This window comes from Terriglobales bacterium (genome assembly GCA_035487355.1).
Taxonomy (GTDB): Bacteria; Acidobacteriota; Terriglobia; order Terriglobales; family Acidobacteriaceae; genus QIAW01.
In genome coordinates, this window is record DATHMF010000016.1 from 1 (window position 1) to 90426 (window position 90426).

The 90426-nt window shown below is 54.2% G+C and carries 71 protein-coding genes and 2 tRNA genes; 21 read left to right on the forward strand and 52 right to left on the reverse strand.

Features of this window, described 5'->3' with window-relative positions; translation table 11 throughout:
- The 5 genes from VK738_02595 to VK738_02615 all read right to left on the reverse strand — a co-directional run.
- A partial coding sequence (locus VK738_02595; protein ID HTD21512.1) for a hypothetical protein occupies positions 1-311 on the reverse strand: 311 nt, incomplete at its 3' end.
- A 107-nt stretch (positions 312-418) separates the two neighbouring features.
- The gene (locus VK738_02600) at positions 419-1084 is read right to left on the reverse strand and encodes an acyloxyacyl hydrolase (protein ID HTD21513.1); all 666 of its coding nucleotides are present in this window, start codon (positions 1082-1084) and stop codon (positions 419-421) included.
- 162 nt (positions 1085-1246) lie between these two features.
- The gene (locus VK738_02605) at positions 1247-1993 is read right to left on the reverse strand and encodes a YebC/PmpR family DNA-binding transcriptional regulator (GenBank protein ID HTD21514.1); all 747 of its coding nucleotides are present in this window, start codon (positions 1991-1993) and stop codon (positions 1247-1249) included.
- A gap of 144 nt (positions 1994-2137) precedes the next feature.
- The gene (locus VK738_02610) at positions 2138-2344 is read right to left on the reverse strand and encodes a hypothetical protein (protein ID HTD21515.1); all 207 of its coding nucleotides are present in this window, start codon (positions 2342-2344) and stop codon (positions 2138-2140) included.
- 98 nt (positions 2345-2442) lie between these two features.
- On the reverse strand, positions 2443-2976 hold the full coding sequence (locus VK738_02615; protein ID HTD21516.1) for an AI-2E family transporter: 534 nt from the start codon (positions 2974-2976) through the stop codon (positions 2443-2445).
- A gap of 125 nt (positions 2977-3101) precedes the next feature.
- Here VK738_02615 and purQ point away from each other — a divergent pair, with 125 nt between their 5' ends.
- Entirely contained in the window at positions 3102-3797 is a 696-nt protein-coding gene (purQ, locus tag VK738_02620) for a phosphoribosylformylglycinamidine synthase subunit PurQ (protein HTD21517.1), read from the forward strand.
- Positions 3798-3821: 24 nt separating this feature from the next.
- Here purQ and VK738_02625 read toward each other — a convergent pair whose 3' ends face one another.
- Together VK738_02625 and VK738_02630 are read right to left on the reverse strand one after the other, a co-directional pair.
- Positions 3822-4934, reverse strand: coding sequence for a D-glycerate dehydrogenase (locus VK738_02625; protein HTD21518.1), 1113 nt, complete (start codon positions 4932-4934; stop codon positions 3822-3824).
- 367 nt (positions 4935-5301) lie between these two features.
- Positions 5302-6492, reverse strand: a complete 1191-nt coding sequence (locus VK738_02630; protein ID HTD21519.1) for a pyridoxal phosphate-dependent aminotransferase — start codon at positions 6490-6492, stop codon at positions 5302-5304.
- 123 nt (positions 6493-6615) lie between these two features.
- Here VK738_02630 and VK738_02635 point away from each other — a divergent pair, with 123 nt between their 5' ends.
- Positions 6616-7569, forward strand: a complete 954-nt coding sequence (locus tag VK738_02635; protein ID HTD21520.1) for an SDR family oxidoreductase — start codon at positions 6616-6618, stop codon at positions 7567-7569.
- A 52-nt stretch (positions 7570-7621) separates the two neighbouring features.
- Here the strand turns inward: VK738_02635 and VK738_02640 are convergent, their stop codons facing one another.
- The gene (locus VK738_02640) at positions 7622-8602 is read right to left on the reverse strand and encodes a glycosyltransferase family 2 protein (protein ID HTD21521.1); all 981 of its coding nucleotides are present in this window, start codon (positions 8600-8602) and stop codon (positions 7622-7624) included.
- Positions 8603-8745: 143 nt separating this feature from the next.
- Between VK738_02640 and VK738_02645 the strand changes: the two genes are divergently transcribed.
- From VK738_02645 to VK738_02655, 3 genes are all read left to right on the forward strand, one after another.
- Positions 8746-9381: a hypothetical protein gene (locus tag VK738_02645; GenBank protein HTD21522.1), complete on the forward strand. Its 636-nt coding sequence runs from the start codon at positions 8746-8748 to the stop codon at positions 9379-9381.
- Entirely contained in the window at positions 9374-9754 is a 381-nt protein-coding gene (locus VK738_02650; protein ID HTD21523.1) for a transcriptional regulator, read from the forward strand. The genes VK738_02645 and VK738_02650 overlap by 8 nt, the downstream gene beginning before the upstream one ends.
- 79 nt (positions 9755-9833) lie before the next feature.
- Complete coding sequence (locus VK738_02655) at positions 9834-11084, forward strand: inner membrane CreD family protein (protein ID HTD21524.1); 1251 nt, start codon at positions 9834-9836, stop codon at positions 11082-11084.
- Here the strand turns inward: VK738_02655 and VK738_02660 are convergent.
- The 10 genes from VK738_02660 to VK738_02705 form a co-directional block, all read right to left on the reverse strand.
- Positions 11081-12736, reverse strand: coding sequence for a SpoIIE family protein phosphatase (locus tag VK738_02660; GenBank protein HTD21525.1), 1656 nt, complete (start codon positions 12734-12736; stop codon positions 11081-11083). The genes VK738_02655 and VK738_02660 overlap by 4 nt on opposite strands.
- A gap of 183 nt (positions 12737-12919) precedes the next feature.
- Complete coding sequence (locus tag VK738_02665) at positions 12920-13381, reverse strand: Fur family transcriptional regulator (GenBank protein HTD21526.1); 462 nt, start codon at positions 13379-13381, stop codon at positions 12920-12922.
- Between the two features lie 48 nt (positions 13382-13429).
- Positions 13430-14824, reverse strand: coding sequence for an NAD(P)(+) transhydrogenase (Re/Si-specific) subunit beta (locus tag VK738_02670; GenBank protein HTD21527.1), 1395 nt, complete (start codon positions 14822-14824; stop codon positions 13430-13432).
- Positions 14821-15117 (reverse strand): NAD(P) transhydrogenase subunit alpha, encoded by a 297-nt coding sequence (locus tag VK738_02675; protein ID HTD21528.1) that lies wholly within the window; start codon positions 15115-15117, stop codon positions 14821-14823. Before VK738_02675 ends, VK738_02670 begins: the two co-directional genes overlap by 4 nt.
- Positions 15118-15130: 13 nt before the next feature.
- A complete protein-coding gene (locus VK738_02680; protein HTD21529.1) occupies positions 15131-16303 on the reverse strand; it encodes a Re/Si-specific NAD(P)(+) transhydrogenase subunit alpha in 1173 nt (390 codons plus the stop codon).
- A 251-nt stretch (positions 16304-16554) separates the two neighbouring features.
- Positions 16555-17976: a type I glutamate--ammonia ligase gene (gene glnA / locus VK738_02685; GenBank protein ID HTD21530.1), complete on the reverse strand. Its 1422-nt coding sequence runs from the start codon at positions 17974-17976 to the stop codon at positions 16555-16557.
- Between the two features lie 144 nt (positions 17977-18120).
- Entirely contained in the window at positions 18121-19641 is a 1521-nt protein-coding gene (locus VK738_02690) for an outer membrane beta-barrel protein (protein HTD21531.1), read from the reverse strand.
- Positions 19642-19989: 348 nt separating this feature from the next.
- Positions 19990-20958, reverse strand: coding sequence for a serine/threonine-protein kinase (locus tag VK738_02695; protein HTD21532.1), 969 nt, complete (start codon positions 20956-20958; stop codon positions 19990-19992).
- 134 nt (positions 20959-21092) lie between these two features.
- Positions 21093-21893, reverse strand: coding sequence for a protein phosphatase 2C domain-containing protein (locus tag VK738_02700; GenBank protein HTD21533.1), 801 nt, complete (start codon positions 21891-21893; stop codon positions 21093-21095).
- 159 nt (positions 21894-22052) lie between these two features.
- Positions 22053-23873, reverse strand: a complete 1821-nt coding sequence (locus tag VK738_02705; GenBank protein HTD21534.1) for an APC family permease — start codon at positions 23871-23873, stop codon at positions 22053-22055.
- 392 nt (positions 23874-24265) lie between these two features.
- Between VK738_02705 and VK738_02710 the strand changes: the two genes are divergently transcribed.
- Positions 24266-24445 (forward strand): hypothetical protein, encoded by a 180-nt coding sequence (locus VK738_02710; protein HTD21535.1) that lies wholly within the window; start codon positions 24266-24268, stop codon positions 24443-24445.
- A gap of 4 nt (positions 24446-24449) precedes the next feature.
- On the forward strand, positions 24450-25793 hold the full coding sequence (locus tag VK738_02715; protein ID HTD21536.1) for a hypothetical protein: 1344 nt from the start codon (positions 24450-24452) through the stop codon (positions 25791-25793).
- A 129-nt stretch (positions 25794-25922) separates the two neighbouring features.
- On the opposite strand, the gene VK738_02720 is transcribed toward VK738_02715, so the two are convergent.
- On the reverse strand, positions 25923-28157 hold the full coding sequence (locus VK738_02720) for a family 20 glycosylhydrolase (GenBank protein ID HTD21537.1): 2235 nt from the start codon (positions 28155-28157) through the stop codon (positions 25923-25925).
- On the opposite strand from VK738_02720, the gene VK738_02725 reads away from it, so the two are divergent.
- Positions 28086-28460, forward strand: a complete 375-nt coding sequence (locus VK738_02725) for a lysozyme inhibitor LprI family protein (GenBank protein HTD21538.1) — start codon at positions 28086-28088, stop codon at positions 28458-28460. The two genes, VK738_02720 and VK738_02725, sit on opposite strands and share 72 nt — an antisense overlap.
- Positions 28461-28463: 3 nt before the next feature.
- On the opposite strand, the gene VK738_02730 is transcribed toward VK738_02725, so the two are convergent.
- From VK738_02730 to VK738_02740, 3 genes are all read right to left on the reverse strand, one after another.
- A complete protein-coding gene (locus tag VK738_02730) occupies positions 28464-31316 on the reverse strand; it encodes a PAS domain S-box protein (GenBank protein ID HTD21539.1) in 2853 nt (950 codons plus the stop codon).
- A gap of 480 nt (positions 31317-31796) precedes the next feature.
- Positions 31797-31873: transfer RNA gene (locus VK738_02735), tRNA-Arg, on the reverse strand.
- A 667-nt stretch (positions 31874-32540) separates the two neighbouring features.
- Positions 32541-38261, reverse strand: coding sequence for an RHS repeat-associated core domain-containing protein (locus VK738_02740; protein HTD21540.1), 5721 nt, complete (start codon positions 38259-38261; stop codon positions 32541-32543).
- Between the two features lie 158 nt (positions 38262-38419).
- On the opposite strand from VK738_02740, the gene VK738_02745 reads away from it, so the two are divergent.
- Positions 38420-38638 (forward strand): hypothetical protein, encoded by a 219-nt coding sequence (locus VK738_02745; GenBank protein ID HTD21541.1) that lies wholly within the window; start codon positions 38420-38422, stop codon positions 38636-38638.
- 1 nt (position 38639) lies between these two features.
- Here the strand turns inward: VK738_02745 and VK738_02750 are convergent, their stop codons facing one another.
- From VK738_02750 to VK738_02770, 5 genes are all read right to left on the reverse strand, one after another.
- On the reverse strand, positions 38640-39566 hold the full coding sequence (locus VK738_02750) for a hypothetical protein (GenBank protein HTD21542.1): 927 nt from the start codon (positions 39564-39566) through the stop codon (positions 38640-38642).
- Entirely contained in the window at positions 39563-40240 is a 678-nt protein-coding gene (locus VK738_02755; protein ID HTD21543.1) for a sigma-70 family RNA polymerase sigma factor, read from the reverse strand. The genes VK738_02750 and VK738_02755 overlap by 4 nt, the downstream gene beginning before the upstream one ends.
- 66 nt (positions 40241-40306) lie before the next feature.
- Positions 40307-43957 (reverse strand): CHAT domain-containing protein, encoded by a 3651-nt coding sequence (locus VK738_02760; GenBank protein HTD21544.1) that lies wholly within the window; start codon positions 43955-43957, stop codon positions 40307-40309.
- Between the two features lie 346 nt (positions 43958-44303).
- Positions 44304-45944 carry an aspartyl protease family protein gene (locus VK738_02765; protein HTD21545.1) on the reverse strand — a complete coding sequence of 547 codons (1641 nt, stop codon included), beginning with the start codon at positions 45942-45944 and terminating at the stop codon, positions 44304-44306.
- A gap of 58 nt (positions 45945-46002) precedes the next feature.
- The gene (locus VK738_02770) at positions 46003-46620 is read right to left on the reverse strand and encodes a DinB family protein (protein HTD21546.1); all 618 of its coding nucleotides are present in this window, start codon (positions 46618-46620) and stop codon (positions 46003-46005) included.
- Positions 46621-46678: 58 nt separating this feature from the next.
- Here VK738_02770 and VK738_02775 point away from each other — a divergent pair, with 58 nt between their 5' ends.
- Positions 46679-47125: a hypothetical protein gene (locus VK738_02775; GenBank protein HTD21547.1), complete on the forward strand. Its 447-nt coding sequence runs from the start codon at positions 46679-46681 to the stop codon at positions 47123-47125.
- Position 47126: 1 nt separating this feature from the next.
- Here the strand turns inward: VK738_02775 and VK738_02780 are convergent, their stop codons facing one another.
- From VK738_02780 to VK738_02820, 9 genes are all read right to left on the reverse strand, one after another.
- On the reverse strand, positions 47127-47831 hold the full coding sequence (locus VK738_02780) for a lysophospholipid acyltransferase family protein (protein ID HTD21548.1): 705 nt from the start codon (positions 47829-47831) through the stop codon (positions 47127-47129).
- Positions 47828-49633: a PDZ domain-containing protein gene (locus VK738_02785; protein HTD21549.1), complete on the reverse strand. Its 1806-nt coding sequence runs from the start codon at positions 49631-49633 to the stop codon at positions 47828-47830. The genes VK738_02780 and VK738_02785 overlap by 4 nt, the downstream gene beginning before the upstream one ends.
- Before the next feature lie 8 nt (positions 49634-49641).
- Entirely contained in the window at positions 49642-51060 is a 1419-nt protein-coding gene (gene mpl, locus VK738_02790; protein HTD21550.1) for a UDP-N-acetylmuramate:L-alanyl-gamma-D-glutamyl-meso-diaminopimelate ligase, read from the reverse strand.
- A gap of 189 nt (positions 51061-51249) precedes the next feature.
- Positions 51250-52215 carry an LD-carboxypeptidase gene (locus VK738_02795; GenBank protein HTD21551.1) on the reverse strand — a complete coding sequence of 322 codons (966 nt, stop codon included), beginning with the start codon at positions 52213-52215 and terminating at the stop codon, positions 51250-51252.
- A gap of 10 nt (positions 52216-52225) precedes the next feature.
- Positions 52226-53038, reverse strand: a complete 813-nt coding sequence (gene dapF, locus VK738_02800) for a diaminopimelate epimerase (GenBank protein ID HTD21552.1) — start codon at positions 53036-53038, stop codon at positions 52226-52228.
- A 5-nt stretch (positions 53039-53043) separates the two neighbouring features.
- Complete coding sequence (locus VK738_02805) at positions 53044-53733, reverse strand: MgtC/SapB family protein (GenBank protein ID HTD21553.1); 690 nt, start codon at positions 53731-53733, stop codon at positions 53044-53046.
- 43 nt (positions 53734-53776) lie between these two features.
- Positions 53777-55483, reverse strand: a complete 1707-nt coding sequence (locus VK738_02810) for a hypothetical protein (protein HTD21554.1) — start codon at positions 55481-55483, stop codon at positions 53777-53779.
- Positions 55484-55492: 9 nt separating this feature from the next.
- Positions 55493-56416, reverse strand: a complete 924-nt coding sequence (locus tag VK738_02815) for a PfkB family carbohydrate kinase (GenBank protein HTD21555.1) — start codon at positions 56414-56416, stop codon at positions 55493-55495.
- 3 nt (positions 56417-56419) lie between these two features.
- Positions 56420-57301: an S-methyl-5'-thioadenosine phosphorylase gene (locus VK738_02820; GenBank protein HTD21556.1), complete on the reverse strand. Its 882-nt coding sequence runs from the start codon at positions 57299-57301 to the stop codon at positions 56420-56422.
- Positions 57302-57364: 63 nt separating this feature from the next.
- Between VK738_02820 and VK738_02825 the strand changes: the two genes are divergently transcribed.
- Positions 57365-57739 (forward strand): VOC family protein, encoded by a 375-nt coding sequence (locus tag VK738_02825; protein ID HTD21557.1) that lies wholly within the window; start codon positions 57365-57367, stop codon positions 57737-57739.
- A 522-nt stretch (positions 57740-58261) separates the two neighbouring features.
- Here VK738_02825 and VK738_02830 read toward each other — a convergent pair.
- The 3 genes from VK738_02830 to VK738_02840 all read right to left on the reverse strand — a co-directional run bounded on the left by VK738_02830 (position 58262) and on the right by VK738_02840 (position 62832).
- On the reverse strand, positions 58262-59095 hold the full coding sequence (locus tag VK738_02830) for a hypothetical protein (GenBank protein ID HTD21558.1): 834 nt from the start codon (positions 59093-59095) through the stop codon (positions 58262-58264).
- A 720-nt stretch (positions 59096-59815) separates the two neighbouring features.
- A complete protein-coding gene (locus VK738_02835) occupies positions 59816-60991 on the reverse strand; it encodes a hypothetical protein (GenBank protein HTD21559.1) in 1176 nt (391 codons plus the stop codon).
- A gap of 248 nt (positions 60992-61239) precedes the next feature.
- On the reverse strand, positions 61240-62832 hold the full coding sequence (locus tag VK738_02840) for a hypothetical protein (GenBank protein HTD21560.1): 1593 nt from the start codon (positions 62830-62832) through the stop codon (positions 61240-61242).
- A 61-nt stretch (positions 62833-62893) separates the two neighbouring features.
- On the opposite strand from VK738_02840, the gene VK738_02845 reads away from it, so the two are divergent.
- Positions 62894-63385, forward strand: coding sequence for a tetratricopeptide repeat protein (locus tag VK738_02845; GenBank protein ID HTD21561.1), 492 nt, complete (start codon positions 62894-62896; stop codon positions 63383-63385).
- A 180-nt stretch (positions 63386-63565) separates the two neighbouring features.
- Here VK738_02845 and VK738_02850 read toward each other — a convergent pair whose 3' ends face one another.
- Together VK738_02850 and VK738_02855 are read right to left on the reverse strand one after the other, a co-directional pair.
- Positions 63566-65212 (reverse strand): hypothetical protein, encoded by a 1647-nt coding sequence (locus tag VK738_02850; protein HTD21562.1) that lies wholly within the window; start codon positions 65210-65212, stop codon positions 63566-63568.
- Between the two features lie 69 nt (positions 65213-65281).
- Positions 65282-66331, reverse strand: coding sequence for a 3-isopropylmalate dehydrogenase (locus tag VK738_02855; protein HTD21563.1), 1050 nt, complete (start codon positions 66329-66331; stop codon positions 65282-65284).
- Positions 66332-66428: 97 nt separating this feature from the next.
- Between VK738_02855 and VK738_02860 the strand changes: the two genes are divergently transcribed.
- The 5 genes from VK738_02860 to VK738_02880 are packed head-to-tail and all read left to right on the forward strand — an operon-like array spanning position 66429 to position 71137.
- A complete protein-coding gene (locus VK738_02860) occupies positions 66429-67496 on the forward strand; it encodes a glycine cleavage T C-terminal barrel domain-containing protein (GenBank protein HTD21564.1) in 1068 nt (355 codons plus the stop codon).
- Entirely contained in the window at positions 67493-68119 is a 627-nt protein-coding gene (locus VK738_02865; GenBank protein HTD21565.1) for a DUF1844 domain-containing protein, read from the forward strand. Before VK738_02860 ends, VK738_02865 begins: the two co-directional genes overlap by 4 nt.
- Positions 68116-68889 carry an MBL fold metallo-hydrolase gene (locus VK738_02870; GenBank protein HTD21566.1) on the forward strand — a complete coding sequence of 258 codons (774 nt, stop codon included), beginning with the start codon at positions 68116-68118 and terminating at the stop codon, positions 68887-68889. Before VK738_02865 ends, VK738_02870 begins: the two co-directional genes overlap by 4 nt.
- Positions 68876-69859, forward strand: coding sequence for a bifunctional riboflavin kinase/FAD synthetase (locus tag VK738_02875; protein HTD21567.1), 984 nt, complete (start codon positions 68876-68878; stop codon positions 69857-69859). The genes VK738_02870 and VK738_02875 overlap by 14 nt, the downstream gene beginning before the upstream one ends.
- Before the next feature lie 39 nt (positions 69860-69898).
- Complete coding sequence (locus VK738_02880; GenBank protein HTD21568.1) at positions 69899-71137, forward strand: MFS transporter; 1239 nt, start codon at positions 69899-69901, stop codon at positions 71135-71137.
- A 23-nt stretch (positions 71138-71160) separates the two neighbouring features.
- Here VK738_02880 and VK738_02885 read toward each other — a convergent pair whose 3' ends face one another.
- The 4 genes from VK738_02885 to VK738_02900 are packed head-to-tail and all read right to left on the reverse strand — an operon-like array spanning position 71161 to position 74229.
- Positions 71161-72186: a DMT family transporter gene (locus VK738_02885; protein ID HTD21569.1), complete on the reverse strand. Its 1026-nt coding sequence runs from the start codon at positions 72184-72186 to the stop codon at positions 71161-71163.
- Positions 72143-72382, reverse strand: a complete 240-nt coding sequence (locus VK738_02890; GenBank protein ID HTD21570.1) for a glutaredoxin domain-containing protein — start codon at positions 72380-72382, stop codon at positions 72143-72145. The genes VK738_02885 and VK738_02890 overlap by 44 nt, the downstream gene beginning before the upstream one ends.
- 40 nt (positions 72383-72422) lie before the next feature.
- Positions 72423-72830, reverse strand: coding sequence for an OsmC family protein (locus VK738_02895; GenBank protein ID HTD21571.1), 408 nt, complete (start codon positions 72828-72830; stop codon positions 72423-72425).
- 4 nt (positions 72831-72834) lie between these two features.
- Positions 72835-74229 (reverse strand): cation diffusion facilitator family transporter, encoded by a 1395-nt coding sequence (locus VK738_02900; GenBank protein ID HTD21572.1) that lies wholly within the window; start codon positions 74227-74229, stop codon positions 72835-72837.
- Positions 74230-74410: 181 nt separating this feature from the next.
- Here VK738_02900 and VK738_02905 point away from each other — a divergent pair, with 181 nt between their 5' ends.
- On the forward strand, positions 74411-75724 hold the full coding sequence (locus tag VK738_02905; protein ID HTD21573.1) for a peptidylprolyl isomerase: 1314 nt from the start codon (positions 74411-74413) through the stop codon (positions 75722-75724).
- Positions 75725-75737: 13 nt separating this feature from the next.
- On the opposite strand, the gene ubiE is transcribed toward VK738_02905, so the two are convergent.
- Both ubiE and aroB read right to left on the reverse strand, forming a co-directional pair.
- Positions 75738-76502 (reverse strand): bifunctional demethylmenaquinone methyltransferase/2-methoxy-6-polyprenyl-1,4-benzoquinol methylase UbiE, encoded by a 765-nt coding sequence (ubiE, locus tag VK738_02910; GenBank protein ID HTD21574.1) that lies wholly within the window; start codon positions 76500-76502, stop codon positions 75738-75740.
- Complete coding sequence (aroB, locus tag VK738_02915) at positions 76499-77635, reverse strand: 3-dehydroquinate synthase (protein ID HTD21575.1); 1137 nt, start codon at positions 77633-77635, stop codon at positions 76499-76501. The genes ubiE and aroB overlap by 4 nt, the downstream gene beginning before the upstream one ends.
- A 244-nt stretch (positions 77636-77879) precedes the next feature.
- On the opposite strand from aroB, the gene nadB reads away from it, so the two are divergent.
- Positions 77880-79469 carry an L-aspartate oxidase gene (gene nadB, locus VK738_02920; protein HTD21576.1) on the forward strand — a complete coding sequence of 530 codons (1590 nt, stop codon included), beginning with the start codon at positions 77880-77882 and terminating at the stop codon, positions 79467-79469.
- On the opposite strand, the gene VK738_02925 is transcribed toward nadB, so the two are convergent.
- The 3 genes from VK738_02925 to VK738_02935 all read right to left on the reverse strand — a co-directional run bounded on the left by VK738_02925 (position 79466) and on the right by VK738_02935 (position 84060).
- Positions 79466-80398 (reverse strand): TerC family protein, encoded by a 933-nt coding sequence (locus tag VK738_02925; protein ID HTD21577.1) that lies wholly within the window; start codon positions 80396-80398, stop codon positions 79466-79468. The two genes, nadB and VK738_02925, sit on opposite strands and share 4 nt — an antisense overlap.
- Positions 80399-80636: 238 nt before the next feature.
- Positions 80637-82439: an MFS transporter gene (locus VK738_02930; protein HTD21578.1), complete on the reverse strand. Its 1803-nt coding sequence runs from the start codon at positions 82437-82439 to the stop codon at positions 80637-80639.
- Between the two features lie 97 nt (positions 82440-82536).
- Positions 82537-84060, reverse strand: coding sequence for a M20/M25/M40 family metallo-hydrolase (locus VK738_02935; GenBank protein HTD21579.1), 1524 nt, complete (start codon positions 84058-84060; stop codon positions 82537-82539).
- 87 nt (positions 84061-84147) lie between these two features.
- Here VK738_02935 and VK738_02940 point away from each other — a divergent pair.
- A tRNA-Ala gene (locus tag VK738_02940) sits at positions 84148-84223 on the forward strand.
- Positions 84224-84409: 186 nt separating this feature from the next.
- Here the strand turns inward: VK738_02940 and VK738_02945 are convergent.
- Complete coding sequence (locus VK738_02945) at positions 84410-85132, reverse strand: GntR family transcriptional regulator (GenBank protein ID HTD21580.1); 723 nt, start codon at positions 85130-85132, stop codon at positions 84410-84412.
- A gap of 348 nt (positions 85133-85480) precedes the next feature.
- On the opposite strand from VK738_02945, the gene VK738_02950 reads away from it, so the two are divergent.
- Entirely contained in the window at positions 85481-88855 is a 3375-nt protein-coding gene (locus VK738_02950; protein ID HTD21581.1) for a TonB-dependent receptor, read from the forward strand.
- Between the two features lie 590 nt (positions 88856-89445).
- On the opposite strand, the gene VK738_02955 is transcribed toward VK738_02950, so the two are convergent.
- The coding region (locus VK738_02955; protein HTD21582.1) for a hypothetical protein at positions 89446-90426 on the reverse strand (981 nt) is incomplete at its 5' end.

Below are 90426 nucleotides of genomic sequence, written 5' to 3' on the forward strand. Positions count from 1 at the left end.
ACGCAATCTTCAATGGTAACGCCTTCAATCGGGATAAACGGAATCACATCGGCCGCACCGAGACGAGGATGCGCGCCCTGATGCTGGGTCAGATCAATCAGCTCGGCAGCTTTGCCCACGCCGCGAATGGCCGCTTCAGCAATGGCTTCGCGATTGCCGACCAGTGTAATCACACAGCGATTGTGGTCGGGATCCATCTCGCGGTCGAGCAGATAGACGCCCTCAACCTTCATGGCCTCGACGATAGCATCAACTTTGGATTTATCACGTCCCTCGGAAAAATTCGGGACGCACTCGACCAGCATGGACATGTAACAAGCATAGCGGGGAGCGAATCAGCGATGCAAGGAAGATGTGCGGAGACGTATATAGAAATGCATGTAGAGACGCAGCCATGGCTGCGTCTCTAAAGCAAAGATTACTTCATCCAGTGATAACCGATCCCAAACTGAATCGTGTTGATGCCCGGATTAGGAACGGTCATGCCGGCGTTGGAAATATGCACGTATCTGACATCCAGTGTGATCGAGCGGTTCTCGCGGGTAAAGATATGGGTCCCCAGGGCGAACTGCGAGGTGAAATTGATGTTCGATGTGCGGAATGGGACCTCGGTATTGGTAAAGAGCACGCCCCCGGCCAGCTCCGCGTAAGGAGCAAAGCGTTTGCCACCCGTGAAATTCCACTTCGCCACAAAAGGATTGAAGGAACCTCCGTAGGCTGTATTCACCGGGCCTGAGAGCACGTAAATGGGAATAAGATCAACGGCATATTCAATATTTCCTCGGAGTGGACCGCTGCCGTGCTGGCCCGTGAGCACTTTTCCCAGACGAAACCCGGCGTCGAAAACCCCTGTGTGGGTCACACCGCCGCTCACCGAATGACCGCCCTGCCCCCACACGCCAAAATCCCATGCACCTTTGTGTAGTGAGCTTGCAGGCAACGAGTCGGTTAATGTGTCGCGGGCTTTTTCCTTGTCTTTCTTCTGGGTTTTTTCCGAAGTTGGGGTTTGCGAGGCATTCGGGTCTGTTCCCTGGGCGAAGGCAAAGGCCGAGCACAGTACAAGCACAAAAGCGGCGAATTTCATTCGTTGGTGTCTCCTGTAAATTTAGGCTTGCTTGAAAATCTAACAGGTAGAGAGGAATTTTGGCGAGCGAAAAATGCGGGTTGGAACTGAGTCGACTTTGTTCGCAGAAGAGCAAGAAAAGCCGCCACATTGGGCGGCTTTTCACGAAAACTCTTGCCGGTTCTAGCTGGCGGCTTCCTGCAACTGTTTTACATCTACATCAAAGTTGGAGTAAACGTGCTGCACGTCATCATGATCTTCCAAAGCTTCGATCAGGCGGATCATGGTGTTGGCCTGCGCGCCTTCCAGCTTGATGTAGTTTTGCGGAATCATGGAGATTTCTGACATGGTAATCGGGATGTTGGCCTTCTTTAAGGCTTCGACTACGGCTTCAAAGTTGGCGGGGTCGGTCATGATCTCCCAGTCGTCGCCGTCATCGCGGATATCTTCGCCACCGGCCTCCAGCACAATGTTCATGAGCTGATCTTCTGTGGCCGCTGACTTAGGGACCACGATGTCGCCCTTTTTGTGGAACATCCAGGCGACCGAACCAGCTTCACCCATGTTGCCGCCGTTCTTGCCAAACGCATGGCGGATTTCGCTCACGGTGCGGTTGCGGTTGTCAGTTGAGACCTCAACCAGCATGGCCACGCCACCCGGGCCGTAACCCTCAAAGGTGATCTCTTCGTAGGTCACGCCCGGCAGTTCGCCCGTACCGCGCTGAATGGCGCGCTTGATATTGTCGGCCGGCATGTTCTCGGCTTTGGCCGCAGCCACTGCTCCACGCAGGCGCGGGTTCTTTTCCGGATCGCCGCCCGACTTGGCTGCCATGGTGATTTCTTTAATCAGGCGGGTAAAAATTTTTCCGCGTTTGGCGTCGAGCGCGCCCTTTTTATGTTTGATTGTCGCCCATTTGGAATGGCCGGACATGATGCAACCTCTTCGTTCTCAATTTGAAATTTACTTCACCGCGCGGCGGAAGCCGCTAACAGGAGTAGACATTGTGACAAACGGAAATTATAGCATGTGTCTAAGCTTTCATTGATAGGGCTCGGCAACCGATAGCAGGCGGAATTAGTCAACAATAAAACCTTTTGTCCAACTGTCACGGTCCAACTGGTATGGATGAATTTGGAACCCTTCGAGAAATTCGACAAATCCAGGCTGGTCTTTTACACGTTCTATCGCTGCCTTTGCCTCCGACTCGCTGGAGTACACGCCAATGAGCAACTCGCAGTCGTCCCGCTCCTGTACGAACCAAAGTAAATACACATTTGTCACGATGCCACTCCCACCATTCTCTGCTCAATACTCCCATAATTTCTTTAGAGTCGAAACGTGATTCGCGAGATCAGTCTCATTGCGGAGCATCCGATACATCACGGCCCGCCTTCGTTCGCATTTGGCGCCGCATCCGGCGGCTTTGGGTTGAGCCGCGCATTGCGATAGCGCTCGCGATAGGCGAAGACTATCGCCAGTAATGGAGGAGAAAGCAACACTCCCAAAAATGAGGATAAGGGCCCCGCCAATGAAAACAGAAGCCCCATGAAAATCGGTACAAAGATCGAAGCCCAAATCGGCACCTTGGCTGTGCGCTTCATAATGTAGGGTTGCAGAACAAGTCCGTCCACCACCACGATGACTGCATAGACAATGAGCACGTACAGCATTTTCATGCCCGAGCCGGTAAACAGCGCGCCCAACTCCGCCAATATGACTGTCAGCACCGGACCAAAGTTAGGAATGTATTGCAGGACCGCGCCCAAAAATGCCCACAACGGCGCCCAGGGTACTCCGACGATGAGAAGTCCGATGAGCCAGAGAGCGCCTACGGCGAGCGCATCATAGGTCTGCGCAATGAACCAGTTCTTTAAGGCGGTCCCAGTGGTGCGCAGATGGGAGAGGATTTCCATATAGACTTAGATGCTTTGAATACTTACTGCCATCGTACTCCCATTGTTTTCTTTTCAGTTTCAGTTATAGACGTTATAGAAAATGACAATTGTTATTCTCGCCTCTTCCACGCTAAAGTAGTCTTATGAAATTCGGTGTCATCATCTTTCCCGGCTCGAACTGCGATCACGATGCCCACAACGTCATTGCCGAGGTGGCCAGGGAGCCGGTCACGTTCCTGTGGCACGACTCCAGTGATCTGCAGAATTGCGACGCGGTCATCGTCCCTGGCGGATTTGCCTATGGCGACTACCTTCGCACCGGAGCTATTGCTGCCTTCGCGCCGATGATGAAGTCGGTCGCCGGTTTCGCGAACAAAGGCGGCTTGGTGCTGGGCATCTGTAACGGATTCCAGATTCTGTGCGAAGCCGGCCTGCTGCCCGGGGTTTTGATGCGCAACGTAGGACTGAAGTACATCTGCAAGCATGTGTATCTGCGCACGGAGAACGCCGATACTCCTTTTACCGGCGCCTGCAAGGAAGGCGAAGTACTTAAAATTCCCATTGGCCACATGGAAGGCAATTATTTTTGCGATGGGCCAATACTCGAAACGCTGAAGCGCGAGCGCCGGATCGTGTTCCGCTACTGCACTCCCGATGGAGAAGTTACTGCTGCAGCCAATCCTAACGGCTCTCTCGATAGTATTGCCGGCATCTGCAATGAAGGCCGCAACGTCTGCGGCATGATGCCGCATCCGGACCGCTCGAGCGAAGCCATGCTTGGCTCGGCAGACGGGTTTAAGATCTTCGATTCCATGATTAATGCGCTGGTCCATAAATAGAATAAACAAGAAATAAACAGGCAATTAGCTTGAAAAAGCCTCCTTGTTGACCACATACGGCATCTTGGTGATATCTCCACCGTAGTTTTGCTCCAGAACGTCGATTAATCCCTGTACGCAGCGGCCCGCCATTCCCTTATTGGGATCGGCAGAAAGGCGTGTGATCCTGGCGCCGCTGGCAAAGTGATGGAAGAGCCCGCAGCGATCGGCAATCGCCGGATCGCGCAAAGGTGAATCCGCAGGCAAGGGCTCTTTTTCATAGACATCGAGAGCAGCGCCAGCAATCCAGTTCTCGCACAGGGCGCGTGCAAGCGCGGCTTCATCTACAACCGGGCCGCGTGAGGTATTGATAAAGTATGCCGTGGGCTTCATGATGTGAAAGGTGCGCTCGTTAAAGAGATGCAAGGTCGGAGACGAGCCTTCTCCCGGACGAATCAGGGGAACATGCACACTGACGTAATCAGCTTGCGACAGGGCCTCTTCCAAAGCAACGTATTTGATTTCCGTCTTATTTTTCTGCAATCCGCGCTCATGGCGAAAATTCATGAGCTCCTGGATTTTTTTCACGAACTGCTCATCGTGGTAATCCGGGTCGTAGCACACGATATTCATATCGAAGCCGGTGCACTTTTTGATCATGGCCTGGCCGATGCGGCCGGTGCCGATAATCGCGATGGTCTTGCCGGTCACTTCGTCGCCCAGAAACGGCAAAAAGGGATGCCAGGCCCCCCAGCGGTTTTCGCGAACCAATAATTCACTGGGCCAGAGTTTGCGGGCGAGAGCTCCCATGATGAAAAACGCGAATTCGGCGGTGGCATCGGTAAGAACATCGGCGGTGTTGGTAAAAGGTACCTTGTAGCGGTTTGCATCGGCGCGGTTAATATTGTCAAAGCCAACGGCAAGCTGAGAGACAACTTTCAAATGACCGCGGCCTGCCTCGAAGACCTCGGCGTCAATTGGGTCACGCAGGGTTGTAATCAGTCCATCAATTCCCTGCTTAACTTTTTCGAGAATGAGTTTCTTGGGCGGAGCGTCCGGGCCGGGATAGACTTCAAGTTCATAACCGCGACGGCGAAGAACGTCGAGCGCTTCGTCTCCGATGTGGCAGGTAGCGAATATGCGAAATGGTTTAGCCATAAGTTAACTCGTTGCTCTCGGCTCCACCGCCTTTACCGCCCGCATGTCACGGGGGGTGGAGTACCAGCTCAGCAAGTCTATTTTTAGCGTAAGTCATTGAAATTAAAGCACATACAACACAATACAACACCACTTGCTCAGCTACTGTATTGAGTCGGTCATGATACATATCTCCTTTATCTCGCACTGTAAAAACCACACCGCCCCGACCTCTTATTCATGCAATCCAGCGCTTACGTCCCACTTATTGTTGAGCGCCAGACACACCTCAAGAGCCAATGATGAACGACAATTGCTCAAAAACCAAGAGTTTGATACCAGTTTGATATCAAAAAGCAGTTCTCGGTTCTCAGAAATGCTAAAACAGCTAAAGGTTTTTTCGGGCCCAGCTTTCAACACGCTCCAGGGCCTTCTGGATGTTCTCCACCGAGTTGGCCACGCTAAACCGCAAATAGCCTTCGCCAAAACTGCCAAAGGCAGTACCGGAGAGACACGCTACGCCGACCTGCTCCAGCAACGCATCTGCCAGCTTTCCCGAAGACCAGCCAGTCCTGGTGATATTGGGGAAGGTATAAAACGCGCCTTTGGGCGAACGGCAGGAAAACCCGGGAATACGGTTAACGCCCTCAACAAAGACATCACGGCGGCGTTTGAACTCAGCGCACATCTCGTCTACAGAACTTTGGTCGCCGTGAAGAGCTTCTACACCTGCGATCTGGGTGAAGCTGGCGGTGCAGGAGTTAGAGTTGGTCATCAGGCGCGCAACGTGAGTGGCTAGGTCTGCCCGCATGATGCCGTAACCCATGCGCCATCCGGTCATAGCGTAGCTTTTGGAAAAGCCGTCCAGAAGGATAGTCCGCTCTTTCCAGCCGTCCATTGACGCAATCGAAAAATGCTTCCCTTCGAACAGCAGACGGCTGTAAATTTCATCGCTCAAAACCATGATGTCACGGTCACCGATGGCAGAGGCGATCTGGCGAACGTCGCGTTCAGTGAGCACCCCGCCGGTTGGGTTTTGGGGTGAGTTCAGGATGATCAGCCGGGTCTTATCGGTAACGAGGTCGGTTAATTCATTGGGATCAAGGGCAAAATCCATTTCTTCGCGAAGGCGGATGGGCACGGCTTTGGCCCCCAGGAAATGAATGAGGGACTCATAAATAGGAAAGCCCGGATTGGGATATATGACTTCATCTCCTTCTTCAATTAATGCCAGCATCGAGAAGAAAATAATGGGTTTGCCACCAGGAACAACAACAACCTCTGCAGGATCAATCTTGATTCCGCGGCGGCCGCCGGCATCTTCCGCAATGGCCTGGCGCAATTGGGGAAGACCTGCGGAGGGGCCGTAATGTGTCCATTTATTATTCAGAGCCTGGACCGCCGCGCCGATGATATTCGCTGGGGTATCAAAGTCGGGCTCGCCGATCTCGAGATGGATAATGTCTTTGCCTTGTGCCTCCAGGGCTCTTGCCTTGACCAGGACATCAAAGGCGGTTTCGGTTCCCAGGCGTGACATCCGCCGGGCCAGGCGCAACTCATGCTGTATGGCTTTGCTCATGACAGAAAAGGGGGTTGGTTGTCCCTATTTTTTGACTTTCCGCAGGATCGTGCTCAAAGAACAGCATACCGCAGCCACCACCAGTAGAACAAAAAGTAAAATCTCTTGTAATATTTTAGATGCTTGGCTCTTTATCTAATCACCGGAGTTGCAGGATTTATCGGCTCTTCGCTGGCGCATGCTTTGGTCCAGCGCGGCGAACAGGTGCGCGGCATTGATAATTTTTCCACTGGAAAACGCGCCAACCTCAACGGGATCGAAGGCCGAATTGATGTGCACGAGTTGGACTTGAGAGAACCTTCACCTGCACTCAAAGCTGCCTGCAGCGGAGTAGATTACATTCTTCATCAAGCCGCTCTGCCTTCTGTGCCACGCTCGGTGCTTGATCCTATCAGCAGCAACCAATCGAACATTGACGGTACGTTGCATCTGTTGGTGGCTGCCCGCGAGGCAGCGCAAAGCGACGGAAGATTGAAGCGCATTGTTTATGCCGCCTCTTCCTCTGCCTATGGTGATACGCCCACACTGCCCAAACATGAAGCCATGCTGCCCTTGCCGATCTCGCCTTATGCGGTCACGAAGCTGACAGGCGAGCTTTATATGCAGAGCTTCCACCGCGTTTACGGATTGCCCACGGTCTCATTGCGCTACTTCAATGTGTTTGGACCCCGCCAGGACCCGACTTCGCAATATTCTGGAGTCATGGCCAAGTTCATTACTGCGATGCTTCGCGGCGAGCAGCCAACGATTCACGGCGATGGCAAGCAAAGCCGCGATTTCACTTCCATAGCTGATGTGGTTTCCGCCAATCTGCTGGCGTGTGCCGCCCCTGCCGAACAGGTGGCAGGCAGAGTTTTCAACATCGCCTGCGGCCAGCGCACTACATTGAACCAGACCTTTCAAACTCTGAAGAACATCATTGGTTTCACTGGAGATGTCATATACGGCCCTGAACGCACCGGTGATATCAAGCATTCGCTGGCGGATATCTCGCTTGCACAAAAACTGTTAGGGTACCAACCACGGGTTTCTTTTGAAGAAGGGCTTCGGCGCACGGTAGATTGGTACCGGCAGTAGAAAGAGGCCGACAGCCTGGAGAAAGTTTCTGCCCGATAACTCAAGTCACGCGTTATTCAGAGACTGTAGATTGCTCGTTCTTCTCTGTCCGCAACACTAAATCCACCGAATAGGGCGTACGGCGAGGCGGATCATAATAGTGACGGACTTGAAGTTCAGCCAACAGTCCCAGCGCCAGCAGTTGAACACCTGCCAGAATCAGTACCGCGGAAAAGACCAGCAAGGGCCCATGCTGTTGCATGTCAGCGGTGCTATGGAAGAATTTATCCACCGCAAGGTAAATTGCCACGGCTGCCCCGGTCAGAATGCCCAGCATGCCCATGGTGCCGAAGAAATGCAGCGGGCGGGAAAGATAGCGCAGCAAGAATCTGATGGTCAGCAGGTCGAAGAAGACGCGGAATGTGCGAGAGATTCCGTAGTGCGAGACTCCACGTTCACGGTTCACGTTCTTGATAGGAATTTCGCAGATGGTGGCGCCGTGCCACGAAGCCAGTGCTGGAATGAAGCGGTGTAGCTCGCCGTACAAGGTGACGCGATCAATCAGATCACGCCGGTAAGCTTTGAAGGTAGTACCAAAATCATGGATATCAACCCCGCTGAGCTTGGCCATCAGCCAATTGGCACAGCGGGAAGGAATGCGGCGCAGCCAGAAGTTATCCACGCGGGTTTTGCGCCATCCGCTTACGATGTCGTACCCTTCGGCCAGCTTCTCAAGAAACAGAGGAATGTCGGCGGGATCGTGCTGCAGATCGCCATCCATGGCAATCACGTACTCTCCGGTTGCATGATCGAAGCCGGCGGCCAGCGCGGAGGTCTGCCCGAAGTTGCGGCGCAGCTTCACCACCACCACGCGGCTATCCACAGAAGCGATATCCTGCAGTGCCCTGAAGGTGCGGTCGCGGCTGCCGTCATCCACGAAGACCATTTCAAAGTCTTCGCCGGTGGTTTCCATGACGGCCTTCAGCCGGTCATAGAGTTCGGTGCAGTTCTCTTCTTCGTTGTGAAACGGTACGACAATTGAATATTTAATCACGACCTTTGATTATACCTTGCGCCTGTTTTTCCTCTCCCCTGAATTTCTGGATTTAAAGAATAAGGTACGCTGATTGTTAACAATACTTTGCTGTATAAAGTACTTGACATTTTCGTCAATGCGCGGCATGATGCCATTATCGTATGGCCAGACTGAACAACGATTTGGATGAGAACCTGATTCACAGCGGCAACCCGCAAGACAGCCTGCTGTATATCCGCCGCACGTTGGATGCGGCTGGGCGACTCAGCACGGTCTCTGGCAGCGGGATCTTTTTTGTAGGCGTACTGGCGCTGGCCGCGGTGCTTGTAAATGTCCGAATCACTGGAACCCCCTGGGGAGCCGGCGCGCAACCCTACCACAGCTATGCATTGGTGGTTTGGGCGGCCCTGCTGGTGCTCTCTGCCGCAATCGCTGCCTTCAGCATGGCCAGCAAATCGCGACACACCGGCCTTGTTTTCTGGTCGCCGGTCCTGCGCAAAGCCCTCTGGCCGTTTTCAGCCCCTATGGCACTGGGGGCAATCTTGAGTGCCGCTGTTATTCGCGCCCAGAATCCCGAATTCTTACCTGTGATCTGGCTGGGATGTTACGGCGCCGCCCTTACGGCTGCGGGTGTGATGTCGGTCTCTCCCGTCCGGTGGATGGGTATTTCATTTCTTGTGCTGGCGTTATCCGCGGTTTTTCTGCCGGCCTCGGCAGGCCTGGCACTGCTGGCAGCAGGTTTTGGCATGCTGCACATCATCTTTGGCGCTTATATTCATTGGAGGCACGATGGCTAAACACCGACGCTCTTCCCCGCCGGCTCCATCCGATCTGGACCAGCTTATTCACGAGCGCCTCCGCCTGGGAATTGTGTGCACTCTGGCCATGCATGACTCGCTGACCTTCACCGAGCTGCGTGACCTGCTGCAGACCACCGACGGCAACCTCAGCGTGCAAGCGCGCCGGTTGGAAGAGGCGGGATATATCACCTGCGTCAAGCGCTTTGAGGGCCGCAAACCCAAGACCACCTATAAGCTCACGGCACGCGGTCGCGCGGCGCTCGAAGACTATCTGGAAGTCTTGTCAGAGATGCTGCCGCATTCTTCGCAGCACAGCAAATCTGCGGCAAACGCGCGGCTTTCCCTGCGTACTTTAACGGCTGAAAGTTAGACTGCAATTGCAATGCGATAAAACGGCGCGGTAGTTTGGCTATCATACTTTACCGTGTAAAGTACTTCTGAGAAAACTTATGATAATACGACGCATACTGGCTTTGATCTTAATCTTCGTCTGCGCCACGATTGCATGGATGATTTTGGGCGCCACAATTTTTTACCGCACCGATGATGTGGATAAGCGGCTGCAAGAGCAGGTAGCCTCCACCTGGGGCAGTCCTCAGGAGCAGACGCCGCCAACGGCCGTATACACAGTCCTGACGACGAAAAAGGTACAAAACACATTGCCCGATGGCAAAATCGCGGAGCATACCGAGACCGTGCCCTCAGAGATCTCCCTTCCCCTCAATGGCACCGACGCTGACGTCAACCTAAATCTTGAATATCGCCAGAAAGGGCTGCTCTGGTACAGCCTCTACAAGGTCACCTTTGGCGGAACGTTTGACTTTCACAACCCCAGCAGCCAGACAGAAACTGTACTCTTCCGCGTCAAATTTCCCGCGCAACAGGCCATCTATGACGATTTTGTGATGTCCATCAATGACGTCCCCGCGTCTGTAACCAACGAGGAAGGCGTAGCCACGGCAACCGCTTCCGTCCCTGCTGGGAGCGATGCCCGCCTGCGTGTGAGTTATCGCTCGCAGGGCCTGACGAGCTGGTACTACAGCTTTGGCGGCAGTGTGGCGCAGGTGCGAAAATTTCGCCTGCACATGACCACCGACTTCAAAGAGATAGATTTCCCGGAGAACACGCTTTCCCCCACCGAGAAGCAGGCAACGGACAAAGGCTGGAACCTGACCTGGGCCTACAACAACCTGGTTTCCGGATTCAACATCGGCATGCCCATGCCGCAAAAGCTGCAGCCCGGACCGCTGGCCGGACAAATCAGCTTGTTTGCTCCCGTGTCGCTGTTCTTCTTCTTTTTTCTGATGTTCATCATTACCACAATGCGCGGGATTGACCTGCATCCCATGAATTATTTCTTCCTCGCAGGCGCTTTCTTTGCCTTTCATCTGCTGCTGGCCTACACGGCAGACCTGATTTCATTGCACCTGGCGTTCATTATCTGTTCGCTGGTCTCCATGTTTCTGGTCATCAGCTATCTGCGGCTGGCAGTTGGAATTCGTTTTGCCGCGGTGGAAGCCGGACTGGCGCAGTTTGTCTATCTCATCCTGTTTTCCTATGCCTTCTTCTTCAAGGGACTTACAGGATTGACCATCACCATCGGCGCTATCGTGACGCTCTTTGTTGTGATGCAGATGACGGGAAGAATTCGCTGGTCGGAGAAGTTTGCGGAGCAGAAGCCGGTGGCGAGAACGCTTTAGCCCTTGTAAACCAGATCCACCACGGTGCAATCGTCTTCAAAGGCCGACTCCGCACAGAACTGGATGACGCTTTGCAAAAGATTTTCCACCGGAGAATGCGAAGTAGCGGCGGCCTGCAGGCGTTCATCGCCGTAGAATTCGCCCTTAGCATTCTGCGCTTCGGTGATGCCATCGCTGAAGAGCACAATGCGGTCGCCGGGTTGAAGCTTCAACGTAGCGCTGGCATAGACCGCATCGGGCATCAGACCAACCGGCACCGAAGCATCTTCCAGCCGCGAAGCGCCATTGCTTCTTACCAGGATCGGCGCGACGTGCCCGCAGTTCATGTATTCCAAACTGCCCTCGCGGGTAAGGCGGGTCAGGATCACGGTTGCGAACTTGCCATCCAGGTTTTTCTGGCACAAGTAGCTGTTGGTCGCCTTCATAATTTCGGGAAGCGTGACGTTATTGGTGAGCTGGGAGTAGATCATGCCCTGCAAGATCGAGGCCAGCAAGGCGGCGGAAATTCCCTTTCCGCAAACATCCGCCACGATCACCGCCAGGCCGTCGCGGGTCATAACCACATCAAAAAAGTCTCCGCCGATCTCTTTGCAGGGAATGCTGCGCGCGCGCACCGTAGCAAAACCCAGTTCAGGAATGTTGACGGCCATCAGGCGCTGCTGGATGGAAGACGCAATGTTCAGCTCCTGCTGCACCTTACGCGTCTCTTCTTCCGCCTGCACCAGCTTGGCGTTTTCCAATAATGAAGCCGCTTCCGTAGCGATGGCGCGCAGAACATCGCCGTTCGTAGCGGAGAAATCGGTACCGATCGTGCGGCTGTCGAGATAAAGCACTCCCGCACACTCTTCGGGTACGTTGGCCTGAGAAGCTTTCTTTTCACGAAGCTTGGATTTGCGCAACGGAATGCAGATGATGGTACGCAGCTCGTTGGCCACAATGCTGCTGCGCTGCGTCAACTGGCTGGATTTGAGCGCATCCTGCACCAGAAATTCGGAGGTCGTGTTTGCCGCCTCTTCCAGCAATGAACGCGAGATGGTACCGTCGTCCGTTAAGGGAACGCCCTGCGCATTCTGCCCTACCGCCAGCTTGAGCTGGCCTTCTTCATCCAATAGAAATACGTATCCACGCTCGGCGCGCGTCAGCTTGAGCGTGGTGTCAATCAAGGTTAAAAGCACGTCTTTCAATACGCCGGCGGTATTGAGCTTGCGGGCGGCTTCCAGGAAGAACGTCAACATCTCCAGGTCGGATTTCGGGGCGTGTCCGGGAAGCGCCGTCACCTGGTTGAGGAATTCGCGGGTGGTAGACGTGGGTTTATCGGGGCTGAAGATCAGGAAGCCGGCAGCAGGCACTCCGAACTCCAGACGGTCGTTCGGTTCCAGACGCCTGCGCTGAATGCGCTCCCCATTGATGTAAGTCCCATGCTTGCTGTCGTGGTCTATGAGGTAGTAGTCATTCAGCTCCTGCACGATGGTGGCGTGATCGCGCGAGACGTGGGGGTTCTTCAACACAATATGGTTGTTCGCCCTTCTGCCGATGGAGAGGGGCGTGCCCTCAATGGGAACGGTCTGCTGTTTGCCATCCCTGATCAACAGCAGATAGGGCCGTGCACCCGCAGACGATGTAGGTTGTGAAACAGCGCCACTGGAGGACATCTTGCTTATTCTCTGGAAAAAGGCCTTTGGCCAGAGCTTATCACAACCGCCTGCAGGATTTTGTTGCTTTATTCTTTTTTGGGCCTAGTAGATGCCAATAAGGGTAACTAGCGGAGATAAGAACGCAGTTCGGGCAGATGAATAATTTTTAATCATTGCTTCGTATGATCTGTATTGCGATGACTAATCCGCGCCTGGACGTTCTTTCTGGCGGCATTTGGAACACACCCCGCCAAATTCCAGCCGGCCGGTCTTGATGCCGAAATCGCACTCCTGTTCCACCTGCTCGCAGAGTTTTGTGAAAAGTGGGGTCTGAAATTCCTGGATTTCCCCGCAACGAAAGCAGGCCAGATGAATATGGCTGCGCAGGCGCGTAACCTCGTAGTAATGCTTCTCTCCCTCGATGTGCATCAGGTCAAGCTCATCCACCAGGCCAAAGCGCTTGAGTAACGTAAGCGTACGGTAAATCGTCGCCAGGTTAATGCGTGGGTCTTTGCGCACGGCCAGCTTCCACAACGATTCCGCGTCGAGATGGCGTGAGGATGCCTGGATCAACTCCAGCACAATCTCGCGCTGGTGCGTCATACGCACGCCCCGGTCGGTCAACTCATCGCGCAGGTTCTTCCTGGGAGCCAGTTGTTCCATGGCAAGCACCTAAAAATACAATTTTGACTGCAACGCTTTGGGGTTAGCTTACGCGTGCACTGCCGACAGCTCTTTCACAATACTGGTGAGGAACGCCTTGGCGTCGCCGAAGAGCATTAGCGTCTTATCCAGGTAATAGAGCTCGTTATCAATACCGGCGAAGCCTGGGTTCATGCTGCGCTTGATGACCATCACGGTGCGCGCCTGATCGGTATTGAGAATCGGCATTCCGTAAATGGGACTGCCCTTGTCGTGGCGCGCGGCGGGGTTGGTGACATCGTTGGCGCCGATTACCAAAGCGACGTCTGCCTGTGGGAACTCTCCGTTAATGTCATCCATTTCGAACAGCTTCTCGTAAGGAATGTCGGCCTCGGCCAAGAGAACATTCATGTGGCCGGGCATGCGTCCGGCGACCGGATGGATGGCAAAGCGCACGTCCACGCCCCGCTTAGTGAGTAAATCGTATAGTTCGCGCAGCTTGTGCTGCGCCTGCGCCACCGCCAATCCATATCCGGGAACTACAATCACCAACTGGGAAGAATTGAGCATCTCCGCAGCTTCCTCCGGACTAGCCGAGCGCACCGGCTTCTGCTCGACCTTGGCGGCGGAAACCTGCAGTTGCCCGAAGGCGCCGAACAACACATTCGTAAACGACCGGTTCATGGCCTTGCACATGATGACCGACAGAATGAAACCGGAGGCGCCATCGAGAGCGCCGGCCACGACCAGCACCTTGCTGTTGAGCACGAGGCCCAGCAGGGCAGCCGAGAAGCCCGCGTACGAGTTCAAAAGCGAAATGACCGTGGGCATGTCGGCACCGCCAATGGGAGTGACCAGCATGACCCCGAAGACCAGAGCAACGACCACCATGGCGTTAAAGACGTGCGTGTATTCCGGATGGATTACGAGAATCAGCATCAGGATAATCGCCGTGCCGAGCACAGAGAGGCTGACGAAGTTCTGTCCTTTATATGTAATGGGGCGCTGCGGCAGAATTTCCTGCAATTTGCCTGCGGCGATCAAGCTGCCGGTGACTGTGAGCGAACCGATGATGACTTCCAGGCCGATCTCCACCATCTGAAACCGGCTGAGGTTGTGAGCACCGATACCCACGTAATACTCAGCGATGCCAATAATCGCGGCGGACAAGGCGCCGAAGGCGTGGCTTAAGGCTGTCCGTTGCGGCACAGCGGTGGTTTTCACCATGCCGAGAGGCACACCAACAGCCGCGCCGATGATCAAAGCGATGATGATCCATTTGTAGTGGGAGACTTGGGGATCGAAGAGCGTGGCTACGACAGCCAGGCCGGAGGCAATCTCGCCAATGAGAACGCCGCGCATGGCGGAGGCAGGGGAACTCAGCCATTTGAGCGCGAGAATAAACCCCACGACCGCGACGATGTAGGTGATATCAATGAGCTGCTGCGTCGCCACAGGATTCATTGCTTCTTCGCCTTTCCGGTCTTGAACATGTGCAGCATGCGGTCGGTGATAATGAACCCGCCGACCATGTTGCTGAAGGAAGCCGCTATAGCAATCAATCCAAGCGTGGTCGAGAGACTGGTTTCATGCCGGCCGGCAATGATGATGGCGGCAACCACAACGATAGCGTCGAGCGCATTGGTCAGCGACATCAGCGGAGTATGCAGGAGCGGAGACACCCGCTTGATCAGCTCAAAGCCGAGAAACCCTGACAAGATGAAAACAATGATTAACGATAGATCAAGATGTTCCACCGGATGACTCCTCCTATGACGATTGTTTTGCCTGTCCCAGCAACTCGCGCACGCGTGGATTGACCACTTCCCCACCGTGCGTCACCAGCGTCTCGCGTGTGATCTCATCCTGCTGGTCAATGTTCACGGCGCCGTCTTTAATAAGGTGGCGCAGGAATGTGGCGACGTTGCGGGCATACATCTGACTGGCATGAAACGGTATGGAAGAAGGAACATTGAGCGGACCCATGATGCTCACTCCACCTTCGACGATGGTGCGGCCGGGCTGCGTAAGCTCGCAATTCCCGCCACGCTCCGCAGCCAGGTCCACGATGACCGACCCCGGGGTCATGCCGGCCACCATGTCGCGCGTAATGAGAATCGGCGCCTTCTTGCCGGGAACCGCGGCGGTGGAGATGACCACATCCTGCTGACGCACGACCTCGGTAAGAAGCTCGCGCTGCTTGCGATAGAACTCTTCGCCCAGCTCCTTGGCGTAACCGCCTTTGTCTTCTGCCTGGGCGGCATCCAGTTCGACGGCGACAAACTTCGCCCCTAAGCTTTCAATCTGCTCCCGCACAGCGCTACGCACATCGTAGGCATGTACGACTGCTCCCAGCCGCCGGGCCGTAGCAATGGCCTGCAATCCGGCGACCCCTGCGCCGAGCACAAAAGCGCGCGCCGAAGTGATAGTGCCGGCAGCGGTCATCAGCATGGGAAACATGCGCGGGAGAGCATCAGCGGCCATGATGACTGCCTTATAGCCGGCAATGGTAGCCATGGATGAAAGCACGTCCATGCTTTGCGCACGGGTGATGCGCGGGATAAGCTCCATGGCAAAGCTGGTAACGCCCCGCGTGGCCAGCTCGGCATATGCCGTTCCAGCGCTAAGCGGCTCTCCAAAGCCAATCAGCACCTGGCCAGAGCGCAATAGAGGCAGGTCAGCACGGCCGGCTTCAGGACTGGCTCCCGGAGTGCGTACTTGCAAGACCACGGCGGCGGAAGCGAACACCTCGGCGCGGTCCTTGGCTATACGTGCGCCCTTCTGTTGGTACTCCGAATCGGGAAAACCGGCAGGAACGCCGGCGCCTGGCTGAATGAGGAATTCGACACTGCTCTTGGCCAGAGTTTCCATGGCGCGTGGTGTCATTGCCACCCGACGCTCACCCGGAAAAGTCTCGGCAGGCACACCAATCGTTAGCGCCACCGGAAGTGTTCCTCCTTTACTTGCAGCAAACTATTCATCATACCTGAGTCGTACACCGCCGACGTGACACGAATCACAAAGTATAAAGGGAGGTCTCATTACCCCGCTGTTAAATTTTATCGGAATGGATTGTACCAGAAGGCCTATTGTATAAAGCCTGCCGCCGGGAACATGCTTGGGAAAGCGGGCATAAAAAGAATCCAGGGTTCGTGCGAGGCATAGACTCGAACCCTGGATTCCCGAAAAGCGGTTTAAATATCGAAATACAGGGCAAACTCCCACGGGTGAGGACGCAACCGCACCGGATCAAGCTCTTTCTTGCGCTTGTACTCGATCCAGGTTTCGATCAGGTCTTTGGTAAATACACCACCTTCGAGCAGGAATTCGTGGTCTGCTTCCAGGGCATCCAGCACCTCGCCCAGAGATCCCGGTACAGCCTTGACTTTGGCCTTCTCAGCTGGCTCAAGTTCGTACAGGTCTTTGTCAATGGGCGTCGGCGGCACGATCTTTTTCTTGATGCCGTCCAATCCAGCCATGAGCAAAGCGGACAGTGCCAGATACGGATTCGCTGAAGGATCGGGCGAGCGGAACTCAAGACGCTTTGCCTTCTCACTCTTCGAGTACACCGGAATGCGGACGCAGGCGCTGCGGTTGCGCTGCGAGTACATCAGGTTGATAGGAGCCTCGTAGCCGGGCACCAGGCGACGATACGAGTTCGTCGTCGGTGCGCAGAAGGCCAACAACGCCGGGGCATGCGCTAACAGGCCGCCGATGTAGTGGATGGCCATCTCGCTCAAGTCTGCGTAGCCTCCTTTGCCGTAGAACAGGTTCTTGCCCGCCTTCCACAAGCTCTGGTGGACGTGCATGCCGGAACCGTTGTCCTGGAACAGTGGCTTGGGCATGAAGGTAACGGTCTTACCATGCTTGTGAGCAACGTTCTTGGCGACGTACTTATACTTCAGCACGTTGTCCGCCATCTTGGTCAAGGTATCGAACTTCATGTCAATTTCTGTCTGGCCTGCGGTGCCGACTTCATGGTGGTGCACTTCAACCGTAATGCCGATTTTCTCCATGGTCAGCATCATGTCGGAACGGACGTCCTGCAATTTGTCCATAGGCGGAACCGGGAAGTAGCCTTCCTTGTAGCGCACCTTGTATCCCAGATTTTTGCCGTCCGCGCCTTCCTTGCCGCTGTTCCAGAATCCTTCTTCGGAATCAATGTGGTAGTAACCGAAGTTGTAAGACTGGTCGAAGCGCACGCTGTCGAGAATGTAGAACTCCGCTTCGGGCCCGAAATAGCATGTATCGGCAAGGCCGATGGCCTTGAGATGTGCTTCGGCTTTCAGCGCAACGTGGCGAGGATCACGGGTATAAGGTTTATTGTGGATTGGTTCGGCGACGTTACAGATGATGCTCAGCGTCGGCGCGGCCGTGAATGGATCTATGAAGATTGTGTCCGGGTCCGGGTACAGGAGCATGTCGCTTTCATGGATCTCCTGGAAACCACGAATGCTGGATCCGTCAAAGCCAACGCCATCCGTAAAGGCGCTTTCGTCAAACTCTTTTGCTGAGACTGAGAAGTGCTGCCAGAGACCGGGAAGATCTATAAACTTCAGGTCAATGACCTGGATACCTTTGTCTTTAATGAATTTTATGACCTCACTAGGTGTCATTCCATTCGCCCCCGTATCAATAGTTTTGAATTTTGGAATTCAGACGCTTGCGCGCCGGGATAAGACTATTATTTCAAGACTTCGAAATCAAATGCTGCGCATCAGCCCGGCAAGAGATATTTGCCGGGCTGATACGTCACATTACTATTTCAAATCCTTGAAATCCCATGTGTAAATCAGGCCGCCAACCACCTGGCTCTGGTGCTTTTCTGGTGTAAAGCTCTCAGCAAACACAGCGTTGTTGGAGAGATCGTAACGATACTCCCACCGCGTAATCAGGTTGCCGGCGATCTTGCGTTCCAGAGTTGCTGTGAATTCATGGTAGTGTCCCGCCACCCCGGTGGTGAAACCGGCATGATCGTCATAGTACTCGTAACGGCCGGCAACTGCCCATTTCGGGTCCAATTGATATTTGAGGTAGCCTGCTACACCTGCCCACCAGCTCTCCTTCACCGCCGTCAACGGATGGTCGTCACCAAAATCGCCGTTGAACATCAACGACAATTTGCTGGTTGGATTGAAGGTGACAACCGTATCGCTCAGCTGACGCCAGTGGCTGTTGGCGCTGTGACTGATGCCGGGCTGCTCGGGTCCGGCAAAATAATTCTCTATGAAACCCCACTGCTTGGTTGGGTTCACTGCCAAGCTCAGGCCCCAAGTCTTGCCAGTGTTGTTTTCAACAATATTGTTCCACCCGTTCACTGCGTACCCGGTCAAATTGACCTTGTCGTTGAAGGTGTATTTGGCGCGAGCACCATAGTGATAGAAGGGGATGGCGTAGGTAAACAGGATGCTGTGAGTATAGTTCCAGTTCGTCATGGTCTCGATGACCTCGGCGCCGGCCGGCGTCACGAACTTTCCGAAATCAATTTGCAGCCCCTTGCCAATCGGGGCGTTGTAAGACAGATAGCCTTCCTTCAGGTATTGCGAGAATGCCAAAGTTCCGGGTTCAGTGGTATTGACTACGTTCATGGCATTGCCAAAACCGAAGGTCAAATTGAACCCAAGGCGGTTATCGGCATCGGGCGCTTTGGTGATGGCCAGTTCGGCCAAGTTGAACCCAAACTGTCTGTCAGGACTTGTGAAGGCTCTAAAGCCGGAAACCAGGGGTGCCGGGGCTCCAGAGAAACCTGTGGTTGCTAAAGGGAAAGTGGTCGGGTTGCCGAAGGTTGTGTTGGGTGCGTTGACGGTTGGATGACCGAAGGTATAAGCGTAATAGCCATCAAAAAATCCGGTCACGCTGATTGCACCCAGCGCGGTTGCCATCGCTGAAGGCGGCGGCGTTGCCGGGGCTGCAGCCGCAGCAGCGGCTGGGGTCCCAGTTTGTGGTGCAGCAGCATCCTGTACCAATGCGGCTGAGGTCAGTGGCTGCGGCGTGGCGCTTAGTTGCTGGCGAAGCTGAATCACCTCACTCTTCAAACGCTCAATTTCGCTCACCTCGTTCCTTAAGCGTTCAATCTCACTCTGCATGTCGTCCACCCGCTCTGAAACCTCGGCGGTCGTGGGGCTGGCGGCAGGTGCTGCCGGTGCGGCAGCAGGGGTAGCACTTGCGGGGGCGGCGGCTGGCTCACCGCTCCCTCCCGCGCCAAACGCCAGAAGCGTACAGCACGACAGAAGAAAGCACAGTGCCATAACCATCAAAACCGTCCTCTTTTGAGTCCTCATTGAATGACTCTCCCTTCTTAATTTTTATTTAAATTTGAGTTCTTGTTGACCCTTTCCCCGTTTCCCTCGAGGTCAGGCACTCCCCCTGCTTGCTGAGGAGTGCTGACCTCAAAGATTGACCAGGGTCTTGTCAAAATAGTGGAGCTACAAAATTTCGTCAAAGAGATAATTTTTCTGGGCCGCATAAGTTATTCATATAGGGAAAATCCCGATACAGGAATTCACCCTGAAATCACCGAATTCTTCAAAAGGATCATCCAACGGTAAGGCTCAAGGCCTAAGCCATGCATAAACAATTCGTGAACAAGTTATAAAGGGCAGGAAGGATATGGGCACAATGAAGAGGGGTTATACGTGCCGCGCGACGTAAAACATCAGTGCGAAAATGACGATGGGGATCAGCGCCAGCATGATGTAAAACAGGATTCTTTTCAGCCAGGGCGAGCGCCGCTGCTTCCAGTCACGCAATTCGGGGCGCTCGGCGACTCCTACCTGGTCTTGATGCTCGAGGTCCCAGGCAAATTCATGGGCGCTGACGTAACGCTTCTTGGGATCGCGCTCCAGGGCGCGATAAATAATTTCCTGCAATTGCGGAGAGATTTCTGGGTTGACCTCACGCGGCGGCACAGGATTGTTCAGTAGCCGGTCATTCATGATGGCAAACGGATTAGGCCCCTGAAACGGCACCCTGCCTGTCAGCATTTCGTAGAGCATGACGCCCAAGGCGTATAAATCGCTGCGCGCATCGCCGCGCTTGCCTTTCACCTGTTCGGGGGAGATGTAGTCGGGTGTTCCCATCGTTGCCGAGAGCTTGGCAAAGGTCAGCCGCCGCGCGCCGGCGTTGGCGGCAATGCCGAAGTCAATAAGTTTGATGTTATCGTTGGCGTCAATCATGACGTTTTCCGGCTTCAGATCGCGGTGCACCACGCCATTGCGATGGATATAGTCCAGTGCACGCGCAATTCCCAGCGTGATCTTGACTGCCCGCTCGGGTGGAAGCTTCTTTTGCTCATTGAGGAGCTGGCGCAGCAACCTTCCCTCCACCCACTCCATGACCATGTAGATCTGGCTGCGGTCATCATCGGCGATCACTTTCATTACACCTGGATGGTCGAGTTTTGTGCCGATATCCTGTTCGCGGTGAAAACGTTCGTAGAACACCGGGTCGCTTTCCATTTCGGGATGTGGAATTTTGATCGCAACCGGCTTACCCGTGCGCAGGTCCGTACCACGAAAGATGGAGGCCATGCCGCTGCGCGCAACGACATTTTCAATGCGATAGTGGTCGAGTTGGTCGCCAGTATGAAGTGAAATCATTAAAGTCTTGTTATGCCGGAACATCCATCAATCAAGCATACGATCTCCATAAGAACTATTTAGTCTCAAAATGGAATCTTGATGAGGGATGCAGTGGAGTCATCGCAGCGCAAATCCGCGGTTGTACACTCCCTTTAGAGCAGTTTGTAGGGCCGCCCGCGGTACATGCCTATGCGCTCGACGCTGCGAACGCGGATGAGCTGCACGCTGATATTATCGCTGCCATCCTTCTGGTTGGCAACTTCCACCAGCTTTTTCGCTGCGCTCTGCAAGTCGTCGGTGTGGCTGATGATGTGCGCCATCTCGGAGGGCGTCACTGCGCCGTGCAGTCCGTCTGAGCAAAGCACCAGAACATCCCCGGCCAGGACCTGGTGCTCGCTGGTCTCGGGGTTGACGAACAGGTCGTTTCCCAGTGAGCGGCTGAGTACGTGGCGGGTACGCACAGTGGCTGCTTCCCGTGCGGAAAGCAGCCCCATACTGAACTGCTCGTTGGCCACGGTATGATCTCGGGTAAGCGCGTTGGCCCCGCCGCGCCGTATGAGATAACAACGCGAATCGCCCACGTGGGCCACCACCGCGCGATCAAAACGCAGGGCGCAGGCCACCAGCGTGGTGGCGATGGTCACAATATTTTTCCCAGGCTCCATTGCGGCCTCCTGCACATGCGTATTGGCCGCCTGCACCAAGCGCGGCAATAGTGACGTGTGCAGCTCGCCAGGATCGGCATCGAGAAATCCCGCCAGCAGGCTTTCTACGGCCGTACGCGAGGCCACCTCGCCCCGGTCCTGCCCGCCTACTCCATCAGCCAGCGCAAACAGCCAGCCACGGCTACGCGCCAGCTCTGGCGTCTCAGGCACAACGTGGCCAATATAATCCTCGTTGTGCTCGCGTCTGCGTCCGGTATCGGAAAGTTGAGAGAATTCCACTTGCAGCATAGAACTTTGCGGTGAACGGCCCCGACGGGCGAAAACTCCCGTGGGGCCGCCAGGATACGATCCTCGATGACCAGCGTACATTATGCCTCATACCCCGTAAAAACGGGCGGACATGAGTCCGCCCGTGGTTCTATGGTTTTTATTTTCAGGCGAGCTTAATCATGCCGTACCGGCATTGGCACGTTCTCGCACCAGTGTCGTCCGCCCTGAGGCCTTGCTGGAGCGGACAAAGTAAATCCACCCATAGACGGCCCAGATCAACGCGATAGCCAATGCTGTAAACGGCTCCAGTTTCGTGCCATAGCCCATGAACGGCAAGACCAGATAAGCAGCCATGCAGAGCAAATTCGCCACCAATCCAAACACGGGGATAACGAAGTGGCGTATCGGCTTAAAGTTCGGATGCTTATGGTAAGCGACCAGGCAAATGACGCAGCTCAAACCGTAGAGCAAGAAGGTGCCGAAGTTTGAAGCCAGAGCCACCGCAATCAAAGAATTGGGCAGCTTCGCCATGGTGTCATGCGATGGATACCCAAAGCTCGACCAGAAGCCGTGTGGCAGAGCCTGAATGGTCGCGTCAGAAAGAGCAGAGGTATCGCCAAATGGCATGGCTACAACGACGCAGCCGATCACGGCAGAGATTGCAGCCAAGACCCAGATGGCGCGATGTGGCGTCAGGTTCTTGCCGTGCAACATGCCAAAGTGCTCGGGCACTTCATCGTCTTTGCCCATGGCGTAGGTGACTCGCGCCCCGGTATTGATGCACGAGAGGGTGGTGCCAATCAGAGCCAGGAAGACGGTGAACGCCTGAATGAGCATGAACGTTCGTCCGCGGCCTGGACCTAAAATGGCATCGCCCACCATGATCATCATGTCTCCGATGGGAGCGCCCGAGCCTTGGGCAGTTGCCATAGGATAGCCGCTGTTCAAGAAATAGTTGGCGGCAAAATACTCGAACAGGTAACAGAAGGCCCCCTGCACCAGTAATGACGTAATGACGGCGATGGGCACATCGCGTTTTGGATTCTTGGCTTCACCGCCCATAGCTGTTACCGATTCAAATCCCACCAGAATCAGAATAGCGACCGTAGCCTGTACAAAGACCCACCCCCACTTATGAGGAGCGATAACAGATTTGGCATCCGGATGGGCGACGAAATTACCGCTGCCATCATCCGAAGGATAGGTGACTTGATAGGGCACCGACTTGCCTTGAGCATCCAACAGAGGCTGCGGGATGCCGTTGGAATCACGGACAATGGTGTCCGTGGTTTGGCCGTTGGCGGTCGTCTTTTCTGTTTTGAACTGATAGCTGTAACTCGCGCCCGAGGTAGCATCCCACTGCAGGCCAGTGCTGCCAGGGGCGTGGTTCAAACGGTAGCCCAAAGCCATCACAGAGAACACGATCAGTGCAGAGATCTGAATGATGTTGATGGCAATGCTGACTCCTGTTGAACCGACCACGCCTCGATAGGCAATATAGGCGACAGCAAACGAAGCGATAATGGCGCACAGCCCCATAAACATCGGTCCGGGATTGGAGGCACTCATGAAGTTCGGCCACAGTGTGCCCACAATGTAACCGCAGAAAATTCCGATAACGCCGACCATCACTCCGGGATAAATCCAGTAATACAGATGCGAGGCCCAACCGACGATGAATTTCGAAAGCCGGGCAAAACGCCATGCCTTATCGTGGTTGAGAAAAGATTGTTCTGCGAAATAATACGAGCTGCCGGTGCCCGGATACAGCTTCGCCATTTCCGCATAGCATACGGCTGTGGCCAGACAAAGCAACAAGGCGACAAAAATGCCCAACCACATCGCTGGTGCGGTCGCGCCTTCTGCTGCCTGGGGTTGGAAAGTTAGCCAGAGAAAGGCTCCGGGGGCGATGAGTGCCATTGCATTCATCGTCAACCCGGTCAATCCCAGGGTTGGTTTCATTTCACTTGCGCTGGTTGCGCTGGTGTTCTCCTCCATGTACATTCTCCTTTGCAAAACAATCGTTGTTTTTTGCCGAACAAAGTCGTCGTTCGTGCCAAAGCGTGCTCCGAGAGTTCTGTATGATGCCGTGTGACCAACCGAAAGTAAAATGTAAATTTTCTATAAAGGGAATAAGTCTTTTATATAAGAGGTCTAGGTGAGGGTTCTAAGCGCGATAAAAAAAATCAATTGGACAAAAATCGTTTTTGCCAATAACCTTCCAAGCCGCAATCCACAAAAACTGCCGCTGGGCTGTTGAAGATCAACGTTTCCTCGTAGTTTGGGAGTGCCCATCCTGGGTTCCAGCGGCGATGTTGTATTATTAATTCCCAATTTATGATCAAGTTGGAAAAGATCACAGACACCATGCTCGATGTGGAGTTCATGGCATGAGGCTCGCAGGATTTTTGTTATTACTCACCGGATGGATTATCGTTCTGGCCGCGATTGTGCTCTTCCCTTCGGCCGCGCCACGCAGTTGGTTTGTGTCTGCGGGCGTAGCTGTAGAACTGCTGGGATTGACGCTCGTATTCCGCTCGCACCTGGAGCTGCGAAAGGAACGAGGATAATCGTATGCCCGCTCCTTCCCTCTCCGAAACTACGATGATCGTCTGTATTTTTTCTATTCTTCTCGTGCCCTTTGCCGGCGCGGGACTTGCACTCATTAACACCGGTTTAGGCCGTTCCCGCAGCGCGGCCCACGCGATGATGGCTGCTCTGTGCGTGATTGCCGTCGCAGCCGGCGTGTACTTTATATGTGGATTCGCCTGGCAGGGTTTTATCGGACGGCCTGCACATATCCTTATTATGGGCGGCAAGCCGTGGAACTGGATTGCAGCCGAACCCTTCTTTTTCCGTGGATTGCAATTTGATGGCTCGGCCGCTCCGCTCGCTGCATGGCTGCAAATACTGTGCGTTGGATTGGCGGCGCTGATCCCCTTAGGCAGCGGTGCAGACCGCTGGCGATTGGGCGCGATCTGCATCTCGACGGCCCTGCTGGCTGGCTTTGTCTATCCTTTATTTACCCATTGGGTTTGGGGTGGGGGCTGGCTGGCGCAACTCGGTGTCAACTATGGCCTGGGCCACGGTTTTGTGGATGTAGGAGGCGCCAGCTCCATTCAAGTGCTGGGCGGCCTGACCGCTTTAGCTATTGCCTGGATCTTAGGCCCCCGGCGCGGCAAATATTCTCTGGAAGGAATGCCCACCGCAGTGCCCGGTCATAACATAGTCTTCGTTCTGTTTGGCTGCCTGCTCGGCTTGTTGGGATGGATAGGTTTGAACTCAGCCGGAGCTATTTTATTTACCGGTGCAGAACCCAGCCGCGTAGTCCTGATTGGGATCAATACCACACTGGCTGCGGCCTCTGCCACTCTGACCGCAGCACTGATTACACGCGTGCGTTTCGGTAAACCCGACGCCTCACTCAGCGCCAATGGCTGGATTAGCGGATTGGTTGCCAGCAGTGCTGCCTGCGCTTTTATCTCTCCTGCGGCTGCGGTCATGATTGGTCTGATGGCAGGCGCCTTGGTTACCTTCACCGTTGAAATATTCGAATTGAGGTTGGCCGTGGATGATCCCGGCGGCGCGATTTCCGTACACGCCATCGGTGGCATATGGGGGATCCTCGCTGTTGGCATCTTCGCCCACTTCCCTGCCAACGTGTTGAATGCAGTCAGCGACCCATCACACCCTTCACCAAGCGGCGGTTCAGGCCAGTGGCTCGCACAACTTATAGGCGTCGCGACATTGCTTGGATTTGTGCTGCCGCTGGCCTACGGCCTGAACTGGCTGCTCAACCGGTTTTATCCGCAACGCGTGGCCATGGAAGGCGAACGGCAAGGAATGGATTTACACGAATTGGGCGCAGGTGCTTATCCCGAATTCATTACCCACACCGAAGAATTCATGCAGCGCTAGCTCGGTTTGAGTTACTATTTGCGCCGCTCGCGGCGCACGGTGGGAGCCCCGGCCTTTAGGCCGGGGTGAAGGTTCTTAAAACATTTGGGCTTTAGCCCCGGCATTCTGTAGACCCGCGACAGATTGTCCTCATTCAGGATCCGAACTCTCCCGCTCACTTGCCACAGGCGTTTGACCCGCGCTCTTCTCAATCAACTTCTGCACCGAGGGCACGATCATAAGCAACAGTTGAGCATTCGGCTTCTTTGCCTGTTCGACCAGCGCGAACTCTGTCTTCCAGGATTCCGGAGCGCGTTCGCCACGATCAAGATAATCCAGTGCTTGCAATCCCGCCGTGCTCAGCGCAGAAAGATTTTGGGAAACAGGTGCAACTTCCTTCAGCAAAAAAGATTTCTCCAGAAGCGGCTGCAGAGTTGCCTGGTTATCACGCCAGCGCGTAAGCATGGCACGAATTTGGGTTTTGGTTTCCGGGGTGTTGGATTTGCCCGAAACCAATGCATCCACCAGATTTGCAAACTGCCGCGCTGTGTCACTCTCTGGGCGGGCAGCGTCAATCAGGCGATTAAGCGGAGCAGCACTCGTCGGCTCAACCGTTGCGGTTTTTTCACGGCTGTAATTTTTGACAGGCTCAACCACGTCAGCGAGCAAGCGCAGCGCTGCGATGTCATCACTTCCGGCAAGACGACGCAGCATCGAGCTGTAACTGGAGTTATGCGTGAGACCGAGCCAGTCCAGGTTGCGGCTGAATTTATCCAAACGCTGATACATCGAGTTCACATCCTGCACATCGGCGGGTGACCACAGGCGTTCGGCAATCGCCCCGGTGCGCGGCCAGATGCGTGAGTCAATATTTTCCGCGGAAACATACTCCGACCACATGCATGCTTCCCCGCCAAGGATATGCTTCTTCTCTTCCGGGCTCAGGGCCGCGGCTGCATCCGCCATGGGATCAACGGCGTAGTGCCGTGAGGCCGGCCATATCAAATCAATGTAATAGCCATTGGAAAGAAGACCGCTGTAGCCTTGCCGAGCCGCTTCGGCGAGCGACTTCTGTCCGCGCCAGGATTGTATGACGATACTCTTGGGTAGATGTGGATTCAGGATCTCATCCCAGCCCATCATGATCTTCCCATGCCGGTTCACGATCGGTTGCACACGTTTATTGAAGTACGCCTGTAGCTCCTGATTATTTTTAAGTCCATGGACGTGCATGAACTCCTGGATTCTGGGGTTGGCATTCCACTGCTTTCCATTGACCTCGTCGCCCCCGATATGAAAATAAGCATCGGGGAAAAGCCCAGCCATCTCGCCGATGAATGCGTCGAGAAATTTATAGGTCTTCTCCTGCGTGGGGTCCATTGCCGGATTAAAGACGCCCCATCTGCGTTCGATCTCATAAGGACCGGGTGCGCTGGCGAGTTCCGGGTAACCAACAAACCAAGCGGTGCTGTGTCCGGGCATATCGAACTCGGGGACCACTCGAATGCCCCGGTCGTGCGCGTACGCAATCAACTCGCGAACCTCGGCCTGCGTGTAGTAAAGCCCGTCGGAGCCCATCAGGTGAAGTTTGGGGAATATCTTGCTCTCAACCCGAAAGCCCTGATTGTCGGAGAGGTGCCAGTGCAGAACATTCAACTTTGCCGCTGCCATGCCGTCGAGGTTGCGCTTGAGCACATCGAGTGGGATAAAATGGCGGCTGACGTCAATCATCAGGCCACGCCATGCGAAGCGGGGCTTATCATCCACGGTAATTACAGGTACGGCGAAGCCATCGGGCGTCATCTCCACCAACTGAAGAAATGTCTGTAGCCCGTGCAGTATGCCCAGCGGAGTCGGCGCCGCAAGCTGTGCGTTGGCAGAGCTCACGATGAGGCCATAGGACTCATCTTCTCCAACCTGCTGCACTGGGTTGCTTCCATGCTCAGCGCGGATGACCAATGTGGCCTCTGCAGAGTCGCCTATTTTCGTGTTCAGGGGCATTCCGGTTTGCCGCGAAAGCTCGCTCAGGAATCTTTGGACACCACGTTCAAGCCGCCGGTCTTTATATCCAGTAAGCGCAACTGTGAACGATTGGTTGACGAGAAGCCGTCCGCTGCCAGGCTGAAAAGAAGATGGCATGGGCATTACATTCAATTGCGGTTGCGGTTGGGCTAGTGTCAGAGGGGCGAACAGTAAACACATAAACAAGGTTAGACCACGCATTAAAAGTTTTCTCCTCGGGATCGCGTTGGGTTCTTTGGGCTTCGGCAAACGGCACTTGATATTAATCCCACCCATGTTAATATACCGGCCATGCGAAAACTTATTGTGCTTCTTCTTGTAGGTTTTTCTCTGCCTGCTCTCGCCGACTCTGCCTGCGATCATCCTAAAAATGACTTCGATGGCCTTTACTGCCTGAATAAGGTTTGGATTGAGGCTGATAAAAACCTCAACCAGGCTTACCAGAAGTTGAGCGCAAAGTTGGATGCCTCGGGCAAAGCTGCATTGAAAAGGGGCCAGCTCGCCTGGATCAAGTCGCGCAATTCATCCTGCTCAGAGACCAAAGGCGAACAGTTTTTCGTAGATCTGGATTGCGCCTCCAAGACCACCATTGAGCGCGCCAAATTTCTTGAAGACCGTTACCGCGAGTGCGTGAGCGCCGGCTGCATGAACAGCAAGCTGGAATAGCCGCTAGCTGTGCGCTGCACGGCCATCCAGCACTTCGCGCACCTTAACCGTGAGTGAGGCCGGCGTAAACGGTTTTTGCAAAAAGAAAACGTCGGCATCAAGCACTCTCTGCTGGAAGAGCGCGCTGTTCGTATATCCCGACATATACAACACCTTAATTTGTGGCCTGCGGGCAACAACTTGCGTAGCCAGTTCCGGACCGCTCAGACCAGGCATGACCATATCGGTCAAAAGCAGGTGAATGGGGCCGGTGTAGCGCTCACATAAAGAAGCCACGGCTAACGCATCATCTCCAATCAGGACGGAGTAGCCGGAAGCAGTCAAAACCGCGCGCGTCAACTCTCGAACTCCCTGGTCGTCTTCCACCAGAAGAATCGTCTCATTGCCTTTCACTGCGGCTGCCGGGAGACGCTCGGCCCGCGTCACAACCGTAGGCTCATCCACCCGCGGCAGATAGATTTTAAAAGTGGTTCCCCGCCCTGGCTCGCTATAGACCCAAATGTAGCCGCCGCTTTGCTTCACGATGCCATACACCATGGAAAGGCCCAGGCCAGTTCCCTTGCCTGGTTCTTTGGTCGTGAAAAAAGGCTCGAAGATGTGCGCTTGTACTTCGGAATCCATGCCAACGCCCGTATCGCTGACTGCCAGCATCACATAATGTCCGGGAACAGCGCCTACGTGCTCGCGTGCCCAACTTTCATCCAGGTTCTTGTTGCTTGTTTCGAGCGTGAGCTGGCCACCGTTGGGCATGACGTCACGCGCGTTGACCACCAGGTTCATGATTACCTGCTCGATCTGGCTGCGATCAGCTTTTACCAGGCTCAGCTCCGGCCCCGTGACGGTTGTCATTTCAATATGTTCACCAATCAAACGGCGCAACATCTTTTCCATGTCGATCACCAGCACGTTGAGATCGAACACCTTCGGCTGCAACACCTGCCTGCGGCTGAAAGCCAGCAACTGGCGCGTGAGCGCTGCCGCCTGCTCTGCAGCTCCGTCAATTTGTTCGACCTGGGTACGAAGCTCATGGTCGAGACGCGAGCGGCTCAGGACCAGGTCGGCATAACCTTTCACCACCGTCAATATGTTGTTGAAATCATGAGCGATGCCTCCTGAAAGCGTGCCGATGGCCTCCATTCTTTGGGCCAGGCGAAGTTGCTCCTCCAGCCGCTTGCGCTCGCTGATATCTATGGCCATGGCCATAACATATTGCGGCTTGCCCTGAAAATCTTTCAGTACTGAGAGATTCAAATCTGCCCAGACCGTGCGGCCGTCGCGCAGCACATACCGTTTTTCTCGCCGGTCCTGGTCGCGTCTTCCGCTGATGAGCTCTGCATAGCGCGCCGCATCTGCCTGACGATTTGCAGGGTAGGTAAGTTCGTCGAACAACGCATTGCTGACCGGCTCCTGGGGGCTGAGTGCCAGCATTTTGCGATAAGCAGGGTTCGTGTCTACTGCATTGCCTTCCATGTCAATCAAGCTGATACCGATCGTCGATCCCTGAAAGAGAGTCCGGAACCGTTTTTCACTTTCCTGCACTGCCTGTTCGGCCTGTTTGCGCTCTGTGATATCAAGAGAAATACCAATCAGACCCATTACATTACCTTGCGCATCGCGATACGGGCTTTTGGTGGCAAGAAATATACGTGGAGCGCCTGCTATTGTGCGCACGCTCTCGTAAGTGTGTGTCTTAGCTGATTCAATGACTGAACGATCTTCCTGCACTATTTGTTGCACCATATCGGCAGAGAAAAAATCACGATCATCTTTGCCAATGACTTCATACGCCGGCCGGCCCAACAATCCGGCGCCCGCCGTGTTGATCATGATGTAGCGCCCTTGCAGACCTTTTATGAAGATGGCTTCACTCGTACCTTCGATGATCGCCTGCAAAAGATTGTGGTTCAGCCGGAGCGCCTCCGCGCTGTGTTGCTGCTCACGTTGCGCCAGCAGCAGACGCGCGTAAGAAATAACCAGGGAAAGCAGAACCGCCATTCCAGCTATCTCGAGTTGCACCCTCGCGACCTCCGCTGCCATCAATAAAACCAGGCAGGGAAAGATAAGGGGAAGCACCTGCATGATCAGCAGCCGTCGGAACTGCAAAAACGGCCGCGGGGCTGAAACTGGACGATCGCTGTCTTTCCATGACGTAGCGGTTATGACCGGTATCAACCACGGCAGGCTCCATACCAGATCGAACCATCCGCCGCTGTCTGGTGGTATGAGCACGCCTGAGGCGAGATAGAGGTCCGTGAGAAAGGCCAGCAGCCGGAAGTATCCAAACCGCCGGAAAAGAATGCTTGCGGGATCGGAACGTGTATACCATGCCCGAACGAAGAACCCCACAGTAGTCAATCCATCAATGATCAAAGACAATCGCCACGAACCCAATGACCCGCCATGCACCAGGTTCGAAAAATAGACGTACACCAATACGACGACGATGGCCACCTGTGCAAAGTCGAGAATTCGTGGCCAATCCACCCCCTCCGACTCTGACTCCGGATCGAGAAACAGGCACATCACCAGGGGAGCAATCCACGTGGTAAAAAACACGTCAATGCCCCACAAGCTCAAAGTGGGACGATGCAAGATGCTGCTGTAGTAGCACCCAAGGGCCTGGCCGATACACCAGATAGCGAAACCTGAGGCGACCAACCTCCAGAACATGCGTCCAAATGCGCCGGAACGGTGGGCAGCTTGCAAGGCAGTAACCAGGGCCAGGATTCCAAGCGCAAGCTGAATAAGGTCAGAGAGGATAGGCCCGGGGAAGCGGCCCTTAAGAAAAGCAATGACAGCCGCATGGGCCCCCAACAGGATGACCGCCAAGAGCACAGGTTTCCGAGGTACCTGCATATAAGCCTTTGGCGAACAGAATTATCTTCGGTCCCGTCGCCATTCTATAACGGGAAAAAGATGGAAATCGGAAAAATCTAGCCTGGTCATCCCAAGAACAACTTACCGCGAATGTATGAGCGCCGGCTGCATGAACAGTAAGCTAGAGGTCGGCAAAACGGCTATAAAGCAGTCTCCCCCTCCCCTATTACTTAGAGTAGTTCATGCCGTGTTAAGTCATTGAGATTCAATGACGTATGGAGGGGATGGAAGTAGTGAAGCATGTGCCCTTGCTCCTCTTCGGTGTCAGGAATCTCCCCGGTCTATTCTGTCAGGAATGTTCCCAGTCCATAACCATCCCGAGTCATCCCCCCACCCCCCTTGCGTGCAAGGGGGATGGGTTTGAACCGCGGATTTACTGAAGGGAATCGATTTTCGATGAGGGACTGGCTGCTCACCGGATATTCGTGAATCCTAGGGGAAGATCCGGAATAAAAAATATGGAGGCCCCGGGCAGAGTCGAACTGCCGACCAACGGTTTAGGAAACCGCTGCTCTATCCATCTGAGCTACGGGGCCATCTGAGGTATAGGGCGAAGCGAGGTGCGAGGCCAATACCGATTTTTCAGGCCTCTAGAGCATTCTAGCTTAGTACTCGGTACTCAGTCTTCAGTACTCAGTTCGAAAATGCTCCTCGAGGAGTACCCACTTGCTAGCTTGTTGTTAGAGTGTCTCAAATCGCATTCTACCCTCGTCGTTATTGGCTAAAATCGGCTCCGGTGTGGAGACTAGCTGGTAGTCGGAATTAGTACTCGGTACCCAGTCCTCAGTACTCAGAAAAGAAGGGTTTCGCGACCAAAACAACCTTTTGTCACTCGCTCACTGTCGGCGGATTTCGATAACCTGCCGGAACAACAAATTTTCAAAGAGCTTTCTTTTAAAGGGCTCCGCGGTAAACTGCTTGGCCCTCGCTAACTGCTCGCGCTCATGCGGCGCCCGCATTTGGCCCACCCTAAACACACGTCTAACACAATGATGGCCTACGGTTTCTAAGGAGTCAATAATTTGATATCAGAGTGATACCATTTTCAGCAGTCCTCAGTCATCGGCCCTCAGGAGTCAAAAGCAATCAGAATTCGCGAAGTGTTTCCACGAGGAAATTTTTACGCTTGATTGGAACTTTGTCTGGAAATCAATCAAAGAAAAACCCCGCCCTAGCAAAGAAAGCTAGGACGGGGCTTTCAGCCTAACGGCCTATTCCACACACAATGGAAGAAAAACTGAAAATAGTAATATCAACAGGAAGCTTGACCCTTAGTTCAATTTCTTCAAGCGGTTTGGCAATAAGGCCCGTAGCTTTCGTTGCCATGGATTTGAGAGGATACCTGATAGTGGTGCTCAGTATTTGCTTGGCCTCCCAACCCCCAGTAAAGTAGCGGTACGACCACCCCACCGCAACTGTTTTTGTAATATTGGGAACATACGGAGCGAGACTGTGTGCGACGGGAGGGCCGAGATGCACTAGTGTCTCTGCTCCTACTTCTTTACCGACTTCACCGGCGTCGCCTTTGGCTATCGCCTCTCCAATGTCAACGCCATTCTGGACGCTATTTCCTAAAAGCGCCTTCGAGATAACGCCATTTCCTAGGCGGCCTCCGGTTAGCGATTTCAACCCATTCTGCAAACTAAAGTAATTGGTGCCCGCCCTCACACAATCTAGAAAAGACGTCTCGTGAGCGGGGGGCACGGCCGGACTATCCGGGCCGAACCCGTAATTTTCGGTGGTCACTTCGCCGGTCGTGCCGTTAACAGTCTGTACAGTCGTGGGAATCGTAACTATGCCTAAATCGCCAGAATCATTTATGACCAACTCTGTTAATGGGGTTGTTGGCAGGATTATGGGTTCATCTGGTGGTGCTGGGGACGGGGAGCCAGGGGCATCTGGTGGTGGCATATCTGATGGTGGACCATCGCCGCCGCCTATATCGCCGCCGCCTCCTCCGTCTCCGCCTCCTCCGTCTATCTCGTGACACATCGTAATTCCGTCACACTCCCCTGCGCCGCTGGGATCCAGATAGGTAATAGGATCATTTGTGACGTAGGAATAACGATTTAGGGATTGAGGATTCGACGAATTTCCCGCCAGTGGATCTAACGACATAAATCTTCCTAGCCCACTGGAATAGTAGCGCGCGGCCGCGTAGTCCAGACCGGACTCGCTGTCGCGCTCGTACGTAGTGAACTTCCATTTGTCGAGAGCGCCGGTTTCGTACCAAGTTTCACCGAAGGGAAGGTGTCCGAAGGTGTGCACAACATTGCCACTGGCATCGGTCTCCAGACGGTTGGAGAGATGATCGGGATGGTGATAGATGGCATTGCCGGGTGCATCGAGCGTAGCCAACCGCTGGCTTCCAGCGTAGATGTATTCCTTGCTTAAACTGCCATTCAGATATTCAGCAATCACCTGGTCGCCTGCATACACATATGTCGTGGAACTGGTTTTTGTTAGTGTTCCTCCGGAAGCGGACCATAGGTCTTTGCGGATTCGGAGGTCTGCGACATCGTAACCATAGCTGGCGCTGGTTGCACCACCATCGGTCTGGGACAAGAGACGGTTTTCAGCGTCATACGTGCGGCTTCGTCCGGGTGTGCCGTCGCTGATCATGTTCCCAGATGCGTCGTACATGAACCCCGGGGTGTTGATACGGTTGGTAGCGGGATCAATGCTGAGTTGAGGAGTGCCCAAGGCGAGTGTTCCGCCAACAACATTCTCGCTGAGCCGGTTCCCGTAGCGATCATAGGGCCAATTTAAGGCCCATGTATTGGGGGCAGTCAGGTCATTGGTTTGGGCCGCGACCAGCCGCGATAAGGAGTCGTAAATATAGTTAGTGCTGTAGGCCGGCCCGCGCGCGTCGGTGATTCCCTGTACTTCTCCGTTGTTCTGACTGTTAGGGCCAGTATAGCTGTAGGAGAGGTTGAGCAAGTTCCCAGCAGCAGCACCTGGCTGGGAATATTGGATGGAGTTCAATTGCTGGTGGTCATTGTAGGCCAGGCTGCCTTGCACCGTGTTCCCATAGGTGAAGCTCAGCAACTGGCCGGCTGCGCTGTAAGAGTTACTGGTGAAATAAGTACTTCCGTTGCTCTGCACCGAGCTAAGGCGGCCACCGGCATCGTAGTTGTTGGTGACCACTCGGGTAGACGGATAAGTAATCTGCGTAACCTGACCGGCAGGATTGTATTGATAGCTGACCATGCTCTGCAGATCGTTGGCTCCGGTTGCGCTTACTTGGCTTAGTCGGCCAACCACATCATACGAATAAGTTTCGTAGTGACCTGGCGAAGTGCCAGCATCGCCTGCACTGGTAAGGCGGCCCAGGGCGTTCGCTGCCGCACCGCCAACATCATAGGAAAAGACGCGCGCCGTGGTGCTGCTGTCCGGGTAGTTGACGGCCTTCACTCGATCAAGACCATCGTACGCATAGGTCGTGGTGTAACCTCTGCTATCCACGCGACGGCATGGGGAGTCGGGATCGCTGCTGCAAACTGCTCCCGAAGATGTGATATAGAAAAGCTGTGTAGTCCCACCTTCGGGCGTTGTAATCGAGGTAACGCGGCCCAGGTTGTCGTACATTGTTGTGCGGGTTTGCACGCCTTGGGTAACCTGCGTGAGATTACCGAGCGCATCGTAAGCATATAAGGTGCTAATGGGAGCATTGAGCGAGTCCGGAGTCAGATCCGACCCGCCGCTCAGCATCACGCCAGGAGTTGTGAAAGACGGATTGTCCGGCTGATAGGAGCTGGAGGGAAGATTCACAAAAATGTTGCCGGACGCCCCAGGAGTTTTATAAGTCATTGTGATAGTGGAACCTGAAGCCGAGGCGGTGACAGGGGAACCTGGCTGGTTCAAACCAGTTGGCCCAGTGCCCACCAGGGCCGAGGCAATCAGCGCGGCCGTGTTGTTGCCGTTTTGCCCGTAAGAGGCGCTCGCGGTAAAGCCGCGCATGGCAACATAGACAATGCCTGAGTCATAGATCGTTCCTCCATTGGAGGCGTCCTGACCACCGATCAAGTGTGAACCTGAGCTGACCTGGAATGAAGGCGAGGGGAAGTCCGTAGGATCATTGGACACGATAGAAGTAGACAGCGGGTAGTTCGTTGCCGCGCCCTTCGCCCTGGCGATAAGATCCACAACGATATTGCCAGATTCGTCTGCGCCATAGAAAATCGCATCCACGGGCGACGTTGTGTCAAGATGAAATGCGTTCGCCAGCGCGTGGACGCTTTGACCAGAATCGGTACCGGTAGAAGAGCTGTAGCTAACACTCTTGGTGGAACCTGCCACGGTAATGCTGATCGAGCCGCTGTCGGTACAAGGCTGTCCAGAAGGAGAACAACTCGCCTTTGACTGCAGTGTACCACTCAAGGTCAGTTCCACACGCCCGCTGGTTGCCGATTGCTTACCCGTGGCAAAGCTCCGTAGCGTGCCGTTGATAGTCAGCGAACCGCTGGCTGCAGAGGCAGATGAGCCTCCGCCAGGTTCGTCAACTTGAACCAATTGCCCGAAAGCGTCGTGATACTTGCGGATCTGCTGGTTCGCAGGATCAGTAGTCGTGCTGGAATTTCCATTGTAGCTGTAGGTATAACTTCCGCCGCTGGGTGGAGTGCGGGAAACTATTCTCCCGAGATTATCCATCTGAGTTGTGTTCCAGACCAGGGAATCGGAAGGCCCATAGGGATTGCTGGTCTTCACTGTCCGATTGACGTCGTCATAGGTTGTATCTACCGTGCTTACCAGGGTTGAGCCATTCAACGTCTGCTGCCAGAGCACGCGGCCTTTGTCGTCGGACGTAGACGTCTGGACCGCGCTATTGGCCGTACTGGAATTTGTTGTGCCTACCAGAGCAGAGGTGTCATCATAGCCCGTATTTGCATAAACTCTTCCCTTGGGAGCAGTGGGCTCAGGGCTGTTCACCTGGGTAAGGCGATCCATTGGATCGTTGTAGACAAAGTACGTTGTCTGGCCGTTCTCGTCGGTTGTAGATAACGTGTTACCCGTTGCCACGTCATAAGTTCCGCTGACAGAGAGTTGCAGCCCAGAGGGCCCGCGCACCGTGGTTTCGGGATAGCTGTACTGAGTGTTGGCTGTATATGTCCACTGCTCTTGCGTGCAGCAATCTGCATCCGCCTGGATCAGATTACCAAGCGTATCGTAGTAAAAGTTTTTTGTGATTGCACCCGACCCACCGGCAGCATTGGTATAACGGGTCGAGCTGGTCCGGTTCCCGCGCGTGGTAAACGAGTCGGAGAAGTTCACGTCATCGTGGTTGGTGGCCCCGGAAACCAGACTCAATGTAGTCCCGTCATAGCCGAAGTCCGTGCGGGTGATGAGATTATTGCTTGCGTCGTAGACTAAGACTTGTGACACTCGATCCACGATGTGATTTGAGAGCGTTGCATAACTGTTCTTGGTATAGCGCTTCAGCTTCAAACCCCAGCCGAGATCGTTTTGCTGCGTGATATTCCCGTTGATGTCATAGGTGTATTGCACCTGGGACTTCTGTCCTGAGTCTCCCAATGTGGTTGTTACGCTGCTGATCTGTGCATTATTGTTGTTCGCATCTTCTACCCACGCATAGTCCGTTTGGCGAAGCAATGTATTCCCCGACTGAACCACCACAGAAAGTGGAGCGCCAACAAGCAAGATCTTGCTTGGATCACCGGTGTCTGTCTGCACCGTTGTAGTGGTGGTTGTGCCAGAAGGGTCGGTGACGGAGGATGAGGTAATGTTTCCGTTTGCGTCTTTCGTGACCGAAAAATTCGAAGTTGTAGTATTCACGCCGTCAAAGATTGTTTCCTGTGTATAAGAGGGAGCATCTTCCAGCGGAGTCGCTGCTGAAGGAAAGTTGTACGCGACATAACCTCGGACTACCCTAGAAGTGCTGGGAATGGTGATCGGTGAGGTCGCCGCCAGTTTGGTGATCTTGTTGACGATCCCCCAGTCGCCGTAGCTGAAGGCATAAGCTGTGCCGTTGGCGTAGGTGCAACTGGTTAATACATTGATGCTCCATCCGTTGACAGGCGCTCGTATACCGTAAGGTGCTTGAGGGAATTTAGCTGGGTCGAAGTTGTAGTTTAAGGGAATGCTGCCCCAGGTGAACATGGCATAGACTTTACTTCCTTGCGCGACATTAACGATCTTTCCATTTGGGTCGTAGTTAAAAGTGATGGTCCGACCCAAAGTATCGTGGATCTGCGAAACATGACTGTTGCTATCGTAAGTTATAGTGATGAAGTTGCCATTCGTGTCCGTGATTTGATCGGGATAATATAGAGCCATGGATGGATCAGGCTGCGTGTAGTGCACTTTCCTGCCATTTTTGTAGACCAGTGTGTGATAGGTGTGGGTGGCATCGACGTCGTCGTAGTGTATGTAGGTCGAATCTTGAGAATCGTAACCATGTCCATTGCCGACGAGACGATGCTTGCTGCCATCCGCTTCCGTGAGCACATAGCTTCCAAAAAACGAGTCATCATAAAGGCCCTCTATATATCCGAAGTCGAGCCGAAAACCGTACCCAGCAGCATCGCGGTCGGTATTGAATGAAGCTCCCCACATTCCATTCCTAGCTGGGTAAACCGTCCACAGCCGGCTGTTGTAATAGAGAGTCAAGTTCAAGTCGAGCCCATTGCGACCGGGAAGATGCACGATCGGAATCGCATAGTTATAGCTCTGGCTGCCAGGGTTGCCGGGTATGGAGGAACCAGACGGCTGAAGAGCCTGGGTTCCAGGAGTAATCCCCCGCTGATTCTGGAACGATGACCTGGCGGCCTCAATGGAGTTGTAGTCTGTGTCAGTCGGATCTGGACAGTAGCTGCTGTCTTTGCACGGTTTGACGGCGAACGCTGGCAAAAGAGCACAGAGGACCACAACCAACAACACAAAAAGGCGGACGAAGTAATTTTTCACAGCTATTCTCTCCCTTAATTAGGACAACTCTGGATTTTTACGGGCTGTGCCCGCAACGACTTGTGTAACGGGGAGGAATCCTGGCCCGCCAGCCTGTTGACCCTTTTTAACAAACAGGAAAGCAGCAAGATTCCCCCTCTATTAATCAAGTGCTGGTTTTGAAGAAAGTATTGGGAATTTTTTTGGACTCTGCGGAAAAGAGTTGCGGTTGGAGAGAAGCCCTTCCGTTTCAATTGTTTGAACTGCCGGGGAAAGGCAAAGGCCTAACCGCAGAGGGCGCTGAGGAACGCAGAGGCTTCAAACAATTCTTCAAGGAATGCCTTGCAATGGCAAATGAGGTTTCTCAAAATCAGGGGTTTCTCGAATCAGCGGCTTAAATCAGCGTCTTACCACCTGAAAGCGATAGTCTTCTGTTTCTTCAAACTTACCATTGGCTGCCAGGCCGTCGAGTTTGACCAGGTAGTCGCTGCTCTTAAGAATGGATGACGGCATTTTCACGGTGACAGCCTTGGTTCCATTGGCTCCATGCTGCCCTGTCTGACTCTTCAGACCATTCTTCTGCCAAATCTGCCGCCCATCGGCGGTTTCAATGGATACGCGATAGCTGGGATAGTCGTCATGCTCCATATAAAGCTTAAGTTGCACCAGCGGAGCTACGGGAGCAATTACAAGTTTGCTGGCATCCGTGGGACTGCGGTTTATTCCCGGAACCAGGGCGAGCGAAAGAATCGTAGTGCCGGGAATCTCTTGCTGCACTTCACCCGAACCAATTTCGTGCAGGCGGGAGTCCAGACTGGCAATTTGCTGGCGGAGGTCTTGTACGCGGTTCTGGAATTCCGTTTGTTGAGCGCGCATGGAATCAATCTCATGATTCAGCCGCCGATTCACAACTATGGTCCAGGAGAGCGTCGTGATCGCGATCAGAGCGGCTGCGGCCCATACCAGGCGGCTTCGTCTTCGTCTTGGCCCTAGCCAACTCTGAAAAGACAAGATGCCAGGGACTGATTCCCTTTCGCTTGTAATCTTCTCTGGCTCCAGAGTAGAAAGATGTTCCGCCAGCGCCCGGGAAAATTCTACGTTCGCTCGCCTGGCCGGCGAGACCAGATATCCTTTTTCGAACTGCTGCCGTTCCGCCTCTGAAAGCTCACCTCGGACAAACGAATCTATCAAGTCATTTTCCAGGGCCGATGTCTCTTCAAACAGTTCATCGTCAATGAAACACTGCTCTTCGAATTCGGCGGCTTCTGACTCCGGCAGCTCTCCCAGCAGATATTCCAGCGCCCTCTCTCGCTGACTATTACTCACCCAAGCTCCCCCTTCTCCCGCAGTGAAGCGCCCGGTGTAAACCTGCCAAGTCTCCTCACATTGAGGCACCTGTTGACACAGCACCTGAGCTTGTCCCGGACTTTATTGGCCTCACACCGTAACGCTTCTATAGTTATTCCTCGCTTTCTGGCCAAATCTTTCCTTCGTTTGATCCTTACTTGTTTTTCCCCTTGATAGTATTCAATGATCAGCTCATGGTACCCCAAGGGGAGGCTCCTCAAGCATTTTGTCAGACACTCAAGGGTTTGTGCGTTGCCCAACTCCGTAATGATGCTTTCTTCGGGGTCGGGGTCGCCCGCACATAATTCCTCACTACTGTTGTAGTGGTCTTGAATGGAAATGTATTTGCTTTTTTTTCTGCGCGCTTCCAGGCAGATATTGCGCGCTACCCCATAGGCAAACAAGCTGATGTTGTGTATCTCTTCTGTTTCCAGTCTCTTAACCAGCCGGTCTATAGTCTCATCGGCAAGCTCTTCAATGTGGATCAGCTTCTGGTACTCGAAGAGCTTGACCAGCTTGCGGCGAAGGACTTCATATTTTTCCGCTGCACGAGTCCGGTCGGGATCCAGCGCAGCAAGAAACTTGGCAAATTCCTCTCGCGTCAGCTTATTCACCCTTGCACCCGGCCCAGTATTTTTCCCGATTACCTGCAACGTAATTTCGTTCCCGCTGCTGTTTCTTCAGCCAAAGTTCGTGTATGAATGCGCTCTTCCTTCAAACTATCGTTGCCCTTGCAGCACAAACCCAGCCCAATAGTAAGGCGAGCTCCAGCGCTTCTGCTTCCACATTTCGACTTGCGCTTTCTGCAACGCCGCTGCCGGTTGCAGATTGTCTTTGAAGATTCCCTTGTAGAACCTCCCCATCAGCTCTGCCGTGGCGGCGTCATCGACCTTCCACAGACTGGCCATGACCCGGCTGGCCCCGGCGTACATGAAACCCCGGGTGATCCCCAAAAGCCCTTCACCTCTAACCTCTTTTCCCAAACCGGTTTCACACGCGCTCAGCACAACCATGTCCGCCGGCAGGTTCAGATTATAAATATCGGTCAATTGCAAGAATCCATTTTGCTGTTTACCATGTTCATCCACCAGCGATAGTACCAACCCGGAGAGCTCCGGATGCTCGCTATTCAGCAATCCATGGGTGGCGAAGTGGATAATGCGATATTGCGCCAGCTCCGGACTTGTCGCCATAGTCCGGCTGGCCTGAAAGTCAACGGCCTTCATACTTTTGCCCACGGGCGCTTCTTTCAGGATCGACTCTGCCTCCTGCCGCGTATAAAACAACCGGGGAAAATTTCCATCCGCCATGCCTATCTCCGTCGCTGAACGCAGAAGAAGAGTTTGCGACATTGATTCGTCTACCTCCGCCTCTCCTCCGATCACGTCCCTGGGCGCTTTGGTTCCGCTGATGCCGTTGACGCGCTCATCACCGGGCTTGAAAACCGGGTCAGCCAGCACCGCCACAGCCTGCGTGGGTCTTGCCCGCTGGGCACTTTCACGTTGCAACACCTGCAGAACCGAAGCGGAAGGGAGATTTACAATCTCGTGATCAGCAATCAAGGGTACAGGTGCTGATTTTGTTCCCGGAGACGGAAGAGCGGTAAACGGTATGTACTGCAGGATTCCATCGCTCACAATCAACAAGCGCTTCCCTTCAAGGAGCGGGGCAACGGGACCCAAAATCATGCTGCTCAGAGCGGCTGAAGCTTCAGGATATTGTGACTCTGCCTGACCTGAGCGTTGCATCCGCTGGATATCTGTCTCGCCCTTTTTAATATGGCTTCGCGCTACGAGGATGTCATAAACTCTGCGGGCAGTGGCTTCAATCGCAGCCCGCTTCGGCAGCTCATAGGCAGAGAGCGAGTTCGCACTGACCGCGAAAACGTAGCTTCGGCGCTCCCCCAAAGAATATTCGAGCAGCAATGTATTATCGTCGAGCAATTGCTGCTGCACTTCTTTTGCGCTTATCGGCTGTGGCTGGGTAAGAGCAGCATAGCTGGGGCTGTTGAGCCTGATTTGTCCTTCTATGTCTTTGAATTGCGTAAAAAGGTCTTGGAGCTCGTTGTCCATTGCCGCCAACTGCTCTTGCTTATATCGAGTGTTGAGCAACTGTACGCGACGGTTCGATTTCGCGGTAATCAATTCTTGTAAAGAGTGCTCCCGTTCCAGCAATGCAGGGTCGCCACCTTTACGAATGTCCGCGTGGGCTGCGGCTAGCATCTCCAACAGAGTCCGGGCCCGGGAGCGTTCTGCGACCTGAAAGGCTGCGTCAGGCTTTTTTTGCTCTATCAGCAGATTGATGTAGTCCCTGTAATAACTGGCATACTTAGCGCGGAAGTCGGAACGGGATTCTTCCAGGCCGCCTAGCCGGGCCGTGTGATTCTCAAACGCAGTCAGTCCCTGTTCGAACAGTTGCACGGCTGAATCCAAGTCCCCTTTGCGATGCATGATCCCGGCCAAACCTACCAAAGTCTCGGCCTGCTCTGCGCTTCCCGGAGCCTGCTTTTCTTCTATGGCCAAAGCTTCCCGGCAGTGTTGCTCAGCCTTGGCCAACTCTCCGCGCCCGCTTTCGACGTTCCCCAGATCGTTGAGGGCTAAAACGATATAAGGGCTTTCGGGAGCGAGCTTCCTGTTCAGCGCCAGCGCCCGTTCAAGGAAATTCTCAGCCTCTACCCCGTCTCTTCGACGGGCTCGCACCAGACCAAGGTTGCGCAGAAGCTCCACTTCATCAAGGTTGCCGGGAGCCCGCTTCCGTACAATCGCCAAGGCGCGGCGGAAGTACACATCGGCCTGGCTCAGATTGCCCTGGCCCATTGCAATTACCCCCAGGTCACTAAGACTCGAGGCAACATCAAGACTGTTGGGTGCCAGCTTATTCCGAATAGCCAACCCCTGGCGCAAGTAGCGCTCGGCAGTCGCGAAATCTTCACGCCGGAGGGCAGCCTCGCCAATGCCAGAGAGGCTAGCAGCAGTCAAGAGGCTTCCAGGAACCAATTTCTCCCAGATCGCCAAGGCCTGCCGGTAGTATTGCTCACCCCTAGCCACGTCACCTCGCTCAATAGCTAAATCTCCAAGGTTGCTGTACACCGTTGCCTTGGTGTGGGTCTCAGTCCAGTTTCTTTCGGAGCTCAGTTTTTCCAGGATGGCCAGGTCTTTTTGCAGATCGGTTTCCGCCTCGGCCAGATTGCCGGTGAGATTGGCCACTATGGCGAGATTCAAAAAGCTGCTTCCTGCCATCGAGCCCCCGGGTACCAGTTTTTCCCTGATCGCCAAGGCCTGCAGAAGATAGTTCTTTGCGTTTTCAAAATCGCTGAACTCAATACGAAGCAAGCCCAAAGCATTGAGGCACCAAGCATCATCAATGCTGCCCGGGGCTACTTTCTCCGTAATCATCAGAGCTTGGCGCTCGTATCTTTCAGCCTCAACAAAATCACTACGCTTGTAGGCTATACGACCGAGATCGAGGAGAATCCGCCCGACACAAAGGCTATTCGGAGCCGCCTTCTGTGCGATCGTCAGGGCCCGGTGGTAGTCATCTTCCGCCTGCCCCAGATCATCAAGTTGCCGAAGCCTGACGCCGATTCTGGTAAGAAGGCGGGCAACAGCCAGGCTCTCCGGATCGAGTTTTTGGTTTTCTGCAATGGCCTCGAGGTAGAGCCGCTGCACCTCACCCTCCGTGGTGTTTCTTGACTCCGATGTCCAGGCCCAAGCCTCGAGTATTTGCGCTGTTATCGCTGGTCCTGCGCCTTTGGCCTGTTCCATGATCGCCTGATAGGATTTTTCGGCGTCTTCCCATCGATGCGCGGCACATAAGGAATTGGCGGCGTTAAACAACAGCCAAACCTCAAGCCACAGGGGCGGGTTTTTCCTGGCTTCCACCGAAGCTCTATGCCAAAAATCAAGGGCTTCGGTCAGCTTGCCTGCTCGAGCCAACGTTCGTCCCTGCAGGTAGAGAGATAAAACATCCTGGGGCATCTCTGGCCGGACTTGAATCCCCCAGCCGCCCTCAACTACGTCCCCTAATTTCCAGACTCGCGGCTCTGCGCCGCGGCGGCCTTGCAGACTGACCTCGCCTCTTGGCGACTGCTCGAATTCAACCCAGGATAGATCAAATGGCGATTCAAGCTTGCCGTGAGCATCACCTCTTGACCAGCTTGTCAGGGCATCATCTTCCTGGATTCCCGCTTGTTCGGCTTGAGAATTTTTGGCGATGCTTTCGACCACCACACCCGGGTTGAAACCGCCGGAAACGTTGGTATCGGGTTTTTCAACCACGACCCCTGGTTTGAGTTCCTGTGCGGTGCACACGCTTGCGATGACACCCACCGCAAACGCCATGACAAGCCAAATCTTTCGCCTGACAACCATTTACTTTAGCTCCTAATCGGGTTGTTCAACTTGTACGGAAGTATATGTCCTCAAGATTAAAGACAAGCAAAAGCAGGTTTTTGTTCCCAAAATCAGAACTTTGTTTCGAGATCCCCACAATCTCATCACTCCTGACAGGAACGAATCGAACACGTTTTCTTGCAGCCAGAGTCTTTCGCCTGACGTTCATGGACCTTCAGCCCCAAATCGGTAGTTTCAGCATGAAATGTAAATGTTGTGTTGTTAGCACCTATTTTAAATGGTTTTAAGGTGGAATGGATTTTGCAGGCAAAGCCATGTGATGAGGCTACAGCAATTTCCTCAATCCCCCGATCAATACCTGGATTCAGTGCACCCGCGTAAAATCGTAGTTAAAATCTACCAGGCCATCGCGGTAGTCAATCTTGATCTTCAACATTCGCAGCAGTGAGAAGCCCAGCGTGCCGGAAATCTCTGTGCCCGCGTCCTGGCTGAGCTTGGAGTAATCAAAAGAAATCAGGTCTTGATTCTCCTGCTTATAGCGGCCAAAGGATATGGTGGCTTTATCCGCGCGGAACACGTTTATTACAGGGCCATTTATGCCGACCACATGAGTATCTTTGTCTGGGTGGACCTTCGTGACCTCGCGCGCCGCCTGGGGAGAAATGTAAATATGATCTGCACCGGTATCAATCAAAAACAACTTTGGCGCAGCGTCATTCACCACCGTCGGGACCAGAAGCATGTGGCCGAAGCGAAACACCGTCGTGTACGACTCCTCCATCTCAGGCGCGACGTAACGGTCTTCAGGATCGCTGTCGTCCACCGCCGAGGATGCTTCTTCTGACCCTGCCGGTCCATCGTTTGCAGGATCGTCTGGACGCTTGGGCAGTTGTGTCAATTTCAGCTCACGTCCGGGAAAATCAACTGTGACCAGATAGTGCGCAAACAAATCAGTTCCCACCATGCCGTCATGATAGGTTGCCTGTTTTGCCGACACCTGTACCGGACAATTCTTGAATTCCAGCGCGCCAATTTTGATGGAATCTGCATAGCCTATATACAACTCGGTTTCTCCCTTATCACCGATTCCCATAATCTTCGACTGCATCGTGGGTATGATCCCTGCCCGCGCCGCCGCACCGGGATTCAACAAAATCCCGCTGACCCCTGTGTCCAGCAGCAGACGCGACTGGTGTCCGTTGATTTTGAGGTCGAGACCGTATCCGCTGATATAAGACGGCCCAATAAACATTGGCCAGAGATAGGTTTCAACCGTCTTAGGAGTGGCCACCAGCTTGCACTCCCTCGCCGGCAGTTTTTCTTCTTGCTTGAGGGATTCCAGATAAACTTTGTAATCTTCCAGCAAATCGGCATTTTCTTTGCCGGCGTTGGCAAGATACGCTTCCAGCGCCTGGATACGCGCTGGCCGCCTCAGTGTGTTTAACCATCGCCACTCAATTTCCGGATCGTTGGAATCGAGTTCGTGGGCCTTTTCCAGCATTTGTTTCGCGCGCGCATACATGGAAATCGCCGCGGAAACGCGCGCCAGTCCCAGATAGGCTCGCGGCTCTGGCGTCGCCGAATTCACCACGCTCAGGAATTCCTGTTCGCCGTCGTGCATCCTTCCCTGGCGAAAATAAACCTCACCGAGGACAACATGTGCCTCCCGCGAATCCTGCGCCACCTTAGTTCCATGGATGGCAACCTCGTACGCCTCTTGAACCTTGCCCTCTTTGAGGTAGCACCGCGTCAGACCCGCGTAGGCCTCGGCGGACTTTGGCTCTTGTTGCAGGGCGTCTTCATATTTGGAAGCTGCGTCTTCAAATTTACCGGTCCGGTAGAGGCGGAGAGCGTCGCCAAGCAGGTCGCCGGAAGCCGCTTGCAACGAAACTGTCTTTTGTGGCTCAAGCTCAGCAGCCTTCTGCTGAGCCTGTTGCTTCTGCGAACAGGCCGAGAGGGTTATGGCAAGCAATAAGATCGCGGGAAGACGGAGCGCTTCCACCATCTTCAAAACTCCGGCCGGCGAAATCCTGTAGGCAAACACCCTGAGCGCAAATTTATCACTATTTTTGCGCCGTGGGCGGCAACATGCCGTTCAGCCGCAGATACATGGCAGCCGCGCCGTAGTGGTCGGCAAAGTCGTTGGTCAACCCAATCACCGCGACGGCGCGCGGGGCTGTGTGGCCTCTGAACAGGGTGACCGTGTCCCCCAATTTGGAATCATCGGTTTTGTCGAGGGCGGCCGAGCAATAGTCGAAAGACGCTTTCAGGGCCTCGACCAGCTTCGCTTTGCTGTCCTTATCGGTGACCTCCGCTTTGGGCTCGGTCTGGTCAGAAATTTTGGCGCACAAATAATTGTTGGAACCAACGATATGAAAGATCAGGTGCGCGAATGTCATCTGCGCTTCAGTAGGATGAAAGTCATATTTTTCTGCCGGCATCTCTTCGGCGGCCGCAATAATGTTTTTACTCTGCCGCTCTACAAGCTGGCGCACCGTGCTGGTGACTGGATTGGCGATGGGCGACGGCTTCTCTTCTTTTACGGAATTCTCCTTGGTTGCCGGTTTTTCCGGCGCGGCAGGTTTTTCCTGAGCAACGGCAAGCAAGGCAGCCAATAAAATCACTGGAATAACAAAGCTCATCTTCATCATGATCGTGATCGTGGCGAAACGATTACACATAATTCATCTCCAAGGGCAAAATTGCACGCGCACGAGATTAACACAACTGCGGAGCTTGATGGAACGCAGCGCACCCCCGCAAAACGATTTGTATATGATGATGGCTGTGGGTTTCTTATTATTCAAGCCGCGGCCAACACACGCTGTTTTCACCAAACAGACTTTGATTGTATTTTTCGTCTGTGCTGCGCTCATCTCCTGTCGAAAGCTTCATTCCCCTGGTGTCACCATCACTACTATCAACAATAGCGGCCAGACCGTGAATACCATCGAAATTGATTACCCCGGCGGATCATATGGCATCGGGTCGCTGCCGCCCGGCGGCTCGCGCGTGCGCTGGATCAAACCCAGTGGCAGCGCCCAATTGCGCATTGACTTTGTAGACAGCACCGGCGAGCACCAGGCAAAACCACTCACGTTGCAATCCGGAGATTCAGGCGTCGTTGTGCTGCACATCCTGGCCGGCGGCGGAGTTTCCTTCGAAGACAACCGCCAGAAAAAATGATTTAGCGCAATTCCTCGGGCAGCGAACCTGCAATGCTTGTATGAACGGCCTCGATCAACTGATCGCGGTCTTTGAACTGGGCAGGCTCGATGGGATCATGAAAGACCACGCGTGCTGTCCCGCCACGAATGCGTACTCCGCCCTTGGGCATCATCTCCAGGGTATCCAGTACGGTAACCGGGACGATGGGCATACCGGTCTCGAGCGCCAGATGGAATGGTCCTTTCTTGAGCGGCAACAGACGCCCATCCGGCGAGCGCGTGCCTTCCGGAAAAATTGTCATGTGCAGTCCCGATTTCATGACCTCGACAGCCTTATCCACGCTGGCAATTGCCGACTCCCGGTTGCTGCGGTCCACTGGAATCAGCGCAGCCATGCGCATGGCCCAGCCAAAAATAGGCACTCGAAATAGTTCCTTCTTTACCAGGACCGTGGTCCGCCCCGGCAGCATCGGCACTACAATCGGCGCATCGAGATTGGAAACGTGGTTGCACATGAAGATGTAGCTTCGGGAGCGGTCCAGTTTTTCCCTTCCTTCGGCTACGACTTTCACGCCGGCAATCCTGAGCGCGCTCTTCACTCCTGCCATTGAGAAGTAATAAAGAAAATTCGCGTTGCCTGTAATCAGGGTCCAGGGAAAGGTAATCAGCGCCGCAACAGGAATAAAGAAAATGACGAAAGTGAGCGCCAGGAAAGTACGAATCACGGATGCGGCTGCTCCGCTTCTCCTGCGAGCCAGGCGGCGCGGCGTGCACGTTGTTGCGGCGTAACATGGTCGGTATTCACGATGGAAACGTCTTCGTCTTCCCCGCTCTCCAGCTTGATCTTGATTTCGCGCGTGCCTTTGCTGCCGGCCACCTTCAATTTGACTGTGTCCCCGGCATGCATAGTTGCAATCAGACTTTCCAGATCAGAGGCGAGATCTTTTCCATTGAACTGCAAAATCAAATCGCCTGGGGCTACTCCTGCTCTTCCCGCATTGCTGCGCGAATCAACCGCGACCACCACAGTTTGCCGTTTACCGTTGCGCACCGTGCCCAGTCCAGCCGTCGGGACTTCTATGTTGCGCTGCACCAGCTTCAAGCCAACCGTGGCTAGCAAATCATCATACGGAAGCTCTTCCACCCCGGAAACATACGCGCGAAAAAACCAGCCAAAGTCCTTGCCGGTGACAGCTTCCACCGCCGTGCGCACACCCTCAGAGTCGTTAAAGAAGCGGTCCTGCTTGGCGTAATGCTGGTTCATCCATTCGAAAACTTCATGCAGCGATTTCTGCCCGTCGCTCTCCCGGCGCACCGCCAGGTCGAGAAGCACGCCTAGAATTTCTCCCTTGTTGTAGTAGGAAATACTGCGCTCCGGGGCACGATACTGTGAATATTTGTCGAACCAGGTGTCGAGGCTGGCCTCCTCTACCGACTGCGTACTGTGTGCCGGCCGGAGTTGCAATGTGCGGACCTCACGCGCCAGGCCGGCCAGAAATTCCTTTTCATCCAGGATCTTTGCCCGCAACAACAAGATTTCTTGCACAGTATTGGTCACACCCTCGCTGAACCACAAAGCGCGTGTGTAGTTTTCGTGCACATAATCAACCGGTTCAAGTGAAGCTGGCCGTATTCGCTTCACGTTCCACAGGTGGAAAAATTCGTGCGCGCTCACGCGTGGCAAGGAAAGCGGGTCAATCTTTATGTTGTCAGGAGAAAGATCAATCGTGGTGGAGCAGGCGTGCTCCATTCCTCCACCGCCGGTATTGCCATGAGGAAAATGGTAGATAAAAATATATTCTGCGCAAGGCTGGTCATTCATCCAATCCACGCCTGCGGCCACTATTTTTTTATCCATACTTTCTATTGCATTCATATCGTAGTCGCCGGCATCCGCATCAATAACAATGCGGTACGTGGCCTTGCCAAGCTGAAATGACGCTTCACGAAAGCTGCCTATCTCAACCGGGGAATCCACCAACTGGTCATAGTTATCTGCGATGAATTCGCGTGTTTCAGACGATTTCGTTTTCTGACTGGGCAGGGTCGTTGCTATTCGCCAATCTGAGGAAGCGTTCGTGAAAGTCAATGTCATCTGCGCTTGTTTCGCATCTGTGGGATAGGCCAGCACCTCGGCCAAATTCAAAAACGCATGCTCTTCGTTGAACTGCGCGCCATAAGGGCCGGGCAGGTCGGCAAAGATGTCGTAGTCCACGTCTATTCCGCCTTTGGCATTGCTGATACGCCACGTAGTCTTGTCAATCTTGCGCACCGGCAGCGCCTTGTGCTGAAAGTCGGTCGCTTGCAAAACCCGGACATTCTGCGCAAAATCGCGGATCTGGTAGAGCGTATTCCACGTAGGGAGTTGAACATCGCGTTCCGCTGTGGTCCCCGGAATATGCATGTGCACATGCAGTAGATGTTCGTAGGGCTTAGACAAGGAAATCGTATAGTCTACCGGCGCGGCAAAACCAGCAGCGGAGATAAGAAGGAAGACAAGAATTAAGAGACACCGATGAAGTCGCATGACAGAAATCAGGCAGATGCTCCGCTTTGATTCTTGAGCTGTTGTGGCAGCTTTTCGTAGATGCCGCCAAAGCCGCCGTTAGAAAGAATGGTGACCACGTCGCCTGGTTTCAATTCGGGAACAATCGCCTTCACAATCGCATCAGCATCCGGCAGTTCGCGGGCGGGTTTGCGCATGGTTCGCAATCGGGCAACGATTGTGCTCGGCTCCATACGTTCAGCTTCGGGAATCGCCTCTGGCCTAAAAACGCTTGCTATGACAACTTCATCGGCTAATGCCAGGCTGCGTACCAGGTCTTTTTCAAAAACTTTTCTGCGCAGTGTGTTGGAGCGCGGCTCGAAGATGGCCCACAACCGCCGCCCGGCATAACGCGTGCGCACTGCTTCCAGGGTTGCTGCAATTGCCGTCGGATGGTGAGCAAAGTCATCAATCACGGTAATGCCGTTGATCTCCGCTTTCACCTCCAACCGGCGCTTGACACTTTTAAAGCTTTGCAAAGCTTCGGCAATTTTAGCCGGTTCTACTCCATAAGAAGCTGCTATGGCCGCTGCCCCAGTGGCATTGAGCACGTTGTAGGCTCCCGCCAGGGAGAAGTCGAATTTCGCCCACGGCTTTCCCTCTCGCTCAACCGACCATGTTGTGCGATCAGGAGCAAAATTCAGGTCCACGGCGCGCCAGTACGCCTGCTCAGAAAACCCGTAAAACTCGACTGGGCTAAAGGCCTTGCTCACGCACTCTTTCACATTCTCGCTGCCATCATAGGCAATGATGCGCCCGTGGCGAGGCACCAGGTTCACCAGGTACTTGAATTCCTTTTTCACCGCCTCTAGGTCTTTGTAAATATCGGCATGATCGAACTCCACATGGGTCAACAGCAACGTGGTTGGCATGTAATGCAGGAATTTTGGCCCTTTATCGAAGAAGGCGGTATCGTATTCGTCTCCTTCCAGGATAAAGTGCTTACCCTGCTTCACCGCAAAACTGCTGTTGAAATTTTCTGCAATGCCGCCAATAAGAAACGAGGGCATAAGCCCTGCCACCTGGAAGATCCACGCTAGCATGGAAGTAGCCGTAGTCTTGCCATGGGTTCCAGCAACCACGATGGGTTCACGGCTCCGCAGAAAATATTCCTGAAGGATCTGGGGCAGCGAGCGCATAGGGATACGCTCATCCAGAACATACTCCAACTCCGGATTGCCCCGCGAAATAGCATTTCCCACCACCACCAAATCCGGACGCGGCTTCAGGTTCGCTTCCGCGTAGGGCTGGGCAACCGGAATCGAGAGCGAAGCCAGAAAATCAGACATCGGTGGATAAGCCGCTGCGTCTGAGCCCGTGACCTGCACGCCGCGTTGCTTGAGCATGCCGGCGAGCGAAGCCATGGCCGTACCACAAATTCCGATCAGATGAATGTGCTGCTTTTCCATAAACCATCAATTCGAGGATTACGAACCGCCCGACGCCGCGGCTATGTCTTTTTAACTATTACTGTGGTTCCTATTCTGTGATCCCCGTTTGCATCTTGTCATCCTGAGCGCCGTTCTTTGGCGCGAAGGATCTTGCGTTTTCTTGACCGACCGATACTGTTCTTTGGATACAGAAAAAACTAAACCGGCCTACGCACGCCTCAGCTCCGTTGCCGGTTCCAATATGGTAAAACGTACCGTGTCATCCACTACAAGCTTTGCACGCACACCGAAAGGCAGCGTGATATTAAGCCGGCTCACGTGGCCCGATGGCAAACCGTAGGCTACCGGAATCCCCAGATCGGCAACAATACGCTTGACTACTTCCATCAGCGTATAGCTCTGCGTAGTGTTCTGCACGCAATCCAGCATCTCACCAAAGATTATGCCTTGCACCCTCTGTAATTTTCCCGCGAGCTTGAGCTGCATCAGCATGCGGTCAATCTGAAAAGGTTTTGCGGCTACGTCTTCGATAAAGAGAATGGTGTCATCAGTTTGAATTTCGTAACACGTCCCTAGGGACGCAGCCAGCAAAGAAAGGCACCCGCCGTACAAAACTCCTTCAGCGGAGCCCGGTACGAGTGGCACCATTCCTTCCGCTGGTATCTCCCATCGCGCCTCTCCCCCAACCGCCGCATTCCAGGAGGAAAGCTGCACGTGGCCATCCTCACTGAAATCTTTCGCAACCATTGGACCGTGGAAGGTCACCATGCCGCATACATCGGTAAAATACGTCAACAATGTTGTGATATCACTGTAACCGACAAAAATCTTAGGATGCGCTTTGATTTTTTTCAGATTGAGCTTAGGCAGAAGATAGTTGCAACCGTATCCTCCGCGGGCACAGAGGATGGCTCGCACCTCATCACGCTCAAACATCTCTTCCAATTCGCGAACGCGGCGCTCAGCCGGACCGGCAAAATATAAGTCCTGCTCAAAAATCGAAGGTAAATAAAATGGCTTGTATCCTAGCTGAGCCAGGGCCCCGCAGCCAGCTTCGAGCTGTGCACGCTGTATGTTGCTCGCAGGAGCCACAATGCCCACCGTATCTCCCGGGCGCAAAGCCGGGGGCTTGACCCGTTTGGGAACCATAGAAGAAGAGACGGGAGAAGGCATTGGGGCTATCTTAAATGAAAAACTCGCCTCGGCAGACGAGTTGCGCCGGTCCAGTGAGAAAAACTTCCTGCTCCCAGCGCACGATTTGGGTTCCGCCTTCGGCTTCCACCTTCAATGGGGACTGGCATTTACCGGCGACGATTGCGGCCACCGCCGAGGCGCACGAACCGGTTCCAGAAGAGCGCGTCTCACCTACTCCGCGTTCGAAAAAGCGAACTTGAATATGGTCTTTTTTATTCGCGATTACCAGCTCAACGTTAATCCCATGCTTGAAGTCATGATGACATCCAACTTCAGCGGCTTCAGCCTGCCACCCTGGAAAAAATTCAGGCACAAAGATCACGAAATGCGGATTCCCCATCGAAACCGGAATGCCTTTCACCTCGCCCGAAGATAATTTGATGGAAAATTCGTCTCCCACCTGGGGCGCGCCCATATTCATCTCGAAGGTAAAGCGCTGGGCATCGCGGGAAACCAAGTGGCAGCTCTTAAGTCCCGCACCGGTGCGGATCGTGACCTCGCTCTTCCCTCGCTCTGCAACCAGGTACGCTGCGACACATCGGGTCCCATTTCCTGATATCTCGGCCTCAGAGCCATCGGCATTGAACAGCCGGATGCGAACATCGGCTTCATTACGGGAATCAGGGAACAGCCACTCCACACCGTCGGCGCCCACACCATCGTGCCGGTCGCAGATGCGGCGGGTGAACCCCGGGATATCAGCCGGCGCATGCATGCCGTCAATCAGAATAAAATCATTGCCGCAGGCGCTGGCTTTTGTAAAAGGGATACTTCCGTTGCGGGATACCGCACCACTGTTCATTATCACTACTCCCGGGCGCCTATAAATGTAATTCTGGATAGAAGAGAGGATTTCTTGAGCGCCTTCAATAGTGCTTGGTGCTCCTGATAGGTAGCGCATACGGTAAAGTGCAAGATGAAGCCATCTTTTTTGGGGGCAACCTGCACCGATTCCATGACCTGCTTCTCGGTCTCCAGGATTCCGTTGACTTCAGCAATCATGTCGTCGGATTTAGGGCCCACAGCTTCATAGGACATATGCAGAGGTTTGAAATTCAAACGCATCTCCAGCAAGCCCAGCAGCCGAAGCGCCAGCAGAATAATAATGGTGGCAAAAATGGCCAGCAGCATGAATCCGCCGCCGGCAGCCATTCCGATGGCCGCCACCACGAAAAGAGTAGCCGCAGTCGTGAGTCCCTGCACCGAGCCGCGTTCATGCATGATCGAACCCGCGCCGATAAACCCGATGCCGGTAATAATGTTGGCGGCGATGCGGGTATGGTCCCCGAGTTGCGGGTCCACCATCACTTCCGAAAGAATGGTGAACATAGCAGCGCCAAAACATATAAACATGTTGGTACGCAGGCCGGCGGGCTTGCGGCTGAGTTCACGCTCCAGGCCAATCGCACCCCCTAGAACTGCAGCCAGCAGCAAGCGCACCAAATTGCTGGAAAGCAACTGCATCGTCTCCACGCGCGTAAAGATGTTGTGCAACATACTTATATAAGAATCTTTCTGGCGGATTGTATCAAAGCCTGCTTCAGTGGCTATCCACTTTTATCTGATCGTTTTTCACTCGATAAAGGATGGCCTCCGGCTGCCCGGAAACCGCGATATCGGCGACCGGCTCAAGCTGGCTTAAATGCTCCTGCGCCGATTGCCATACCGCATCATCGCGTTGTGCTACTACGTAATCCACCCACCGTGCCGGATCGGCCAGCGCAGCCTGCCACATTCCGTAGTTGCCTTCATTCAGCGTACGACGCAGGGAAATTCCGGCTTGCTGCAGCGCACCAACATGAGTGCCGTTATACATGAGCAACGAGGCCTGCGGAGGAAGTTTGCTCAACTCAGCGGCAAGCTTGCTCTCGAAGTCCATGCGGGTCACGGCATTCACCCGGGCCTCGCGCAAGCAGATAGGAGCTGAACGCCAGGTTTGGACGTAACAGGCCAGCACCAGCAAGACCACAGCGGCGTTCGCCGCATACCGGACATACCTGCGAGTAATTCTGTGATTGATCAGACTGCCAACAGCGCCCAATGCCATCGCTATTGCCGGTAAAAGCTGCAGCCCATAACGGACGTTGTAATAGGAAAACGGGTTCCACACCGGCATAAAAATAGGCACTCCACCATAAGCAATGGAAAGCGAATAGAAGAGTAGGGGCAGCCAGAGAAAAGCCAGTATCCAAAAATGTTTCCCGTTGAGCAAAATCAGGACGCCAACCAGCGCGAGTAAAACCAGCGCAGGTTGCAGCAGCTTGCCTTCTCCCAGATTGAGGCGTGCATCTTTCCAGTAGTAAATTACCGCTGTTTTTATGTCATGGTATCCCGGATGAGGCAGCACGCCCGGCCGGGCTGTGCGTTTCTCAATGGCGCGTGCGGAATAGGGCCCGTTGGCAAACTCCAGCGGGTTCTTGTAGACGCGGAAATTGTAGGCAAACCAAAATAATGGTACGGCCGCAGTGAGCATCACAAAAAACAGGATTGCGAATTTCAATTTCTTGCGCAGCCAGGGGTAGAGAAAAAACCAGCTTGCCAGCACGGCTATCCCTACGGCCACGCCCAGAAACCACGCGTCGTACCGGGTGAGCATGGCGGCCATCAAAGTTATGGCGCAGAATAAAAGCGAGCGCTTTGTCCGTTGCAGCGCCCGTTTATGGTCTTCATCCGTCGCGTTCAAGACTCCGGCTTTTTTGCTCGCGGCCAGAAATTCGGCGAACCACACGATGGCCCATAGGGTCAGAGCGATCGAAAGCGATTCCGTCATCGCGGTCGCCTGCATATAGATCAAGTTAGGATTCAGCAACAGAACCAGCGCAGCAATCCATCCACCAGCTCTCTGGCCACTTGGTTGTTCTTCATTCAATAACCTGTTCCAGAATAGGCGCGCTATACCCAATCCGGCAAAGAGATAGGCGATCATGGAGACAATCGAGCCGCCAACTCCACTCTGCCAAAGCCATTGATTCATGATGAGAGGCATGGTCAGAATATGCGGAAGCGGCAGCCAGACAGTTCCCAACTGCAGGAACCCGGGAGTGCGCGAATCAAAGACCCGCCGCGCGATATTGATGTGGGCCACGGCATCGCCGTAAAGAAGGATCTCGCCCCGAAGGTAAAAATAAACCAAACTCAGAGTGGAAATTGCAACCGCAGAAGCTGCAAGCAACCACACATTCCTGCGCCCACTGGACTTTTGCACAGAAGCAGCCTGCTGCGCCCACGCAACTGATGTGGTTTCCATGAAAAGAAGTTACTCCAGATGGGTCATTTCGCGAAATCTCTGGAAGCGGCCGTCAATTTCCTCGCGCGTAAGCGAGAGCAGACGCTCCGTGCCAAAGCGCTCGACGGCAAATCCACCCATCACGCCGCCGTAAAACATGGCGCGCTTGAGGACGTCTGCATTGAGCTTCTGTTGCGAGGCAATGTATCCCAGGAAGCCGCCGGCAAATGCATCACCCGCGCCGGTGGGGTCGCGCACTTCATCCAGCGGCAGCGCCGGTGCGTGAAAAGGATGGCTGCCAAAACCGAACGCCCCCTTTTGAAAGAAGATGGTCGCGCCATATTCGCCGTGCTTGATCACCAGCGCTTTGGGGCCGAGAGCAAGAATTTTGTTGGCCGAGCGCAGCAGATTGTTGTTCTTGGCAAACTGCCGGGCCTCACTATCATTAATGATCATGACATCGATATCGCGGATGGCATGCGCCAGTTGCTGTGGCGCAGTTTCAATCCAGAAGGGATGCGAATCCAGGCCCACAAATTTCGCGCTACGCATCTGGTTGCGAACCTCAATTTGCAGCTCAGGATTAATGTTGGCCAGAAAAACGTATTCCGAATCGCGATAGCTGGCGGGAACCTTAGGTTTAAATTTCTCGAAGACGTTCATCTGCAGATCGAGCATCTGGCAATCGTTGGGGTTCTCGCCATACTTCCCTGACCAGTGAAAAGTTTTGCCGGTGGCGTGCTCGATGCCGGTAATATCAATTCCATGTTTGTGGAAAACATCTTCGTGTTGTTTGCCAAAGTCCTCACCCACAACCGCGATCACGCGGACCGGGGTAAAGTAACTGGCGGAAAGCGCAAAAAATGTTGCCGCCCCGCCCAGGCTGGCGCGAACCTTGCCATGAGGGCTTTCGATGTCATCAAGAGCGACTGAACCCACTACCAGGATGGCCATTCCTTAGTTTGCCCCCGCTTTTTTGTCCAGGTATTTATCAAGGAAGAGCGCAAGTTTTTTGCGGGTTGCGGCGGGGATTTTATCGGGCTGAGTCAGCAGAGCGTGCTGCAGCGCTGAGCCGCATTTACAGCTTCGAGTTTTAGGCATGGCGGCCACCGCGCGCCTCACGACTTCACATGCATTGCTGGCATTTTTGTTGAGCACGCCGATAATCTGCTCTACCGTGACCGAATCATGGTGCGGATGCCAGCAGTCATAGTCAGTCACCATGGCGGCAGTGGCATAGCAAATCTCTGCCTCGCGGGCCAGCTTGGCCTCCTGCAGGTTGGTCATGCCGATGACATCCATGCCCCAACTGCGATAAATGTTCGACTCTGCTTTGGTAGAAAACTGCGGCCCCTCCATGCACAAATACGTTCCACCCAGCTTCGATGTCACCTTGGCGCCGTCACAGGCGCTCTTCATCACTTTGCCCAGCTCGCCGCAAACCGGATCGGCAAAGCTGACGTGCGCCACCACGCCTTCCCCAAAGAAGGTCGAAACCCGGTGCTTGGTGCGGTCAAAAAACTGGTCGGGGATGACGAAATCCGTGGGCTTGTGCTCTTCCTTGAGGGAACCCACCGCCGAAAGTGAGAGGATGCGCTCCACTCCAAGCTGCTTCATACCATAGATATTGGCGCGAAAATTAAGCTCGGTCGGCGAGATGCGATGCCCTCGTCCGTGCCGTGCCAGAAAGGCGACATTGCGCCCTTCCAGTTTGCCCAAAACATAAGGGTCAGAAGGCGCTCCGAAAGGCGTGCTGATTTCAACTTCATGTACATCGCTGAAACCGGGCATGGAATACAAGCCGCTGCCCCCAATGATTCCAATTTCTGCCTGCTGCAAAGTGTTCTCCTGTGTGAGGTGTCGAATTGCTGATTATACAAAAGCGGAGTACTATGAAGCCCCATGCTGGGCTCAAAAGACATCGTCGCCTTCATTCCCACCCGGGACGCTCATAAGGCAAAGGAGTTTTATCAGCAGACGCTGGGGCTTCTCTTGATCAGCGAAGATGAATTTGCCGTGGTCTTTGACGCCCACGGAATCATGCTGCGGGTAACCCCTGCCCCGGAGTTCAAGCCCCATCCATTTACGGTTCTGGGATGGCAAGTCTTGGGCATTGAGAAAGTTGTCTCCGCTCTCCAGGAAAAAGGTGTCGTCTTTGAAAAATATGGCTTCATGAAGCAAGACGATCTCGGAATTTGGAGCGCACCCAGCGGCGCAAAGGTCGCATGGTTCAAAGACCCGGATGGTAATTTACTCAGTGTGTCACAGCATACGTGAGGAAAGCAGTTCTCAGTTCTCAGAAAACTCGCGGCGATTTGTGCGGATCGGTATTGGGGGCCCCCTGCTTGCTTGGGTCGCGGAAAAGAAGCCCTTAGCCTTTGGCTTTTAGCTTTTAGCCAAAAACAAGAGTTCACCGCAGAGGACGCGGAGGAACGCAGAGGCGTATATAGGCAAATCGCTCTGGCGACGGGATACTGCTCTTACGAATTTTCAAAGACCTAATGGGGCGTCATTCTAAGGGCTCCGTGGTAGACCGCTTTGCCCTCGCGCTTTGCTCGCGCTGTATCGGCGCTCACTCCGCGCTCAGCTTTCACATAAGGGCTCCGCAGCCAAACCAAGGCTGCTGCGCCCTCGCGCTCTGCTCGCGCTGTATCGGCGCTCGCTCCGCGCTCACCCTATTCCAAGTACGCCCTGCATTCCTTGGAATGCTTTTCAAACTCTCAAAGTCCTGCTACCGCCTTGTGCCCCTGAAGCGCACGGGGGCGGCCCGCTTGGTGGCTGTCTGGGGAACCGTGCCGGTCACGAAGCCGGGGTTGTTGAATTGCGGTCTTCTCCACACGGCATTTCGGGTGTGGCCACGCTGATATAACGAGGCCCCAGGCCGGGAGGGTAGTGCACGGGTGGATTTTCTTGCGGCGGAGGGGAGACCGGCTGCTCGGAAGGCGGGGCCGGGTCCACGGCGGAGTGGCCGTTTGGTTGTGGTTTATTGTGCTCATTCTGTGGCTGATTTTTTGCCTGAGCTTTTGCGTTGACGGCGGATTCGGGGCTGACGGTGTTCTGGCTGCCTTGGTCTGCTTGGGCTTCTTTTTTGTCTTCTGGTTGGTCTTGCCTGTTGGGTGGGGAGTAGGAGCTGAGGGTTTTCGTGCCTGGGACTTTTTCTTCGGAATGGGAACCGAAGTTGAAGTTAGGGGCGATCGGGGTGATATTCAGGCGGACGTGGTCATAGTGCGGTTTTTTACCGGAGCGGGTGGCTTCGCCGGAGGCTCGGCGCTGCTCGCGAGCTCGTTCTTTCAGGACAGCGAGCACGGAATTGCCGAGGTGACAGAGGAAGCGGCCGGTGCGCAGGTCCATTTCTCCAGTGCAGACGTAGTTGGCGATGTTTTCCAGAAGCTGGTGAACCTGGGACAGATCTTTCAGGGGGCCGGGCTTGAAGCCGGGCGGCAGGGTGATCTCGGGGGTACGGCTACGGATCTGGCCACCTTGCTTGCGGGCTGCGGCCTGTTTTTCTTTCTGGCCGGGGTCGTGGAAAAAGCAATATGGTTTGCCGGTCTGGGGATCGGCTTTACAGCGGCTGCCGTCTTCGCTGAAGTGCTGGCAGCGGGGTTTGTCATTGAAAAGTTCTTTAAAACCCATTTTTTGTACCTCCTTTCCGGTACATCGGACAGGATGGCACAGATTTGGGTGAAATGAACATTATGGTGCCATAGTGATATCATGATGGCACTAAAGAACAGTTTCAGGTTTCGAGTTTCAAGTTGCCCATCTGTTTCGAAGTCAGGACTTTCTCGACCACAATGAATTTGCTCCCACACGCGCTTGACGCGCGAGTGGGGCACCCGGCAAATCGTATGTAGACGCATGCGCCCTTCCTTGTCCTTGCGCCCCGCCGACCTGCTTAAAACGCCAATCGGTTTTGTGTCCTTGCGGTGATAACTGAACTCTGTCGTGTCATGAAGGACCAGAATAGGTTGGTCATCGACCGGCATCCGCAGTCGAGTTGACTGAAAATGCCCAGCCAGAATCTCACCTTCACCAACTCGATCATTCGAAAAGAAGCGGTATGCTGCCTTGGTATTGGCCCAGTCCTGACAGGCAAAGGGAATACTGCCACCTAAGTCTGCAGAAAGTTGTTCCGCCAGCTTTCTGAATCTCTTGCCCAACCGTACGTCCTCAAACTGGCAAGCTGCCAGTTCCTTATCCATCCATGTTTTGCTTCGGAAGACAACAGCATGGCTATCTTCCACTCTGGGGCGTAGTGACTCCTGCCGTTTCCTCATAGCGGCAGTCCACCACCTCCATCTGTAGCCCATAAGTGGCGACCTTGAGGCCGAATCTCTCTTTACAAGGGTTGCTTTACTGTACTGTTAAGCCTACCCGTGTATCACGCTTGAGCGGACCATGCCCGGTTTGGGCAATCCCCGTGATCGTGAGCTCATAGTCGCCGGGCGGAACGTTGTCGCCAACAGCGACACGTAGATACGCGTCTCCCGAGTCTTCAAGAACCAGGGTACGATTTGGAGCAACAGAGGCCTTGATCCCCTGCCGCAGACCACTGACACGTAATGGCAGGATTGCCTGAAAACCGTTGATGGATTGGATGATGACAGCACTGCCTGCCTCGCCTCCCCGACGTACTGAAAGGTGGCCTTCTGTTGTTCTGATTGAAAAATCAGGCCGTCCTGTGTAGATCGTCAATTGAGTGCCGGTAAATTGCGTGATTCTCGCGCCCTTGTCGTTGCCCCAGATGGATAGATAGAACTTGTGCGGTTGTAGCCATTTCTCGCTCGACGAGATGTGAAGTATAGATTTGCCTGATCCCGTGATCTGGGCAGGTTCGAAGCTACCGGTAATGCCCTCAGGGGCGAAGCCTTCAGGCGCGATGGCTATCATGCTCAGTGCTACTGTGCCTTTGTATCCGCCCATCGGTCTTACAGTGACGGAATAATCGGCCTTGCCGCTGACGAGCAATCTTTGCTCTCCCGAGACCTCCAGTGAGAAGTCCGGCTTTGGCAATGTGAAAGCTGACGTGCTACGCTCGGTTTGCGCGGAGCAATCGCAGTTATCGACAGCAGGTAGACTGATGCGGGGTTTGTCCAGAAGCCCAAAAAACGTTTCGTCAATGTAGACCCGATCCCCTGTGTGTATTTGCTGGTATTCGGCGGGGGTGAGCAAAGAGGTCATAGTACGCATAAAGTCGTCGTTGCTCTCAGGGCCGTCCAAGGAGACATTGCTCAAGGAGAAACTATGACAACCAATATGCAACACGTAGGAGCTATTTCTGACTGGGAAAATTGCATTGCTCCTCAACTTTATTTTCACGTAGGGCTTGCCCTCGCTAAATACTTTTCGAATGCCGATGATTCTGTTTCCCTCACGGGCTGCCATTTCTTCTTCCCAACGGTGCTTGAGCGCCGTGGCAGCTTGCTTTTGCCGCTCAACATCCAGCTGTGCGGACTGCTGGGCAGTGCCTGAACCGCAGATGCTGATTCCCAGCAGGAAAGTCAGCGCTCTCAAGGATGTTGTCTTCATGTTGATTCCTGCCGCGGCTCTGAATTAGGCACACGAAGGCTAATCTTGCCGCGACTTTGGAAGAACGGCACAGCCGCGGAATCTTGCAGTAAATTTTCCTTTCATGGGGGCATGATCTGACTACCCGGAAATCTGTCTCCTGGCGTTTCTATTTCAAGCTCGCCGTGGGCGAACTGGGGGTCGTCATCGGTACTTCAACTTGTGGGTAATTGAAAGGCTCACCAGACGCTTACAGACGTCGGCGCTACTCACTTGCCTGCCGTTTTTGCCTGCTGGGCCATGCCTTCCCACACCGCCTTACTCAACTCCGACTGGGTTTTTGCGTCAAAGCTCTCCAGCACCAAAACTGTGTTGCCCTGCTGCTCGATTGAAACCAGCCCTTCATCTGTCTTCCAGTGAGTATTAATGCCAGGTGGCGAGGCGGCAGCGGCCTTGGCATCGGGCTCGACATTTGGCTCGGCATTTGGCTGGACATTTGGCTGCTCCTGGCTGGCAAAGCGATAGCGTTGCAGCAGGGTGGAGATGTAAGCCTGCGCGAACTTTTGGGCGCTCTCCGGTGATGACCAGCGTGAAAGATAGAACAAAGCAACGGACTTGGTGGTTACCGGCTCGGCTGCTTTCTTTTCAGCCTTCGCCTTGTCAGAATTTTTATCCGAATCCGCAGATTTCGGATCGGGAGGCTCATGCTTGAGAGCGGCATAATACGCTCCGCCACGCCATTCGTCCGAGAGCTTCTCTGCCAGCTTTTCGTTGGTGAATTGCTTGAGCAACACCATGACATCAAATTGGCCGACCGATCCGACGTCGTAACGCTCATAATCCTTGCCTAACAGCGAAGCCATGTGCGGCAACACAAGCGGCTCCAGCTTTTCGCCGGCAAGATACGCTCCAGGGTTCATAATCTGGCGGCTGTTTTGCGGAGGATTTTTCAGCGCGCCGGCGTAGGCAAGCCCTGCGCCTCCCTTTTCCAGGAGCGCCTGCACAAATCCCAGGCCGTAGCGATACGGGAATCCAAGGGATTCGCGCATGTAGAGCGGAGCATTGGCGTAGATCGGAGAATCATCGTTATTGGAAATATTTTGCTTCAACGCCTCAACAAAGGCGGGGGCTGAAGTGACGGTTTGTCCCGAATCCCTCAGGATGTAATCAATCAGCACGGCCATCCCCTGCCCTTCCACCAGCGCCTGACGGGCGGTTTGCTCTTCGTCGCTCTCGATATCTACCGCGTCCTTGTCGGGTGTCTGCCCTGATTTCTTGATTACCTCTTCGGGATTGCCTGCCAGCCACTTCTTCAAATCGAAGTTCTGGTCCTGGAGGGCGTGGGTGAGTTCGTGCGCCATGACCGGTTTTTGCTGCTCGGCAGGGATCCAATCCATCAGGTAGACGGTCTTGTCTTTAATGTTGTAATAACCTGCAACCTGCTCGCGCATCATCGAGACCATATAGGTGCGCAGATCAAAATTACGCGGCAGGAATCCAAATTTTTTCAACACCATCTCAGAGCTTTGCAGGCGCTTGGCGTCTTCGTCATCATTCAGGCGATCGCTCAGGCCTTGCGCCACCTGGTCGCGGCTGCTGAGCTGACGTTTCACGCTATGCCGAATGAGCAGCTTGGTGTCGTCACTGGCGAACCGCATAATGTCGTCGAGTGAACGAAAGAGTTCATCCGCCTCTTTTGGCGAAAGCTTGCTCTCAGGCTGCGCTTGGGTTGCATGTGCCGTAGCTTGCGCCACCAGCCAGTTGGAAGACGCCAGGCAAAGCAAAAATACAAAGAGATAAATCTGGCTAAAAAACCGGTAAACCGAAGTTTTATAATGGGAGCGGTTGCAGATAGGGGTCATTGGCAACTGGTTGAGTACCTCACCATCATATGTGATTGCCAGGCCTTTTGCTTTGCAGAATATGGAAAACTCCGAAGGCGATCTCCGACAGCAGGCGCAAAAGTACTTCCACCTCGCCTACGAGCGCCAGATGAACGGCGATCTCGATGAGGCCATCACTCTCTACACCCGTTCCATTGAGACCCTGCCCACGGCAGAGGCTTACACTTTTCGCGGCTGGACTTACTGCTTTAAAGAAGACCTCAACCACGCCATCGCCGATTGCCTGGAAGCCATCAAGGTAGACCCGGAGTTTGGCAATCCGTATAACGATATCGGCGCTTACCTGATTCAATTAGGCAAGTGGGATGAGGCCATCCCATGGCTGGAACACGCCATCAGCGCAAAGCGCTACGAGTCGTACTACTTCCCGCATTTCAATCTCGGACGTGTCTATGAACACAAGCGCGACTGGAACAAAGCCAAGAATTACTACAAGCGCGCCTACGAGATGAATCCTCAATACGTGATAGCGTTGCGGGCGTTGAAGCGTCTTGAAGGGAGCTGGAATTAGAAGCTTAACCACAAAGGACACAAAGGAATAACTACAGAGGACACAAAGGAAAAGCAAGAGTTGATTTCATAAATATCGCGGAGAGCTTCGTAGAAAACCGTGGCCTTTAACAAACCCCACTCTAAGTTTTCCTTCGTGTTCCTTTGTGTATACCTTTGTGACCTTTGTGGTTAAGCTTTTCTAGCGCGGTGAAAGCGGAATCTCCACCGTCAGCAACGAAAACGGCGCGAGCTTGATCGGTTTGCTCGCATTGAGCCGTATCTTCTGCAAGGCTATGGATCGGCCCGCGAGTTCTGCACTCAGCGGGGTTTCGTTGATGCGGCCCAACAACTCAGGCGGCAGATCCGGACCGTTATGATCGGTCGCAGCGGGAGCGGCAAGCTGCCATGCGTCCGTCTCGCCTTTAACTCCGGTGAAACCTTTGATGTTCAGCTTCACATAATGCACTTCGGACCAACTGCGGTTGATGAGGTTGACGAAAAGGCGATTGCCTTTGTCGTTTAATGCCGCCACCATTGTCACTTCGGGAACGTTCTTTTCTTCGGTCATGATGCCCAGCGCCGGCGTGTCGTAGGTTTCCCCGCCGGTCACCGTGGACTTCACGAGTTTTGTGCCGAAATGCTGGCTGAAAAGCTGCAAGGCGTAATAGGGCGCCTTGGGTTTGCCGTCGAATGCGACCCAACCCATCGGCGTGCCGTCGGTAAATTTAAAATAATTGGCGATACGCATTTTCGGATGCGAGACGAACACCTGCAGCACCCGCCCGACATAGACGGCGCTGCCCATCGTCTTGATCCGGTCAAGCCAGGTCGGATCGAGCTTGAATGCGTAAAGCGGACCCCACTCTGTCACCGCGATGCCGATATCCTTGCCGGCTTGATATTTGCCGATCGTCTCTTCGATACGGCTCAAATTGCGGTCAATGGCTTCGGGCGCCGCCCAGAGCGCGCGGTAGACATCTTTTGCTTCCGGCTGCCTGGCTTCGAACAACATGGGGAAATAGGCGTTATGCACGGCGACGTAATCGATATCAGGCGCGTCGGCTTGCAGCAACGTCTCCAGCCATTCGGGATAAGGCAGGGTGATGCGGCTGGCATTGCTGTTGGCGATGGCAATCAGCGCGATTGTAGGATCAACCGCTTTCATCGCGTGGGCATACTCCTTAAAACGCGCCGCATAGACTTGCGGATTTACCGCGACCTTAATCACCCCTGGGTTCCCCGGCAGATAGAGCTCGTTACCGACTTCCCAGTAATGCACCTTGATGGGGTCCGCAAACCCGTCTGCCTGGCGGCGAGCATTGCCAGAGGTATTGAAATACTCCACCCATTTTGCAGCCTCTTGCGCCGTTCCGGTTCCGGCATTGACCGTGATGAGCGGCTCTCCTCCTATCGCCCTGGCAAAACGAGTGATTTCCGGAGAGCCCATGATGTTCTTTGAGGTGCCGGGATCGGTGAAATGTTTGGTAATCAGTCGTTTTTCCAGCGGGCCGGTACCATCTTCCCAGTGGTAATAGTCGGAAAATGTACCGCCGGGGAAACGCAGCAGAGAAATGCCTTCATTGCGCGCGGCTGCTTCCAGATCAGAGCGGAAGACGCCCTTGTCATCAATAATGCCGTTGCCGTTATTGAACCATTCGATATTCGTGCCATAAAGCGTGCGCGGAATATCCCTGATATGCGTTTTCGCATCCACCTCGCAGAACGTATCCGCCGTTATCTCCGGTGATTTTGTGTCCGCCGGCGTTCCCGCGGCGGCGAATTCCCATGCAAAAGAAATTGTGCAGACAAGAATTGCACATACAAATGCGGATTTGACTGTCATCACTCTCCCATCCAGCTTTAGTTTTCCTTTGTGTTACTTCGTCCACCTTAGTGCCCTTTGTGGTTAAGCGTCTTAACCGGCTTCGGTTGCGATCCACGCCGCACACTCTTTCGTTCCCAAATTTCCCCCGACATCTGCTGTTGTCTTTTTCTGCCGCACCGCTTCAAACACGGCGGCGTTAATATGTGCCGCCACTGTATTCAACCCGAGATGATTCAGCATCATAGCTGCCGTCAAGATAGCTCCAATTGGATTTGCCACATTCTTGCCCGCCAGTGGCGGCGCCGAGCCATGTACTGGTTCAAACATTGAAGTCCTTCCGGGATGAATATTGCCGCTGGCCGCCATCCCCAAACCGCCCTGCAAGGCTGCCCCGAGGTCGGTGATGATGTCGCCGAACATGTTGTTGGTCACAATCACCTCGAACTGGCGTGGATCGCGCACCATCTGCAGGCACAGCGCATCCACGTACATGTGCGAGGCTTCGATGTTTGCGTGGTCTTTCTCCTGCGCCACCTCTTTGAAAACCCGCTGCCATAATCCGTGCCCGTAGCTCAGGACATTGGATTTATCGGCCATCAACACCTTTTTACGCCCATGATTGCGCGCGTAGCTGAAAGCGTAGCGAATCACACGCTCTACTCCCTTTCGCGTATTGATCTCCTCCTGCACGGCAATCTCATCGGCTGTTCCCTGCTTAAATACCCCGCCGACGTCGCAGTAAAGGCCCTCGGTATTTTCGCGAATCACGGTAAAGTTCACGTCTTTAGGTTCCACGCCCTTAAGCGGCGACAGAGCTGCATCGAGCAGCGTTACCGGACGGACATTGGCGTACAGGTCCATCTTGAATCGCATACCCAGCAGAATCTCCTTGGCATGGATATTCGTAGGTACGCGCGGGTCGCCCAGCGCCCCCAGCAGGATGGCGTCGAAATCACGCGCCAGCATGGCAAAACCATCCGCCGGAATCGTCGTCCCATCTTTTAAATAGCGGTCGGCTGACCAGTCAAACTGGGTCATCTCCACCGGGGCTTTGGCTGCCTGAATCACCTGCACGGCGGCGGCGATGACCTCTTTGCCGATACCATCTCCGGGTACGACTGCAATCTTCTTTTTCTGCATCACGAGAAAACATATCAGGGGATGGAGCGTATGACCAGATTATTCAATCCGGCGATTTCTGCGTCCCGGTGCGACTATTTATAATTAAATGTTCTGCATGGAATTGAAGACCCCACTCTACGACACACTGGCCGGTTCCGGCGCACGCATGGGCGAATACCGTGGTGTGCAAACTGCACTGGGCTGGGGTAATGCCGCTGCGGAGTTCACCACCCTGTATTCAGGGTGCGCTGTTTACGACCTCGGCTGGCGTGCCAAGCTGACCATCACCGGCGAAGACCGTGTACGCTGGATGAACGGCATGGTCACGAATAATATTCGCGATCTTGCCCTCAATTTTGGAAGCTACAATTTTCTATTGAATGCCCAGGGACGCATTCAAGCCGACCTCTATGTTTACAATCGAGGTGAGCACTTGTTGGTGGATACCGATGCCTGGCAGGCATCCAAGCTTTTGGAGACCTTCAATAAATACATCATTATGGATGACGTCGAGGTCTCTGACACCAGCGGCAAACTCACCAGCATAGGGGTTAGCGGAAAAAAAGCCGCAACCCTCCTGCAATCTCTGGGTTTGAAAGTTGGATTGCAAGCTTTGCAAGTACTGGATACAGTCGTAGAAAATGTTGGAGTCTCACTGGTGCGTTCGGACCTGGTGTGCACAGATAAAGACGAGGGTTATGAAATATGGATGTCACCCGACCACGCCGCCACAGTTTGGAAGGCTTTGGTTCGAGCCGGAGCGCAACCAGTTGGGGCGGAGGCGGTTGAACTTGCCCGGGTTGCTGCAGGTCTTCCGCGCTACGGACAGGACATCCGCGAGCGCGATCTGCCGCAGGAGACGGAGCAATCGCGGGCGCTCAACTTCCAGAAAGGCTGTTATGTTGGACAGGAAATCGTTGAGCGTATCCACTCCCGCGGGCAGGTGCATCGTAAATTTACCGGATTTCGTTTCACCGGAGCCGCTCCTGCTCCGGGTGCAAAGATTGAATCTAATGGAAAGGAAGTGGGCGAGATCACCAGCGTTGTTATGCTGCCCCTGGCCAGCGAAGATCGCACCATCGGCTTGGGCTACATCCGGCGCGAAGTTGGCGTCCCTGGCGCCGAAGTAACAGTGAACGGCGCACGCGCCACGGTCAGCAATTTGCCCTTTGAATCCATATGAAAGAAAAAAAACAAGAGCCAGAATTCGTCGTAACCGATCGCCGCAAATTCACGGACGAGGGCCAGCTTCGCCACGAATCGGCAGAGCCTACTGCAGAACAGGCGCCGGAAACTCCGCAGGCTTCAGCGCCCGCTGCGCAGCCGGCCGCAGCTCCGCCAGACTCTACCAAGACCGCGCGGGTTGAGCATCTGCGGGAAGCGCCTCCGGTTACCCAGTCCGAGCACGAAGCCCAGAGCCGCGAATACTCCGAGGGAAACAAGCGCCTGGATGAAGTTCTGCGCGAAAAAACCGGAGGCCGCACCCAGTCTCTGGAAATGACCTTTGAACGGCTGATCGCATCCCTCTACATGACCGCTATGTTGCAACTCGGACTCATGGCACCCGAAGGCGAGCAACCACGCGCCGATATTCTAGGCGCACGCCAGACCATTGACACCATCGGCATCATCAATGAAAAAACCAAGGGCAACCTGACCGTTGCCGAGCAAACTCTTTTGCAGCAGTCGTTGTTTGATTTGCGCATGGCCTACCTGGAGCTCACCAATGCAATCACTCGTCCCCCAGAGGGCGGCGCAAAAGAAGGCCCTGGCGGCCCTGGCTCTATTCTGGGTGCCAAGAGGTGAATGCCACATTAACGGTCCTAGGCAGCGGGACTTCCATGGGCGTCCCGACCCTGGGCTGCACTTGCAAGGTCTGCACCTCACCTGATCCCCACGACAACCGGACCCGGCCGTCAATCACTGTTGCGTACGATAGCCACGTGGTCTTGATTGATACCACTCCAGACTTCCGCGCCCAGGCCATCCGCGAGAGGCTGAGCCGCATAGATGCCATCCTGTATACGCACGCCCACGCCGATCACATACTCGGGTTGGAAGATGTTCGTCCCTTGAGTTTTCGCAACCCAGAGAAGATTCCGCTGTATGCCTATCCGGAAACGGCCGCACAAATCAAGAATTCGTTCAACTACATCTTTGATCCTGATCCGGATTACACCACGCTGGCGCGGGTAGAGCTGCGTCCGCTGAACGGCGACCTGGTTTTGTTTGGAGCGCACTTTCTCCCGGTCAGGCTGCTGCATGGCAAAGCTGAAATTTACGGCTTTCGCTTTGGCCGCGCCGCTTATCTCACCGACTTCAGCGAGATTCCAGAAGACTCAATGTCTCTGTTGCGCGATTTGGATATTTTGTTTCTCGACGCGCTGCGCCACCGCCCACATCCTACGCACTCCAACGTGGAGCATTCGCTGGGCTTGGTCGAGCAATTGCGGCCCAAACGGGCTTTCTTTACTCATATCTCGCATGATCTAGGCCATGAGGAAACCAATGCTGCTTTGCCGCCCAACGTCAGGCTCGCCTATGACGGGTTGAAGCTGGAGTTTGAAATTTACTGAGACCATGCGCATCTTCCACAATCTCGCGGAAGTGCCTGCTGATTTTGGCAGCACCATTGTCAGCGTCGGCAATTTTGATGGAGTGCATCTCGCCCATCGCACGGTTTTGCAGGAGGTAGTAACGCGAGCCAAAGCGCAGCACCTAAAGTCTCTCGCCGTTACGTTTGAGCCGCACCCTGTCCGGATTTTGCGCCCAGACTCTGCGCCCAAACTGGTCACACCTCTGCCTGTTAAGTTGAAGCTTCTGGAAAAAACCGGCTTGGATGCAACGCTGGTGCTTCCCTTCACTCGCGACTTTTCCATCATTCCACCGCGCGAATTTGCCCAGGAGATTCTGCGGCAGCAGCTAAAGGCAGAAGAAGTCCACGAAGGCGCTAATTTCCATTTTGGACACAAAGCAATGGGCAACATCGAGCGCCTGGTGGAATTCGGAAAGGAATTCGGGTTTGAAGTCGTCATTTACCCCGAGCAGAAGATACGCGGCATCACCGTTTCCAGCAGCCAGATTCGCACTCTTCTCGAACGGGGAAACGTAGATCGCGCGCGGCATCTTTTAGGACGAATCTTTTCTATAGCCGCCACTCCCGCCGCAGGACGCGGATACGGGAGCAAATACACCGTGCCCACCATCAACCTGGGCCCTTATGAAGGGCTGGCTCCCGCCCATGGAGTCTACATCACACAAACCGTTATTAACGGCGAATGCTTTGATTCGGTCACAAACGTCGGTAATCGTCCAACGTTTGGGGCTGATTCGTTTGCGATTGAAAGCCACCTGCTGAATTTTCATCCGATCGCGCTTACCCCTGAAACGCCGGTAGAAATCTTTTTTCTGCATCGTCTGCGCGATGAGATTAAATTCCCTTCTGTTGAAGCCTTGCGCGCGCAAATTGCTAAAGATGTGCAGCGCAGCCAGCGTTATTTCCGGGCTTTAAAGTCGTTTTCACGAAAATCATTTTCTCGCCCGTAAGTAAGGAAAGCGGTACAATCTGCGCTTTGCCTTCAACTCATGGCTGCAACCTCTATTTCCTTTTCACAAGTCACTGCCGTCCAGCGCCGTACGCTGATCGCCGCGGCCCTGGGCTGGCTGCTCGATGGTTTCGACGTCATGCTGTACGCGCTGGTCATCACCGCCATCGTGAACGACTTCGGCATCAGCAAGGCCACAGCGGGCAAGATAGCCACGCTCACTCTGCTTGCTTCCGGCATTGGCGGCGTATTCTTCGGATGGATCGCCGACCGCATCGGCCGCACCAAAGCGCTGATGCTCAGCATTCTTACCTATTCTCTCTGCTCCTTCGCCTCTGGTCTTGCCACCTCAGTAGCCATGCTGGCGGCATGCCGTTTTATTCTCGGACTTGGCATGGGCGGCGAGTGGAACACAGGAGCAACCCTAGTCGCCGAAACCTGGCCTACCGAGCTGCGCGCTAAGGCCATCTCGGCCGTACAAAGCTCCTGGGCGCTCGGCTACGCTGCGGCTGCTCTGGTCTCAGGCATTGTTCTCAAGTACTCCAACTGGCGAGTGGTTTTCTTTGTGGGGGTCCTGCCTGCACTGGTCGTCTTTTGGATTCGGAAAGATGTCCCTGAATCCGAAATGTGGCTCACCCGCAAGCACGGAACGACAGCCACGCCGCAAATAGAGTTTTCCGAAATCTTTTCCCGCCCTTACCTTAAAACGACCATGGCGTTGCTGTTCATGAATTTCTTCGGCATGTTCGCCTGGTGGGGATTATTTACCTGGATTCCGAGCTACCTGCAGCTTCCGGTCTCCAAAGGCGGACGCGGCTTCGACGTTGGCTTGATGACCATCATGCTGGTCGCGTTGAATCTTACCGGCATGTTCCCTGGATACGGAACCTTTGGCTGGGTTGCGGATAAGTTCGGCAGAAAAAAATCCTGCGTGCTGTACACGCTCTTGGCCTCGCTTTTGGTGTTGCTCTACGCTCGCGCCACAGATCCTCGCACGCTTCTGCTGCTGGGCACGCCGGTTGCATTCTTCGCCACCGGATTTTTCTCCGGGTCGGGGATCATTGGCAGCGAGGTCTATCCCACGCGCATTCGCGCCCGCGCTCTTGGCTTCACCTACAACGGCGCGCGTACGATAAGCTCAATAGCTCCGACCGTCATCGGATACTTCGGACAAAAATATGGCCTGGGCAGCGCCTTCTATCTTTGTTCCGCATCATTATTTCTTTCGATGCTCAGCGCCACACAATTGCCGGAAACCAAGGGCAAGGTTCTGGAATAAAGTATTTCCGCGCAACCCAGCATTCAAACCGATACCGGAGTTTTTTTCGATATAACGCTGGTGGTCGTTGGTACCTGCACTACCACGGTCGCCGCCAACACAAGCACGATTCCAATGATCTGCCAGAATCCCAGGTGTTCTCCCAAAAATGTAGCGGCAATCAGAATCGTAAAGACAGGTTCCAGGCAACTCGTAACGATGGTACGGGTAGGGTCCAGATGGCGTAATCCAGCGTAGAAAAACGAAAATGGAATCAGCATTGAGCTAAACGCGAACGCTGCCATAAAGATCCATTGCTGACTGGAATAGTGCGCCGCTGCAATCTTCCACGGCGGATTCACTACAATCCAAAATAACGACGCTCCCAACAGGGCGTAAGCAATCACCTGCCAGCGGTCATGCGAACCGAGCAGGGTTCGTCCGTACACGGTATAAAAACAAAACGAAAATGCCGCCAGCAAAGACGCCACAACGCCCATCCAGACCAGGTGCACGCCTTGCTGTCCTACAATTCCGATCACCAGTGCGATTCCCAGCACGGCCGCAACCACAGCAAAAACCCGGGCCAGGGTCACGCGCTCGTAACCGCGTGAAACCATATAGAGCAGCACCCAGACCGGCGCAGTGTATTGCACGATGATGGCAATGGAGACCGACGTCGCAGAAATAGCGTAGTAATAGAAATAGTTTGCGGGCGCTACACCCAGCACGCCCAGTCCCATGCAACGCAGGGCATCTCCACGGCCGATAGCAAAAGCTTTCTTGCCTCGCACGAGCAGCAGCAAAGAGGCAAGCACGAGAAAAGCGATTGTCACCCTGCTCTGCGAGAGAATCTGCACATCGAGTGGCTGCAACGGGGGCAGACCCCAGAGGCTATGTCCGCTGAAGACGGCCTTGCCTGAATTAGCGGAAACTCCCCAGCACAAGGCGGCCGCCGCGATGTAGAAATAACCGCGCCAGGGATGAGGACTCTGCAGGCCCGCAGATTGGGAATTGTTTACGTCGTTAGTCAGAGAGCATCTTCTCGAGCCGTTCGGGATCGAAACCAATCATCACTTCTTCATCCACAATGATTGTGGGAGTCGAGTTGCTTCGGTATTTTTCCACCAGATCGCGTACCGCGTTTGGGTCGGTGCGCACGTCGCGTTCTTCAAAAGCGATTCCCTTGACCTCAAGGAAAGCTTTCACCCACTCGCAGGGTGCGCAGCCATCCTGGCAGAAAACGACTACAGCTTTTTGCTTCATAGCGCATCAGACTAACAAATCGAGGCAAAAGATGCAGAATTTATGCCAGCTCAATCTCGCTCGTAATCTCTGCCGTCTTCTGCAGCATGGCAGAAACCGAGCAATATTTTTCCTTGGAGAGCCGCACGGCATCCTCCGCCGCCTTCCGCGAAACCGCGCCGCTGATTTTGTAGATCAACTTGATGTTGGTATACACGGTCGGCGGTTCGCTCGCGCGCTCTGCCTCAGCGTGGACATCCACTCCGGTAAAGGGCTCACGTTTTTTCCGTAAAATACTGACCACGTCGGTCGCCGTGCATGTGCACAAACCAATCAACACCAGCTCCATGGGCCCCACAGCGGTATTACGCTGGCGATCGGCATCAATCACCATGGCGTGGCCGCTGCCGGCAATTCCTGTAAAACGTTCTCCGTCGGTCCAGCGTGCGCTGGCTGTTACGTGTGACATTGATTTATCTCCGGTTGTCGGTTTGCGGTTCGGGATGAATTAGCACTTTGAAAAGCTCGGGGGCCTCCTGCTTGAAACGGGTCTCCAACGCAGTAGAAATATCGTGGACTCGCGCCAGCGGAAGCTCATCCGACATGGTGCAGTGGCATGAAAGATACATACGGTCGCGCACACGTTTGAACACAACGTCGTGCATGTCGACCACCTCCGGGAATTCGCGCGCGATGTTCTTGAGGCGCGTTTCCAGGTCAGCGTTCTGCTGCATCCGGTCGCCGGGCTCAATGGTAGAGGGCTCGCTCTCGATATGCGTCAGAATGGAAGAAATTTCAGGCACATCCCGGCGCATCTCGCCTTCAATTTGGGTCACAACGTCATGCGCGCTTTTCAGGCTCAGGGTTTCAGCCAGCTCCAGGTGCTGCTCCACGTGCAGCTTCCCTTTCAGGTCCTGCACGCTGACGTCATGCACGTTGAGATTATTGCGCGCCGCAACCGCACGGATACGGTCAAATATATTTTCTGCGCCTGTCGGCCGGGCCAGAGAGTGCACAACCACGTCGGCATCGGGAAGGACGCGCCGCACCGCCTGCGTGACCATGTCGGTGATTTGCTCCGAGCGCTGGAAGGTCACATTGCGCCCCAGGCCCACGGAAAGATCAGCGAAGTATTTGTTCCCTCCGCGGCGGATTCGGGCCCGGTCCACCTCCAGCACTCCGTCAATCCGTGCAACCTCGTTCATAATCTGGGAGCGTACACCCGCAGGAGCGGCATCGAGCAGTGCATCTATCGTCTGGCGTGCCAGCCGCGAGCTGACATACATTACAACACCGGCTACAAACAGCGCCGCCACCGTGTCGGCGTTCTGCAGTTGGGCAATTTGTAACCTTCTCCCGGCCAGAACCAGCAGCAACCCGAGAATGACGACTCCGCTGGAGAGAACATCAGTCCCAAAATGCAACGCATCTGCCTGCAAAGCCTGGCTCTGGTATTTATCGGCAATTTTCTTCAAGGCACGGGAACGCCAGACATCCACGATCATGGAAAAAATCATCACCACAAAAGCAACCCTTGTCGGTTCAATCTCCACGTGGTGGTAAAACAGGCGGCGAATTGCCTCCCAGATAATCCAGACACAAGTCAGCGATAAAAGACCGGTTTCAATAAAGGCAGAAAAATTTTCGACCTTGCCGTGTCCATATTGATGGTCAGCATCTGCTGGTTTGTCCGACACACGCACCGAGAACAATGTGATCAGGGCAGCCACAAGGTCTAACCCGGAATGGGCCGCTTCTGACAGAACACCCAGACTGCCGGTTGCCAGGCCTACAACCAGCTTGAGGCCGGTAACCACTACGGCTGCCGCCACGGAGTTGCGCGCCACCGTGCGCTTTTCCCGGCGCATAACTCGTGCGCTATTTTGGACCTCGGCTCGCGGCATCCCTGCATTATCGCAATTGCCCGCCCACTGTGGCCAGTTTCACAGAGGCTAGAGCCTTGTTTTGGCTGCGGAGCCTCAGACTCCCGTTTGTGCTAGGATTCTCATTCTGTTTTGATTCCTATGTTTGATCCCCACGGAGGAAGCAATGTCTCGTTTGTTTTTTAACCTTATTTTCATTCTTGCGCTTTCTTTAAGCCTGGCTGCGCAGGACTCTAAACCAGCCAACGCCAGCCCTGCGCCTGCTCCAGTTCCAGCAGTTCCGCCTGCCCCGGCAGCCGGAAACGCGCAATCATCACCTGCAAGACCCGTAGCTCCCGCGCCAGGGAATGCAACTGCGGCGCCCGCACAACCGGAAGCTCCTGCGCAGCCTCCTCTGCCTCCCAGCACTCCGGTTATTACATTGAATTTTTGCCCAGGCGCTGCCCCGTCCAACGCTAATGCCGCTGCGAATGCTCCCAAAACTACATGCAAAAAAGTAATCACCAAAGCGGAATTCGATAGGGTCCTTGACGCCGCAATTCCACGCAGCCGCCGACCTGCGGGTGGTGATATTCCTTCGCAAGTCAAAGAGGCCGTAGCCAAGGAATATGTAAACATGTACATCATGTCGCACGAGGCTGAAAAAAGGGGCCTGCAGAATAAAGACCCACTCATCGAGGAGATGCTGCAGTTATCGCGCATGCAAGTCCTGGCCATGGCTTTAAACCAGGAACTGCAGGAAAACACCAAACTCTCCGATGCTGAAATCGAAAAGTATTACAACGATAATCCTTCAGCCTTCGCAGAAGTATCTCTGCGCCGGCTTTATATTCCCAAGCCCGCTCCGGCTCCCAATCCCACTTCAACTCCGGCGAACCCAACTGCGGCTAATGCAAATGATGCAACCCCAAAGCCGGCAGATGCGGATGCTTTAAAAGCTGCCGCTGATAAACTCCATGACCGCGCCGCCGCAGGCGAAGATCTGGACAAGTTGGAAAAAGAGGCCTTTGATGCCGCTGGCACAAAGCAAACGCCTCCGCCTACTCAGATGGGGAACCGGCGCCATGGCATTCTGCCTCCAGATCAGGATGCACTGGTCTTTGCTCTGGATGCAGGCGGGGTTTCAAAACTGTTCGACAATCCTGGCGGCTGGTACCTTTACAAGGTGGAATCCAAGCGCACCCTGCCTCTGAGCGACGTCAAAGAAGAGATCCAACGCAAGTTGCAGCCTGAAAAATTGAAGGATGCTCGTGATGCGATCACGGGAAATATTAAGAGTGATCTCAATGAAAAATACTTCGGAGGAGCGCCAACCTCCGGTCCGGCACCGGCTTCTGGGAAAGCCCCTTCGGCTCCGGCTAATAATGCAACTGACGAGCCCGCGTCTGCTCCGAAAACGAGCAAGGCAAAAACCGCCAACAATATAGTGCATAAAGCTCAGCCGGCAAAAACTCCGGCTGCTGCCAATGCGGCACATTGATTTAGCTCTGCAACTACTTCTTAGCTCTGAACAAACCCGCGATGCCGAATGAGTAAGGTTTCCATACGGCATCGCGGAATCCTGCTGCACGCATCCTCTTCAGCATCTCTTCAGGTTCGGGAAAGCGTTCTACAGAAGCGGGCAGATAGGCATAAGGCCCGCGAACGCCCGATATCATGCTGCCAATAAAGGGCAGCACACGGCGGAAGTACACGCGATAAATCTTCCCCAGCAATCCCTTAGGCTCGCCGAAATCAAGAATGCCGATCTCGCCTCCCGGCTTCAGCACTCGCAAAATTTCTTGCAGCCCGGCATCGTAATTGGCGAGGTTGCGAAAGCCGAAGGCCGAAACCACAAGATCAAAGCGCTCATCAGGCAATGGCAGTTGCAGCGCATCGGCCTCGATCAGCCGGATGTTTTTCGCCAATGTTTTTTTTGCCGCACGTTGCAGCATGGCATGAGAAAAATCCGCACCAATAATCGGCGATTGCAAAACTTCCCCCTGCCGCAAAAGCGCCAGCGTCATATCACCCGTTCCGCAACACAGGTCGAGCACCCGCGCCTCGGGTTGTTGAAGAATATGCTTGAACGTACGCGCCGTGCGCCACCACCAAAGCCGGTCAACATTGCAGGAAAGTACGTGGTTCAGCAGATCATAGCGCGGCGCAATGGCGGTAAACATCTCGCGCACCGCCTGCGACGCTGCGCTCTGGTCGCCCGCGCCGGCAGGCGCAGCTCCCACAATATGTTCGGATTTGGCAGCTTCGGCAGGCATCATGCGTGTGAAAGGTAACGCAGCTCATCCACCGCCTGCAGCACCGCCTTTTGCGGCACCTCGCTCGAAATCTGCACCTTCCCGATCTCGCTCGGCAAAACAAAATGGGTCACACCATTGGCGGTCTTTTTGTCAGAGAGAATCCGGCGAGCAATGTTCTTGCTGCGCACTTCGACTTTAGGCAAAGTGGCGTAAGCCAGCACCGAATTGATGATCCGCTGCGCGGTTTCTGCGGAAGTTTTTTGCATCGCGGCTGCGATCATCGAAGCCGCCACCATGCCCCAGGCGACTGCTTCTCCGTGCAGGAAGTAGCGGTATGAGGTTTCCGCTTCGAGGGCGTGGCCAATGGTATGGCCAAAGTTGAGGATACGGCGCAAATCGTTTTCCCGTTCGTCTGCTTCTACGACTTCAGCTTTGACTCGAATGCATTCCGTGATGAGCCATTCCAGCGCCGCAGGATCGCGTGCCAGAACGCGCTCACGCTCTTTCTCCATGAAATCAAAAATTGCCGCGTTGCGGATCACCCCGCACTTCAGGGCCTCATACAGTCCGGAGCGGTATTCACGCTCCGGCAAAGTCGCGAGTGTGGCGATATCGGCCAGCACCAGCCGGGGCTGATGAAACGTTCCCAAAAGATTTTTCCCCGAGGCCAGGTTGACCGCGGTTTTGCCGCCGACAGAGGCATCCACTTGTGCAAGAAAGGTAGTGGGCACCTGTATACAAGGGATGCCGCGCATATAGATTGAGGCCAGCATTCCAGAGACATCTCCCACCACGCCTCCGCCCAGCGCAATCACAAACGACCCGCGGTCCGCCCCCAGCTTTACCATTTTCTCGGCGAGCTGTTCCACCGTGGAGATGTTTTTGTAGCGCTCACCATTGCGCATCTCCAGTACATGGAATTGAATTCCCTTTTTCTTCAGCGAACCCAGCAGCGTCTTCTCCCAATGTTTGCGTACAGGCGGAACTGTGACCACAAAAGCTCGCCCGCTGCCGCTGGCACGTCCCAGCGCAGCAGTGATTTCATCAGCAGCAGAGCTGAGCAGACCGCTGCCAATAACTGCTTCATACGCTTGTGGCTTTACCCGAACCGATACTCGATGCACGCTTTCATCATAACGTACAACTGCTTTCATAAATAGTTTTTGAATCCGCAGCTACGAATGAAGGGATGTCGCGCCTCTGCTAGTGCTCATAAAAGACCTGCATCTTGAGCGAGGCGCTTGCGCCGAGTCGAAGGACCCCGAGGATATCTCCATCGCCATGCCGCCGCAAGGCATTCTATGAAGAACGCTGGTAGCAGCCTTCTTTTGGCTGCGGAGCCCTTAGATGAAATGCTACCATCGAATGTTGGACTAATTGGTTAGACTAGCTCCGTCCATGAAATCCATCCCCAAGGAAACAGACTTCATCGTTGTAGGAGCCGGGGTTGCCGGTCTGCGCGCCGCTATCGAGCTCGCGGAAGCCGGACGCGTGTTGGTGCTGGCCAAGCGCGAACTCAGTGAATCCGCTACGCAGTATGCCCAGGGCGGCATCGCTGTCGCGTTGAGCGACGAAGATGATATTGGACTGCATCTGCAGGATACGCTCGATGCCGGCGACGGCTTATGCAACCCTGAAGCTGCCCGCGTGCTCGTGGAAGAGGGGCCGGAACGAATCCAGGAACTGATTGATTGGGGAACCGCCTTTGACCGCCATGGCACCAAGCTAACCTTTACCCGTGAAGGGGCCCATAGCCGCTCCCGCGTTCTGCACGCCCATGGCGACTCCACCGGACGCGAAATTGGCAGGGCGCTTCAAGCCAAAGCCCGTACTCTGGCCAATATTTCTTTCAGCGATTTTGAATTCAGTACCGATCTTTGGCTGCACGACGGCCGCGTGAGCGGAATCGAGTTGATCGATGAGTCTGGAGGAATTCATCGTCTTAAAGCTTCAGCAGTTTTGCTGGCCACCGGCGGCATCGGACAGGTTTATAGCGAAACCACCAATCCCCCGATTGCCACCGGCGATGGCGTTTCCATGGCCTTTCGCGCCGGCGCCGAAATCAGCGATATGGAGTTCGTACAATTCCATCCCACTGCTCTCTACGTAAAAAACACTCCCCGCTTCCTGATCTCCGAGGCTCTGCGCGGCGAAGGTGCAAAGTTGCGCAATATGGAGATGCTGCGTTTCATGCCTAAGTATCACGAGATGGCGGAGCTGGCGCCGCGCGATGTGGTGGCGCGCGCTATTGTGCATGAGATGGAGGTCATCCCCGCACGCGACCCCGTGGTCTACCTGGATCTGACCCATTTGAGCGCAGAGCGCATAAAATCGCGCTTCCCGCGTATTTACGAGACCTGCCTGCAATACAACATTGATATCAGCACAGATATGATTCCGGTTCGCCCCGCGGCCCACTATGCCATGGGTGGCGTACGTACTGATCTCGACGGCAAAACCAACCTGCCCGGGCTGTTCGCCGCCGGAGAAGTTGCCGCCACAGGTGTCCATGGCGCCAATCGCCTGGCGAGCAATTCCCTTTTGGAAGGCGTGGTCTTTGGCGGGCGCGCGGGCAGAGCTATGCGGGAGGCTTTGCACCTGCAAAAAAATACATCCACTCTCGCTTCAACGGAAAACAAACAGCAATTGCACCACTCCAGCCCAGACCTAAACCCAAAACAACTTGAAACCCACATTCAGGCGCTGCGCAAATTGATATGGCAAGATGCAGGCATCGTCCGTGACGGCAAGAAGTTGCAGCATTGCATTGCTGAGCTGAAGAAAGCGCAAGACCTTCTACCCCAGCCAAAATCCCGGCGTGAGTGGGAAGCCCACAACATAGCCATCAACGGCATGCTGATCGCCTGCTCTGCTCTCGCGAGAAAAGAAAGCCGCGGAGCACACTATCGCACCGATTTCCCTCAGCACAACGACACTCAGTTTAAGAAGCATTCCATCATGCATGGCCCAGACATTCGCTTCGCCTAACTAACTGTCTTTTCTTTCTGTTTCTGCGGAAATATGAGCGACGCTGCAACCGAAATCACCAGAATGCCGGCCACAACTCCCAGCGCCCAACCTGTAGGGATAACAAAGTAATGAGAGAGCAGCATCTTGGCTCCAATGAACACCAGAATGACGGCAAGCCCTTCGTTCAGATAATGGAAAATTTCCATCATCCCTGCCAGAGCAAAGTAGATGGAACGCAGTCCAAGAATGGCAAACACATTCGACGTATAGACAATAAAAGGGTCCGGGGTGACCGCCAGCACTGCCGGAATGGAATCCGTAGCAAACAGGACATCTGTGGTTTCCACCACCAGCAGCACAAAAAACAACGGCGTTGCCCATAGCTCAGGTCCACGCCGGACAAAAAACTTGCTGCCTTCGAAGTTTTCTGTCACCCGCACAAAACGGCGGACCAGCTTGAGCACCGGGTTCTTCTCCGGGTGGACCTCCTGCTCATCTTCCCTGAATAGCCGGATGCCGGTATAAACCAAAAACGCGCCAAACAAGTAGATGATCCAGGAAAACCTTCTCAGCAGAGACACGCCCAGCACAATGAAAATACCGCGGGTCACCAGCGCGCCGATGATTCCCCAAAATAGGATCTTGTGCTGCAGCTCATCTCCAACTTTGAAAAAGCGGAAGATGACCAGGAAGACAAAAAGATTATCTGCGCTTAAAGACTCTTCAATAAGATAGCCGGTGGTAAACTCCAGCGCCTTCTGGCTGCCTCCGCGATAGAACACCAAAGCAGCGAAGGCAGCCGCCAGCAAGGTCCAGAAAAGGGCTCCAGCTATGGCCTCACGAAACTTGATGGCGCGCGGCTTGCGATGCAAAACCAGCAGGTCCAGCGCCAGCAGCACCAGAACACCGGCGTTAAAGAAAACCCAAAACCAGATTCCCTCGTTCATGCGCTCTGCCGATTGTACAGAAAGCGCTACTCTGCCAAACCGTGAATCCGAATTTTTCCATTGGAAGACAATTGGCCGGTGCCAAACGAGATGGGTAGAGACGTAGCTGGCTACGTCTCCAATTGGCATCTTGCAGAAACCTTCGCTTAGACAAGAGCCCAAGCTGAAGAGGCCTTAGCGGGTCATCTGCCTCTGCGTACCTCTAGCATCCTCTGCGGTTTAATTTTTTGCGCTAGTGCTATTTGGCCGCCGCGAGTTCAGACTTCTTTTTGTCGCCCTCAAAAAACTCTTCAATCTCTTCCAACGTCTTACCCTTAGTCTCAGGCAGGAAGAATGCCGCAGTGATGAAATAAATTACGGTGCACGCCGCAAACATGAAGAACATGAAGGAGTAGCCATGTTTGCCTACCGTGGGCAAAAAGATTGCTGCAATTGTGGTGGATACCGCCTGGTTAATCAAGAGCGCGATGCTCATGCCGTTCGAGCGAATGCGCGTGGGCATGAGTTCAGAGAGGGCCAGCCACACGCAAACCCCAGGGCCGACCGCGAAGAACGCCATGAAAAGATAGAGCGTGATGGCCACCAGCCAACCATTCTTCTGGCTGGGCACAGGAGTAATCAATGCAGCGTCAATCTTGAGCGGGGCTGTTCTTGCCGCCTCAAGGTTGGCAGATGGAGACTTGAAAAATGCTTCCACCGCGCTGCCGGGCAGCTTGCGTTCGATGCTTATCGGCTTTGCCGCAACGTCATTGGAAATAGCGACGCTGGTAGCATCACGAAAGTCCCCATAGGAGTAGATAACCACGATTGACGATGGACGGCCACTGATAACATTACCGGCCTCGCCTTTTGCGGCGAGCAGTGAATCAGCCGTCTTCTGATCGAAAGGCAGAGTCAAACTCTGATCTGGGGTCACCAGTTTCTGGACCGCATCTTTAGCATCCACCTGCTTTTGCTCTGTCCTTTGGAAGAGGATGCCCGTACATGCCAGCGAAATAATGATGCCCGCAGTCCCCACCGAAAGCAGGAACTTGCGTCCTTTGCGGTCCACCAGCGCAACCGCGACCATGGTCATTAAGAAATTGACGATGCTGAAGACCAGGTTGCCCCAGTGGGCCTGGAAGTCGGTAAGGCCTCCCTGCAGGAGAATCGTGGTGTTGTAGGCGATGATTGAATTCACGCCTGTGAGTTGATTGCAGGCCAGAATAATGCAGGCCATGACAAAGGGGATCACGTACTTGCGGCGCAACAGTGATTCCTTGATCTTCTCCCCTTTTGAGCCCTTGGCGCTTTCCGCGGCAGCGGTTGCTTCCATCTCCTTGAGCTCGGCGGTTGCCTGCTCTTCGCTGCGCGAACGAAGAAGAGCAGCATAAGCTGCCTCCTTCTTGCCGCGACGGAAGAGCCAGCGCGGAGATTCAGCCACGATAAAGCTGCCGATCACGAACACAATGCCCGGCGGCAGAGAAAACCAAAAAGTATTGCGCCAGGCATGATCTTTGAAGACAAATATCTGGGCGGCATCGCCAAGTTTCGTAATGAGATCCAGGCGACCACTGAAATACAAGGTAATGCTGGCTGCGACCACAAAGCCGAAGGTCAACATCCACTGGAAGATAGCGGTGCCTTTGCCGCGGCTTGATGCGTTCAGGCACTCCGCCAGATACAGAGGAATCACCACCCCGATCAGGCCGGCGCTGGTGCCTTGCAGCAAGCGGCCGAAAACCAGGGTCCAATAGGTGTGAGAAAGCGCAATCATGGGAATGCTGATCACGAACATGATGCCGCTGAGCGCCATCAACCATTTGCGTCCCATCCAGTCTGCCAACAAGCCGGCAAACAGAGTCGAGATCACGCTGCCCAGCAGTACTGCGGCGACAATAAAAGAAAGCTGGCTTGCATTGAAACCAGAAGTGGCTTCAAGGTAGGGCAATGCGCCCGAGATAATGCCCACGTCTACTCCGTACAGCAAACCACCAAGCCCTGCTACCAGCAACAGAAAGCGGTTATAACCGACCTTGCTTTCACCTAAACTCTGGCTCATATCTTCGATTCCTTTTCAGATGAGATTTCGGCTGCTGTCCAGGTTCGCGGCAAAAATGCGCAGCCACAACAGCCCGATTGAGGGGTGGTGAGCTTCACTATTGTTTTCCCTCCGCTTGACGTCCGCGATTGCTATTGAGCCAACCGGACCACAGATCAAAAATCTTCAACTGTTCGTCCAAGTGGGTCTCCTGTAAAAGCTGTTCTATTTGCTTGCGGTTCTGCCGTGTGCCAAAGCGCTGCGGACTGTCGGCAAGCTCGAATGCCAGCGCCGCTGCTATGGCCACGTGTTTCTTCAACTGCACAAAATCAACTTTGTCGTAGGTATCGGAGGTGGCGTGGTAATTCTCCAAGTAATTCGCTTCCTTCTGGTTTGCTACAAACGTGGGCACGCCCTCCAGCAGAAAATCGAAATTGTCAGTTCCGACAAAAGCGTCGGTGGTGAGACCTGTGGCTTTCCACTGTTGGAATGGTTTAACCAATTCCGTGGCCGCGGGGAGCAGTTCGTTGCGTCCTCCCAAAGAGAAACCCGTGGTCGCTCCCGTACCCTCATCAAAAACGATGGCTGCAACCGCGTTGTCGAGTTCCTTGCGATGATCGTGGACGTAAGCCCACGAGCCGAGCGTTCCCTGCTCCTCGCCAGAAAATAGGATGAACCTGATCGACCGCCGCGGCTTCAGCCCGCTGGCTTCGATCGCGCGCAACGCGTCAATCACCAGCGCCGCGTTGCAGCCGTTGTCCAGCGCGCCGGTGCCCAACTCCCAGGAATCCAGGTGCGCTCCCAGCACCACGAACTCATCCGGTTTCTCGCTGCCGCGAATTTCGGCAATCACATTGTTGCTTTCCACCGGACCACCAACTTGATTAGGAATGCTCAGGCTTACTTCTACTTTCTGCCCGACGGCAATTAGGCGACCGATACGCTCGCCATCCTCGCGTGCCAGCAAAACCATGGGCAACGGCGCAAGATTTCCATTCAGCGTGTTGATATGACGATAGAGGATGTCATGCTCGCGGGTGGCAATAAAAGCGATAGCCGCTGCTTTTCCATGGACTGCAGCTTCAATAATGGATGGCGCTTTGAGATATTCCGCGAAAAGATCGTCCCAGCTTTTCAGCACATCGCTGTGCACTAGAATAATCGCGCCCGCAATGTTTTTTGCATTATGGAAGTTGGCCAGGCTGCCATCACCCACGTCCACTACACGCGCGCGCACCAGGCCGCGCAGAGGTGGCGCCCACGCAATTGAAACCGCCCGGACTTTGAAATCAACCGGCGCGACTACCCCAACCTTGGTTGCGCCTTCCGTCCAGGAAACAGGCAGGGTAAACGGTTCAACGTGGACATTCTCTTCGCCCGCGTTCTTAAATGCATCCACCGCCCACACGATTGCCTTTTGCATCGCCGGAGTACCCGGAACGCGTCCGCCGACCTCGTCGGTCAGAACGCGCAGGTTCTGCTCCAGGGCCGAAGGCTTGAGAGCCTCTGTAATGATCTTGTCGGTATCGGCTGAAGATTGTCCCCAGGCGGCAAGAGGCAGCAGCGCAGTCAAAAAGAGTGGAAAACAAAAGCAAAATCTGCGTGAAAGTGGAAGTGTCGTGTTGGCTGCAACAAGATTCATGACTGTTCTTTACGCAAGTTTGGCCACAAACCGAACCCACTGGTAAAATAAAGTTCTCCGCAACAGGTTGTCTGCTGCCTGTCACGTGGGGCTATAGCTCAGCTGGGAGAGCGCATCGTTCGCAACGATGAGGTCGTCGGTTCGATCCCGACTAGCTCCACCAAAAACCTTACGAGTGTTTTCAAAAACAAGTTTTGCAAGATCACGATTGAACCACACCGGCCAACTAACATACCAGCCAAAGCTCTTCTGCTTTGTATCAGGGCACGGCTTCAGCCCCTGCGAATCAAAAGTTTATCGCCTCTAAAGATTTTGAAACGCTTTATAAACTTTGAATCAACCGCACATCTTATCTGAATCTGCGAATCCGCAGTGTGTGCCGGTCTGAGCGATAGAGGCCCAGCACGTAAAGAATAGCTTTGCCTTGTGTGGAATATATGATCTGGCGAATTCTGAGCAGCGGCGCTCCTCGCGTAACCGCCAACAGCTCCGCTGTTCTAGGATCGGCCGCTGTTGCATCAATCTCTTCATCCGCATGGGCCAGTTCGAGCCCGTGCTCGCGCTCCAGCAGTGCAAACAACGAACCTCGTTCCAGAGGCACCCGCGCCATATTAGCGAATTCGTCCGCGGGAAAATAACAGGTTTCGAGGGCAAACGGTTCATTGGCCGCTTGTCTGAGCCGCTCTACCATCAGCAGCCGGCTGGTGGCGGGTAAAGCCAGGCGCGCCGCAATGTCATTGGCGTTATCGATGACACTCGAACTCAAGACTCGGGAGCGCGCCGATAGTCCCCTGCTCGCCATCTCCTCGCTCAGGCTTGTTAATTTGTTGAAGTGAATTTTGGGTGGAGCGACAAAGGTACCGGATCCTCGCCGGCGCTCCACCAGACCTTCGCGTTGAAGCTCTGCCAGAGCATGGCGTGCGGTCATAAGACTCACACGATGGATTTTCGCTAGCTCTCTCTCTGAATCCACGGCATCACCAGGTTTGAGCAGCCCTTTTTCGATCCGCTCTCGTATCGTGCCCTGGATTCTCTGGTAAGCCGGGGGCCAGTTGCCATTATTGCGCGCCAATGTTTCGCCTCTCTATCTTGAAGGTCAAGGGTCAAGCCATCATGAGTGCTATGATGCTCTTTGTAAAGGCCAACCTGCTATAGAGCAGATAAGCCCATTATTAAGTCATAGTTGGGTTACAGGTGCTCAATTTTTCCCTTGACAAATGTCCCAACTGCTATATAGCTTATACCAATTCACAAAGAGAGGCGCAAGTCCTCATTTATAAGTCCGAGGTTCTTGGCAGTTTCTCATAACTAAAAATTTTTCAAGGAGGGTGCTGTGAGACAGAAATCCGATTCAATAAAAAGACTTGTATCAATATGTACTCTATTCTTCTTAATTGCGTTCCTTATAAGCGTGCCCGCGTTGGCTCAGGAAGTTACGGCTGGCATCACAGGCACCGTCGTCGATCAGGGCGGCTCGCCGGTCAAGGGCGCAATCGTCACGGCAACAGACACGGATCGCGGAACATCCTTTTCCAGCGAAACGAACGACACCGGCGCTTTCAATATTGCGCGCGTCCCGGTTGGAACTTATAAGGTCAAGGCATCGTCTCAGGGATTCCAGACGGCAGTTTATCCGCCGTTCACTCTGGTGCTGAATCAGACCGCCCGCCTCGATTTCAAATTGAAGGTTGGCCAAGTCACAGAGTCGGTCGAGGTCACAAGTACCGCTCCGGTGCTTCAGACCGAAACCACTGAACTCAGCACGATTATCGATGCACGTGCCAACACTACTTTGCCTCTGGCTACGAGGAACTATAACCAACTTAGTTTGCTTGCTCCGGGTTCTGTAAGCACCAACCCCGGGTCCTTCACAGGTGCCCAGGCCTCATTCCAGGTCGGTCGTCCTTACATCAACGGTAACCGCGAGCAGACCAACAACTACATTCTGGATGGAATGGATAACAACCAGATTGACAACAACGATGTAGCTTATGCTCCCAGCGTTGACGCCATTCAGGAATTCAACCTCATTACCCAGAACGCATCGGCAGAATTTGGCAACTATCTGGGTGGTGTGATCAACGCCAGCATTAAGTCCGGCACGAACCATTATCACGGAGATGTCTTCTGGTTTGTCCGCAATGATAAGTTCAATGCCAACACCTGGGCCAACGGCCTCACTCGTGGCGGCCCTTTCACTCCTGGAGCCACAAACCGGGATGGCACCGGGCGTAAACCGTTGCTGCGTTGGAACGAATTCGGCGGAACGGTTGGCGGCCCGATTATTAAAAATAAACTGTTTTTCTTTGCAGATTTTCAGGGATCGCGCTTTGATCAGCCCGGCACCAACCAGCAATTCACGGTCTTCACCGCCAGAGAACGAACTGGTGATTTTGGAGAGTTCTGCACTGCCGGATTTACGGGCGGTATCTGTAACAATCTTGCCCAGCAGCTTTACAATCCTTTTTCAAGTGCGAATCCGACAACTCGCACCCCATTCTTGAACAACCAAATTCCTGCCGGCCTCTTCAGTCCAGCAGCTCGGGCTATTCTTACTTCTGCGCTGTATCCCTTGCCCATCAATGGGGGCACACAAAATAACCAGACCAACTTTACGCATAGCAATACCAACACCAATCAGGGCGACTTCAAAATTGATTGGACGCCGGGTGAAAAAGACCGCGTTTTCTTTCGGTATTCGCAACAAGGAGTAACCAACCCAACCACCAATAGCCAAAAATTGATCGGCGACACGTTGAATGATTTTCCGCTTCAAAACGGCGTAGTGGATTGGACCAGGACAATCACTCCCTCGGTAGTCAATGATGGCCGCATCGGCATCAGCTACTTCCCTGTTACGCTTGGCGTGTCGAACCCCACTGGCCAAAACTTGGCCCAGGTCTTTGGCATTGCTGGTGTACCTGATACGCTTCTGCCTCAATTAAACCTGAGCGGTGGCTTTATAAACGGAGCTGGTAATTTCGTCGGCAACAACGATGCCAAGAACCAGTTTGCTGATACCGTAATCCAGGCTGAGGACACCGTAACCTGGACCGTCGGCAAGCATACATGGCACATTGGTACGCAGCTCTTCCGCTATCGCACCAACATCTTCTATCCCGGTAACGAAGGTTTGGCTGGTCAGCTCTTCTTCAACGGTCAATTTACCAGCCGTGGTGCCGCCTCGCCAGGCATGGGTGAAGCAGACTTCCTGCTGGGACTTCCGAACCAGATTGGACTCGGCTCAGGCGCGGGTTCTCGCGGCATGCGCAACCTCATCTATTCCGCATTCGCGCAGGATAACTGGCGCATCACCAATAATCTGACTTTGAATCTGGGCCTGCGCTACGAACTCACCACCGCCCGGCATGAAGTCCATGATCTGGCAACCAACTACGGCCTTTTGACCGGCCAGGTTCAACTGGCTGGCCAGAACGGAGCCAGTGAATCCCTCTATAACACCTATAACGGCATCACCAACTTCCAGCCGCGCATCGGCTTGGCTTGGTCGCCGGACTTCTTGAAGAACACGGTTTTCCGTGCCGCTTATGGCATCTCCAACTTCGCCGAAAGCACTGGCACCAACAACCTGCTCTTCCAGAATCCGCCGTTTACCATTCCTCACAATGTCACTTATCTGACGACGCAAGCTCTTCCAGCTACAACTCTGGATCAGGGCTTCTCGTCATTTCCCACTGCGGCCTGCACGCCTGCGGCAGCGCTTGCTTCAGCGCCTGCGTGCTTCCAAAGTTCAACCCTTCACGCCTTTGACCCCAACTTCCGTCCTGCGGTTTCCCAGCAGTGGAACGTTAGTATCCAGCACCAGTTTGGGCGATCAACAACTCTCCAGATGGGTTACGTTGGCCAAAGAACTCAGCACTTGGTGGATATCTATCGGGCAGACCAGTTGGTGTTAAACCCGAACGGTACTACTTCACCGAGTCCTTTCCTGTCTGGGAACCCGACTCTTAAGGGTGAAGCTGGTTTCGTTAGAGTCACCGAATCGGGCGCCTTTGCCAATTACCATGCATTACAGACAGTTTTTCAACAGCGCCTTTCAGATGGGCTCCAGTTCCAGGCCAACTACACCTTCTCAAAATGTCTGAATAACTCCTCGGGCTTCTTCGCTCAATATGGCGATACCCAACCTGGTAAGACCCAGGCGGGCAACGATTACTTCTTCTTCCAGAACACCTTCAACAAGAGAGGGGATTATGGTCTGTGCCCGAATGACGTGAAGCACGCCTTCAATGGTTACGTTAGCTATGACCTGCCCTATGGGCACGGTCGCAAGTTTGGTAGCCATGCAAATGCTGTTCTCAACGCCATTGCTGGAGAGTGGCAGGTAAACTCCATCTTTAACTTCCACACTGGGTTCCCGATTACCGCTCAAGGCCCTGACAATTCCGGAACGGGCTCAGTCTTTCCTCGTGCAAATTGTCTTTCAGGTGTTTCTCATGATGGGTCGCAGCGATACCTGTTCGGTCCTACCGGCCTTCCTACAGGCATTCAATGGCTTAACCCTGCCGCAGTCACGGCCGCTCTGCCTGGCACCTTCGGCAATTGCGCCGTTGGCAGCTTCCGTGGCCCCGCCTTAACAACCGCTGATCTGAGTGTTTCCAAGCACTTCTCCATCACGGAACGACAGGACCTGGAGTTTAGGGTTGAAGCCATCAACTTCACTAACACCCCAATCTTCGCAGCTCCAGCAGATCGTGTTGGACCAACCTTCGGCCAGGTTACTCAGGCCCAGGGAGAACGCAACGTTCAGTTCGCTTTGAAATATCACTTCTAACCTGACGCCTTTCGGTCAAGTCAGAATTAACCTTGCGGAACCGTTACCTTAACCGGTAACGGTTCCGCATTTTCTTTTAGTGATATTCTGGCGCAGAGTGTTAAATCGCAGTGTAGTGGTTCAGTTGACGTAGCGCCGGCGTCTCGCCGGCTGTTGTGTCGGTGGTCTTGTCTTAACTCCTGTGGATAGAAATCTAAAACTGTATAACCACCAAATCACACAGAACCAAACCGCATATATGTGTAGATATCAGTTATGTTGTCATGCATCACCAAACACCCTTTGGACGGCATTTGCAGATATGATTGGCCTCATAAAACCGGCTTCTGCACCGGTCGTTGGCAAGGCCACGTGCTTTCGATTGCTGCGATCTTGGAAGAGAAGACGTGTTGAGTGGCCGAGGCAAGGCATTGACCAACCAAGCCGTCTAGGGGAGGTTGAACTTGAGGTGGTCTCAGTCGCAACTTCTCAACTTCCGGATCGCCCGTTATGCGTTCAAGTGGAACCGGACACAGTTCACTTCTCGTCGAAGGTCTCTGACCTCTTCGCTAGTCAAAGGATTTGTGTCTCTCTTTGGCTCTGTGGAGGTTTTACTTCTTCGGACTTGGTGCGACCCCACCGGGAACGGTTCCTTCGAACTTCAGGATGAGCCCTTTCCTTCCAACGGCCCAGCCGCGGTGCGCGTCCGCGAAGCCGATCGTGTTGGTGTGCTCCTCGTTCATCTGCTCCCAGTTCTTTCCTCGATCAATCGAGTAGTCGATTCCGGTTGGTCCAACCGCGAACACGGTGGGACCGGGCGTGTCCGGCACAACCGCGACACCCCAGCGGTATCCCGCGGGACGGTGGCTGCTCTCCTTCCAAGTCTTGCCGCCGTCGTCACTGTAGGCGGAATTTGGCTTCACAACCTGCGGATGATCATAGTCTCCGCCGACGATCACCAGCCGGTCGGCATCCACGACGGCGATCGAGAAGACGCCCTGGTTCAGGCCGGTGACGAGCGGCGCCTCGGAGGCGGTCCACGTCTTGCCGGAATCGGCAGTGTGGAAGACGCGTGATGCGTTTTCGGTCACGAACCACGCCCGCCAGTTTTCCTTTCTCCCTTTCTCCTCAGCATACGTTGCGATGCAGGTTCCAGAGGCCGGCGAGCCTTCACCGTTCTTTGCCGGAGGTATCGTGTTCGACTGAAGCGGCACCCAGTACGCGCCGCCGTCGGAGGTTGTCAGCAGCTCGGGCTTACCGTCCAATGGGTCGCCGACCACGATGCCGTGCGTCGCGTCCCAGAAGGCCATGCAATCGAGGAACGCCTTCGGGTTCTGCTCTGTGTATTCCAGCAACCAGTTCTTGCCAGCATCCGTCGTCTTGTAGATGCGCGACTCGTTGCCCTTTCCGATCGACAGCAGGTAAGCGGTCTCGCCGTCGATGGCGTACACGTCGCGAAAGTCGAGCTTCTCGGCCCCGGCGACCGTCCCGGCCTGCCACGTCTCGCCGCCGTCTGTGGTACGAACGAATGTCCCGCCCGTGCCGCTGACCCAAACGACGTTACCGTTGACGATGCTCAATCCGTGCAGGCT

What these genes read in the sequence shown, in the direction of transcription:
- VK738_02600 (HTD21513.1), bottom strand. Translation starts at nt 1,084, where the DNA reads ATGAAATTCGCCGCTTTTGTGCTTGTACTGTGCTCGGCCTTTGCCTTC.
- VK738_02605 (HTD21514.1), bottom strand. Translation starts at nt 1,993, where the DNA reads ATGTCCGGCCATTCCAAATGGGCGACAATCAAACATAAAAAGGGCGCG.
- VK738_02615 (HTD21516.1), bottom strand. Translation starts at nt 2,976, where the DNA reads ATGGAAATCCTCTCCCATCTGCGCACCACTGGGACCGCCTTAAAGAAC.
- purQ (HTD21517.1), top strand. Translation starts at nt 3,102, where the DNA reads ATGAAATTCGGTGTCATCATCTTTCCCGGCTCGAACTGCGATCACGAT.
- VK738_02625 (HTD21518.1), bottom strand. Translation starts at nt 4,934, where the DNA reads ATGGCTAAACCATTTCGCATATTCGCTACCTGCCACATCGGAGACGAA.
- VK738_02630 (HTD21519.1), bottom strand. Translation starts at nt 6,492, where the DNA reads ATGAGCAAAGCCATACAGCATGAGTTGCGCCTGGCCCGGCGGATGTCA.
- VK738_02645 (HTD21522.1), top strand. Translation starts at nt 8,746, where the DNA reads ATGGCCAGACTGAACAACGATTTGGATGAGAACCTGATTCACAGCGGC.
- VK738_02650 (HTD21523.1), top strand. Translation starts at nt 9,374, where the DNA reads ATGGCTAAACACCGACGCTCTTCCCCGCCGGCTCCATCCGATCTGGAC.
- VK738_02655 (HTD21524.1), top strand. Translation starts at nt 9,834, where the DNA reads ATGATAATACGACGCATACTGGCTTTGATCTTAATCTTCGTCTGCGCC.
- VK738_02660 (HTD21525.1), bottom strand. Translation starts at nt 12,736, where the DNA reads ATGTCCTCCAGTGGCGCTGTTTCACAACCTACATCGTCTGCGGGTGCA.
- VK738_02665 (HTD21526.1), bottom strand. Translation starts at nt 13,381, where the DNA reads ATGGAACAACTGGCTCCCAGGAAGAACCTGCGCGATGAGTTGACCGAC.
- VK738_02670 (HTD21527.1), bottom strand. Translation starts at nt 14,824, where the DNA reads ATGAATCCTGTGGCGACGCAGCAGCTCATTGATATCACCTACATCGTC.
- glnA (HTD21530.1), bottom strand. Translation starts at nt 17,976, where the DNA reads ATGACACCTAGTGAGGTCATAAAATTCATTAAAGACAAAGGTATCCAG.
- VK738_02690 (HTD21531.1), bottom strand. Translation starts at nt 19,641, where the DNA reads ATGAGGACTCAAAAGAGGACGGTTTTGATGGTTATGGCACTGTGCTTT.
- VK738_02695 (HTD21532.1), bottom strand. Translation starts at nt 20,958, where the DNA reads ATGATTTCACTTCATACTGGCGACCAACTCGACCACTATCGCATTGAA.
- VK738_02700 (HTD21533.1), bottom strand. Translation starts at nt 21,893, where the DNA reads ATGCTGCAAGTGGAATTCTCTCAACTTTCCGATACCGGACGCAGACGC.
- VK738_02705 (HTD21534.1), bottom strand. Translation starts at nt 23,873, where the DNA reads ATGGAGGAGAACACCAGCGCAACCAGCGCAAGTGAAATGAAACCAACC.
- VK738_02710 (HTD21535.1), top strand. Translation starts at nt 24,266, where the DNA reads ATGAGGCTCGCAGGATTTTTGTTATTACTCACCGGATGGATTATCGTT.
- VK738_02715 (HTD21536.1), top strand. Translation starts at nt 24,450, where the DNA reads ATGCCCGCTCCTTCCCTCTCCGAAACTACGATGATCGTCTGTATTTTT.
- VK738_02725 (HTD21538.1), top strand. Translation starts at nt 28,086, where the DNA reads ATGCGAAAACTTATTGTGCTTCTTCTTGTAGGTTTTTCTCTGCCTGCT.
- VK738_02720 (HTD21537.1), bottom strand. Translation starts at nt 28,157, where the DNA reads ATGATCGCAGGCAGAGTCGGCGAGAGCAGGCAGAGAAAAACCTACAAG.
- VK738_02730 (HTD21539.1), bottom strand. Translation starts at nt 31,316, where the DNA reads ATGCAGGTACCTCGGAAACCTGTGCTCTTGGCGGTCATCCTGTTGGGG.
- VK738_02760 (HTD21544.1), bottom strand. Translation starts at nt 43,957, where the DNA reads ATGGTTGTCAGGCGAAAGATTTGGCTTGTCATGGCGTTTGCGGTGGGT.
- VK738_02765 (HTD21545.1), bottom strand. Translation starts at nt 45,944, where the DNA reads ATGGTGGAAGCGCTCCGTCTTCCCGCGATCTTATTGCTTGCCATAACC.
- VK738_02770 (HTD21546.1), bottom strand. Translation starts at nt 46,620, where the DNA reads ATGTGTAATCGTTTCGCCACGATCACGATCATGATGAAGATGAGCTTT.
- VK738_02775 (HTD21547.1), top strand. Translation starts at nt 46,679, where the DNA reads ATGGAACGCAGCGCACCCCCGCAAAACGATTTGTATATGATGATGGCT.
- VK738_02785 (HTD21549.1), bottom strand. Translation starts at nt 49,633, where the DNA reads ATGCGACTTCATCGGTGTCTCTTAATTCTTGTCTTCCTTCTTATCTCC.
- mpl (HTD21550.1), bottom strand. Translation starts at nt 51,060, where the DNA reads ATGGAAAAGCAGCACATTCATCTGATCGGAATTTGTGGTACGGCCATG.
- VK738_02795 (HTD21551.1), bottom strand. Translation starts at nt 52,215, where the DNA reads ATGCCTTCTCCCGTCTCTTCTTCTATGGTTCCCAAACGGGTCAAGCCC.
- dapF (HTD21552.1), bottom strand. Translation starts at nt 53,038, where the DNA reads ATGAACAGTGGTGCGGTATCCCGCAACGGAAGTATCCCTTTTACAAAA.
- VK738_02805 (HTD21553.1), bottom strand. Translation starts at nt 53,733, where the DNA reads ATGTTGCACAACATCTTTACGCGCGTGGAGACGATGCAGTTGCTTTCC.
- VK738_02810 (HTD21554.1), bottom strand. Translation starts at nt 55,483, where the DNA reads ATGGAAACCACATCAGTTGCGTGGGCGCAGCAGGCTGCTTCTGTGCAA.
- VK738_02815 (HTD21555.1), bottom strand. Translation starts at nt 56,416, where the DNA reads ATGGCCATCCTGGTAGTGGGTTCAGTCGCTCTTGATGACATCGAAAGC.
- VK738_02825 (HTD21557.1), top strand. Translation starts at nt 57,365, where the DNA reads ATGCTGGGCTCAAAAGACATCGTCGCCTTCATTCCCACCCGGGACGCT.
- VK738_02830 (HTD21558.1), bottom strand. Translation starts at nt 59,095, where the DNA reads ATGGGTTTTAAAGAACTTTTCAATGACAAACCCCGCTGCCAGCACTTC.
- VK738_02835 (HTD21559.1), bottom strand. Translation starts at nt 60,991, where the DNA reads ATGAAGACAACATCCTTGAGAGCGCTGACTTTCCTGCTGGGAATCAGC.
- VK738_02840 (HTD21560.1), bottom strand. Translation starts at nt 62,832, where the DNA reads ATGACCCCTATCTGCAACCGCTCCCATTATAAAACTTCGGTTTACCGG.
- VK738_02845 (HTD21561.1), top strand. Translation starts at nt 62,894, where the DNA reads ATGGAAAACTCCGAAGGCGATCTCCGACAGCAGGCGCAAAAGTACTTC.
- VK738_02855 (HTD21563.1), bottom strand. Translation starts at nt 66,331, where the DNA reads ATGCAGAAAAAGAAGATTGCAGTCGTACCCGGAGATGGTATCGGCAAA.
- VK738_02860 (HTD21564.1), top strand. Translation starts at nt 66,429, where the DNA reads ATGGAATTGAAGACCCCACTCTACGACACACTGGCCGGTTCCGGCGCA.
- VK738_02865 (HTD21565.1), top strand. Translation starts at nt 67,493, where the DNA reads ATGAAAGAAAAAAAACAAGAGCCAGAATTCGTCGTAACCGATCGCCGC.
- VK738_02880 (HTD21568.1), top strand. Translation starts at nt 69,899, where the DNA reads ATGGCTGCAACCTCTATTTCCTTTTCACAAGTCACTGCCGTCCAGCGC.
- VK738_02890 (HTD21570.1), bottom strand. Translation starts at nt 72,382, where the DNA reads ATGAAGCAAAAAGCTGTAGTCGTTTTCTGCCAGGATGGCTGCGCACCC.
- VK738_02895 (HTD21571.1), bottom strand. Translation starts at nt 72,830, where the DNA reads ATGTCACACGTAACAGCCAGCGCACGCTGGACCGACGGAGAACGTTTT.
- VK738_02900 (HTD21572.1), bottom strand. Translation starts at nt 74,229, where the DNA reads ATGCGCCGGGAAAAGCGCACGGTGGCGCGCAACTCCGTGGCGGCAGCC.
- VK738_02905 (HTD21573.1), top strand. Translation starts at nt 74,411, where the DNA reads ATGTCTCGTTTGTTTTTTAACCTTATTTTCATTCTTGCGCTTTCTTTA.
- ubiE (HTD21574.1), bottom strand. Translation starts at nt 76,502, where the DNA reads ATGATGCCTGCCGAAGCTGCCAAATCCGAACATATTGTGGGAGCTGCG.
- aroB (HTD21575.1), bottom strand. Translation starts at nt 77,635, where the DNA reads ATGAAAGCAGTTGTACGTTATGATGAAAGCGTGCATCGAGTATCGGTT.
- nadB (HTD21576.1), top strand. Translation starts at nt 77,880, where the DNA reads ATGAAATCCATCCCCAAGGAAACAGACTTCATCGTTGTAGGAGCCGGG.
- VK738_02925 (HTD21577.1), bottom strand. Translation starts at nt 80,398, where the DNA reads ATGAACGAGGGAATCTGGTTTTGGGTTTTCTTTAACGCCGGTGTTCTG.
- VK738_02930 (HTD21578.1), bottom strand. Translation starts at nt 82,439, where the DNA reads ATGAGCCAGAGTTTAGGTGAAAGCAAGGTCGGTTATAACCGCTTTCTG.
- VK738_02935 (HTD21579.1), bottom strand. Translation starts at nt 84,060, where the DNA reads ATGAATCTTGTTGCAGCCAACACGACACTTCCACTTTCACGCAGATTT.